This window comes from Nonomuraea sp. MTCD27 (assembly GCF_041950495.1).
Classification (GTDB): Bacteria; Actinomycetota; Actinomycetes; order Streptosporangiales; family Streptosporangiaceae; genus Nonomuraea.
This window is the reverse complement of the sequence record NZ_JBGNUW010000016.1, coordinates 56,264-169,766: the sequence shown is the minus strand read 5'-3', so window position 1 is coordinate 169,766 and position 113,503 is coordinate 56,264. Positions and strand designations below refer to the sequence as shown.

The following is a 113,503-nucleotide window of genomic DNA, read 5'->3' as shown; positions in this document are numbered from 1 at the left end:
ACCGCGCTCGAAGCTGGACTCCGCCAGCACCGTTCCGCAGTACGGCGGCGCCGGCCTCCGCGAACCCGGAGCTCCTGAGTGCCGGGCCGCGTGTCGAATGCTCATCCCTGCGGCATCGCACGGCTACTCTGCTCTCAACTTCAGGTCATGCGATCTTGTCATTGTCGAGTCGTTTGTCTCTCCCCAGCAGAGGAGACCCATGTTCAGACGACTCGTCGTCATCATCGCGACCTCCCTCACCCTCCTCGCCGAACCCGCTCTCCTCGCCTCCCCCGCCCACGCCGCGACCGTCATCAACGTCGCCCACAGAGGCGCCTCCGCCTACGCCCCCGAGAACACGATCGCCGCCTTCGAGCTGGCCGGCGCGCAGGGCGCCGACATGTTCGAGCTCGACGTCCAGGAGACCAAGGACCACGAGCTGGTCCTGATGCACGACACGACGCTGGCCCGCACCACCGACGTCGAGCGGGTCTTCCCCGGCCTGTCCCCCTGGAACGTCGGCGACCTCACGCTCGCCCAGATCCGCGAGCTGGACGCCGGCTCGTGGCTGTCCGGCGAGTACGACGACGAGCCCGTGCCCACCCTCGGCGAGGCGCTGAGCGCGATGAGCGGCTCCGGCATGGGCCTGCTCATGGAGGTCAAGGCCCCGAACCTCTACCCGGGGATCGAGGCCCGCATCGCCGCCGAGCTGCGCCGCCATTCCTCCTGGCTCGCGCCGGGGCGGCTCGTGGTGCAGTCGTTCGACTGGGGGTCGATGCGGGAGTTCGACGAGTTGCTGCCGAACGTGCCGATCGGGTTGCTCGGCACGCCCTCGACCGGGGAGTTGCCGGGGCTGGCGGCCTTCGCCGACCAGATCAACCCGCCGTACACCACGCTCACCGCCGCGTACGTGCGGCGGGTGCACTCCCTCGGCATGGACGTCCTGGCCTGGACCGTCGACAACCCGGACACCATGCGCCGCATGATCACCTACCGGGTGGACGGCATCATCACCAACAAGCCCGACGTCCTACGCGACGTGATCGACGCCTGAGCTCGGTGCCGCCGGCACGGCCAGCCGGATCCGGTTGGTCGTGCGGTCTTGCGCATCAGGCTCGCCACGTACGTCTTCACCGTCGAAACCCCCAGGTAGAGGCGCTCGGCGATCTCCCGGTTCGACGTGTCCGCGCGGCGCCGGGGCTCCTCGGCGTCGGCGCGGTCGCGGGCCTGGCGGGCGTTCTCGCGGGTCAGCCGCACGTACGCGCCGGACAGCAGCGGGACTCCCAGCAGGATGGACAGCCGGTAGAGCGTCGGCGCCACCTCGGCGGCCGGTGCCGACATGGCGTGCAGGGTCAGGAAAAAGGCCGACACCCCCGCCCCGTACGCGATGCGCCGCCCCCGCCCCCGCAGCGCCAGCTCGAACAGCGCCACGGCCACCATCGCCTTGATCGGCACCCCCACGCCGCGGGCGTACCGTGGCCATGCGCTGCGGCGTCCGCCACAGAAGCCGCCCGTCCGCCAGGTCGAATGCCGCCAAGGGCGTATAACCGCGCCAACCGCCGACGACGACCGTGCTTCCGCTGGCCACGACATGCCCGGTGAATTCCCGCAATTCGGCGCTCCATCGCACCACCCCCGTCGCGAGATCGAGGCAGGACAGCTGAGCTTTGTCCTGAGGGAGAACCAGGCAACAGTCGCCGGCCACCACGACGGCCCGCGGCCAGGCCCCCACCGGACGGTCCCAGCGGACCGAGCCGTCGTGACGGTTCAGGCAGACCAGCCGCGTGTGGCGCTCATGCACCACGACCCGGCCAACCGTCGCTGCCGCCCTCGACGCCATACCCGGCTGATGAAGCCGCCGCTCCCACAATGTCTGCCCGATCATCAGGGCATTTCACCAGGGAAGCAGTGATATCGCCAGCGGTTGACGGGCCGGGCGGGGAATCAGGGCCATCCCCGGTTCCCCGCCCGGCCACATCGAACTGTCGGCTACTGGTTGATCAGCTGCAACCGCTGGTCGAGCCGCAGCCCTCGCAGACGTAGCAGCTACCGGCCGGACGCATCTTCGTGCCGCACGTCATGCAGAGCGGCGCGTCGGCGGTGAAGCGCTGGTGGCTCTCCAGCGTCAGCTCCTGGGGCGCCTGCTCGGCCTTCGGCTGGGCGGCGGCGGACTCGATGGGGGCCGACTGCGCCAGCGCCTCACGGTCGACCGTCTCCTGCAGGGCCGCCGGGTCCTCGCCGCGCTGCTGCGCCGCCCGCTCGGCCGCCGAGAAGATGCCCAGCGCCGCCCGCTCGTCGTAAGGCAGGTGGTCCAGGGCCAGGCGGCGGAAGATGTAGTCCATCACCGACGTGGCCATCCGGATGTCCGGGTCGTCCGTCATCCCGGCCGGCTCGAACCGCATGTTGACGAACTTGCTCATGTACGTCTCCAGCGGCACTCCGTACTGGAGCCCGATGGAGATCGCCACCGAGAAGGCGTCCATGACGCCCGCCAGCGTCGAGCCCTGCTTGGACATCTTGAGGAAGACCTCGCCGAGCCCGTCGTCAGGGTAGGACGAGGCGGTCATGTAGCCCTTGGCACCGCCCACCGTGAAGCGGGTGGTCATGCTCGGCCGCTGGTTGGGCATGCGCCGCCGGGTCGGCCGGTTGACCTCGATGACCTTGACCTCGGGCTCCTTGACCTCCTTGGCCTCCTGCTTCTTGGAGCCGTCGCCGGCCGACAGCGGCTGGCCGACCTTGCAGTTGTCGCGGTAGACGGCCAGGGCCTTGAGGCCGAGCTTCCAGCCCTCCAGGTAGACCTGCTCGATGTCGTCGATCGTGGCCGACTCTGGCAGGTTGACCGTCTTGGAGATGGCGCCGGACAGGAACGGCTGGGTGGCGGCCATCATGCGCACGTGGCCCATCGGCGCGATCGCCCGCTCGCCCATGGCGCAGTCGAACACCTCGTAGTGCTCCTGGCGCAGGCCGGGGGCGTCGACGACGTGGCTGTGCTCGGCGATGTACTCGACGATGGCCTCGATCTGCTCCTGCTGGTAGCCGAGCTGCCTGAGCGCCCGCGGGATCGTCTGGTTGACGATCTGCATGGACCCGCCGCCGACGAGCTTCTTGAACTTGACCAGCGCCAGGTCCGGCTCGATGCCGGTCGTGTCGCAGTCCATCATGAGGCCGATCGTCCCGGTGGGGGCGAGGAGGCTGGCCTGGGCGTTGCGGTAGCCGTTCTTCTCGCCCAGCTTCAGGCACTCCGACCACTGACGCGACGCCTCGGCGTGGATCTTCGCGTCCATGGAGCCGACCGTGCGCAGGTCGTCGTTGGCCGCGGCGTGCTTGCGCATGACCCGCTTGTGCGGCTCGGCGTTGCGGGCATACCCGTCGTACGCCCCCACGACCCCGGCGAGCTCGGCACTGCGCCGGTAGGACACACCGGTCATCAGCGACGTGATCGCTCCCGCCACCGCCCGGCCGCCGTCGGAGTCGTAGGCGTGACCCGTCGCCATGAGCAGCGCGCCCAGGTTGGCGTAGCCGATGCCGAGCTGCCGGTATGCCCGCGTCGTCTCACCGATCTTCTCCGTCGGGAAGTCGGCGAACGTGATCGAGATGTCCATCGCGGTGATGATCAACTCGGTCAGCTTGACGAAGTCGGCGACGTTGAAGGTGTTGTCGTCCTTCAGGAACTTCAGCAGGTTGATGCTGGCCAGGTTGCAGGAGGAGTTGTCCAGATGGACGTATTCGCTGCACGGGTTGCTGGCGGTGATCCGGCCCGTCTCCGGGGTGGTGTGCCAGTCGTTGATCGTGTCGTCGTACTGGACGCCGGGGTCGGCGCACTCCCAGGCGGCCTTGGCCATCTTGCGGAACAGGTCCTTGGCGTCGACCTTCTCGATGACCTCGCCGGTCAGGCGGGCCCGCAGGCCGAAGTCGCCGCCCTTCTCCACCGCGCGCATGAACTCGTCGGAGACGCGTACGGAGTTGTTGGCGTTCTGGTACTGGACGGAGACGATGTCCTTGCCGCCCAGGTCCATGTCGAACCCGGCGTCCCGCAGCGCGCGGATCTTGTCCTCCTCGCGCGCCTTGGTCTCGATGAACTCCTCGATGTCGGGGTGATCGACGTCGAGCACGACCATCTTGGCCGCCCGGCGCGTCGCGCCACCCGACTTGATCGTCCCCGCGGACGCGTCGGCGCCGCGCATGAACGACACCGGCCCGCTGGCCGTGCCACCGCTGCTGAGCAGTTCCTTGGACGAGCGGATCCGGGACAGGTTCACCCCCGAACCCGAGCCACCCTTGAAGATCACACCCTCTTCCTTGTACCACTCCAGGATCGACTCCATCTGGTCGTCCACGGAGAGGATGAAGCAAGCGCTCACCTGCTGCGGCGACTGGGTGCCCACGTTGAACCAGACCGGCGAGTTGAACGCGAACACCTGGTGCGCCAGCGCGTGCTTCAGCTCGTGGTCGAAGATCTCGGCGTCCTCGTCACTGGCGAAGTAGCCGTGCTCGAGCCCCGTCCTGGTGTAGACGCCGACGACTCTGTCGATCAGCTGCTTCAGGCTCCACTCGCGCTGCGGGGTGCCCACGGCCCCGCGGAAGTATTTGGTCGTCACGATGTTGGCCGCGTTGACCGACCAGAACTCGGGGAACTCGACACCCCGCTGCTCAAAGTTGATCGACCCGTCGCGCCAGTTCGTCATGACGACGTCGCGGCGCTCCCACTGGATCTCGTCATACGGGTGCACACCGGGCTTAGTGAAGATCCGCTTCATCTTCAGTCCCTTACGCGGACGCTTGCCCCCACGCGCGACTGAACCGCTGGCCGTCTCCGTCATGACTCCCCCTTCTCCGCCTTCAACTGTTTGATCTCGGCCTCGAAGTCCGCCAGGCTCTCGAAACCGCGATATACCGATGCGAACCGCAGGTAGGCCACCTCGTCGAGCTCCCGCAGCGGGCCGAGGATGGCCAGACCCACCTCGTTGGAGGGAAGCTCGGCCGCGCCCTTCGCCCTGATGGCCTCCTCCACCCGCTGCCCGAGCTGCGCCAGCGAATCCTCGCTGACGGGCCTGCCCTGGCACGCCCGCCGCACGCCCGCGACGACCTTGTCCCGCGAGAACGGCTCCGTCACTCCGCTGCGCTTGCTCACCATGAGCAGTACGGTCTCCTGCGTGGTGAACCTGCGCCCGCACTCGGGACAGGTGCGCCGACGCCTGATGGCCGCGCCGTCGTCCGTGGAGCGGCTGTCGATGACCCTGGTGTCAGGGTGGCGACAGAACGGACAGTGCACGCTTTCGCCTCCAAGACCTGCGGCCACCACACGCGCCAGAACCGTCCGCACGGGACGCTCGCGCACACTCCACGGCTATCCATGGAGCGGTCACGGAAACACAAGGTGTGGTGAACTACATCGGTGTAACTACTAGATGTTGTGGTCCAACCGTAGAAGCGCGCGACCATGAACGCAAGTTGAGCGACCCCATCCTGCTGAAGTCGCTGATCAGCCCCGCCCTCCCCACCGGACCCGGGCGTGTCGCCGGTCAGCAGTGATCTTCCCGCAGGTGAGGGCGTCACATGGGTTGCGCTGGGCCTCGCCCGTGAACAAACCTCACAACGGTACCCGAGGACTCATCCACCGCCTGCCATCCCTCCCGGCGCCGGCTTCGCGAGCCTGCCCGAGAGCACCGTACGCACCCCTCAGATCTGGCCGACTCCGCCCCAAACTCGCCCAAATACGGTCTGCGGGAGCCCCCCATCTCACGCGGCCCCAGTCCGAGGAGTCCGCAGTCCTGCCACGGGACACCCAGGAACCCCCTCGCCCGGAGGAACGAACCGGCGATCGTGGACAGGCAGACGTCAGGAACCCCAGGAGCGCGGACACCCCTGGTGCCCTTGACGCCTTGCCACGCTTTCCTGCCGGCCGACCGGCCATGGGCCAGCGAGACAGCGGGCCGCCGGTTCGACGATCAACGTAAGGCGGCCGTGTCCCCCGGCACGTAGAGACGGGTGCCCGGCCGGATGAGAGAGTCGGACAGGCCGTTCAGCCGCTTGATCTCCGCCACCAGGGCGCCCGGGTCATTCCCCTCGGAGAGCGCATCGGCGATCTTCCACAGCGTGTCGCCCTTGTGGACCTCGACCCACGGCAGCCCGGCCTGGCCCGCCACCACGACCCGCACCTCCGCATGCCCGGCCGCCCGCGTGCCGAGCCAGAACCCGCCGAGGGCCAGCAACGCCATGGCGATCACCAGCACGACGCGCCCGCGCCGGGTGAGCCGCACGGGCCTACGATCCCGCCGCGCAGGCGCAGAACCTCGCCGTGCAGGCGCATGACTCGGCTGGGCCGGAGCATCACCTCGCCAGGCAAGCGCACGTCCCTGCCGCCCGGGAGCAAGACCCCGCCGAGCAGAAGCGGAACCCCGCTGCACAGAAGCGGAACCCCGCCGCGAGGAAGCGAGACCTCGCCACACAGAAGCAGCACCTCGCTGCGCGGACGCGGGACCTCGCTGCCCGGAAGCAGCCCCTTGCAGCACAGACGCGGGACCTCGCTGCACGGATGACGCGGAAGCAGCGGCAGCGCCCCGCCACCCGGGGATGACCCGCCGCAGCCGGGCCGGCGACCGCCTCGCAGCAACACCCGACAAGCGCCTCACGGCACCCGCCAGTCGCCCCGGCACACCGGGTCGGCGCCGCCCCTTCCCGCGCCCACGCGCAAGGCCCGCCTTCGCAAGACGCCCCTTCCTTGTGCGGAAAGCCCCTACGCGCAGGCCGCCCCCGCCTTCGCGCTCCCCGCGCTCTCGGTAAGCCTCGCGACCCTCGTAAGCCTCGCGACCCTCGTAAGCCTCGCGACCCTCGTAAGCCTCGCGACCCTCGTAAGCCGCGCGCCCCCTTCCCCCTCGTCCCCCACCCGCCGAACCGCCATCCCCCTGCACCTGTGCCCTACCGCCCGGCGCCCTGTCCCCCGCATCGGGCCTGCGGCTCGCCACGGTGTCATCGCCTCCACCCGGCGCTCCGGATCCGCGACCACCCCGTGAGCCGGCCCTTGCCGGGGGGACGGTGTCGTCCGTGTCGCCGCCCTCGCGGGGCGGGGGGACGAGGCGCAAATGGGATCTTCCCCCACTACTCGAACGGGGCCCCAACCTCTTGCCGGAATTCCCCCGGACACCGGTCGCCGCACGCGTATTGTCTCCCCGTCGATCCCCACTCCGCGTGGCATCGGCGATCAGTGTGAGCTGGTTGACGTCTTCGCTGGTCGTGTCCGTATTTGTGGGCGTTCGCATGGTTGACCTCCTGCCGTGTGGCCTGAGGAAAGGCCAAATAAAGATCAGCAAATCGAACACGGTGTCGATCGAACTCCCGTACGATGTTGTACACCACACTGGCGACAATTTCGAGGAAGACTCGAACAATTGTTTGAAGATGATCTTCAACAGCGATAGCGTCGCTGTGTGCGACATCAAGACCACGGACCGGGAGGTTCGCCGGTGAGGCGGGCCGCCAGGCGAGGAGGAAGAGCATGACCGAGCGGGATGACGCAAACGGGGTCAGCGACCTCGCGGTGCGCCGGCGAGACTCCCTGGGCCTGACGCCCAGGCAGCGCAAGATCCTCGAAGTGATCCGCGACTCGGTACAACAGCGCGGATATCCGCCCTCCATGCGCGAGATCGGTGAGGCGGTGCAGCTGACCAGCACGTCCAGCGTGTCGCACCAGCTCACGGCCCTGCAGCGCAAGGGCTACCTGCGGCGCGACCCGCACCGGCCGCGTGCGCTCGAGGTTCGCCTTCCGGGCGAGCCCGTGCTGTGGGTCGATCCCGACGCCACCGACGACGAGCCGACGATCAACCGGCCCACGGCCGCCTACGTCCCGCTCGTGGGCCGTATCGCAGCCGGTGGCCCGATCCTGGCCGAGGAGAGCGTCGAGGACGTCTTCGCCCTGCCGAAGCAGCTCGTCGGCGAGGGCACGCTGTTCCTCCTCCAGGTCGCCGGTGACTCCATGATCGAGGCCGCCATCGCCGACGGCGACTGGGTGGTCGTGCGCCAGCAGCCCGTGGCCGAGAGCGGCGACATCGTGGCCGCCATGATCGAGGGCGAGGCGACGGTCAAGACGTTCAAGCGCAAGGACGGCCATGTCTGGCTCGTCCCCCACAACCCCAACTACGAGCCCATCCCGGGCGACGAGGCCAGCGTCCTGGGCAAGGTCGTAGCGGTCCTGCGCCGGTTGTAGGCAGCCAGCCGACCGGGCAGCCAGCCGACCGACCAGCCAGGTGGCTGACTAGGTAGTGGCCGACCGGTTGCAGGAAGCCGGAGGTAGTAGGGGCTCGGGGTCGGGCGCGCGTCCAACCGCCGTACCGCGTACTGGCGCGCGCCGGAGCATGCACCCACGGGGTACGTACGACCCCGGGGGTGCTGACTGCTGTCCCTAGGAGCATTCCCCGAGGGTTCCGGCGCCCGAAGGCCCCAGGCCGTAGCAGGTCACTCCAGTACGAAGCTCGCGCTCCCCCGGAACCCGCTGGACCCGTCGTCCCGCTCCACCCACACCTGCCCCGCCCGATGCCGCACGAAATACCCGGGGAAGTTCGCCGACTCCAGCGACACCGTCCCCGCCCCCGCCAGCCCGCTCCTCCGTACGAAGCTCGCGTCCGCGTCGAACAGCCCCGACCCGTCGCGCTGCTGCACCCAAGCCTCGAAGTTCCGATGCCGCAGGAAATACCCCGGGAAGTTCGTCGACTCCAGGGACACCGTCCCCGCCCCGGACAACCCGGCCACGAGCCGGAACTGCGAGTCCGCCAGCGGCGTAACGTTGGCCTCCAGCCGGGCCCGGTAGTCCCAGTGCCGCACGGCCACCCCCGGCGTGTCGTACGACATCAGCCGCACCGGCGTGACCCCGTCAGGCACCGGGATGCCGAAGTCGGGAGTGCCGTCGGCCCGCCAGTACACCTTCTGCACGCGTGTCCGCCGGTTCGGGTCGTTCAGGGGGTCGCCGGAGATGTCCCGGTAGTTACGGTCGTGGTAGACCAGGATGTCGCTCTGCCCGTCCTCCGAGGTGGTGAAGGAGTTGTGCCCGGGGCCGTACTGGCTGGTGGCGGCGTTGCTGGCGAAGACCGGGTTCGGGCTCTTGGTCCACGATGACGCCTGGAGCGGGTCGGCCGAGGCGGACGCGGTCAGCAGGCCGAGGCAGTAGTTCGCGTCGGTGGCGCTGGCCGAGTACGTCAGGAAGAGCCGCCCGTTGCGCTGCAGCACCGAGGGCCCTTCGGCGACCTTGTACCCGCGTGTCTCCCAGGCCAGCGTCGGCACCGTCAGCCGGGTCGTCGCGCCGGTGATCGTCCACGGGCTGGCGCCCATCCGGGCGACGTACAGGTTGGAGTTGGTCGAGATGCCCGGCTCCTGCTGCGCCCAGAGCAGGTAGCGCACGCCGTTCGCGACGAACGTGGTGGCGTCCAGGGAGAAGGTGTCCCAGGGGGTGGTGATCCGGCCGCGCTCGGTCCAGGTGCCGGTGAGCGGGTTGGCGGCGGTGCTCTCCAGCACGTACATGCGGATGCGCCACACGTCGTCGGCCCGTCCCGCCGCGAAGTAGACGTACCACTTGCCGTTGATGAAGTGGATCTCCGGCGCCCAGATGTGCGCGCCCATCTCGCCGGTCGAGTGCTTGCGCCAGATGACGCTCTCGGGCGCGGTGGCCAGGCCCTGGATGGTGGTGGCGCGGCGCAGCACGATGCGGTCGTACTCGGGGGCGGTCGCGGTGAAGTAGTAGTAGCCGTCGGTGTGGCGGAAGATGTGCGGGTCGGCGCGCTGCGCGGCCAGCGGGTTGGTGTACTGCACCGCCGGCGAGGCGTGCGCCGCGCCCGGCGACAGGAGGTTGGCGGTCACGGCGAGCAGCGTAGCCAGGACGGTGAGGACCGCCGTCCGGCGGAGGGGGCGTGCGAGCATGAGCGTCCTTCCAGTACGCGGGCAAGACCTTCCGGCCGGTACGCGGGCATGACCTTCCGGCACGCGGCCCGGCGCTCAGACCGGCGGCGCGACGACCGGGTACGAGGCGGCGGAGGCGAACACCGGCCCCGGCTCCCGCAGGTCCGCCGCCGCCCCCCGAACGTGCATCACCCAGGGCGGCGCCACAGGACCTCAGAGAGCAAGAACGAGCACGCAACCAGCGGCCCTCCGCAGTGTTAGCGCTAACATCTCACCGCCCAGAGGTGGGCCGGTGAGAGCGTTCGCGCGCATTCGTATCCCGGCCCGGGACGGCCCGTCAATCCCCGCCCGGCGGAGTTGCAGCCGATGTGCAGTGGCGGGCCGGCAAGCCCGGTACAGGCCGAGGCAGGGTCAGCGGGCCTCGTACAACTCGTGCGCCGCCGTGATCGCCTGGCCGGCGAAGTCCAGCACGTCACGCCTGCGCTCGAACGGCGAGCCGTAGAGCGAGCGACGCGGCGTGCCGAAGTGGTCGCCCAGCCCCGAGACCGCGCTCGCCAGCGTCGGCAGGGCGGCGTCCTCCTCGCGCAGCCGCAGTGCCTCGTTCACCACCCGGTGCCAGCGATCGGGGAACACCTCCAGCGCGTACCGCCCCGCCCCCGTCTTGGAGGTGATGTCGCCGGTCGCCAGCGTGTAGTGCAGCCGGGCGACCCCGGTGACCACCCACACGACGCCGTAGCCGCCCAGGCAGGTCAGCCACCACAGGGAGGACGGGTGCGAGGCGCGGGTGACCAGGCGGCGCCAGTAGCCGTCGAGGTTGCCGTCCGTCCAGGTGGCCAGGGCGCCGGGATCGTTCCAGATCTTCAGCTCTTCCGGCTTGGGCCCCCGGCAGGTCAGCCCGTGGCAGGCCAGCGTGTGCCAGGTGACCGGGTTGACCTGGCCCCGCCGGTTGAGCCGGCCCGCGTGCGCCTGGGGGCGTTCGCCCAGCTCGGCGGGGTCGTGGCCGAGATCGTCCCAGGTGAGATAGACGCCGTCGAACGGGTGGACCCCGAGTCGGGTGTGGATCCGCTCCAGCACCCCGGCCGGTGGCGGCTCGGCCGTCACGGCCACGAAGTCGACGTCGCTCGTGCCGGGCCGGTAGTCGCCCAGAGCCGCGGAGCCTTCCAGGTAGAGCCCCTCCACCAGGCCGGGAGCCTCCGCGTCGGCCAGAGTCAGGTACGTGTCGACGATCGCATCGATCTTCGGGTGGGGCGTCATGGCCGCCCAGCCTGCCACAATCCGCACTGCCGCCTCATCACATTCAAGAATCCTAGAATGGCGGAGTGAATGACGCATATCCCCCTTTAGACCTTAAGTCCACACATGATGGTCTGAAATGGGCGATGGTCGAGCCGGGAGTGATCCCCGCCTGGGTGGCCGACATGGACCTGCCCACGGCGCCCGAGGTGACCGACGCCCTGCGACGACGGGCCGGCGGTGACCTCGGCTACCCGGCCTGGCTGCTGGACCCGAACAGCGGCCCGCTGGCCGAGGCGTTCGCCGAACGCATGTCCGGCAAGTACGGCTGGCAGCCCGACCCCGGGCTGGTGCGCTCGTTCAACGACCTCAACCAGGCCCTTCAGGTGCTCCTCCAGGTCTGGACCAGGCCGGGTGACGGGGTCGCCGTACACGTACCGGCCTATCACCCGTTCCTGACCACGCTGAGCACCATGGACCGTCCCCTCCACCCCATCCAGCTGGAGCCGGACGGCGACACCTGGCGCTTCGAGGTGCCCGACCTGTCGGCCTGCCGCGCACTCCTCCTGGTGAACCCGCACAACCCGACCGGCCGCGTGTTCACCCGCGCGGAGCTGACCGAGCTGGCCGAGCACGCCGAACGCCACGACCTGCTGGTCATCGCCGACGAGATCCACTCCGACCTGGTCTACGAGCCGCACCGGCACATCCCGTTCGCCACGATCCTGCCGGAGCGCACGGTCACGCTCACGTCCGCGACGAAGGCGTTCAACCTGGGCGGCATCCGCTGCTCGGTCGCCCACCTCGGCCACCCGGGCGTCCGCAAGGCCCTCGAAGATCAACCCCCGTTCGTGTACGGCTCCGCGAACGTGTTCGGCGTCGAGGCCACGGTGGCGGCGTGGCGGCACGGCGACGCCTGGCTCGCCGAGACCCTGACGCTGCTCGACCGCCACCGGCGCACGATCGCCGCCCGCCTGCCCGGCGCGTTCCGGTACCGGGTCCCGGAGGCCACCTACCTGGCCTGGCTGGGGGTGGGCCGGGCGGGGATGGCGGAGGTGCTCGAACGCGAGGCCCGGGTCCGGCTGAGCGACGGTGCGGCCTTCGGGCCCGGCGGTGAGCACTACGTCCGGCTCAACTTCGCCACCACGGAGGCCATCCTCACCGAGATCCTCGACCGCCTCATCGGCGCCTCCGGCTGAGGGAGCGCGTCGGGTTCTCCCCCACCCACCGCACCTCGGCAGAGGTCCTTGAAGGGGGGAGAAGAGTGAAAGGACCGACGGAAAGCCCGCAGCGGCCGCTGGGATGGGCGCGCCCTCGGCAACAGGCACACAGCGACCGTCGGCGGCGGGCGTGGCGGGGAGGAGCAGCGGGGAGCCCGCAGCAGCCGGCCGGAGACCCACTGCGGCCGACTGGAGGCCGCAGGCGGGCGGCCGGTGCCCGAGGCTCGCGCGGGTCGCCGTCGGCGTGCGAGCGGCGACCGCGCGAGCCCCGGGACGGCCCAGGGTCAGGGCAGTGGGGGCAGGGCCGGTGGGGTGGCTGCCGGGTTCTGCTCGATGGCGGCGAGGGCGAGCTCGATCGCCTTGTCGAGCTGCGGATCCCGCCCCGCCACCCGGTCCTGCGGCGTGATCACCACCTCGATGTCCGGATCGACCCCGTAGTTCTCCACCCCCCACCCCGGCCCGTCGAGCCAGAACGAGTAGCGCGGCTGCGTGACCCGGGTGCCGTCCACGAGCGAGTAGCGCGAGTCGATCCCGATCACCCCGCCCCACGTCCGCGTCCCCACCAGCGGCCCGATCCCGCGGTTCTTGATGCCCGCGCTCACGATGTCGCCGTCGGAGCCCGCGAACTCGTCCGTGACCGTCACCACCGGCCCCCGGGGCGAGTCGTCGGGGTAGCGTCTCGGCTGGTACCAGCGGGCGTGCGCCCAGCCGGTGACCTTGCGGGACAGCTTCTCCAGCACCAGCTCCGACAGGTGCCCGCCGCTGTTCTCGCGCACGTCCACGACCAGCCCCTCGAAGGCCATCTCGGTGCGCAGGTCGCGGTGGAACTGCGCCCACCCGGAGGCCACCATGTCGGGCACGTGCAGGTAGCCGAGCCGCCCGCCGGACGCCTGCCGGACGTGGGCCCGCCGGCTCTCCACCCACTCGTGGTAGCGGAGCTGGCCCTCGTCGGCGATCGGGCTGACCACGACCCGGCGCACGTCGCCGCCGGAGGCGTGCCGCACGGTGAGCTCGACGGGCTGGTTGGCGGTGCCGGCCAGCAGGGGCAGCGGGCCGCGTACCGGATCGACCGGGCGCCCGCCCACCGCGAGGATCGCGTCGCCGGCACGGATGGCGACGCCGGGCGCGAGCAGCGGCGAGCGGGCGGCGTGGTCGGAGGACTCGCCGGGCAGGATGCGCACGACCCGCCACACCCCGTCGCCGTCCCTGGCCAGGTCGGCGCCGAGCAGGCCCTGGCGGCGCCGGGGGTCGGCGCCGGAGCCGTTGGCCACGGCGTAGGCGTGGGAGGTGCCCAGCTCGCCCTGCGTCTCCCAGAGCAGGTCGATCAACTCGGAGTGGGAGCCGATGCGGTCGACCAGCGGCTCGTAGCGGTCGAGGACGCCCTGCCAGTCGACGCCGTTCATGTCCTCGCGCCAGAAGTGGTCGCGCATGAGCCGCCCGGCCTCGCGGAAGCCCTGCCGCCACTCGGCGATCGGGTCGATCTGGACGTTGATCCGGTCGAGGTCGATGGTGACGACCTCGTCGCCCTCGCTCGCGGCGCGGGTCTGCAGGCCGTTCTTGCCGTTGGTGACGAGCCTGGAGCCGTCGCCGCTGACCTCGAACGCGCGCACCTCCCTGCCCAGCTCGGCCTTGGCGCGCTTCTTGAGGTCATAGCGTTCGAGCACGGTCTCCGCGCTCTGCTCGGTGCCGTCGCCGAGCTGCCCGGTGAGCGGGTAGCGCAGCCAGAGCAGCGCGTCCTTGGCGGTGCGCAGGTTGCCGTAGCCGGCCGCGGGCACGGGCACGGGCACGACGCGGGAGGCCAGCCCGTCAGGATCGACCTCGGTGCGCGGCGGCGTGTCGTCCTTCTTGTCGTCCTTCGAAAGTTTGTCGTCCTCGCCGTTGAACCCGCGCCCCTGCAGCGAGGGGTCGAACGGCGAGGGCGTGGTGGCCTGCAGGGGCACGATGTACGGCTTGCAGCCCTGGGGGAAGGACAGGTCGAAGACGTGCGCGTCGTAGACCGGGTCGAACGTCCGGACCGACAGGAACGCCAGGTGCTTGCCGTCCTTGGTGAACACGGGGTCGTAGTCGGCGAACCGGGCGGGGGTGACCTCGATCACCGAGGTCCCGTCCACCCGCCCCATCCTGATCTGGGTCAGCCGCCGGTGGTGCGGGTGCTCCCAGGCCAGCCACCCGGAGTCGGGCGAGAACGCCAGCCCGCTCACGTCGCCCTCGTCGGTCCGGTCGAGCTCCCTGACGTTCTCGGTGGCGAGGTCGACGACCAGCAGCCGCCCGTCGTGCGTGGCCACGGCCACGTGCTTGCCGTCGGGCGCAGCGACCAGCTCCAGCACCCGCCCGAGCTGTCCGGCGGCCATGGTCCTGACCTCGCCGCCCGGGGTGCCGATCTCCAGCCCGTCCTCCCCGCTCGCGTCGGACACCCACACGGCCTTGCCGTCGGCGTCGAGCACCCGAGGCAGGCGGACGCGCACGCCCGGCTGCGCCCGCAGCGCGCCCGCGGGCCCGTCGCGGTGGGTGACCCAGTGCGCCGTCCCGCGGATCTCCACCGCGCTGGCCCGCCCGGTGGTGTCCGGCGAGAACGAGCCGACCCGCGTGGGCACCAGCCGCCTGGCCCGCCCCGGTCGCGGCCCGCCCAGCCGGATCTCCAGCGGGTGGGGCTCATCGTCCAGGCTCTCCAGCAGCCACAGGTCCCCGGCGTGGCCGTAGATCACCCGCTCGCCGTCGCTGACGGCGTGCCGGGCGTAGAACTCCTCGTGGGAGCTGTGCTTGCGCAGGTCGGACCCGTCGGGCAGGGCGGAGTAGAGGTTGCCGACGCCGTCGGCGTCGGACAGGAACACGATCCGGTCCCCGACCCAGCTCACCGACCAGTATTGCGCCGTGCTGTCGGCGAACAGCCTGGTGAACTCCCCGTCGCCCTCGGCGTCCACCCAGAGCTTGCCCGCCGTGCCGCCCCGGTATCGCTTCCACTGCGAGGGCTCGCGCCAGATCGACGAGACGGTGGCCACCTTCCCGCCGCTGACGGCCGCCTCGCTCACCCACCCGTACGGCAGCCGCGTGGCCGGACCTCCGTCGAGCGGCACCGCGTACGCCCAGCGTCTGCTGCGGGAGCCCTCTCCCGTCGCGCTGACCGCGAGCACGTCGCCGTCCGCGGTCCACCCGCGGACCGAGGTCGTGGCGTCGCCCCAGTGGGTCAGCCGCTCGCCCTCGGCTCCGTCGACCTCAGCCGCGAACACCTCGGGAGCACCCTCTTTGGTGCTGGTCCAGGCGATGCGTGCGCCGTCGGGCGAGAACCTCGGATATGCCACCGGTACGCGGTCGGCGGTGAATCGCCACGCGCGTCCCCCAGCCCGCGGAGCGAGCCAGACATCGTCGTCGGCGACGAAGGTGACCAGGTCATCGTGCAGGTGCGGGTATCTCAGATATGCGCCAGTTGCCACAGCTGCACACTAGTGCGAGATGTCAAGAGGAGCCCATGGATTCCTCCCCGGGCGGACGTACGACGGCCCGGGAATGACCAAGTCCGGGATGCGGATGTACGTGCAGGGAAGGGGGGATATGCCCGATTTCCCACCCTGTGAGGAATCATGAAGATCTTCGCCCGTACGCATCAGCTCCCGCCCCGCCTGGCCGCCGGGGCCTTCATCCTGAGCTCCGGGCTGGACCTGGCGCACGCCGACGAGGAGACCGCCGCCTCCCTGCACGGCATGGCCGCGGGCCCCTACCCGTTCCTGCGCCGCATGGACCCGGCCGTCTTCGTCCGGCTGCTGTCGAAGAGCCAGATCGCCGTCGGCACGGCAATGCTGGTGCCGTTCGTGCCGTCGTTGCTGGCGGGGGCGGCGCTGACCGGGTTCGCGGCGGGGCTGCTCGGCATGTATCTCGGCACGCCCGCGATGCGCCAGGAGGGCAGCCTGCGGCCGAGCCCCGGGGGCACCGCCGTCGCCAAGGACGTCTGGCTGCTGGGCATCGGCCTGGGCCTGATGGTCGAGGAGCTGCGCGCCCGCGGCCGCCATTGATCTCCGTTCTTTGACCGCTAACGTTGACAAAGTCGGGTAGCCCGGACGCATGGTACAAATCGGCTACACCTTGATGTCCGAACAGACCCCGGCCCGCGAGCTGGTCGACTACGCCGCCGCGGCCGAGCGGATCGGCTTCGACTACGCCGTCATCTCCGATCACTATTTCCCGTGGCTCGAGGAGATGGGGCACTCGCCCTACTGCTGGTCGGTGCTCGGCGCGGCCGCCCAGGTCACCGAGCAGTTGCCACTCATGACGTACGTGACCTGTCCGATCATGCGCTACCACCCGGCCGTGGTGGCGCAGAAGGCGGCCACGGTGGGCGTGCTGAGCCAGGGCAGGTTCACGCTGGGCCTCGGCGCCGGTGAGAACCTCAACGAGCACGTCATCGGCGAGGGCTGGCCGCCCGTGGACACCCGGCACCAGATGTTCGCCGAGGCCGTGCAGATCATCAGGGAGCTCTTCAGCGGGGAGTACATCACCTACCAGGGCGAGTTCTACGACGTGGACTCGGCCAAGTTGTACGACCTGCCGGACACCCCCGTCCCCATCGGCATCGCCGCCTCGGGCGGTCAGTCGGCCGAGATCGCCGCGGAGCTCGGCGACGTTCTGGTGGTCAACGAGCCGATGCCCGAGGTGGTCCAGCAGTTCAACGCCGCCGGCGGGCAGGGCAAGCCGGTCTACGGGCAGCTCGCCATCGCGTACGACACCGACGCCGAGGCCGCCAAGCAGCGCGCGCACGAGCTGTGGCGCTGGGCGAGCGTCGGCGGCTGGAAGGTCATGGCCGAGCTGCCGGGACCGGTGAACTTCACCGCGGCCGCCGGCACGGTGCGCCCGGACGACGTCGCCCAGAACGTGCCCTGCGGCAACGACGTGGACGCCGTCGTGCAGAGCGTCCGGAAGTTCACCGAGGCCGGATACACGCACGTGGCCCTCGTCCAGATCGGGCACGACCAGCAGCAGCCCTTCTTCGAGTGGGCGGAGAAGGAGCTGCTGCCGGCGTTGCGCGAACTGTGACTACGGGACGATGTTGACCAGCTTGGGCGCCCGCACGATCACCTTGCGCGGCATGCCCTGCAGGTAGGGGGCGACCTTGTCCGAGGACAGCGCCAGCTCCCGCAGCTCGTCCTCGGCGATGCCCGGCGGCACCTCCAGCCGGTCGCGCACCTTGCCCGCCACCTGCACCACGCAGGTGACCGACTCCTGCACCAGCAGCGCGGGGTCGGCCACCGGCCACCCGCCGAACGCGACGGACCCGGTGCGGCCCAGCCGCTCCCAGCCCTCCTCGGCGGTGTAGGGGGCCACCAGCGACAGCATGACCGCCAGCGACTCGGCGGCCTCGCGCACCGCCGGGTCGGCGGGCCCGCAGCCGGAGTCGATGGCCTTGCGCGCGGCCGAGGTCAGCTCCATCATGCGCGCCACCGCCACGTTGAAGCGGTAGGACTCGACCAGCTTGGTGACCTCGTCGATCGTGTGGTGGGTCACCTTGCGCAGCTCGACGTCACCGTCCGCGAACGGGACGCCCGGCTCGCTGGCGACCTCCGACATCACGCGCAGCGCGCGGGCCAGGAACTTCTGCGACGCGGCCGGCGACAGGTCGGCCCAGTCGATGTCGTCCTCGGGCGGCCCGGCAAACACCATGGTCAGGCGTACGGCGTCCACGCCGAAGTCGTCGATCTGCTGGCCCAGGTCCACGCCGTTGCCCAGGGACTTCGACATGGCCTTGCCGCCGTTGATCACCTGGCCCTGGTTCAGCATGCGGACGAACGGCTCGGTGAAGTCCACCATGCCCATGTCGTGCAGGACCTTGGTGAAGAAGCGCGAATACAGCAGGTGCAGCACCGCGTGCTCGATGCCGCCGACGTACTGGTCGATCGGGCCCCACTTACGCACCTGCTCGGGGTCGAACGGGCCGTCGGTGTAGCCCGGCGAGCAGTAACGCAGGAAATACCACGACGAGTCGACGAACGTGTCCATCGTGTCGGTGTCGCGCTTGGCCGGCCCGGAGCACTTGGGGCACTCGACGTTGACCCACTCCGTGGCGCTGGCCAGCGGGGAGACGCCCTTGGGCGCCAGCGCCTCGCCGCGCAGGTCGGGCAGCGTGACGGGCAGCTGCTCGTCGGGGACGGGCACCTCGCCGCAGTCGGGGCAGTGGATGATCGGGATCGGCGTGCCCCAGTAGCGCTGCCGGGACAGCAGCCAGTCGCGCAGCCGGAAGTTGACCGCGCCGGCGCCCTTGCCCTCGACCTCCAGCATCTCGATGATCTTGGTGATCGCCTCGGTCTTGGCCAGGCCGTCCAGCGGGCCGGAGTTGACCAGCGTGCCCTCGCCGGGCGTGGCCTCGCCGGTCTCGCCCGGGTCGGCCAGGCCGGTGTGCACGACGACCTTCACCGGCAGGTCGAACTTGCGGGCGAAGTCCAGGTCGCGCTGGTCGTGGGCGGGCACGGCCATGATGGCGCCGTGACCGTAGTCGGACAGCACGTAGTCGGCCGCCCAGACCGGGATGCGCTCGCCGTTGACCGGGTTGATCGCGTGGCGGCCCAGGAAGACGCCGGTCTTCTCCTTGTCGGTGGACAGCCGCTCGATGTCGCTCAGCTTGGCGACCTCGGCGCGGTAGGCCTCGAACGCCGGGCGCTGATCGTCGGTGACGATCTCGTCGGCCAGCGCGGCGTCGGCGGCGACCACGAAGAACGTGGCGCCGTACAGCGTGTCGGGGCGCGTGGTGTAGACGTGGACCGGCGCGTCGCGGCCCTCGATCTCGAACAGCACGTCGGCGCCCTCGGAGCGGCCGATCCAGTTGCGCTGCATGGTCAGCAGCCGCTCGGGCCAGCCCTCCAGCTGCTCCATGTCGTCCAGCAGGCGGTTCGCGTAGTCAGTGATCTTGAAGTACCACTGCGTCAGCTCGCGGCGGATGACGTCGGCGCCGCAGCGCTCGCACTTCCCGGCCACGACCTGCTCGTTGGCCAGCACCGTCTGGTCGTTGGGGCACCAGTTGACCAGGCCGCCCTTGCGGTAGGCCAGGCCGCGCTCGAAGAAGCGGTTGAACAGCCACTGGTTCCAGCGGTAGTAGTCGGGGTCGCTGGTGTGCAGGCGGCGCGACCAGTCGAAGGCGATGCCGTAGCGCCGGAACGAGGTGGCCTGCGTCTCGATGTTGGCGTAGGTCCACTCGGCGGGGTGGGCGTTGCGCTTGATCGCCGCGTTCTCCGCGGGCAGGCCGAAGGAGTCCCAGCCGATCGGGTGCAGGACGTTGTAGCCCTTCTGCATCCAGAAGCGCGCGACGACGTCGCCGATGGCGAACACCTCGCCGTGGCCCATGTGCAGGTCGCCGGACGGGTAGGGGAACATGTCGAGCATGTAGCGCCGCTCGCGGGTGTCCGCGGCGTCCTCGCTCGCCCGGTAGGTGTCCTGCTCCTCCCATCGCTGCTGCCACTTGGCCTGCAGCGCCTGCGGGTCGTACTCACTCACGGCTACTGTCCTTCTGGCTTGATTCGGACCCATAAGAAAACCCCTCGCGCACACAACGAGGGGTGAAGCCGCGACGGCGAGTGCTCAGGGCCGTCGCGGCCCGCTAAGAAGCAGGGTCGCGGAACGCACGTGTCAAGCCTAGCGCACGTCTTCGGCTGAATGCAGAAACTCGATCGAGGTCCGCGGGCACAATGGTCTCTTCAGGTCCGGTGAGACCTGATGGTGATGTATCCGTTGTGACCTCATTCGTCCCACAAGAATAGCCTTGTCGCCGTGGTATACCCAGCTGAGCCTGATCGACCGGAGGGCGGCCTGCCGTTGCAGGACCCGCCCACCGATCCACATGGCTTCGCTCGTTTCGCTGCGGAACCACCTGGGTCTCCTGGAAAATCCCATGAGATCATGCGTGACACGTCAAATCCGGATATAACGGGACATCCGGACACAACCTCGGGAGGGCCGGCAGCAATGGCAACGGAGAATTCCGGACCTCACCTGCCATCGTCCTGGCCGGAGGCACCACGACGCGACGCGGCGCCCTCCTGGCCGGACTCCCCCCCGGCCGAGGTCCCCACGTCCTGGCCGGAGTCCCCCAGGCCGGCCCAGCCGGAGCCGTCCTGGCCGGAGCCGCCGCGCAAGGACACCTCCTGGCCGGAGCCCCCGGGCGCCTCCCGCACCGGCCCGGCCGGCCCTCCGTCGTGGCCCGACGCGCCCGCGCAGGGACCGTCCTGGCCCGACGCGCCCCGCCAGAACGGGGGCCGGCCCGAGGGCTCGCCGCACGACGTGCCCATCGCGTGGCCGGACGCGCCGCCGCAGAGCACCGGGCCCGCCCCCTGGCAGGACGCTTCCGCGCACAGCACCGGGCCCGCCCCCTGGCAGGACGCTTCCGCGCCGGGCGGGGCGGGGCCGGCGCCCTGGCAGGACGCGTCCTCGCCGGGCCTCCCCGCGCCCCCGCCCGGCCAGCCGGTCGTCCCGGACCCGGTGCCCGCGTGGGCGCAGCCGCCCACCCCCTCCCCCGGCGCGTGGTCCAACCTCTCCAGCCCCGCCCCCTGGCCCCAGGCCGAGCGCGCGGCGGCGGCCGACTCGTCGGCCGAGCACACGATGATGTACGACAGCCTGAACGCCCCGGCCGGCAACCTGAGCCCCCCGCAGGCCGGCCCGCACACCGGCCCGCACACCGCGCCGCCGGCCGCCCCGCCGCACGACGGGCCGTCCGGTCCCCAGCCGCCGCCCCAGGGCCACCCGGCCGAGGAGCGCACGGTCACCTACGCCCAGCACTCCGAGAACCTGCTGAACGACCGCGCCGTCCCCTCCACCCCCATGGACTCCGCGCACGTCGGCGCGCCTCCCGGCGAGGACCAGTCCGGCCGCCCCGGCTCGAACCTGAGCCGCGACCCCTCCGACCCGGAGCACCGGTTCGTCACGGCCGGCCAGATCAGCGGCTCCCGCACCCCGCCACCCGAGCGCCAGCAGGAGCTCTGGAACACCGTCTTCGGCGACAACTACCAGTCCATGGGCGAGCAGGACTCCTTGGACGACGACGAGCCGGGCAAGCCCATCTGGATCTACGCCCTCGGCGGCTCCGTGGCGATCGCGCTGGTCGCCGCGCTGCTGTGGGCGTTCCTGTGGGGGCCGCTGGCCGGCGAGGAGCCGTCGAGCGCGAACGTGGCGGGCGGCAAGGCCACGGCGTCGCAGGAGCCGAAGACCACCAAGACGTCGACCTCGATCGGCCCGCTGCCGAAATACTCCGGCCGGGCCGCCCCCGTGATCGGCCGCGTTCCCGTCGCCGCCGCCGGGGTCTCGATCCCGCGCCTGGGCGGCACGTGGCAGCTCGACCAGCGCGCCACGGTCAAGGGCACGTACGGCTTCGACAGCCGCCAGTACGTCCAGGTGGCGCCGGAGAAGTACGCCGAGCTGCTGGTCGGCCCGCTGTCGCCGAGGCTGGCCTCGTACTACGAGCAGGACAACCTGGAGCCGGTGATCAAGCAGGTCGTGCTGAGCGCCCGCAAGCGCTTCTTCCCGCCGGACAACAAGGTCCGCAAGATCGCCCAGCAGCCGATCAAGGTGAACGGCCAGACGGGGCGGCTGATCGCGTACTCGCTGACCTCGGAGACCGAGAAGGCCACGATCGTGACGATGGCCGTCAACACCGGCGCGAACGTGCCGGCCATCGTCTACATGTCGATCCCGTCGGACAGCAAGCAGCTCCTGCCCGACATCCGCACGGTGATGAACCAGATGAGGCTGGCCGGCCAGTCCTGACGGCCGCCGCTAGAAGCTGCACTCCATGTGCTTGATCCCGTTGATGAAGCTGGAGTGCAGCCGGTCCGGCCGGCCGCCCTCGATGGCCGGCACGCGGCGCAGCAGCTCGCGGAACATCACCGTGATCTCGCGCCTGGCCAGGTGGGCGCCGAGGCAGAAGTGGGGGCCGGGGCCGCCGTAGCCGACGTGCGGGTTGGGGTGGCGGGTGATGTCGAAGCGCAGCGGGTCGGCGAACACGGCCTCGTCCCTGTTCGCCGCCCAGTAGAACAGCACCGCCTTCTGGCCCTTGCGGTAGAGGTGCCCGTTCATCTCGAAGTCCCTGGTGACCTTGCGGCGCATGAAGTTCACCGGGGAGGCCAGCCGGACGATCTCCTCCACGGCCCCGGGCGCGCGGCCGTCGATGTCCTCCAGCCAGAGCGCGCGCTGGTCGGGGTTCTTGGTGAGCAGGCGCAGGCCGTACGAGATGGCGTTGCGCGTGGTCTCGTTGCCGGCCACGACCAGCAGGATGAAGAACGAGCCCAGCTCCTGCATCGTCAGCCGCTCGCCGTCGATGTTGGCGTTGACCAGGGACGAGGTCAGATCGCCGGTGGGGTTGTCGGCGCGGTGGGCGGCCAGGTCCTGCACGAGCTGCTGCAGCTCCATGCCGGCGTTGAGCAGCCGCTCGGCGAGCTGTTCGAGGTCGCCGCCGGTGTATTCGGGGTCGAAGCCACCGAGGATGATGTTGGAGCGGTCGAAGACGAACTGGTAGTCGCGCTCGGGGATGCCCATCATGTCGCAGATGATCTTCAGCGGCAGCCGGGCGGCGACCTCGGTCACGAAGTCGCAGCCGGGGCCCTTGGCCACCAGGTCGTCGACGATGCCGACGGCCGCCGACTCCACGTCGGTCTCGAACTGCTTGATCATCTTGGGCGTGAAGGCGCGGGAGACGATCCGGCGCAGCCGGGCGTGCCGCGGGTCGTCCATGTTGATCATGGAGCCGAAGTACTCGGCGAACTCCGCCGGCATGTCGGGGATGTTGGTCGCGCCGCCGTCGCCCGAGCAGAAGATCTCCGGGTTGCGGCTGGCCTCGAGGATGTCGGCGTGCTTGACGAGCGCGTAGTAGCCCGGGCCCTGCGGCGCGTACGACATCTCCATCTCCTCGAAGAAGGCCGGGGTGTCACGCGCGCGCAACCGCTCGAACGCCTCCTCGCGCTCGCTCATGGGCTTGGCCCAGAAGTCGCGGTCCGACAGGTCGAAGTCCAGGACGCTCATGACCCAATCATTGGAAAAGCAGCCACTTACGTCAATGGGTGCGACGTACACCGTACGTACGAAGGCGGAAAAAACCTGTGGCTCCCGGTGCCCCGCGTCCCTAAGGTGTCCTCCATGACCTTCTTCTACCTCCGCTAGCGATCCGCCGGCGGGTCGCGGACGACCCACCGCCGGCGATGCGGGACGGCCGAGCGACCGCCGTCCCGGGTCGCGACGTGGGAGAAGGACAGTTGGCTACCTTTGCCGTGGCCAGGGCCGTGCGTGGCATCGAGCCCCTGGTGGCCATGGAGATCAGACGTTCCCGCATCGGCGTGGTGCGCGGTGTGCGCCATCGCGAGGTGTGGTTCGAGGCCCCGCCGGGGGCCGACCTGCTGAGCCTGCGCACGGCGGACGACGTGTTGCTGGCCGCCGCCGTGGTCGACGGGATCGGCCACGACCGCTCGGCGCTGGGCCGGCTGGCCAGGGCGGCGCGCGAGCTGGACACCGGACCGCTGGCGCGGGCGGGCAACGGGCTGGAGGTGTCGGCGTCGTTCGTGGGACGGCGCAACTACACCAGGTTCGAGATCGAGGACGCGGTGGGGACGGAGCTGGCGCGGCCGCTGCGGCTGCCGTACCACTCACGGCGGGACGGCGGGCGGCCGCCGCTGGACGCGATGTCGTGGCGGGTCACGATCGAGGGCGACCAGGCGGTCATCGCGGTCCGGCCGGGACGGCGTCCGCTGCACCGCAGGACGTACAAGACGGCCTCGGTACGGGGCACGCTGCACCCGCCGGTGGCCGCCGCCATGGCGCAGCTCGCCCGGCCGGCCGGGGCCGGGACGGTGCTCGACCCGTGCTGCGGGGCGGGCACCACGCTCATCGAGGCCCGCGCGGTGGCCGGGCCCGGCGTGCGGATGCTGGGCTTCGACCACGACCCGGCCGCCGTCGCCGCCGCCACGGCCAACTCGGGGGAGCACCGGGCGTCGTTCGCCTGGGCGGTGGCCGACGGGGGGCGGATCCCGGTGGCCTCCGGGGGCGCGGACCGCGTGCTGGTGAACCCGCCCTGGGGCCGCCAGGTGCCGCCGGCCGGGCGGCTCGCGGGCGGCCTCGCCCCGCTGTGGCGGGAGGTTCGGCGGGTGCTGGCCCCCGGCGGGCTGGCCGTGGCGCTGGTCCACGACGAGATCCCGCGCGGGTTCGCGGTGGAGGAGACGATCCGGGTGAGCCTGTCGGGGCAGCACCCGGTGATCGCGGTCCTCAGCGTCTCATGAGGCCGGGCCGAGCCAGTCCAGGATGAGCCGGTTGACCTCGGCGGGCCGTTCCAGGTGGAGGAAGTGCCCGGCGCCCGCCACCTGCTCGGCCCGCGAGCCCTCCGGCAGGTGGTCGAGCGCGTTCTTCACCAGCTCGGCGCCCAGGCACCCGTCCTGGGCGCCGTGCAGGTACAGGACGGGACCCGCGACCCCCTGCTCGACCGCCGGGTAGCGGCCCGAGGGCGGCGTGGTGCCGAGCATGGCCCGGTAGTAGCCGATGGCCGCGCTCAGGTTCGCCGGGTCGCCGAGGCTGCGCCGGACGAACTCCAGGTCCTCACTGGCGTCGTAGCCGGGCGACCAGTCGCGCCAGAGGTTGTCGATGAAGCCGGGGGTGGCGGCGGCCGCCTCCGCCAGGCCGGTCTGGAAGAGGAAGATGTAGAACGAGCGCTTGAGCTGCTCGTAGTCGAAGAACACGCCCGCCAGCGAGCCCGGCGGCGGCACCGCGAGCGTGACGGCGCGCCGGAAGCGACCGGCCGTGGCGTAGACCGGGAAGCTGCCCCAGTCGTGGCCGATGACGACGGCGTCGTCACCGCCGTCGAGCTCCTCGTGCAGGGCGCGCAGGTCGGCGACCAGCGCCGCGTCCTCGTAGGCGCCGTCGGCCGGGACCTCCGTGGGCGCGTAGCCGCGCAGGAACGGCGCGACCGCGCGGTAGCCGCGCTCGGCCAGCGCGGGCATCAGGTGCCGCCAGGTGTGCGCGGTGTCAGGGAAGCCGTGCAGGCACAGCGCCAGCGGCCCCTCACCCAAGGACAGATACGCGAACTCCACCCCATTGGCGTGGATAGTCCTGATCTCCATGACTGCGAAACCTAGCATTCGACTCGCTCGGAGGGTGGCACAACACGTGGCACCCGCTGGTCAGAACGTGTAGCGGAGGTGCTTGACGCCGTTGATGAAGTTGGACAGCAGGAAGTCGGGCTCCCCCACGGCCCTGATGTCCGGCAGGCGGGTGAACAGCTCGCGGAACATCACGGTCATCTCCCTGCGCGCGAGATGGGCGCCCAGGCAGTAGTGCGGGCCGGGGCCGCCGAACCCGACGTGCGGATTGGGGTCGCGGGTGATGTCGAACGTGTCCGGGTCCGCGAACACCGACTCGTCGCGGTTGGCCGAGTTGTAGAAGAGCAGCACCTTGTCACCCTTCTTGTACGCGGTGCCGTTCATCTCGTGGTCGCGGGTCAGCGTGCGGCGGAACTGGATGACCGGCGTGGCGTAGCGGACGATCTCGTCGCAGGCGCCGACGATGCGGCCGTCGAAGTCCGCCAGCAACAGCTCGCGCTGGCCGGGGTGGTCGGTGAAGAGCTTGAGCCCGTACGCGATCGCGTTGCGGGTGGTCTCGCTGCCCGCCACCACCAGCAGGATGAAGAACGAGCCCAGCTCCTGCGAGCTGAGCCGCTCCTCGCCGTTGACCAGGAGGCTGACCAGGTCGCCCGTGGGCCGCCGGCGCCGCTCGTCGCCCAGGCGGGCGGCCAGGCGGTTGAGCGAGAAGCCGGCGTGCAGCAGCCTGACCAGGCCGCGGGCGACGTTGACGCGGCCGAACTCGGGGGCGATGCCGGTGTATTCGGAGTCGGCGTTGCCGAGGATGACGTTGGTCCGCCGCAACACCAGGTCATGAAATTTCGCGGGGATGCCCATCATGTCGCAGATGACTCGTACGGGGAGCCTGGCCGCCACCTGCGTGACGAAGTCGCCCGGACCCTCCTCGATCGCCCGGTCCACGATCTCCCTGGCCGCCCGCGCCAGGTCCTCCTCCATCTTCGACAGGATGCGCGGCGTGAACGCCCGCGAGACGATCCGCCTCAGCCTCGCGTGCCTCGGGTCGTCCATGTTGATCATCGAGCCGAAGTAGACGCTCAGCCAGCGTGGCATGTCGGGGATGCTGTTGGAGCACGGCTCGCTGCTGAACACGGCCGCGTTCCTGCTGGCCTCGGTCACGTCGGCGTGGCGGACCAGGGCGTGGTAGCCCGGCCCGCCTCCGATGAACGGCACCGTCTGCTCCGGCACGAAGACCGGGCGGTCGAGCTCGCGCAGCCTGCGGAAGGCCTCCATGCGCTCGGCCTGCGGCAGCCCCCAGAACGGGATCTGCGACAGGTCGAGGTCCGCGGGCATCGTCATACCGACGAGATTACGCAAGTGACCACTTACGTCAAGGCTTGCTCCCCCTGATGAGGTCGGCCCCCTTCTCGCCGATCATGATGGCGGGCGCGTGGGTGTGGCCGCGGTTCAGGGTCGGCATGATGGACGCGTCCACGACCCTGAGCCCCTGGACGCCGCGCACGCGCAGGGCCGGGTCCACGACGGAGTCCTCGTCGGCGCCCATGCGGCAGGTCCCGACAGGGTGATACAGGGTCTCGCCGCGCTCGCGTACCCACTGGGCGAGCTCCTCGTCGGTCTCCGGCGCCCAGTAGGGCGCCATCGGCCCGCCCGCGTACGGCCTCATCGCGGCGGTGGCGAACACCTGCTTGGCCATCCGCAGCCCCGCGACCAGGCGCCTGACGTCGGCCTCGGCGGTGAGGTAGCCGGGGTCGATCACCACGTCCCTGCCGCTCAGCCCGACCCGGCCGCGGCTCTCCGGCTGCAGCAGCACGACCCCGACGGTGAGCCCGTGGCCGGTCGGCGGGGTGAGGCCGTGGTCGATGAACGGCCCCGGCGCGAAGATCAGCTCGATGTCCGGCGCCGGTTCCCCGTCCGAGGTCTTGATGAACGCGACCGCCTCCCCCACGTTCGTGGTGAGCATGCCGGAGCGCAGGACGATGTAGCGCAGCAGGTTGCTCATCGACTCGGCCTTGGTGAGCGTCACCGGCTGCTTGCACTCGATGAACACGCCGCTGGACAGGTGGTCCTGCAGGTTCCTGCCGACCTCGGGCAGCTCGTGCACGATCGGGACCCCGGCGTCGCGCAGCTCGTCGGGCGCGCCCACGCCGGAGCGCAGGAGCAGGTAGGGGGAGCCGATCGCGCCCGCGGCCAGGATCACCTCCAGCCGGGCCTTGATCTGGGCGCCGCCGCTGTGCTCGATGCCCGTCGCCCGCTTGCCGTCGAACGTCACCCGGTCCACCGTGGCGCCCGTGATCACGTGGAGGTTGGGCCGCGAGGTCGCGGGGCGCAGGTAGGCGTCGGCGGAGCTCCAGCGCCTGCCCCGGTTCTGGGTGACGGGGGTGGGGCAGTAGCCCTCGTTGGAGCGGCCGTTCAGCTCGCCGAGGCGGCTGAGGCCGAGCTCCTCGCACGCCCGCAGGAACGCGGCGGTGGTCACGTTGGGGCTGCGCAGCTCCGAGATGTACAGGGGGCCGGTGGTGCCGTAGACGCCGCCCTGGTTCGTGCCGACGCGGCGCTCGGCCCTGGTGAAGTACGGCAGGACGTCGTCGTAGGCCCAGCCCTGGACGCCCCACTGGTCGTAGTCCTGCTGGCAGCCGCGCACCCACATCTGGGCGTTGAGCGAGGAGGAGCCGCCGAGCACGCGACCCCGCGGCCAGTAGAGCTCGCGGCCGGACATCTCGCCCTGTTTGGCCGTGGTGTAGTTCCAGTCGTAGTCGGTCTTGAACAGTTTGGCGAAGCCCGCGGGCATGCGGATCTCCAGCTTGTCGTCCGTCCCGCCGGCCTCGACCAGCGCCACCGACACACCCGGGTCCGTGGATAGTCGGTTGGCCAGCACGCATCCTGCGGAGCCCGCCCCGACGATCACGTAGTCGTACTCCATGACCCCCTCCAAGGGGTAAGTAACTTCCTACTTGCTTACTCGACGTAGGCGGGCGCGTCCATATCCAGTTGTGGCACGCGTTGCCTCCGGTGGTCCGTGTTCGGCGGACCGCTGCAGGTGGCGATGAAATTGCCCCTACCAACCGGTATGCACGGCCTGCGAGGATGGCGCCGAAGCCGTTCAGAGGGAGGAAGGCGTCATGCTCAACTTGTCGGTCGTCTTGGAAGACAGCGCCAGGAACACCCCCGACCGCACCGCGATCGTCTTCGGCGACATGCGGCTGCCGTACTCCATGATCGACACGGTCGCCAACCAGGTGGCGAACCTGCTGGTGACGCGCGGCATCGGCAAGGGTGACAAGGTCGCGCTGGCCTGCCCCAACCTGCCGTATTTCCCGTTCGTCTACTACGGCATCCTCAAGGCCGGCGCGACGGTGGTGCCGCTCAACGTGCTGCTGCAGTCGCGCGAGATCGCCTACCACCTCGACGACAGCGACGCCAAGGCGCTGTTCTGCTTCGAGGGCACGCCCGAGCTGCCGCTGGGTGAGCGTGGCAAGGCCGGTTTCGAGGCGGCGCAGGGCTGCGAGCACTTCTTCGTGCTGCCCGCGACCCCGTTGGCGACCGAGTCGGAGTACGGCGAGTCGATCTGGGCCGCGCTCGGCGGGATGGCGGCGGAGTTCGAGACCGTGCAGACGGCGCCCGACGACACCGCGGTGATCCTCTACACCTCGGGCACCACGGGCCAGCCCAAGGGAGCCGAGCTCAGCCACCAGAACATGCTGATGAACTCCATGGTCAGCGACAAGATGTTCCCGCGGGAGGAGGGCGCGGCCGACACCTACCTGGCGGTGCTGCCGCTGTTCCACTCCTTCGGCCAGACCGTCGTCATGAACACGGGCTTCCTGCGCGGCGCCACCGTGGTGCTGATGCCGCGCTTCGAGCCCGGCGAGGCGCTGTCGATCATGGTCAAGGAGAACGTGACGTTCTTCGCCGGGGTGCCCACGATGTACTGGGGCATGCTCACGAAGATCCACGCCGAGGGTGCGGAGGTGCCGCGCTCGGTGCGGGTGGCCGTGGCGGGCGGCGCGTCGTCGCCGGTCGAGGTGCTCAAGGACTTCGAGCAGACGTTCGGCATCGGCATCCTGGAGGGCTACGGCCTGTCGGAGACGTCGCCGGTGGCCAGCTTCAACCAGCTCGGCCGGCCCACCAAGCCCGGCACGATCGGCACCCCCATCTGGGGCGTGGAGATGAAGCTGATCGACGGCGACTGGAAGACCGTCGAGGGCGAGGGCCCCGGCGAGATCGCCATCCGCGGCCACAACATCATGAAGGGCTACTACGGCCGCGCGGAGGCCACGGCCGAGGTCATGAAGGACGGCTGGTTCCGTACGGGCGACATCGCCACGCGCGACGCCGACGGCTACTACTCCATCATCGACCGGGCCAAGGACATGATCATCCGAGGCGGGTTCAACGTCTACCCGCGCGAGCTCGAAGAGGTCCTCATGACGCACGAGGCCGTGTCGCTGGCCGCCGTGGTCGGGGTCGAGCACGAGTCGCACGGCGAGGAGATCAAGGCGTACGTCATCCGCACCCCCGGGACCACGACCACCGAGGACGAGCTGATCGCCTGGGCCAAGGAGAACATGGCGGCCTACAAGTACCCCCGGATCATCGAGTTCCGCGACTCCCTGCCGATGACGGCCACGGGCAAGATCCTCAAGCGCGAGCTCCGGTAGCCGGCCGGTCTCCGATCCTCGAAGGCGCGGGCCCGGCCCGCGCCTTCTTCCTCGCCGGCCCATGGGATGCTCGCGCGACTCTGGTGGCGGGCCGGCCACGCGGGTGGCGGACGACCCGGAGATGGGACATCGCGGGCGGGCGCGGCGCGGGCCTGCTTATCCAGGTGAAGTGACCCCGGACGGGCCGATAGCTTGCTCGGTATGCGCGATCGGCCGGACGACTTCGACGAGGGGCTGCTGCGGCCCGCACTGGGCGAGTGGGAGATCGAGGCCGCCACGCTGGACTACGCGCCGGTCGGGTTCGGCGACTTCCACTGGGTGGCGGCCGACAGGGGCGGGCGGCGCTGGTTCGTCACGGTCGCGGACGTGCGGCGGCGCACGTTCGACGGCCTCCGGCTGGCCATGGAGACGGCGGCGGCGCTGCGCGAGGAGGCGGGCCTGGACTTCGTCGTCGCGCCGCTGCGCGCGGCCGACGGCACGACGCTGCGCCGCCTCGACCGCCACCGGTACGCCATGAGCGTGTTCCCGTACGAGGACGGCACCCCCGGCCACTTCGGCGACGAGCTGCCCGCCGGCGAGCGTGCCCTCGTCATCGACCTGCTGGCCGAGCTGCACGCGACCCCGCCCCCGCTGCCCACCCCCGGCCGCCCGGTGGAGCTGACCGGCCGGGCCGGGCTGGAGCAGGCGCTGCGCGACACGTCCCTGTCCTGGCTCGGCGGCCCGTACGCCGGGCCCGCGCAGGAGCTGATCGCGGACCACGCCGGGGTGCTGCGGCGCGGGCTGGAGGAGTTCGACCGGCTGGCGGGCAGGCCCGGGGAGCCGGTGGTCACGCACGGCGAGCCGCACCCCGGCAACCTGCTGCGCGCCCCCGGCGGGCGGCGGCTGCTGCTGGACTGGGACACGGTCGGGATGGCCGTGCCGGAGCGGGACCTGTGGCTGGTGGCCGGAACCGACGACGACCTCGCCCGGTACGCGGAGGCGACCGGCCGCAAGCCCGACCCCGGCGCCCTGGCGCTCTACCGGCTGCGGTGGGCCCTCGACGACGTGGCGGAGTTCGTGGCGTGGTTCCGGGGGCCGCACGGTGCCACTCCGGACGCCGAGCAGGCGTGGCAGGGCCTCACCGGCACGCTGCGCGAGCTGGCGAAACTTTCATCGTCCTGACCGCCTGAGCCGCGCCTCTTGGCAGCTCATCGCCTTCCGTCTCGGCCGGTCGCCCCTGGCTGTTGCGATGCCGAAATTTTCTGTGGACACTCGCAATGTTTCGGCGGACGAGCGAGAGGAACTCGATGAAGCTGAGAGCTCGAATAGCAAGCGCCGTGATCGCCGCCGCGGCACTGGTGGCCGCCGGGCTGACGGCCGCGCCGCCGGCCTCGTCCGCCCAGCTCACGGAAGTGACCGGCTTCGGTACGAACCCCACCAACTTACGCATGCACCTGTACGTCCCCGACGGTGTCCCCGCCCGGCCCGCGCTGCTGGTGGCCGTACATTACTGCACGGGATCCGGCCCGGCGTTCCACTCCGGCACGGAGTTCGCCTCGCTCGCCGACCGGTACAAGTTCGTGGTCATCTACCCGTCGGCGACCAGGAGCGGCTCCTGCTTCGACGTCTCCTCGCCGCAGGCGCTGCGCCATGACGGCGGCAGCGACCCCGTCGGGATCGTCTCCATGGTCAGGTACGTCCAGCAGCGCCACAACGCCGACCCCGCCCGTACGTTCGTGACGGGCGCCTCCTCCGGCGGCATGATGACCAACGTCCTGCTGGGCGCCTACCCCGACGTGTTCAGGGCGGGGGCGGCGTTCATGGGCGTGCCGTTCGGCTGCTTCGCCACCACCGACGGCTCCAGCTGGAACAGCGCCTGCGCCAACGGCCAGGTCACCAAGACGCCGCAACAGTGGGGCGACCTCGTACGCGCGGCCTACCCCGGGTACACCGGCGCGCGGCCGCGCATGCAGACGTGGCACGGCACCGAGGACACCACGCTGCGCTACCCGAACTTCCAGGAGCAGATCAAGCAGTGGACCGACGTCCACGGCCTGAGCCAGACCCCCAGCCTCACCGACCAGCCCCGATCCGGCTGGGCCCGGACCCGGTACGGCGGCACGGGCACCATGGCCCCGGTCGAGGCGATCAGCCTCCAGGGCGTGGGCCACAGCCTGCCGCAGAGCGGGATGGCGGCCGCGGTGATCGACTTCTTCGGCCTCTCGGAGGGCGGCGACCCCACCACCACGCCGACCACCTCACCCACCCCGCCGACCGGGGCGTGCCGCGTCACGTACACGACGAACGCCTGGAACACCGGCTTCACCGCCGCCGTCACCATCGCCAACACGAGCACGACCCAGGTCTCCGCCTGGAACCTGGCCTTCACCCTGCCGGCCGGCCAGACGATCACCTCGACCTGGAACGCCTCGATCTCGCCGACCAGCGGCCAGGTGACGGCCAGGAACGCCTCCTACAACGCGGCCATCGCCCCGGGGGCGTCCGCGTCGTTCGGCTTCCAGGCCACGCACGGCGGCAACACCGCCCAGCCATCCTCCTTCACCCTGAACGGCACCACCTGCACCTGATGCGCCCCCTCTTGCCTGGCCCGGCGATCTGGTCAGGGGTCGCCGGGCCGGCTCCCTCCCTGAAAACTGCTTCACCTTTACCGGGTTCCCGCTTGCCCCGATGCCGACTGTAGCCATACGGTCACTTTAAGCAGTTGGGAGAGTCTAAGGAGATCACGTGGGCAGGCACGCGAAGCCCCACAATCCCAAGGAGCAGCCGCTGGAGTCACCAGAGGACTCCAGCACGGACGAGCACCATCCCAGCAGGGGGCGGCACGCCAAGGACAGGCACCATCGCATGGCGGCCGGACACGGCGAACAGGCCGATTCCTTGTCCACGTCCGCGGGATAGCGACGGAGCTTGCGTCAACCGCAAGCTCCGTTTCGCTTCAGGCACCGACCCGAGGTGCGGATCGGCGCCGCCTCAGGGCCAGTCGACGGCGGGCCGGAGCGGGACGCCGGAGCGGCCCTGCTGGTCGAGCTTGACGCCCAGCACCTGGTGGAGCTGGACCTTGTTGCGCTCGAAGCCCACGATGCACCCCGCCATGTACAGGGCCCACACCCGGGCCGTGCCCATGCCGACCTCCTGGACCGCGTCGTCCCAGTTGGCGTCCAGGTTGTCGCACCAGTGGCGCAGGGTCTTGGCGTAGTGCTCCCGCAGGTTCTCCTCGTGGCGGATCTCGAAGCCGGTGTCCTCCATCTGCCGGATCAGCCAGCCCACCGACTCCAGCTCACCGTCGGGGAAGACGTAGCGGTTGATGAAGCCGCCCTTGTTGAACGTCTTCTCCTTGCCGGTCGGCCGGGTGATGCAGTGGTTCAGGATGCGGCCGCCGGGCCTGAGCTTGCCGTACAGGAACTGGAAGTACGACGGCACGTTCGCCTTGCCGATGTGCTCCGTCAGGCCGATGGAGCTGACCGCGTCGAAGCCCGACTCCTTGACGTCGCGGTAGTCCATGAAGCGGACCTCCGCCAGGTCCTGCAGGCCCGCGTCGGCGATGGCCTTCTGCGCCCACTCCGCCTGCTGGCGGCTCAGCGTGACGCCGAGCGCCTTGACGCCGTAGTGCTTGGCCGCGTGCATGACCATGCCGCCCCAGCCGCAGCCGACGTCCAGCAGGCGCATCCCCGGCTCCAGGCCGAGCTTGCGGGCCACCAGGTCGAACTTGGCGTACTGGGCCTCCTCCAGCGTCGAGTCCTCCGTCGGGAAGCACGCGCACGTGTAGGCCATGGACGGGCCCAGGACCCACTCGTAGAAGCGGTTGGAGACGTCGTAGTGGTGGTGGATGGCCTCGGCGTCGCGCTGCTTGGCGTGCCGGGAGCCCAGCCGCGCCAGGGTGCTCTGGCGGATCTCCTGCGGTGGCGGCGGCACCCGCATGAGGAGCGGCTTGACGCCCAGCGACCGGACGGCGGCGACCTTCTCGGAGGTCGTCAGGTCGTTGGTGGTGATGTTCCACATCCGGTCCAGCAGCGCGTACAGGTCGCCGTGAACGTCAATGTGACCGGAGATGTACGCCCTGGCCAGGCCCAGTTCCCCCGGTGCCTGGGCCAGGTAGGCCACCGCGATCGGTGATTTGACCTCGAGGGCCAGGTCGGCGCCGTCCGGCCCGGCCTTGCTGCCGTCGTAGGCCATGAACGCGAGGTTCGCTTCCGTGCCGACGATTTTCTCAAAGATGGTTGCGAGAGCCATCAACTCACCTTCCCCGTACACACTTTTCGTACAGGTCCAGCAGGCGACCGTTCGGGTCGTATTCCCGCTTGACCGGCCAATAGGCGTCGCCGTTGTACAGCTGCCAGAACTGCTCACGGGCATAGAACGAGGTCGAGTAGAGCGACTTGTGGCCATCGAGGTCGTGTACAGAAGACTCGATGAGCCGGTTGTAGTAACCGTCGAACCGCCCCCGTGGCAGCGGCACCATTCCCCAGAAACCGAAATTGACGTAGAGCTTGCCCGGCTCGAGCGGGTAGAGCGGCCAGCGGGTCGAGGCCCGCAGCGGGCACATCCACACCGGGGTCATGCCCACCTTGTCGTGGAAGAACTCCAGGAACTCGGCCCCGCGCTCGACCGGGGTCTCGACGTCCTGGATGACCGACTCCTGCACCGGCTGGTCGCGCCACCTGTCGACGCGGGCGGTCAGGCCGTATTTCCGGTCGAGCGCCACCAGGCGCCGGTAGACGTCGGAGCGCATCCAGCGGCGCGGCATGAGCGAGCGGACCACCGGCTGCTGCACGCCGAAGGCGCGCGAGCACCAGAACCAGTCGGTGTCCCAGCGCCACAGGTAGTCGCGGATCGTCAGCCAGTCGCGGCTGCGCTGCCTGATGGACTGGTAGTAGATCCGCATTCCGGTGTAGTCGGAGATGTAGGGAGCGCGCTCGGCGAAGCGGCCGAGCGTGAGGTACATCTCACCGGGGGCGAAGAAGACGCCGTCCACGAAGTCGACGCTCTCGCCGTCGTACACCATGCTGTCGCAGATCTCCTGCATGGCCAGCATGCACTTGCCCGCGTCGGTGAACTTGACGTGGGTGAGATGCACGTACGGCTGGACCTTGCGGAGCTTGATCCGGATGCGCAGGGCGTAGCCGAGCGTCCCGTAGGAGTTGGGGAACGCGCGGAACAGATCGCGGTGCTCGTTGTCGTCGCGGGCCACGACGACGCGCCCGTCCCCGGTGAGGATCTCGAGCTCCTCGACCGACTCGTGCGGCAGCCCGTCCCTGAAGCTGGTGGACTCGATCCCGAGCCCGGTGACGGCGCCCCCCAGCGTGATCGTCTTGAGCTGCGGCACCACATAAGGCATGAGCCCGTGCGGCAGCGTGGCGTCCACCAGGTGCTCGTACGTGGTCATGCCCTGGACCTCGGCCGTCATCGTCTCGGGATCGACGCTGATGACCTCGTCGAGATCCCGGGCCGAGAGCTTGGCCGTCCGCCCGCCGTCGCGGAACCTGAAGAGGTTGGACGTGGACTTGGCCAGCCGGGGCGCGGCGTCGCCGGGGATCGCGGCGTACGACTGCCGGATCTGCTCTACTGCCCGTTGGTGTGTCGACATCGTCGTCGTCACGAAAGCACCCCCTTGAGCTGGTAGAGATCGTCCGTAAGACGGTATCTCCCATGAGCGATCCGGAACAGACCGGGGTCGTTAAAGACACGAAAACTGTTCATCGTGCCAGGTGGATCCCCTACGTGGTAGGCGATTCCGTAAACTTTCGGTTGATCACCGGCGATATTCCGTTAAGCACGCCGTCGACCTCCCGTCCCTCGACGGCGGCGGTCAGATTGTCCAGGGTGGCGGTGAGCAGGCGGCCGGTGGCCTCGGGGGTGACGCCGGCGACGTGCGGTGACAGCAGGACGTTCGGCAGCTCGCGCAGCGGGTCGCCGGCGGGCAGCGGCTCCACGTCGAAGACGTCCAGCGCGGCCCCGCCCAGCCGGCCCTCGCGCAGGGCGGCCACGAGCGCCGGCTGGTCTACCACGCCGCCCCTGGCCGCGTTGACCAGCAGGGCGCCCTGCTTCATGCGGCCGGGGTCGACCAGGCCACGGGTCTCATCCGACAGCGCGATCACGACGACCACGACGTCGCACGCGGACACGAGCGTCTCCAGGTCCTCGAATCCGGGGTCCGGGCGCGGGGTGCGCGTCCAGTAGGACACCTGGCAGCCGAGCGCGCGGAACATCTCCGCGCAGGTGGCGCCGATCGGGCCGTAGCCGACGATGCCCACGCGCCGGCCGCGCAGCTCGTGGGGCTGCAGCCCCTGCTGCGGCCACTCCCCCGCGCGTACGGCGGCGTCGGCGGCGGCCAGCTTGCGCGACAGCGACATCGTGGCGGCCAGGCACCACTCGGAGACCGCCACCGCGCTGACCCCGGGCGTGTTGGCCAGCGGCACCCCGGCCGCGGCCAGGGCGTCCAGGTCGTGGCCGTCCACGCCCACCGACGGCTGCTGCACGAACGCCAGCCGGGGCGCCGCCCGGACCGCCCCGGCGTCCATGACCAGCGTGCCCGTCCAGTCGCCGAGCACGATCTCGGCCTCCGGCAGCGCCGCGAGGAGCGCGTCGCGGTCACGGGAGGCGGGCACGCGCACCGCCACCCGATCGCCGAGCGGCGCCAGCAGGCGGCGCATGACCTCTTCGGGCAGCGGTGGCAGTGCGAGCAGGTTCCAGGGGCTCATGCCCCAACAGTAAAGCTGTTGATCACCTGTCGCATAAGGGCCCGGTTGCGCCGCCACTGGTTCTCGGTGACGGTCCAGGACAGCAGGTAGGCGGTGTCGCCGATGGCGACGGCCCGGCGTACCTCGTGGTAGCGGGTGCCCGGCCGCTGCCACGGCGCGTCGCCGGCCGCGCCCGCCGTCCAGGAGAACTCCCACTCCACCGCCGGCACGCCCTGGTGCGTCACCGTCCGCCGGGCGCGGTTGACGACGTTCTGGGCGGTCTCCGCGAGGGTCTCCTGGGAGTTGCGGATGAGCTGGCTCGGGTCGAGGTTGGAGTAGACGGCCTCGACCCCGAGGTGGGCGTTGCCGTCCCTGCGGGTCCACTCCGTGTACGCCTCGGCGCGCGCTCCCCGCCAGCCGGTCGGCCGCATGATCGACCAGCCGTCCCGCGACCTCCACGCCCGCACGGCGGGCACGACCCTGCTCACGCTGGGCGTCGGTGTCGCGGAGGGCGTCGCGCCCTGCGTGGTCGGCGCGGCGGTCGGGGTGAGCGGGGCGGTCGCCGCGGCCGGCTGAGCGGTCGCGCGCGGCGTGCCCTCGGCCGGGGAGGCGATCCTGAAGTACGCGACCGCGCCGCCCGTCAGCACCAGCACCACCGCCGCGGCCGCCGCGAGCAGCGCCCGGCCGGGACCCTCGCCCTTCTTCCGCTCCGGCGGGTCGAGGTCGGCGGAGGCGGGCCTGGCCGCGGCGATGGCCGCCAGCAGCCGGTCGGCCTCCTCGGCGGTCACCCGGTCCTGGGGCTCCTTCCGGAGCAGCCCCTTCAGGATCGGGTGCATGGCCGGCGGGATCCGGCGGTAGTCGGGCTCCTCGGTGAGCAGCGCGTTGAGCGTGGCCATGGGGTCGCCGCGCTCGAACGGCGAGCGGCCGACCATGCACGCGTACAGCGTGGCGCCCAGCGACCACAGGTCGGAGGCCGGTCCCGCGTTCTCGGCGCGGACCCGTTCCGGGGCCAGGAAGCTCGGCGAGCCCGTGACCATGCCGGTCCTGGTCAGCGACGCGTCACCCTCGACCGTGGCGATGCCGAAGTCCATGAGGACGGCGCGGCCGTCGTCCGCCAGCAGGATGTTGCTCGGCTTGACGTCGCGGTGCAGGATGCCCGCCTCGTGGGCGGTCCGCAGCGCGGACAGCACCTGCCGGCCCAGGTCCGCGGCCTCTCGCACCGGGAGTGCGCCCGTGGTGAGCACGACCTGCTCGACCGACGGATGGCTGACCAGCTCCATCACGATCCACGGCCGGCCGCCCTCCTCGACCACGTCGTAGACGGCGACGACGGAGGGGTGGTTCAGCTTGGCCGCGGTGCGAGCCTCGCGGGCGGTCCTTAACAGCTGACGCTCCTGGTCGCCCGGCGACAGGCCGTCCGGCAGCAGCACTTCCTTGATGGCCACCTGCCGGTTCAGCAGTGTGTCGCGGCCTTCCCAGACCACGCCCATCCCCCCGCGGCCCAGTTCGCGCACTAACTGGTAGCGCCCTGCGATGAGCCGGTTGCTATCCGAAACCATGTCCTACCCCTGTATCGGCGCAAGCGCCTGATGCGGCATCGAACGCCTGCTGCAGACGGTCGCTGAACGCACCCGTCTTCAGACCACCCGAACAGTGGGCAAGTTTCCCATACCTCCCACCACTTCGCCGGGAGGTCGCCAAGGCCGCTTGCACCAGATCACCGAATGTTGTTCTACTGAGGCAGGGTCCAGAGCAAGGAGAAGTCGATGCCAGAGGTTCGCCGGGGTCCGCTGTCCGGGGTGCGCGTGCTGGAGCTCGCGGGGCTCGCACCGGGGCCGTTCGCGGGGATGATGCTAGCCGATCATGGGGCGGATGTCCTGCGGGTGGACCGGGTGAAGGCGGTTTCCGACCGTCCGCGGACGGATGTCATGGACCGCGGCAAGCACACGATCGGCCTGGACCTGAAGGCGCCCGAGGGCGTGGCGGCGTTCAAGGAGCTGGTACGCCACGCCGACGTCGTGATCGAGGTGTTCCGCCCGGGCGTGGCGGAGCGGCTCGGCATCGGGCCCGACGACCTGCACGCGGTGAACGAGCGGCTGATCTACGGCCGGATGACCGGGTGGGGGCAGGACGGGCCGCTCGCCCCGACGGCCGGGCACGACATCGACTACATCGCCGTCTCCGGCGTGCTGTCGATGCTCGGGCGCGAGGGGGACAAGCCGACGCCGCCGATCAACATCCTGGGCGACTTCGCCGGGGGCGGGCTCATGCTGGCGTACGGCGTGCTGCTGGCCCTGTTCGAGCGCGAGCGCACCGGCAGGGGCCGGGTGATCGACGCGGCCATGGTGGACGGGGCGGCGATCCTGTTCTCGATGTTCTACCAGGGGGTCCAGAGCGGACACTGGGGCCCGCGGGGCACGAACCTGCTGGACACCGGCGCCCCCCAGTACGACACGTACGAGACCGCCGACGGGCAGTACGTGGCCGTCGGCTCGCTGGAGCCGCAGTTCTGGGAGGCGATGGTGTCCCTCATGGGCCTGACCGACCTGCCCGACAGGAACGACCGGGCGCAGTGGCCCGCGCTGAAGGCCCGCCTGGCGGAGGAGTTCGGGAAGCGGACCCGGGCCGAGTGGGAGGCGGTCTTCGAGGGCTCCGACGCCTGCGTCTCGCCCGTGCTGTCCATGTCCGAGGCCGCCGGCCACCCGCACAACACCGCCCGCGGCTCCTTCGTCGAGATCGGCGGCGTCACCCATCCGACGCCCGCGCCCCGCCTGCTCGGCGTGCCCACCCAGGACCTCTCTCCCGCCACCCGCCTGGCCGATTTGTCCGGCTGGGGCCTGTCGCAGGAGGAGGCGGACAAGCTACGCGGCCAAGGAGTGCTGGCATGATCGACTTACTCGACGGCGACCTGTACGCCGGTGACCCCACCCCCGTGTACGCCTGGCTGCGCGAGCACGCCCCCGCCTACTACGACGCGGCCAACGGCCTGTGGGGCATCTCCCGCCACGCCGACATCTCGGCCGTCGAACGCGACCCGCAGCTGTGGACCAGCACCGTCGGCTACCGCCCCCAGTTGCCCTCAGAGCCGTCCATGATCGGGCTGGACGATCCCGAGCACGCCGAGCGCCGCCGGCTCGTCTACCGCCGTTTCACGCCCCGCCACGTACACGAGCGCTACGCCGCCCGCGTCCGCGAGGTCGTCGTCGAGCTGCTCACCCGCGCCCTGGAGAAGGGCGCCGTGGACGTGGTGCCCGAGCTGGCGGCGCCGCTGCCGGCCCGGATGATCGGCTGGCTGCTCGGGTTCCCCGACGAGGACTGGCCCAGGCTGAAGCACTGGTCGGAGACCACCATCGTCGCGGGGGGCGGCCTGCGCTACGTGACGCACGAGGCCGCCGTGGCCGCCGGCGAGTACGGGCAGGCGGTGCTGGAGCTGGCCGCCGAGCGCCGTGCCCACCCGCGCGACGACCTGCTGTCCGTGTGGTGCGCCAGCCCCGGCTACGACGACGAGAGCCTGGCCAACGACGCGCTGCTGCTGCTCGACGGCGGCGCCGAGACCACCCGGACGGTCATCGCCACCGCGATCGACGCGCTGATCCGCCATCCGGACCAGTGGCGGCTGCTGCGCGAGGACCGGGGGCTCGTCGAGGGGGCGGTGGAGGAGTTCATCAGGTGGACCACGCCGATACTCAACATGTGCCGCGCGGCCACCCGGGACACCACCCTGCACGGGCAGGAGATCCGCGAGGGGCAGCAGGTGCTGCTCATGTACGGGTCGGCGAACCGGGACCCCGAGGTGTTCACCGACCCGGACGTCTTCGACGTGACCAGGAAACCGGGCGGGCACATCGCGTTCGGCCTGGGCACGCACTTCTGCCTGGGCGCCGCGCTGGCCAGGCTGGAGCTGCGGATCTTCTTCGAGGAGTGGCTCGACCGGGTGGGGACGGCCTCCTACGCGGACGCGGAGGGTCCGCGGATCCTGCCCAACGCCTTCGTCAGGGGCGTGACGTCGTTCCCTGTCGTGCTGCGTAGTCCTTGAGCATGATCGAGTCGTGCAGCCGCACGCCCTTGCTGCCGGCCTTGACCGCGGCCCTGGTCAGCGCGACGGGCAGGCGGTTCACCAGGCGCGCCCCCCGGGTCAGCGCCCACAGGTCGAACCTGCTGCCTGGCACGATGCCGCGGGCCGCGCGGACGGCGAAGGCGCGGCTGCGGCGCACGTACTCGCCCAGTTCGGCCTCGTACGCCGGGAAGGCCCGCGTGTGGTCGCCGCCGTGCGCGGCCAGCTCGCCCGCCAGCACGTACGCCCCCACGACCGCCAGGCTCGTGCTCCCCCCGACCGCCGGCCCCGGGCAGTAGCCGGCGTCGCCCACCAGCGTCACCCGGCCGCGCGACCAGGTGTCCAGGCGGAGCTGGGTGATCGAGTCCATGTAGAACGCCGGCGCGCGGTCGATCTCCTCCAGGATCCTCGGCACCTGCCAGCCCAGGCCCCCGAAGCGCTCGCGCAGCAGCTCCTTCTGCCGGGCGACGTCCCGGTGGTGGTAGTCGAGCGGCTCCGGGGTCCTGAACAGGAACCCCGCCCGCGCGTCGTCCATGTGCACCGCGCTGTACAGAGCCGCCATCCAGCCCACCCCGGCCATGCCCTCCATCCGATCGTCGAGCCCGAGGAAGTCCGGCACCGTGGCGACGGCCAGGTAGGCGCCGATCCACGTGGTGAAGCGCGACTCGGGGCCGAAGACCAGGCGGCGGACGTTGGAGTGCAGGCCGTCGGCACCCACCACGAGGTCGTAGGCGCTCGTCCGGCCGCTGTCGAACGCCACCTCCCCGTCGTCGGAGACGGACGCGATGGAGTCGCCGAAGACGTAGTCCACGTCGTGCCGGGTCGCCTCGTAGAGAATCTCGCTCAGATCGTCGCGCATGATCTCGACGTGCCGGTCGGAGACGGCGGCCATCACGCGCCGCAGCTCCAGCTCCACCGGCCGGCCGCCGCCCTCCGTGTGGAGGGTGAGCCACTGCGTGCCGGTCTTGGCCGCCAGCACCGGCTCCAGGACGCCCATCCGCTCGACGATGTCCATCGCCGGCCTGAACAGATCGACCGCGTGGCCGCCCGCCTTCCTGAGCGCCGGGGCCCGTTCGACGACGGTGACCTCGAAGCCGTACCTGCGCAGCCAGTACGCCAGCACCGGCCCCGCCACGCTCGCACCCGAGACGAGAACCTTCATCGCTCTCTCCTTACCTATCGTTAAGTAAGCACGCTAGCACGATGGCTTACTTAACGGTAGGTAAGGGATAGTCTTTGCCCATGCCCAGTGACACCAAGGCACGCATCCAGGCGGTGGCGCGCGAGCTGTTCGTGCGGCAGGGCGTGCAGAACACCAGCCTCCGCCAGATCTCCGAACGGCTGGGCATCACCAAGCCCGCGCTCTACTACCACTTCTCCTCACGCGACGACCTGGTGCGCAGCATCGTGCAGCCGATGGTGGAGGACATCGAGCGCTTCGTCCGCGACCGCCGCTCCGGCGACCCGCGACAGCTGCTGGACGACTACTTCGAGCTGATCTGGCGGCACCGGGACGTGCTCGTGATGATGATCCGCGAGCTGTCCACGCTGAGCTATCTGGACCTGGGCACGCGCATGTTCGAATGGCGGCGCGAGCTGATCGCCATGCTGCTGGGGCCCGAGCTGACGCAGGCGCAGCACATCCGGGCGACGGTGGCGCTGGGCGGCATGTCGGACTGCGCGGTGGAATATGCGCACCTGCCGCTGGAGGAGGTCAAGCCGACGGCCGTCGAGGCGGCGGCCGTCGTGCTCGGCATCTGACTCAGACCGCGATGTAGAGATCCACCCCGTCGGGGTGGTGCACCTCCAGATCCGTCGTGAACGCCCGCGACGGCGTGCCGCCCGACTCGGTGTGCTTCCACAGCTGCTGCCACGCCTCCACCAGCGCCTGCGGCATCTGACCGCGGACCTCCAGCTTCAGCGCCTGCCCGGCCGGCACGCGCACCGCGACCATGCCCTCCGGCAGCCGGGGCACGGTGCGCACCCCGGTGCCGACGATCTGCGTGTAGGCGCCGTGGTGATCGCTCTCGTAATCGGTCAGCACGGCATAAAGATTCTCGTCCACGCGACCGGGAACATGCGCGAAAGCCCCCGGCGCGCCCGCCCGCTGCCAGAGCGCCGGAAGCCTGGCCCGGCCCGGATCCATTTCGTCGGCGTTGGTGGTGCGTACGGCGAAGCCGACCACTACCAGCTCGGCCCGTTCGATGACGTTCACAGGCCCTCCCCTCCCCCAAAAGTGTCCCGGCCGATCATAAGCCCCCGAGAAAGGGGGAAACCCCTTGTTGAACCTGTCACCACATAAGATGGATGAACGTGAAATTTCTCAACGACCTCGAGCCCCATTACGACCTGACCTATAGCGACGTTTTCATGGTCCCGTCGCGTTCTGCGGTCGGTTCCCGGCTCGCAGTCGATCTCTCGACGAACGACGGCACGGGCACCACCATCCCGATCGTCGTGGCGAACATGACCGCGGTCGCCGGCCGGCGCATGGCCGAGACCGTGGCCCGGCGGGGCGGCATCACCGTCATCCCGCAGGACATCCCCCTGGACGTCGTGGCGAACGTCGTCGACTGGGTCAAGAAGCGCGATCTCGTCCACGACACGCCGCTCACGCTCACCCAGCACGACACCGTCGGCGAGGCCCTGCAGCTGCTGCCTAAGCGGTCGCACAACGCGGTCGTCGTGGTCGACTGGGAGAACCGGCCCGTCGGCGTGGTGACCGAGGCCGACTGCCAGGGCGTGGACATGTTCACCCAGCTCTCGCACGTCATGTCGAGCGAGCTGCTCACGCTGCCCGCCGGGCTCGACCCGCGCGGGGCCTTCGAGCGGCTGCACGAGGGCCGGCACCGGCTGGCCCCCATCGTGGACGAGGACGGGCGGCTGGTCGGCATCCTCACCCGTACGGGCGCGCTGCGCGCCACGCTCTACGAGCCGGCCGTGGACGCCCAGGGGCGGCTGCGCATCGCGGCCGCCGTGGGCGTGAACGGCGATGTGGCCGCCAAGGCCAAGGAGCTGCTCGAGGCCGGCGTCGACTGCCTGGTCGTGGACACCGCGCACGGCCACCAGGACAAGATGATCTCGGCCCTGCGCGCCGTCGCCGCCCTCGATCCCGGCGTGCCGGTCGCGGCGGGCAACGTGGTTACCGCCGCCGGCGTGCGCGACCTGGTGGCCGCCGGGGCGGACATCCTCAAGGTCGGGGTGGGGCCGGGCGCCATGTGCACCACCCGGATGATGACCGGGGTGGGGCGGCCGCAGTTCTCGGCCGTGCTGGAGTGCTCCGCCGAGGCGCGCCGCCTGGGGCGGCACGTGTGGGCCGACGGGGGCGTACGGCATCCGCGCGACGTGGCGCTGGCGCTGGCGGCCGGGGCGTCGAACGTGATGATCGGGTCCTGGTTCGCGGGCACGTACGAGTCGCCGGGCGACACGCACACCGACGCCAACGGGCGCAAGTACAAGGAGAACTTCGGCATGGCCTCCGCGCGGGCCGTCCGGCTGCGGACCGCCGAGGACTCGGCGTTCGACCGGGCCAGGAAGTCGCTGTTCGAGGAGGGCATCTCGACGTCCAGGATGTACCTGGACCCGAAGCGGCCGAGCGTGGAGGACCAGATCGACGCGATCGTGGCCGGGTTGCGGTCGTCGTGCACGTACGCGGGGGCGTCGAACCTGGAGGAGTTCCACGCGCAGGCGGTCGTCGGGATCCAGAGCTCGTCCGGGTACGCGGAGGGCATGCCGCTGCACCAGAGCTGGTAACCGGCTCGTACCGGCTCAGGTCCGGCGCCACCCGCCCGCGGCGTTGATCCCGCCGTCCACGTGCACCGTCGTCCCCGTCACGAACCTCGCCAGGTCGCCGGCCAGGAACACGGCCGCCCCCGCCGCGTCGCAGGGCTCGCCGAGGTGGCCGAGCGGCGGGATGCGTACGGGGTCGTACGGCAGCGGGCGGGCCAGCATCCGCTCGCGCACGCCCGACTCGCCCTCGGTCCGGAGGGCGTCGGGCGCGATCGCGTTCACCCTGATGCCCTTCGGGGCCAGCTCCAGCGCCAGCGACTTCGTCAGGCTCTCGATGGCCGCCTTCATCGCCGCGTACACCGCGAACCCCGGCGCCGCCTGGTGCGCCTCGCTCGAGGTCACGTTGATGATCGACGCGCCCGGGCGCATCATCGGCAGCAGCCGCCGGATCATGCCGGTGACCTGCGTGAAATTCTCCTCGATGAGGACCTGCTCGCCGCGCGGCGAGGTGTCGGCGAACCCCGCGTGGAAGGTGCCGCCCGCGTTGTTGACCAGCACGTCGACCCGGCCCCAGCGCTCGCGTACGGCCTGGGCGAACACCTCCACCGCCACCGGGTCGCGCACGTCGAGCGTCATCGCCAGCTCGGCGTCCGGCTTGTCGCGGTCGCAGACGGCGACGTGCGCGCCGAACGCGGCGAACGCCTCGGCGATCGCCAGGCCGATCCCCCTGGCGGCTCCGGTGACGACGGCCACGCGGCCGGTGAGCAGGAACGCGTCGGGAGAAAGGGCGGCCATGAACGATGACGATATCCCGACCGCATAGAGTCGTCGGGTCCATTCTCATCGTCAACAATGCCAACAGGAGCACTTCGTGGCACTCGAAAAGCCCGAGATCGACTTCCCGGGTGGCAACCCGCCCGCGGACCTCGAGATCGAGGATCTGACCGTGGGCGACGGCCCGGAGGCCAAGCCCGGCCAGAACGTCAAGGTCCACTACGTGGGCGTCTCGTTCTCGACCGGGGAGGAGTTCGACGCGTCGTGGAACCGCGGCCAGCCGTTCGACTTCCCCCTGGGCGCCGGGCGCGTCATCGGGGGCTGGGACCAGGGCGTCGCGGGCATGAAGGTCGGCGGCCGGCGCAAGCTGGTCATCCCGCCGCACCTCGGCTACGGCCAGCGTGGCGCCCCGCCGCGCATCAAGCCGAACGAGACGCTCATCTTCGTCGTCGACCTGCTCGGCGTCAGCTGACGTCCGCGGACGTCAGCTGAGGTCCGCACGGCGTCGCCTGACGGCCGCACGGCGTCGGCCCATGCGGGGCCGGCGCCGCCCCCCACCGACACTCAGCGGATACGCCGAGATCGGGTGGGGAAAATGTCGCCGCCGTGAGGCACCATAGGCGTGTGCTTCTGATCGACGTGGTCCGGGTTTCCGAGGCGGTGACGCGCACGTCCGCCAGGCTCGGCAAGATCGGCCACCTGGCGGAGCTGCTGGGCCGGGTGGGCCCGGACGAGGCGGAGATCGCCATCTCCTACCTCTCGGGCGAGCTGCCCCAGCGGCAGGTGGGCGTGGGCTGGCGCACGCTGGAGGACGTCCCCGAGCCCAAGCTGGCCGCCACCGCCACGCTGACCGCGGTCGACGAGCTGCTGAGCCGGATCAAGGCCGTCTCCGGGCAGGGCTCGCAGGCGGCGCGCAAGGCTCTGGTCGCCGAGCTGTTCGCGGGCCTGACGAGCCAGGAGCAGCAGTTCATGCGGCGGTTGCTGCACGGGGAGCTTCGGCAGGGCGCGCTCGACGGCGTGATGATCGAGGCCGTGGCCAAGGCGTCCGGCGCGCCGTCGGCCGACGTGCGGCGGGCGCTCACGCTGCGCGGCTGGCTCCCCGCTGTCGGGGCGGCCGCGCTGACCGGCGGGGTGCCGGCGCTGCACGCGTTCCGGCTGGAGGTGGGGCGGGCGGTCTCGCCCATGCTGGCGGGCAGCGCGCCCAACGTGGCCGCCGCGCTGGAGAAGGCGGGCACCCCCGCCGCGCTGGAGTGGAAGCTCGACGGCGTGCGCGTGCAGGCCCATCGCTCCGGCCCCGAGGTGCGGGTCTTCACCCGCACCCTCGACGACATCACGCCGCAGGTGCCCGAGGTGGTCGAGGCCGTCCTGGAGATGCCGTCCGACGACCTGGTCCTCGACGGCGAGGTGCTGGCCCTGCGACCGGACGGCCGGCCGCACCCGTTCCAGGTGACGGCGAGCCGCGTCTCCAGCAAGACCGACGTGGCGCGGTTGCGCGAGCGGACGCCGCTGAGCGTGTTCTTCTTCGACGCCCTGCGGGTCGACGGCGCCGACCTGCTCGACCTGCCCTACTCCCGGCGCCAGGAGGCCCTCGCCCATGCGGCCCCGCAGGGCCTGCTGACGCCGCGGCTGGTGACGGGCGACGTGGCTGAGGCGGAGAAGTTCTTCACCGACGTGGTGAAGGCCGGGCACGAGGGCCTGGTCGTCAAGTCCCTCGCCTCTCCCTACGCGGCCGGGCGGCGGGGGGCGGGCTGGATCAAGGTCAAGCCGCGCCACACGCTCGACCTGGTGGTCCTGGCGGCCGAGTGGGGTCACGGCCGCCGCGAGGGCAAGCTGTCCAACCTCCACCTGGGCGCCCGCGACCCCGAGGGCGGGTTCGTGATGCTCGGCAAGACCTTCAAGGGGCTCACGGACGAGCTGCTGGCCTGGCAGACCGAGCGCTTCCTCGAGCTGGCCGAGGGCCCCACCGACGAGTGGACGGTCACGCTGCGGCCGGAGCTGGTCGTGGAGATCGCCTTCGACGGGGTGCAACGCTCGCCCCGCTACCCCGGGGGCATGGCCCTGCGCTTCGCCCGGGTGCTGCGCTACCGGCCGGACAAGCGGGTCGAGGACGCCGACACGGTCGAGACGGTGCGCTCGCTCATGCTGTAGGCAAGGTGTGTCAGCGGTGCCGCCCTGACGTGCGGGCTGTGGCGGGAGACGAGGGCCGCGGCAGAGGATCACACCGCACCGAGACAGCGGGCGAGGCGACGCCGTGTGTCGCCACCTGCGCAGGAGGCCTGCCCTGCCAGGAGAGATCTCACCCTGGGACGACACCCAAGAACGTGGCAGGCGGCACCCGGACGCCCATCCAGCCCTGCCATGCCTCCCCATCAACCCGATGCAGCGGTCGAACGGGTCTCCACACACCTCACCGATCGCCCTCTTCCCATGTTCTCCGGAAACCGGAAGATCCACGGCGTACGCTCGGCGGTCTGGGCAAACCTGCGGCATAAGTGAGATATATCACTTGATGTCCCATTAAGTTACCTTTACCGGCTCTTTGTCCCTTATGTTCGTCCTCACTGCGCGGGACCCCCCGTCCCGCCCGCGGATCGGCCGCCGAGCGCCCCCACCCCCTCCCGGCCCGGCCTTTCCCTGCCCTATCCCCTAGCTAGGACCGTGGTTTACCTTGGGCCAGCACTCCCGCACGCCGTCCCCCCAGGACCGCAAAGCCCCAGCGAGCAAGCGCCGCTGGACCACCGTCGCAGCCGGCGCGGCCGTCCTTGCCGCCGCCTCGACCACCGCCTGGGCCGCCATCGGCAACGACGACTCCCCCAAGCGCACGGCGGTCGTCAACCCGCCTCCCTTCGCCCCCGGCACCGCCAGGACGACCCCGAACCCGGCCGCGGCCTCGAACGAGGCCGCCCGCCACCACACCCCGAAGCCGTCATCCCCGGCCCCCAAGCCCCCGGCAGCCGCCCAGCCGAACGCGACGGCCTCCCCGGCCACCACCAGGTCCCCACAGCCCGCCAAGACCACGGCCCCGGCCAAGACCTCGGCGACCCCGGAGAGCTCGGAAACCGCCGAGACCTCCGTGAGGTCCCGGACCACGAAGCCCAAGTTCCGCGTGCTCTCGTCCGGCGCCTGCGGCGCCTCCTACTACGGCGAACCCCAGATGACGGCCAGCGGCGAACGCTTCAACCCCGCCGCCATGACGGCCGCCCACAAGACCCTGCCGCTGGGCAGCAAGGTACGCGTCACCAACCCGAACAGCGGCGATTCCGTCACGGTCCGCATCAACGACCGAGGCCCGTACATCGGCGGCCGCTGCCTCGACCTGTCCAGGGCCGCCTTCGCCGCCATCGGCAACATCAGCGCAGGGGTGATGCGCGTCAAGTACGAGGTGCTCGGCCGCTGACCACCGCCCGCCTCGCATGGCCACCGCCCGCCTCGCATGGCCACCGCCCGCCTCGCATGGCCACCGCCCGCCTCGCATGGCCACCGCCCGCCTCGCATGGCCACCGCCCGCCTCGCATGGCCACCGCCCGCCTCGCATGGCCACCGCCCGCCCGCGTGGCCTCGCGGCTCCGTGTCGCGGCTTCGCTTGGCCATTGCGCGTCTTCGTGCGTTCAGTTCCACACACCAACCCCTTCGCCCCACCTTGCGGAAACGATCTCCACGCAGCACGCAGAGCCCATCTCCGGCTACGTGAGACGACAGGAGCAACCGCAAAGGGGCGATCACGCGAGATGCGTGACGGCCGGCACACAGCGATCACGCGCTACCGGAATAGGCACACCGGTTGAACGGCGAGCGGCGGATCAACCCTTAGTCGTTACATTTGCGCAGGTCAAAAGGCGAAAGTCGCAATCCGGTGGTCGTGGAAAAGCCGTCCGCCCCGCCGAGGCCAGGGGCCTTCGCGGGGCGGAAATTCAGGCTGTGGTGGCGGAAAGGTCATCTCCGGTCGGTGGCGGCGGTCACTTCACCATGCGAATCGTCAGCGGGTAACGGAAATTGCCCTCGGTCAGCGCCGCGACGCCACCGACGATGGAGAGGATCACGGCCGCGACCCAGATGAACGGCACGAGCACGATGCCGATGAAGGTCAGCGGGAGAAGTACCGAAGCCCCCACCACGGTGATCTGGAAGTTGAGCGCCTCCAGGGCGTGCTTGCGGATGTAGGGCGAGGTCTTGCCGCCGGTGAGCAGCAGGAGCAACGGCCCGACGATCGGGAAGCCGACGACGGAGAGCAGATGGGCGAGGGCGCCGCCGAGGCGCTCGTTGCTCTCCGTCGGACCGTGGGTTCGGACCGGTGGCGGCAGCGGGGCGGGCCGGACAACGGCCTCCGAGCCGTACAGCTCGCTCATGATGGGCATCAGATCACCGTGCGTGCGCGCCGTCATGGCGCGCTCCAGCCGGTCGTCGAACTCGAGCTTGTCGAAGCGGCCCTCCGCGTACGCGGCCTTGACATGCTCGACCACGTTCTCTCGGTCCTGGTTGGTGACGCGCAGTTGAGCTGGCGGCACCTGTCCCGGCCCGGGGGTTTTCGGTACCCCAGCCATAATCGCCATGCCTCTCCTTAGAGAATCGGACTGTCACCACTCATACTGCGTCCCGCGAACGTCAGGTGCCATCGGGAGAATCCCGGATTTGTCCCCTAGATCATCCCCGACGCAGGGGCTCCAGACGGTATAAAAAGGATTCATGAGATGGCGAGACCGCTACGGCATTCGTCGACTGCGCGGCCGAAAGATCGCGAAGTTCGACCGCGAGGCGACAGACGCCGACATCGAGGCGCTCATCGCCTTTGCTCGTTCACGGCGTGGTGTCGAGTTTTACGTCGAGCCAGAGACTTTTGCCACTGACACGACCGCCGTCGCGGTGGCCGACGACGGCGAGTGGACCAGGCGCAGGGTCGGCTCCCCCGCGGTGATCCACAAGGTCGCCCGCGATCTTGCGTTGCCCGTGTACGACGTTCAGCTCACTGGATATCCGCAGCGTATGCGTGCCTACAACGAGCGGCGCAGGAAGGAAGAAGGCGGAGGCGGCCTCTAGGCTTCCCCTTCGGTAGCTGGGCCGACCGGCCTGCTTGTCAAGACACACCACGGCTCTCGATCCCCTCGGCATGGCGCGCATGCATGCCGTCGGGCCCCTCCCCCACCGCACGGATGCACGCCACCGGGTCCCTCTGTACGGAACTCGTCCAGGACGTCGGCCCCATGCCCCCGGGTTCCCGTCCCAACAGCGTGCGGGGTGCGCGAAATGTTGGCCCGATGGCGTGCAGCTTCGTGGCTCGGGGTTGGGTTCCGACGGCGTGCGCCAGTGCGCGCCTCAGGGTCCCAACGGGGTTCGTATAGCTGTGCGGCGTGGGGAGAGCCCGCCGCCGTGCGTCATCGCGGCACGAGGGCAGTCGTGCGAGCTTGATCCAACCCTGGGCTCGGACATTCGGCCGAGAGGCGATGCGTGCGGGTTGGTGGCTATTCGAGGGTGGGAGGTAGGTCTTCCTCGTCGAGGAGGTTGACCAAGGGGAGCAGCCAGGCGGCGTTGGCGGGGCCCATGGTGGCGTCCAGCTCGGCGGGGGTCGGGAGGCGGTCGCGGAGGATGGCTGGGGAGAGGAGGTTCTGGAGGGCGTGCATGAGGAGGTTGGCCATCGAGTAGCCGGGATCGGTGGTGAGGGCGCGTTCGAGGGCGATGGTGGCCTGGACGCTGTTGCCCGCACGCCAGGCGGCCATGGCCAGCAGGGACGCCGCCGGGGGCATGAAACGGGGCTCCAGCCGGCGGGTCAGGTCTTTCCAGAGCAGGGAGTGGGATTCGTGCATGAGGGTCCACGCCTCGTCGCGGACCCTCATGATCGCTAGGTCCAGGCCCAGCCTCGCCACCGCCGCGTCGTCCAGGCGGCCGCCCTCGGCATGGGCCGCCAGCGCGGATCGCACCCTGGCCAGGCCGTCGGACACGAACCGGGTGGCGAAGGTGTCCAGGTCTGTGGCGGCCATGAGCTGGGCCCGGAACTCCGCGATCGCCTCGGCCGTGGCCCGGCGCATCGCCATCCGGACGGGGCCGGTGACGGGGGCGAGCGTGCGCTCCAGGGCCTCGCGATCCGGGAGGGCCACCAGGCCGCACACCGTCGCCTCGGCCGATATCTGGCTGGTGGACAGGTCGTACGGGGTGCCTTCCGCTGGACAGCATGTCGCCAGCCGGCAGACGTATGACCAGTAGCGGCCCTCATGCGCTCGCAGGGCCTCACCCACGTGAACCCCCGCCTTGGTCGCGAGCAGCCTGGCCTCGTCGGCCGCCGGGGTGACCAGCTCTCCGGGGCCGTAGCCGACGATGACGATCTCCGTGATGCCCTCGCGATCGAAGAGGGGGTCATGGGGTCGAGAGTGCCCGGCGGGAAGGGCAGGCTCCACCTGGCCACCATCTTCGCCTGACCGCGAGCCAGGCCGATGACGATGAGGCTGGCGGTGGGATGGAACCCGACGAGGTAGGGGACGGCGGCCAGGATGTCGGTCGGGCTGGTCAGGGTGAGGCAGGGCTGCGAGTCGAAGGCGGGGGAGGTGGATGGGGAGGGGGGGGGGGGGGGGGGGGGGGGGGGGGGGGGGGGGGCGGGTGGATACGGGAGAGGCGGGGGCGCCGGATCTGGGGCTGGGGATGGAGACGGAGCCGGCGTTCTGGACGGAGGCATAACCGGGGTTGGGGGTTGAGTGGTTGGTTGTCATGGGCCCATAGGGTGCCGGGCCTGGAGAGGGCCGTGCAGGGCCGAACCGGGTTCTGTGGAGGACGAGGTGTTGTCCACAGTCTTGCGCACGGGTAACAGGGCTGTGCGCTGCCTTGGGAGAGCGCGGGGGCAGGCTCGTCCGGACGATCCCCACGAATCCTCTGCCGCCAGGCGCTAGGAAACCGGGGCCAGACGAGTGCGTACGAGCAGTGCGGCGCCCGCCACCGCGGCCGGCATGGCGATGACGGCCACGAACGGCACCAGGAACAGGACGAACACCGCCACCCCGAACCCCAGCGCGCCCGCCTTGTTGGACCTCAGGAGGGCGAAGCGCTGCTTGCGGGCCATCCCGCGGCGCTCCAGGGCCAGCGTCGTGAGCTCCACCGTCAGGAAGAATCCGGACACGGCGGCGCCCAGGACCGGCACCACCGTCTGCCCCACCACCGGCACGAAACCCAGGATGAACAGCGGGATCGTGAACAGCAGCACGTAGAAGAGCGTCACCAGGCTGTCGCGGATCGAGCGCGGCAGCGTACGCCACCACGGCTGCTCCTCCGCGCCCTCCAGCGGGTCCACCGTGGCCGACAGCCTCTCGTAGAACGGCTCCCCGATCGCCAGCGTGAGCGCCGCGAACGTCAGCACCGCCAGCGCCAGCCCCCCGAGGAACAGCGCGATCCCCACCAGCGTGCGGAACGACTCCCGCCAGCTCCACGAATCCGCGAACGGCGTCAGGAACTCGGCCACGGACGACGCGTTCGTGCCGAGGAAGACCAGCGCCACCACGTAGACGGCGAACGCGATCAACGCCGGGATCAGACCGAACAACCACCACCGGGTGTTCTTGGCGACCCAGCTGAACCCCTGGAAGAAAAAGCCGACACCGGCCATGAAGTCGCGCACTGATCGCATGCCCGGCAGGCTAGCGCCAGAACGACGTGACCGCGTAGCCCAGTTCGGCGAACAGCTCGCGCAGCAGCGGGAGGGAGATGCCGAGCACGTTGCCGTGGTCGCCCTCGATGCCCTCCACGAACCAGCCGCCGCGCCCGTCGATGCTGAACGCCCCGGCCAGGCCGAGCGGCTCGCCGGTGGCGACGTAGGTGGCGATCTCCTCCTCCGACGGCTGGCCGAAGTGCACGACGGTGGTGGCCACCTCCGCCACCTGCCGGCCGGCGGTCACGTCGATCACGCAGTGGCCGGTGACGAGGCGGCCGGTGCGGCCGCGCATCAGCCGCCACCGCTCCAGGGCCTCCTCGGCCGTGCCGGGCTTGCCGTAGGGACGTCCGTCGAGCTCCAGGATCGAGTCGCAGCCGATGACCAGCCCCTCTTCGAGCCCCTCCGCGACCGCCTCGGCCTTGGCCCTGGCCAGCACCAGGCTGAGCGCGGCGGGCGAGTGGGCGGAGAAGGCGTCCTCGTCGACGCCGCTGACGATCACCTTCGGGTCGAGCCCGGCGCTGCGCAGGAGGGCCAGGCGGGCGGAGGAGGCAGAGGCCAGAACGATCACCGGCCTAGCCTACCGGTCACCAGTCGGGGTTCGACGTCCCCGGAGCGACCTCCCGCTCCGTCCGGTACGGCTCGTACGGGCTGCTCTGCCGCGGCACGGCCCCGCCGAAGATGTTGCCCAGCATCCCCCCGAGCAGCTCGCCCAGCCCGCCGGGGATCGACGACTGCTCGCGGTTGAGGTCGTCGGCCACGGCCCCGGCGTCCATGTCCCGGCTGGCGGCCCGGTTGGCCAGCAGCGACATGATCATCGGGGCGATCAGGGGCAGCAGCTTCATGATGGTCCCGGAGTTGACCCCGGCCAGCTGCGAGAGCTCTGCCGCGGCCTGCTCGGTCCCCTGGCCGCCCAGTACGTGACCGAGGATGCTGTGCCCGTCACGGGTCAGCGAGGCCACGTCGCCGTTGAACGGGTCGGCGTCCATGTGGTCGTCCAGCGCCCCGCGCAGGGCGTCGGCGCCGTCCGGGTGTTCGGCGTTGCGGGCCATGCCGCCGACGATGGTGCCCGCCACGGCCTCGACGACCTTGCGGGCCGTGAGGGTGTCCGTGCCGAGCATCCCGGCGATCTGTTCCAGTCCTGAGTCTCCGAGCCCGGCGAGAAGCTCGTCATTCAGTGTCACGACGGTCCCCCGATCAGTGTGTCTCGGGTGACCTGCCCTCGCCGGGCCAGGGCGAACGTCCGGATTGTCCTAATTATCGGAAAAGGTCACCGCAGGGCCGCCCCCAGGAGCGGAGGCCGCCACGCCGTTCTCGGAGGCCCCGGCGACGGCCGGGCGGACCTCCGCGGCTGCCGTCCGGGACAGGCCCGCGGCCGCGTACGCGCCGGCCTCGTCGAGCGTCTCGTGCTCCAGCAGGGCCCCGACGATCCCGTCCAGCTTGTCGCGGTTGTCGGTGAGGATCTGGATCGCGCGCTCGTAGCACTCGTCCACGATCCGCCGCGCCTCCTCGTCCACCATCGCGAGCGTGACAGGCGAGGCCTGCGGCGACTGGCCGTCGTTGGGCAGGATGGTCAGCGGGCCGACCTTCTCCGACATGCCCCACCGGCCGACCATGCCACGGGCGATCATGGTGACCTGTTCGAGGTCGTTCTCGGCGCCGGTGGTGATGACGCCGTACACGACCTGCTCGGCCGCCATGCCGCCGAGCGCGCCGGTGATGCGTCCGCGGAGATACTGCTCGTCGTAGGCGTAGCGGTCGGTGTCGGGGGTGGAGAGCGTGACGCCGAGCGCCCGGCCGCGCGGGATGATCGAGATCTTCCTGACCGGGTCGGCGCCCGGCTGGAGCATGCCGAGCAGCGCGTGACCGGCCTCGTGGAAGGCGGTCCTGGTGCGCTCCTCCTCCGGCATGACGATGCTGCGGGCCGCGCCGAGCTGCAGCTTCTCCAGCGCATCGGCGAAGTCGGCCATCGTGACCTTGTCCTTGCCGCGCTTGGCGGCCAGCAGGGCGGCCTCGTTGACCAGGTTGGCCAGGTCGGCGCCGGTCATGCCGGGCGTGGTCTTGGCGAGCTGGTCGAGCACGACCGCGCCGTCGAGCGGCACGCTGCGCGTGTGCACGCCCAGGATGGCCGTGCGGCCGGCCGCGTCGGGCAGGCCCACCTGCACCGTACGGTCGAAGCGCCCGGGACGCAGCAGCGCCGGGTCGAGGATCTCGGGACGGTTCGTGGCCCCGATGACGATCACGCCCTCGGCGCCGGAGAAGCCGTCCATCTCGGTGAGGATCTGGTTGAGCGTCTGCTCGCGCTCGTCGTGGCCGCCGATGCCGCCGGCCCCGCCGCGGGCCCGGCCGATGGCGTCGATCTCGTCGATGAAGACGATCGACGGCGCCACCTTCCGCGCCTCCTCGAACAGGTCCCGCACGCGCGAGGCGCCCACGCCGACGATCATCTCGATGAACTCGGAGGCGCTGGCCGAGAAGTACGGCACCTTGGCCTCGCCCGCGACCGCCCTGGCCAGCAGCGTCTTACCGGTGCCGGGAGGGCCGGCCAGCAGCACGCCCTTGGGCAGCTTGGCGCCCAGCCTGCGGTATTTGTCGGGGTCCTTGAGGTAGTCGACGATCTCGACGAGCTCGTTCTCGACCTCGTCGATGCCCGCGACGTCCTCGAACGTGACGCGCACCTGCCCGGCCTCGACCGGCTTGGCCGCCTTGGACTTGCCCAGCCCGCCCAGGCCGCCGCCCATCATGCTGGCGCCGCGCCGCATGATCCAGATCCACAGACCGGCTAGCAGCAGCACGGGCAGCAGCGACAGCATCAGGTTGGAGAAGAAGCCGCGCGTGATGGGCTTGGAGGTGATCTCGACCTGCCCGGTGGAGAGCTGCTGGTCGAGCTGGTCGGTGTTGGCGAAGGCCGGGATCTCGGTGGCGAACCTCGTGTAGGAGGCGCCGCCCTCGGGGTTCTTCGCCGCCGACCGCAGGTCGCCCTCGACCGACAGGCCCTCGGCGTAGATGTCCTTGACGTTCTTGGAGTTCACCTGGTTGGTGAACTCGGTGTACGAGATCGTCTCGACGGATCCGCTGTCGACGAACGACGAGACCACGAAGAAGCCCGCGTACACCACGAGCAGGGTGACGACGAAGCGCCACCAATTGATCTTGGGCCGGCCTCCGGGTGTGCCTGGCAGGCCCTCCGAGCGCCAGGGCGGCTTGCCCTTGCCCTTGTCCTGAGCCTGCGGCGGTCCAGAGCGTTCCACGGCGTCAACTCCCCCACATCGCCGCATTCATGATCTTTCTAGCCTAGAACACGCACCCCTGAGGCCACGCGGCCGATGTCACGCCACTGCTTGCGCTGCGAGTCTGGCACTGTGACGAACGCAAGTCCGGGCTTGCTCATTCCCCCGTCCATGACCACGACGGCCGCCCGCGAGGCGTGCTCGCCGTACGTGACGCGGTAGGCGAGCATCCAGCCGCCCTTGACCGGCTGCGAGGCCAGCCAGGTGATCCGGGAGCCCTTGGGGTGGTGGTTGAGCGTCCAGCGGGCGGCCAGCAGCGCCGTGTCGCGCGGGGATTTCTGCTCCATGATCGGCAGCGGGCAGGTGACGAACATGCCGCGCAGGCTCGTGCCGCGCTGCTTGGGCAGCACCTGCTTGGTGGTGAACGGCGCCGCCCCGTACGACTTCCACGGCCCCGGCAGCCGCGGCACGGCCAGGCCGCTGCGCGTGTCCTTGACGAACCGCCGGCCGGGCGAGGCCAGGGGCATGCGCTTGACCCCGCCGGTGAGCTTGGGGACGCGCGGGTCGGCGTACAGGGCCTCCATGGCCGTGTAGCCGGGCGCGAGCGACGAGCCGGGGCTCGGCGTCACGCGCTGCCCCGGGGCGGCGCTGGAGGCGGGGCCAGAAGACGGCCCGGAAGACGGCCCGGAAGATGGCAGGGGAGAGGACTGCGCCGGACTGGGCGACGGTGCTGGGCCGGACGAGGGCGGTGCGGCCGGCGGCGCGGTTACCGGCCCCGCCATCACCTCGTCCGGCTCCGACGGGAGCACCAGGACCACGGCCACGGCGACGGCCGCGACGGCGGCCACCACGGCCAGCCCCCGATACACCACCCGCATGCGCAGATCGCCTATGCGGGAGCGCCTGGGCGGAGAAGCGGGGACCCCGGGCTTCGCAGCGGTTCTCACTCGGGAACCCTTGATCTCATCTTCCCCATCGAGCACGACGGGAGCGTACGACAAATCACGCCATTGCGCTTATGAAGCAACCGAAGTGCAATCATGACGATGTGGAACAGGTTGAGCTGCGATTCGACCACGCCTCGCAAGCGTCACAAACGCACACAAACCTCTCAGCGATCCGGCAGAGCTCAACGGGCCTGTGGATCGCCGGCGACGAGACCGCGACCTTCGAACACCTCACATGGACGGGCGACCACTACGGCGCCCAGCGCACGTTCCGGCTCGACGACTACGTCACCCTCCCGGCCGGCCCCGAGGACGAGGCCGACATCGAGGGCATGGCCCGGGCGAACGGCTACCTCTGGCTGGTCGGCTCGCACGGCCTCAAGCGCAAGAAGGTCAAGTCCAAGGACCCGGAGAAGGCCGCCGAGCGGCTGGCCACGGTCATCAGGGAGGAGAACCGCTTCATCCTCGCGCGCCTCCCCCTGAGCCACGACACCGAGGTGCCGGGGCCTGGCTCGATCCTGGCGGGGTCGAACAACCTGACCGCCCACCTCAAGGACGACCCGCACCTGGGGCCGTTCCTGGCGCTGCCGGGCAAGGACAACGGCTTCGACGTCGAGGGCATCGCGGTCACGCCGGACCGCGTCTACCTGGGGTTGCGCGGTCCCGTGCTGCGGGGCTGGGCGGTGGTGCTGGAGCTGCGGATCGAGGACGCGGGCAAGGGGCGGCTGCGGCTGCGGGAGCCGTACCGCAAGCACTTCCTGGACCTGGGCGGGCTCGGCGTGCGGGACATGTGCCCGGACGGCGACTCGCTGATGCTGCTCGCCGGGCCGACCATGGACCTCGACGGGCCGGTACGCGTGCTGCGCTGGCGGGTCGGCCGGAAACGGCCGGGCATCGTCCCGGCGGACGAGCTGGAGGCCGTGGTGGAGCTGCCGTACGGCGTGGGCTGCGACCACCCGGAGGGGCTGGCGCGGCTGGCGGACGGCCGGCTCATGATCGTCTACGACAGCCCGTCGCCGGCCCGGATCACCCCGGCCGGCGGCGTGCTGGCGGACGTGTTCACGATCTAGCGACGCGCCCGCGGAGCCAGGGGGCGTCGGCGACGAACGTGCACGAGCCCGGCTCGATCTCGGTGAACCCCGCGTCGCGGACCACGGGCAGCCCGGAGGCGGCCATGGCGTCGAAGTCACCCCGCGCGATGGCCGTGCGGACGGACACCGCCAGGCCCCGCTCGCGCCAGGCCGCCCGCTCCTCCGCGTCGCTGGCCCACCAGGCGAGCTGGGCGGCGTGCCCGGCCTGGGCCATGGCCTTGCCGGCGGACATCTCCAGCGCCGGGTTCGCCCACAGCACCGGCGGCTCGGCCGGCCCGGGACCGGCGGTGTCGGTCAGCTCGGTGCCCGACACCTGCAGCCGGGCCAGGTCGCGCGGCCAGTCGTCGAGCGGCACGGGCGGGTGCACGCGCACCTCGGCCGTACGGTGCTCGACCGTGCGGCCCGGCAGCGCGAGCGCCCTGCTCCACTCGGCGCCCCTGGCCCGGCGCACGACCTTGCGGATCTTCCCGGTGGACTGCCAGGCGTGCAGCTCGGCGGCCCACTCCCCCGGGTCGTCCAGCAGGCTCAGCACGGCCATGGCGGCCGCCTCCAGGGCGTCGGTGCGCTCAGGAGGAGTGGCCCGCTCGATCCTGACGACCAGCGGCAGGACGTACAGCTCTGTGTTCGGTTCCGGGTTCATCGCCCTCTAGCATGCCCGATGGCCAGGGACATGCCGGCGGCGAGGAGGCAGAGGGCGCCGGCGCCGTACCAGGCCAGGTCGTAGGCGCCCAGGTGGTCGCGGGTGAGGCCGGCGCCGACGGCGGCGATCGCCGCGCCGACCTGGTGGGAGCCGAACACCCAGCCGAACACCACGGCTCCGTCGGCGCCGTAGATCCGGCGGCACAGCGCCACCGTGGGCGGCACGGTCGCCACCCAGTCCAGGCCGTAGAACACGATGAAGATCAGCATGCTGGGCTCGGTCGTGGCCGCGAACAGGCTGGGCAGCACCATCAGCGACAGCCCGCGCAGCCCGTAGTAGACGCCGAGCAGCACCTTCGGGTCGATCTTGTCGCTGAGCCAGCCGGAGGCGATCGTGCCCGCGATGTCGAAGATGCCGATGACCGCCAGCAGGCCTGCCGCGACGGGCTCGGCCATGCCGTGGTCGTGGGCGGCGGGGATGAAGTGGGTGCCCACCAGGCCGTTCGTGCTCGCGCCGCAGATCGCGAACCCGCCCGCGAGGAGCCAGAACGGCCGCGTCCTGGCCGCCGCGGCGAGCACGGAGACGGCTCTGACGGCCGCGTTGACCTTGCCCTGCGGCGCGGGGCGCGGCGCCTCCGGGTCGGCGCCGAGCGCCGTCGTGCCCACGTCCTCGGGCCGGTCGCGCAGCAGCCACCACACGAACGGCACCACGGCCAGCGCCGCCGCGGCCACGGTCAGCGACGCGAAGCGCCACCCCGGCCCCACGGCGAGCTGGGCGAGCACGGGCAGGAAGACGAGCTGCCCGGTGGCGCCGGCCGCCGTGAGCACGCCGGTGACCAGGCCGCGGTGGCGGACGAACCAGCGGTCCACCACGGTCGCGGCGAACACCAGCGCCATCGACCCGGTGCCGAGCCCCACCAGCACGCCCCAGAACAGCAGCAGCTGCCAGCTCGCCGTCATCAGCACGGTGAGCCCGCTGCCCGCGGCGATCAGCAGGAGCGCGATGGCGACCACGCGGCGCATGCCGAAGCGGTCCATCAGGGCGGCGGCGAAGGGGGCCGTCAGTCCGTAGAGCACCAGGTTGATCGACACGGCCAGCGAGATCGTGCCGGCCGACCAGCCGAACTCCTCCCGCAACGGGGTGATGAGCACGCCGGGGGTGGCGCGGAAGCCGGCGGCGCCGAGGATCGCCACGAAGGCGACGGCCGCGACGAACCAGGCCCGGTGCAGTCGGCGGCGGGCAGGGGCGGTGGTGCTCGCTGTCATGCGCCAATACTGATTTATCCCCTTACATGGTTCGAGTGGCCGGATAGCCAATATGTGAAAGAATCTGGCCATGACCCATCGGATCGCGGTCGTCGTGCTCGACCACTTCGCCCCGCTCGACCTCGGGGTGCCCGGGCAGGTGTTCTGGGCGGCGGAGACACCGGCGGGCGAGAAGCTGTACGAGGTGGTGACCTGTTCGGAGGGGCGGGCGCCGGTGCGGTGCAGCGCGGGCTACAGCGTGCTGCCCGACCACGACCTCGACGTGCTCGACACGGCCGACACCGTCCTGGTGCCCGGCATCCACGCGGGCCGCGCGCTGAAGGACGGCACGATCTCGGACACGCTGTCCGCGGCCCTGCAGGGGCGGCCCAGGACGATGTCGATCTGCACGGGCTCGTTCGTGCTGGCGGCGGCGGGCCTGCTCGACGACCGCCCGGCCACCACGCACTGGCGCGAGGCGGCCCGCTTCTCCCGCCTGTTCCCGCAGGTCAAGCTGGATCCCGACGTGCTGTTCCTGGACGACGGAGACGTGCTGACCTCGGCGGGCGTGGCGGCGGGTCTGGACCTGTGCCTGCACGTGGTCAGGCGCGACCACGGCAGCGAGGTGGCCAACCGCACGGCCAGGCGCTGCGTCATGCCGCCGTGGCGGGAGGGCGGCCAGGCCCAGTACATCGACCGGCCCCTCCCGTACGGCACCGGCGGCGGCACGGCGGCCACCCGCGACTGGATGCTCGCCCACCTCGACGCCCCGCTCGACCTGAACGCGCTGGCCGAGCACGCCAGGATGAGCGTGCGCACGTTCACCAGGCGCTTCCGCGAGGAGACCGGCGTGAGCCCGGCCAGGTGGCTCACCGGGCAGCGGGTGCAGCACGCCAGGCACCTGCTGGAGACGACGGACCTGGGCGTGGAGGAGGTGGCCAGGCGCTCGGGCTTCGGCACGGCGGTCTCGCTGCGCCAGCACCTGCACGCGGCCGTCGGCGTGCCGCCGCTGGCCTACCGGCACACCTTCCGGCGCGCCTGATCGGCCGCTCGTCGCAGGGTTTGCGGCAATTGCTCCCTTTCCGCCTAGAATCCGGAGAAGAGGATCAAGGAAAGGGTCGTCACATGGCCGAGGCGGACCACTTACCCGCCGGGATCAACCCGCACGTGCCCAGCGTCGCCCGCATGTACGACTACTACCTCGGCGGCCGGGACAACTTCGCCGCGGACCGCGAGGCGGCCGAGAAGATGATCGAGCTCGGCCGGCGGATGGGCAACGACGCCCGGCAGATCGCCCTGGCCAACCGCGGCTTCCTCGGCCGCGCCGTACGCATGCTGGCCGAGGCGGGCGTGCGCCAGTTCGTCGACATCGGCGCCGGGCTGCCCACCCAGGACAACGTGCACCAGGTCGCCCGGCGGCACGTCGCCGGCTCCCGCGTCGTCTACGTGGACAACGACCCCATGGCGCTCGCCCACGCCCGCGCGCTGCTGGCCAGGGAGCCGGACGTGATCGCGCTGGAGGGCGACCTGAGGGACCCGGACGCGATCCTGGACGACCCGCTCGTCACGGGACACCTCGACCTCCACGAGCCGTACGCGGTGCTCATGGTCGCCGTCCTGCACTTCGTCCCCGACGACGCCGAGGCCGCCCGCATCGCCGCCCGCGTCCGGGAGCGCCTGCGCCCGGGCTGCCACCTGGTGCTCTCCCACCTGTACGCGGGCAACGCCACCGACGACGAGACCCGCGCGGGCCAGCAGGTCTATTCGGGCACCACCTCGGGCGGCCTGGCCCGCCGGGACCGCGCCGGCATCACCGCCTACTTCGACGGCCTGGAACTGCTCGGCCCCGGCGTCGTGCCGGTCGCCGACTGGACCCCGGATGCCTCCCCCGACGGGGCGTACGACTTCGTCAAGTCGGGCATCCTCGCGGGGGTCGGCCGCGTCTGACCTCCGTGCCTGACCTCCGTGCCTGACCTCCGTGCCTACGCGGCCTCCAGGGTCTCGCCGAACCAGGTCTCCAGGGCCTCGTCCAGGGTCTCGTCCGGGGTGCCCGCCCAGGCCACGTAGCCGTCGGGCCGCACCAGCACGGCGTCCGGCCCGCCGGATGGCACGACGTCGACGCGCCCGTGGCGTACGCGCAGGCCGCCCGTCGCGTCGAGTAGCACCGGACGGGCCCGGGCCGCCGCACCGGCGGGCAGCTCGGGCAGGAACCGGCCGACCAGCGGGTGCGGCGGCGCGGGCATCGGGTAGGCCACGTCCGACCCGGCCAGCAGGGAGGCGATGCGGCGCCGCGCGCCCGGGTCGCCCAGCAGCTCGCCGAACACCTCGCGCAGCGCCGTGACCGCGGAGCCGGGCGCGGCCAGCGCCAGCTGGGCCTGGGTGTGCATGGCGACCCGCCCGGCGGCCGGGCGGCGCTCGGCGTCGTAGGTGTCCAGTAGCCCTGGCGGCGCCCAGCCGTGCACCTCGGCGGCCAGCTTCCAGGCCAGGTTGGCGGCGTCTTGCAGGCCCAGGTTGAGGCCGGGCGCGCCCATGGCCGAGTGGACGTGCGCGGCGTCGCCGGCCACGAACACGCGGCCCTCGCGGTAGCGGTCGGCCACCCGGGTGTTGCGGCCGTTCAGCCGCCTGAGCAGGTGCGGGCCGGGGCCGGTGGGCTCGGCCAGCGGCACGTCCGCGCCGAGCACGCGGGCCAGGCTCCCCCGCAGCTCCGCGACGGTCATCGGCACGTCCTCGCCGGGCGCTTCGGCGTCCCACTCCATCGCCGCCACCATGAGCAGGCCCGGCCCGGCCGGCAGCATCGCGTACGCGCCGCGCTCGGTCCTGTGCCACGTCCACAGCCCGAACGTGCCCGCCCCCGGCACCTCCAGCTCGGCCCGCTCGGGCCGGATCACCGCGCCCGGCACGGTGACGTGGGCGGTGCGGCTGACGACGTCGGCGGCGCTGACGCCGGGAAAGCCGATGCCGGCCAGCTTCCTGACCGCGCTGTGCGCGCCGTCGCAGCCGACCAGGTAGCGGGTGCGCAGCTCGTAGGGCCCGTCCGGCCCCGCCAGTCGCAGCGTCACGCCCGCGTCGTCCTGGGCGAGACCGGCCAGCTCGTGCCCGCGCCTGATCCGCACGCCGAGCTCGGTCGCGCGCGTCTCCAGCAGCTCCTCCAGGGCGGGCTGGCTGATCCCCATCCCGTGGAGCGGGTTGTCGTCGAGCCCGGCCAGGTCCAGCGGCATCGCGCCGAACACGAACCCGGGCATCGGCGCCTCCTGGTCGGTGAGGCCGCGCAGGCGCAGCAGCCTGACGACCTGGCCGATGATCCCGTTGGCCTTGGGTTGGTCGCTGCGCCGCGGCAGGCGCTCGACGACGGTGGGGCGGACCCCGGCCAGGCTCAGCTCGCAGGCCAGCATCAGCCCGTTGGGGCCACCGCCGGCGATCACGACGTCCATGAGGTCTCTCCTTGTTGCGAAGGGGGTCCGGAAGGGGCGGGCAGGCCCGCGGCCAGCGCGCGCAGCGAGTCGCGCAGCAGCGGCACGAGCGGGACCGGAGGGTCGGCCCGCAGCCAGTGGCCGACCGCCGCCTGCACGGTGGCGGTCACCGCGGCGGCGACCAGGTGGGGGTAGAGGTCGCGGGCGGGGTCGGTGCCGGTGCGCTCGGCCACGGCCGCGGCCAGCTCGCCGTCGGCCGCGAACGCCACCCGCAGCGACTCCGCCCGCAGCGCGGGCTCGTCGCTCAGCATCCGGATGCTCGCCAGCAGCTCGGCGGACGGGGCGGTGTCGGCGGTGCCCGCGTGCTGCTCCCACGGGAGCACCATGGCCTCGGTCAGGGCCTCCCAGAAGGGCTCGCCGGGCGGCCGGGCGCGCAGCGCGGTCACGGCTCCCAGCACGCGGTCGGTGTGGCGGGCGGTGATCGCCTCGTACTTGCTGGCGAAGTAGTTGTTGTACGTCCTCGCCGAGACCCCGGCCGCGGCCGCGATGTCCTCGACGCGCACGTTCTCCAGCCCTCGTTCCAGAGCCAGCCGGAGGGCGGCCGTCATCAGCGCCTCGCGCGTGGCCTGCTTCTTCCGCTCTCTCAGTCCGCTCATGCCGCGAGCCTATCGCAAATATTTGCGTGATGCGAAAATTTTCTGGTCACGCACAATCTGGGTCGTGGGCGGCGTACAGGCGGGCGACCATGTTGTTCAGCAGCGAGCGCTCGATGGGCGTCAGCGGGCCGAGGAAGGCGGCCTCGGCCTCCGCCATGTGGGCCAGCGCGGCCGCCACGACGCGGGCGCCCTCGTCGGTCACCGTGATCAGGTATTTGCGCCGGTCGGCGGTGTTGCGGACGCGGCGTACGTACTGGAGCTCCTCCAGTTTGTTGATCACGACGGTCATCGTGGTGCGGTCCATGCGCGAGACGGCGGTGAGGTCGCGCTGGGACCTGGCGGCGTCGTGCGCGTAGGTCAGCACGCGCAGCTCCTTGCCGGTGATGGACCAGCGGGCGAGCTCCTCCTCGATGCGCTGCCGCGCGAAGTCGCCGATGCGCACCAGCATGTAGCCGGTGGCCGTGGAAATCCGCTCAGCCGCGCCGCGCTCGCTCATGCCGTCCAATGTAGAACCCTTGAGCTTCCGGAAAGTCGTCAGCTATGCTGACGGTTATCGTCACTCGCCAGGAGGCTCTCCCATGTCGCTGCCCGTCCGTGCCGAACCCGCCCTGCGCGTGTTACTCGCGCTGATCGGCGCCATCACCACGCTCCCCGTCCTCGCCCTGGTGAACGTGGGCATCCTCGACTGGAACTACGGGGTGGCCGACCCGGCCCCGATGACGCAGGCACTGCTGCAGCACCGCGGCATGCTGCAACTGCTGCTCGGGGCCGCCATCATGTGGGCCGCCTTCCACCCGCCCGTGCGCCTGCCGGCGGCGCTGGCCGCCGTGGCGGGCAAGACCACGTTCCTGGCGCTGATCCTGCCCAACGCGGCCATTCGGGGCGACCTGTCGCCGCTCAGCGTCTGGTTCGACCTGTTCTGCATCGTGGTGCTGGGACTGCTGGCCGCCCGCCTCCTCACCCGGCCGAGAGAGGCGTGATCCGGCGTCTCACGGGTGCAGGTGCTGTTCGGCGTTAGATTGAGGAGATGTCCTACCTGATCCTGGAATTCGTCAGCACGATCAGGGCCGACCGGTCCGGCCCGGTCGACCACCTGTCGGGCGTGGACGGCATGACGGCCTGGGTCCGCGAGCACGCGGCCGGCCTGGGCCTGGACCCGGGCTTCACGGCCACGGAGGAGTTGTGGCAGGAGACCGTACGCCTGCGCCAGGCCGTACGCGCCCTGTTCGCCAGGGCCGTGAGCCCCGACCCGCCGAGCCGGGCGGACGCGCCGGACCTGCCCCCGTTCGAGAAGGCGCTGGCCCTGGTCAACGCCACCGCCCTGGCCGCGCCCACGGCCCCGCAACTGTCCTGGAACGGCGCGCCGGCCCTCACCACGACCCCCGCCGCCGGGGCGGACGAGTCCGCACTCCTGCGCGGCCGGCTCGCCACGGCGGCGGTGGAGTTCCTGGCGAGCCCGGACCGGAGCCTGCTGCGCACGTGCCAGGCCCCGCGCTGCGTGCTCTATTTCGTCAAGGAACACCCACGTCAGGAGTGGTGCTCGACGGCCTGCGGCAACCGCGCCCGGGCGGCCAGGCACTACCGGGAACACAAAAAATGACCTCTTCTAACGCCAAAAGCCGAGATTTGCCGTTATAGTTCTTCTAATGGCAAGCCAGTCAGGCAAGCGTTAGAGGAGTGTGGGATGTCCTTCCAGACCGGGCACATCGGGCTCAACGTCACCGATCTCGACAAGTCCAAGGAGTTCTACGGGCGCGTCTTCGGGTTCACGGTGGCGGGCGAGTCCCAGGAGGACGGGCGGCGCTACGCGTTCCTGGCGCAGGACGGCACGCTCGTGCTGACGCTGTGGCAGCAGAGCGAGGGCCGCTTCGCCACCGCCCGGCCGGGGCTGCACCACCTGTCGTTCCAGGTGGCGGACCTCGACGCGGTGCGGCGCGCGGAGACGGTGATCAAGGAGCTGGGCGCGACCCTCCACCACGGCGGCATCGTGCCGCATCGCGAGGGGGCTTCCTCGGGCGGCGTGTTCTTCGAGGACCCCGACGGCATCCGGCTGGAGATCTTCGCTCCCGACGGCGGCGGAGACCGGCCCGCGCCCACCTCTGACGCGCCGACCTGCGGGTTCTTCTAATGGGAAGGCATCCGGGAGAGGTCGCCGTGCAGCGGCGGGCGGGGGTGCGGCTGGAGGACCACGGCAGCGCCCGTGCCCGGGCGGAGATCCCCGAGGTGGCGGCCGGGTTCCTGCGGAACCAGCGGATGATCGTGGCCGGCGCCGCCGACGACCTCGGGCGGCTCTGGGCGGGCTTGCTCACCGGGCCCGCCGGGTTCGCCGCTCCGGAGGACGACCGCACGCTCGTGCTGCACGCCCTGCCCGCGGCCGGCGACCCGCTGCACGGGCTGTTCGCGGCGGAGCGGGACGTGGGCCTGCTGGCCATCGAGCCGCACACGCGGCGCAGGATGCGCGTGAACGGCACCGCCGTACGCGCGGGGGACTCCCTCGTGGTCTGGACCGAGCAGGTCTACGCCAACTGCCCGAAATACATCCAGACCCGCGAGCCCATCGCCGAGCCCGGCACGCCCGCCGTTCTCGGCCGGGGCGACTCCCCCGGGCGGCGGCACCTGGACTGGATCGCGGCGGCGGACACGTTCTTCATCGCCACCCGCGCCCAGGGCTTCGGCGCGGACGTGTCGCACCGGGGCGGCAACCCCGGCTTCGTCCGCGTCACCGGCCCGCGCTCGCTGGAGTTCGCCGACTACCCGGGCAACGGCATGTACATGACCCTGGGCAACCTGGAGCTCGACCCGGCGGCCGGGCTGCTGTTCCCCGACTGGGAGCGTGGCGAGACGCTGCAGCTCACCGGCCGGGCCCGGGTGGAGTGGGGGGAGGACCGGCCGGTGGTGCGGTTCGACGTCGACGAGTACGTCCACCTCGCCGGCACCCTGCCCGCCGGATGGACCGCCCCCGGATACCACCGCTTCAATCCACCCGTGTGAGGAGGCGGCTCGGACGTCCACCGTGGGGTCACAGCCGCTTCTCGAACCAGTGGTGGGCGTAGGGCTCGTCGTTGAACGCCGCGACCTCCGCGTAGCCGGAGGCCCGGTAGAGGGCGATCGCCTCGGTGAGCGCGCGGTTCGTCTCCAGCCGCAGCGTGCGGGCGCCGTGCCCGGCCGCGCGCGCCTCGGCCTCGGCGAGCAGCCGGCGACCCAGCCCCAGCCCGCGGGTCGCCGGGTCGACCCACATCCGCTTGATCTCGGCCGTGGCGTCGCCGGGGTGCAGCTTCAGCGCCACGCAGCCCACCGGCTCGGCGTGCAGCGTGGCGACCAGCAGCATCCCGGCGGGCGGCCGCAACTCCTCGTCGCCCGCCGGGATGCTGCGCTCCGGGTCGAAGCCGCCGTCGAAGCGGCGGGCCAGCTCGGCGACGTACGCGCGGATGCAGTGCCGGGCGGCGGGACGGCTCGGGTCGAGCGCGTCGATCGCGACCATGGAGGCCGCCAGCAGGCGCTCGACCTCGCCCATCGCGGCCACCAGGCGCTCGCGGCAGTCGGCGGGGAGCGGCTGGAGGATCGCGGCGGCCGCCTCGTCGGAGCGCCGGTCGAGCTCCTCCCGCTCGGCCAGCCCGGCCGGGGTGAGCCGGGCCGTGCGCACCCTGCCGTCGGGGCCGCTCCCCTCGACCACGACGAGCCCGTCGGCCTCCAGGGAGCGCAGCAGCCTGCTCATGTAGCCGGAGTCGAGGTCGAGCCGGGCCCGCAGGGCGCGGATCTCGCTGCCCTCCGGCCCGATCTCCCAGAGCACCCGGGACTGGCCGAGAGGCCGGTCCCGGGCCAGGAACCTGTCGTTGAGCGCGCCGATCCGCTGCGTCACGGTCCGCTGGAAGCGGCGCACCTGCCTTATCGCCGTGCCGTCCATTCTCTGACTTTAGTCAGAGAATGCCGCCCACGTGAAGGGGTCGGCGATCGGGACCGCGCTGTAGTCCTCGCCCGCGACCGGATGAATTTCCTCCCAGCGCACCCAGCGCGCTTCCAGCGTCGTCGGCGGCCACAGCAGGTATCCCCACCGCGCCCCCTGGGCGTCGTCGCCCCAGGCGAGCAGGTAGCGGGCCGCGCCGTCGCGGATCGCGTGCTCCACGATGGGCGGCCTCCAGATCTCGGGCAGTTCCACAGGAGTCATGATCCCAGTGTACGAACTCCAGTTCGAGATTACCATCAGGCGGGCGCCGGCGGCAGGCCCTGAGGGGCCGGGGGCTCATTTCAGGCCGGTGACGAACGTCCTGGCCAGCTTGGTCAGGGCCCGTTCCGCGGCGGCGGGGTCGAGGACCGGCTCCTGGTAGCCGTCGGCGCCGACGACGCCACCCCCGGCCGTCGTGCCCCTGAAGGTGAAATCGACCGTCCGGTCGCCGATCAGCACCTTGACCAGGATCTCCCGCATGGGCTTGTCGTCCGGCTTGTCCGGCCTGGTGGCCGAGGAGAGCACGACGAACGCCTGCTCGCCGAGTCCGGAGAGCTGCCGGCGGGGCTCGTAGTCCGTGTGGGTGGTGGTGTCGCCGATGCCGCCCTTGGCGCGGTAGCGGTCGAATTTCGCGGCCTCCCGGTCGAACTGGAACTTCGCCCCGGACTCGCCGCCGCCCCAGTCGACCAGGTGGACGCGCAGCTCGCCACCCCTGGCGGTGAACTCCTGGCCGGGCTCGTGCGCGACCTCCTCGCTGATCCGCCAGGTGCAGGTGGTGTGCTTGATGCGGCCGTCGCTCCCGCCGACCGACGGGCCCTCGGCGGTGCGGAAGAGCGCCGACTCGACGTTCGCGGCCGTGAGGATCGCGCACGGCCCGTCGAGCCTGACCTTGCCGGCGGCCTTGGCCATCTCCGCGGTGACCCGCTCGGCGACCTTCCCGGCCGCGGCCCGGACCTCGTCGCCGGAGGGGTACTTGGCGCCGGTGCGGTTGCTGCCGCCGTACTCGACCTGGATCAGCCAGGGCCCCTGGCGGACGAACACGGCGGCCTTGAGCCCGCTGTGCCCGATCGAGCTCTGGCTGTAGGACGCGTCGCCGTGGTCGAGCTCCTTGAGCTCGCCGAAGGCCGAGCCGGAGGTCCTGCCGTCGGTCCGCTTGCCGTCGCGGACGTTGACCCGCCGCTCGTGGCCCTTCCTGTCCGCCTCGAACCGGTCCTTGGCGTGGTCGAGCGCGCTGCCGCCATCCGGGCTCCGGGCCGCGACCGCGATGGTCAGGCTGCGATGGCCCAGGACGCCGCCGCCGACGTCCATCTTGCTGTTGTGCCACGCGCAGGCGGCCCGCTTCTCGGTCTCGGTGGCGGCCGGCGTGGACGCCTGCCTCCCGCCGTACCGGCCGTCGGTGACCAGGCTCTTGCGGAGGGCGTCCGGAACGGCTGAGCAGAGCTGGTCGCCGGTGACCGGCCGCAGTTTCACGGGCTTGGCCGACGGCGACGGCGACGTGACCGTTCTGCGCCGCTCCCCCGTCGAGCTCGCCGGGGGTTCGGGCTGCCTGCTCTGGAGGAAGAACCAGATCCCCGCCGCACCGGCGGCGAGCAGCACGACGGCGGCCACGGCCACCACGGCGATCAGCGGCCCCTTCGAGCCCCCGCCACCACGCCGGGGCGGCGGCCGGTGCCCGCCCGCGTGCCTGCCCTGCCCTCCGGGCGGCGGAAAGCCACCTCCATGCGGCCCCGGCGCCCCGGGCGGCGGGAAGCCGCCCGGGTGCGCGCCCGCTGCCCCGGCCATGCCGAACCCCTGCGGCGGCCAGGCTGGCGCGGGCCCCGATGAGGGCGGGTACGGGGTGGACATCGGCAACCTTTCGGAGAAGCGGTTGCGAGCCTACGGACGACCGGTGCGCGAGCGTGTCAGGCGAACACCCGACAATGCGGCGTCACGGCGCCCCGCACATGCGAAAAGGGCCGCCCCCGGATGACGGGAACGGCCCTCTTTCACACCTGTGGAGCTATGGGGATTCGAACCCCAGACCTCCTCCATGCCATGGAGGCGCGCTACCAACTGCGCCATAGCCCCTTGTTTCGTGTACGAGTGTAGCCGACTTCGCGACCCCCGATGCACACTCGCGAATCGCCCGAAGCCCCACAGGGCGGCTCGACCGGCCAGGCCCGGCCGAGCCGCCCCGCGGGTCACCCGACCGACTTGGCCCGTTCGATGAGCGTGGCCAGCTCCGACACCATCGGGTCCTCGGCGGCGGAGGCCAGCCGGGAGGCGTGCTCGCCCAGCGTGGGCAGGTCCAGCCCGAACGCCTCGCGGTCGCGCATGTACACCGCGAACGCCGCCACCACGACGTCCACCTGCAGCCGGATCGGTGCCTTGTCCCAGACGGAGGCGGCCAGGTCGCCGGACTGCAGCGAGCCGCTGACCTCCGACGCGCCCCTGGTGTCGGGGTCCTGCCAGCGCACGGTGGCCTGGGCGAGCTGGCCGTTGGCGCCGGGCTTCAGCTTGATCGAGTACAGGGCGGTGACGGAGTGGCCGGGGCCGATCTCGCCGCCGTCGCGGCTGTCGTCCCGGAACTCCTCCGTGGTCAGGGCGCGGTTCTCGTACCCGATGAGCCGGTAGCTCTCCACCACCGCCGGGTTGAAGACGACCTGTGCCTTGGCGTCGCGTGCCCGCAGCTCGATGTTGGCGGGCAGCTGCGTGGCGAAGACCTTGGCGGCCTCCTCCTCGCTGCTGATGTACACGGCCATGCCGTCGCCGTTGTCGGCGAGCTGCTCCATCAGCTCGTCGCCGTACTCGCGGCCGACGCCCACCGTGAGCAGCGTGACCTGCTTGCCCGCGTACTCCTTGACCCGGTCCAGGAGGGCCTGCCACTGCGTGCTGCCCTGGTTGGCCAGGCCGTCGGAGAGCACGATGACCCGGTTCGTGGCGGCGGGGCGGAACGACTGGGAAGCCTGCTGGTAGCCGGTGACCAGCCCGGCCTCCAGGTTCGTGCCACCGGCGATGGTGAGCTGGTCGATCGCGTGGCTCAGCTCGTTCCGGGCGGTCAGCGGGGTCATCGAGGCCAGCACCGTGGCCTGGTCGGAGAAGGACACGATCGAGACCTGGTCGCCGGGTGCGAGCTGGGTGAGCAGTTTCTGCAGCGCCGCCTTGACCAGGTCGAGCCGGCCGGCCTCGGCCATCGAGCCGGACACGTCCACCACGAACGTGAGGTTGGCGGGCCGCCGCTCGGCCGCGTCGGACGCGCGGGTCTGCAGGCCCACGCGCATGACGGCCTCGTCGCCCGACGGCAGCTTCGCGCCGTCGACGTGCACGGCGAAGCCGTCGTCCGGGGGCTGCGGGTAGTCCTGCCGGAAGGCGTTGACCCACTCCTCCGGGCGGATCTCGCCGGGCTCGGGCCAGCGGCCCTCCTGAAGGGTACGGCGGGCGTAGCCGTACGAGGCGGTGTCCACGTCGAGGGCGAACGTGGAGATCTGCGCCGTCGTCGTATCCCGCTCGCTCTCGTCCTGGTCCTTGCCCTCGGCGTCGGCCTGGGCCGGCTTGGATGATTTCCGGGGAACGGCGGGTTGCTCGTTCTGACTTGACAGGGGTGCTTTCTGACCGCTCGTGGCGCTTTCGCCGCCGCTGCTGCCGCCGCCGCAGGCCGCCAATCCGAGAAGGGCTATAAGCCCGACACCGACCGCCAAGAGACGAAATTTCATCTCAACCACCTCCGAGTCGTACGACGGAAGCCGGTTCGCGATGGCCTGGCCGGTGACTCAAGCGAGCGCAAACCGCGATCTACGCGTGATCGGTTGTGACAAATGAGGTAGTTGAGGTAGGCATGTCGGGGTGCGCGTCTATTTGGGCATAGCCGCAAAGCGGCAGGACATTTCCGCCCATGTCCTAAACAGAGTTCGATCCGTTATCGAACTGGCCTTTCCCGTGCCGCCCGACGTCATTCGCGGCCGCGAATGGCACGGCCGGGGCGTCTCGCTGTTCGCGTGGACCAACGAGCCCGACGACTCGCGGCAGCCGCCACTGATCTCCGAGCACGACGGCCGGATCCTCGGGCTGAACGGCCACCTGGCCGACCCGTCCGACGTGACCAGGCTCCCCGACGACTCCGTGGGCGGCTGCTTCTCGGCCTGGATCGCCCGCGACGGCGAGCTGACCGCGAGCACCGCGATCAACCGGGTCTGCCCCGTCTTCTACGCCGAGACGCCCGAGCTGCACGTGGTCGGCAGCCGCGCCCTGCTGGTGCACCTGGCGGCCCGGCCGGACGACCGGGTGGAGCACGACGTGCTCGCCCTCCAGACGATGGTCAGGCAGGGGTTCTTCCTGTCGGACGAGACGCCGTACAAGGGGGTCTCGGCGCTGCGGCCCAGCTCGCGGCTCGTCGTGCGGGACGGCGTGCGCGCCATCACCGAGACCCCGCTGCCGGAGGCGGCGCCCGCCCCCACGTCGGCGCGGCGCAAGCGGGCGGCGATCGGCGAGCTGGCCGACGCGCTGCTGGCCACCGTGGCCCCGCTGCGCGAGCTGGACGAGCCGGTGAACCTGGCGCTGACCGGCGGGCGGGACACCCGCATCCTGGCGGCGCTGCTGCACGCGGCGCGGGTGCCGTTCCGGGTGACGACGAACGGCCTGGACACGCATCCCGACGTGATCATCGCGCGGCGCATCGCGGCCCGGCTGGGGGTGGAGCACACGGTCATCGCCCCGCCGCAGACCGCCGCGAAGGACGCGGTGCTGGTGGAGCACCCGCTCAGCCGGGCCTGGGAGACGCTGCGCACGTGCGAGGGGATGACCTCGGCGTACGAGTCGATCGTGAGTTACCTCCCCTACTCCGGCAAGCCCACCATGTCGGGGCAGAGTGGCGAGACGCTGCGCGCGGGCAGCCTGAACCTGCTCCAGACCGACCTGAGCGACAAGGCGCTGCTGCGGCGCATCGACAACACCTTCCGCAAGGACGAGAAGCTGTTCACCACCGAGGCGAACGAGCACGCGCGCGAGCTCGCCCGGCCGTGGCGGGCCCGGCCGAACCGGCTGGAGGCGCTGGACCACATCTACATCTGGTACAAGGTCGGCCGCTGGCAGGCCAGCGCGCGGGCGGGCGCGCTGCGGCGCGGCGACCCCGTACGGCCGTTCCTGGACAACCGCGTGGTACGGGCGGCGCTGAGCCTGGACCAGGGCTGGCGCCTCTCCGAAGAGGTGATTTATGCCCTTATTTTGCGATTCGCCCCGAAGCTGCGGGACGTCCCGATCGAGGGGAAACCGTGGCGGTTCGCCGAGGGCATGACCCGGCCCTTCTGGCGCCGGCGCCTGCCCGAGCACATGCCTACCGCGAAGACCGGAGGCGGGTGGAGCTGGCGCACCAGCCCCGGCCCCGCGCTCACGGACGTGCTGCGCGAGCAGGTGCTCGGCAGCCTCGACGCCCTCGCCCCCATCGTGCACCCGGACCAGGTACGCGCCCTCTTCGCCGACCCCGTGGTCCAGAAGCCCGCCCTGGCCTGGCACCTCTACACGGTCAGCACGCTGCTGACCGGCCTCCACCCGGGAAAGCCGCCGGAGGGCCTGACGGAGATCACGGTCTCCCGGCCGGATCCGGCCCGATGAGCGCCAGGGCCCGATCCTCCACGCGGATCCGCACGGCGAGTAGCACCGCGTTCGCCACGGTGAAGACCAGCGCGGTCAGCCAGGCCGTGTGGACGAGCGGCAGCGCGATCCCCTCGGCCACCACGGCCACGTAGTTGGGGTGCCGCAACCACCGGTACGGCCCCCGCCGCACCAGCGGCATCCCCGGCACCACCACGACGCGCGTGTTCCACTGCCGGCCCAGCGTCGCCACGCACCACCAGCGCAGCCCCTGGGCCAGCGCGACGACGGCGAGCATGGGCCAGCCGAGCGCGGGCACGAAGGGGCGGCCGAGCAGCCAGACCTCGGCCGGCGCGGCGACCAGGAGCGCCACGTGGGCCAGGACGATCCAGGGATAGTGCCGCCTGCCGTACTCGACGCCGCCCCGGGACCTGGCCCAGGCCAGGTTGCGCCGGGCCACGACGAGTTCGGCCAGCCGTTCGAGGACGACCAGCCCGATCAGCAGCGCGTACGCCGTCACCAGTGCAGCAGCAGCAACTCGGCGGAGAACCCCGGCCCCAGCGCCATCATCACGGCCGGAGTGCCGGGCCGGCCGCGGGTCTCCTGGAGCACGTGGAGCACCGAGACCGACGACAGGTTGCCGTACTCGCGCAGCGAGCGCCAGGTCACGTCCAGGGCCTTGGGCGCCAGGCCGAGCGTCTCCACGATCTTGGCGATGACCTTGGGCCCGCCGGGATGGCACACCCAGGTGGCCACCTGATCGGGCGTCAGGCCGTAGTCCGCCAGGAACGCCTTGATGTCGGCCGCCAGTACCTCCTCCACGAAATGGGTCAGGTCCGCGTCCAGCACGATGCGGAACCCGTGGTCGCCCACGTCCCAGCCCATGAGGTGCTCGGTGCCGGGGTAGAGCCTGCTGCGGGTCGCGACGACCTCGGGGCCGTGCCCGCGTCCGGTCGCCACGACGGCCGCCGCGCCGTCGCCGAACAGCCCGCTGGCCACCAGGTTCGCGATCGAGGTGTCGTCGCGCTGGATCGTCAGCGAGCACAGCTCCACGCAGACCAGCACGGCGACGTGGTCGGGCCAGCCGCGCAGGTAGTCGTGCAGGCGAGAGAGCCCGGCCGCGCCCGCCGCGCAACCCAGGCCGAACACCGGCACCCGTTTCACGTCGGGCCGCAGCCCCATCCGCTGGGCCAGCTTGGCGTCCAGCGAGGGCGTGGCCAGGCCGGTGGTCGAGCAGAACAGCAGGTGGTCGACCTTCTCCGGGGGCACGTCCGCCTTGCGCAGCGCGCCCCGCAAGGCCTGCTCGCCGAGCTCGAGCGCCTGCTCGACGTAGGCGTCGTTGGCTCTGGCGAAGGAGTCGAGCTTGGCGTAGTCGGCCAGTGGCAGCGCCAGGTTACGGCCCTCCACCCCGGTGGCCGCGTGGAATCGTCTGAGCAGTTCCTCGTCGCACTCGGTCAGCCGGGAGAACGCCTCGGTGATCTCCGCCTGCTCGTAGCGGTGATCGGGCAAAACGGTCTGTACTCCCGAAATGTGCATATATCTCCTCTGCCGCTGAAAAGCTGCGGCTAACATGCGGGCATGCTGTTGCCATCGCCGACCAGGCCACACCGGATGGCCGTGCTCGCGTTCGACGGCATGGCGCCGTTCGAGCTCGGCTGCGTGGTGGAGATCTTCGGGCTGCCCCGCCCCGAGCTGGAGCCGCCCTGGTACGACCTCAAGGTGTGCGCGGAGACGCCGGAGCCGCTCCGGGTCGTGGGCGGGTTCACCATGCGGGCGGACCACGGGCTCGACGTGCTGGCCGGGGCGGACACGGTGATCGTGCCCGGCGTGGCGGACGTGCGGGGACCCGTCTCCGGCCCGCTCGTGTCCGCGCTGCGGGAGGCGCACGGGCGCGGCGCGCGCATGGTCTCGATCTGCTCGGGCGCGTTCGCGCTGGCGGCCGCCGGGCTGCTGGACGGCCGCGCGGCGACCACCCACTGGAAGTACGCCGAGCTGCTCCAGGAGCGCCACCCCGAGATCCGGGTCAACCCCTCGGTCCTGTACGTGGACGACGGCGACGTGCTGACCAGCGCGGGCAGCGCGGCGGGGCTCGACCTGCTGATCCACCTCGTACGCCGCGACCACGGCCCCGGCGTGGCCAACACCGTGGCCCGCCGCCTGGTCGTCCCGCCGCACCGGGAGGGCGGCCAGGCGCAGTTCATCGAGGCCGCGGTCACGCCGGTGGAGGACGACGACGCGGTGGCCAGGGCCATGGCGTGGGCCCTCGACCACCTGACGGACCCGATCACCGTCGCCGGCCTGGCCGGGGTCGCGCACATGTCGGAGCGCACGTTCATCAGGCACTTCAAGCGGCAGACCGGGACGAGCCCGCTGCGGTGGGTGATCTCGCAGCGGGTGGCCGCCAGCCTGCCGATGCTGGAGTCGACGGCGGCGCCGGTGGAGGAGATCGGGGCGGCGGTCGGGTTCGAGAGCCCGGTGACGTTCCGGCACCACTTCACCCGCGCCATGCGTACGTCACCGTCGGCCTACCGCAAGGCGTTCAGCGCCTGAGCCGCCACAGCGAGGTCACCTCGGCGGCGCGGGCCGCGTGCAGCGGGTCGTCCGCGTCGCGCGGCCGGCGGTGGCGGGGCGCGACGTCCATCCGGGCGGCCACCCGCAGCCCGGCCCGCTCGAACGCCTCCAGCAGCTCGGCCCTGGTGCGCAGCCCGAGATGCTCGGCCAGGTCGGACAGGATCAGCCAGCCCTCGCCCGCCGGCTCCAGGTGCTCGGCCAGCCCGCCCAGGAAACCGCCCAGCATCCGCCCGCCCGGATCGTAGACGGCGTGGTCGAGCGGCGAGGACGGCTTGGCGGGCAGCCACGGCGGGTTGCAGACGACCAGGGGCGCCCGCCCCGGCGGGAACAGGTCGGTCCGCACGACCTCCACCTGGTCGTCCAGGCCGAGGCGGGCGACGTTGTCACCGGCGCACTCGACGGCCCGGCGGTCGAGGTCGGTGGCCACGACGTGCCGGACACCGCGTCTGGCCAGCACGGCGGCCAGCACACCGGTGCCGGTGCCGACGTCGAAGGCCAGCCGGTCGTCCGGCAGCGGCGCCTCGGCGACCAGATCGACGTATTCGCCGCGAATCGGGGAGAACACGCCGTGGTGCGGGTGGATGCGGGCGCCGAGCGCCGGGACGTGCACGCCCTTCTCGCGCCACTCGTGCGCGCCGATCAGGCCGAGCAGCTCGCGGAGCTGGCCGACCGCGGGCGGGGCGTCGGGCCCGTAGACCTCCGCGCAGGCCGGCCGCACGTCCGGCGCCCGGCGCAGCGGCACCACGTGGCCCTCGGCGTAGGGGATGAGCAGCATGCCGAGCGTGCGGGCGCGCTGGGAGCGGGCCTGGCGGTAGCGGTAGAAGTCGCTGTCCGGGGCGGCCGGCTTGCAGCGCCGGGCCATGGCGTCGAGGAGCTGGCGGGCGTTGTGGAAGTCGCCGCGCCACAGCAGCGCGGTGCCCTCGCAGGCCAGGCGGTAGGCGGTGGCGGCGCTCATCCGGTCGTCGGCGACGATGACGCGCCCTGGCGGCGGCACGTCCAGCGCCGAACGCCAGATCGCCGATCGTTCCTGCCCTGCCTCGGTCCACCGGATCATCAGAACCCGACCGTTTCACAGGCCACACCCTCGCGGCCACCACTTTTACGCTACAGCGCCGACCGTTCCCGGGGCATACGGTGTGAACCATGACGTTCGCCGGGACCCCTCGCCCGCGCCCGCGCTGGTACCACGCTCGGACGGACCTGGACGACTTCGCCATCGTCAGCTACCGGGTGGACGCCGACGCCCTGGCCAGGCACCTGCCCCGGGGGTTCGCCCCGATGAAGGCGGACTTCGGGGACGGTCCCGGCGCCCTGGTCTCCGCCGTCGCCTTCACCGACCGGGACTTCCACTTCCGCTTCCTGCCGCAGGTGGGCATCGACTGCGGGCAGATCAACTACCGGGCGTACGTCACCGCGTACGGCCGGCCGGGCGTCTGGTTCTTCGGCACCGCGCTCGACCACCCGGTGGTCGCGATCCCGCGCCACCTGTGGGGCATGCCGTGGCACCGCGACCGCATCAGGATCGAGGCGGACTGGGCCGCCACGCCGGCCGGCTGGCGGCTGCGCGCCGGGCACGCCAGCTGCGAGGCGACCGAACTGCCCGAGCCGCGCGGCCGCCTCGACGGCTTCGCGGGCGAGCCCGACTGGCTGGAGCGGCTCACCCATCCCACCCTGGGCTGGTACCGGCGCAGGGGAGGGCGGGTGGGCACGTACAGCATCTGGCACCCGGTGATGCGCCCGCGCCACCTCGCCGCCACGTCCGCGCGGTTCCCCGTCTTCGAGCGTCTCGGGCTGATCACCCCGGACACGGTGCCGCACTCGGTGCTGGCCCAGCCGCGCCTGAGCTTCGACATCCACACCCCGCCCCGCCGCTTCCGCCCGGGCGCCTGAGGCCCGCCGATCAGAGGCGGGCGGTGGGGTTCGGGCGCCCGGGAGTCGAGGTCCATGGTCAGGGAGGTCAGGGGCGGGCTGCGGGGTTCGGGCCGGGGTCCAGGACCGCGTAGGCGTCGTGGACCCACTCCGTCAGGGCGGGGCGGGTGTGCGCCGGGTCGATGATGTCCTCCACCAGGAACGCCTCCGCCGTCCTGAACGGCGACCTGACCGCCTCCAGCCGCCCGGCGATCTCGGCCTTCAGCGCGGCCGCCTCCGGGCCCGCCTCGGCCAGCATCCGCTTGAAGGCCACCTCCAGCCCGCCCTCGATCGGCAGCGACCCCCAGTCGCCGGAGGGCCAGGCCACGCGCAGGCTGTAGCGGTCGTGGGGCCGGTGGGCGGCGCCCGCCACGCCGAAGACCCGCCGGACCAGGACCGAGGCCCACGGGACCGTCGACTGGTAGACGGCCGCCAGGGCGCGGGCGCCCCGCCGGATCGTGCCCGCCCGCTCCGCCGCCGTGCCGATCACGAAGCCGGGCTGGTCGACCAGGTGGACGACCGGCAGGTGGAAGGTCTCCGCCAGGTCGACGAAGCGGGCCATCTTGTCGGAGCCCTGGGCCGTGAGGCCGCCGCCGTACACGTTCGGGTCCGAGGCCAGGACCGCCACCGGGTGCCCGTCCAGGCGGGCCAGGGCGGTGATCACGGAGGGGGCGAAGCGCCGGCCCAGCTCCATGACGGTGCCCGTGTCGAAGACCAGGCCCAGGATCGCGCGCATGTCGTAGGGGCGGCGGCGGTCCCGGGGCACGATGTCGCGCAGCTCGGGCGAGACCCGGTCCGGGGCGTCGTCGGGCGTGCCGACCGGAGGTGGCTGCCAGGCGCTCTGGGGCAGGTACGACAGCACCCGCGCGGTCAGCTCGAACGCCTCCGGCTCCGAATCCGCCACCAGGTCGACCGTGCCGGCCGCCGACACCGTACGCCAGCCGCCGAGCTCCTCCTTGCCCACGCTCTCCCCCATCCCCGCCTCCACCACGGCCGGGCCCGCGATGAACACCTGCGAGAGCTCCTTGACCATGATCGAGACGTGGGACGTGACCAGCCGGGCCGCGCCCAGCCCGGCGACGGGGCCCAGGGCGAGCGCGACCACCGGGACCCGGCCCAGGTTGGCCACCACCTGGTCCCAGCCGGGGTTCGCCGGCACGTACGTGCGCCCGTACTCCTCCATCTGCTTGACGCTGCCCCCGCCGCCCGTGCCGTCGATCAGCCGGACGAGCGGCACCCGCATCTCGCCCGCCATGCGCTCGGCCAGGACCTGCTTCTCGTGGATGGCGGCGTCGGCGGCCCCGCCGCGTACGGTGAAGTCGTCCCCCGCCACGACGACGCGGCGCCCGGCCAGCCGGGCCCGCCCGATGATGACGTTGGACGGCGTGAACCCGTCGGCGTTCGCGTGACCGGTGAGCGCCCCGACCTCCTGCCAGCTGTCGGTGAGGGCCGCCAGCCGCTCCCGGACGGTCAGGCGGCCCGTCGCGTGCTGGCGGGCGACCCGTTCCTCGCCTCCCATGCGCTCGGCCTGCTCCCTGCGGCGCCGCAGTTCGGCGAGTTCGGGGTCCCACACGACGCGCTCCTCCCGTTACATACCGGCTGGTCGGCACATTACTGGAAAGAACGGATCAGATCAGCACCCCCGGATTGAGGATCCCCCGGGGATCCAGGGCGGCCTTGGCGGCCTTGAGCGCGAGGGCGAACGGGTCGGGCCGCTGCCGGTCGTAGAAGGGGCGGTGGTCGCGGCCCACGGCGTGGTGATGGGTGATCGTCCCGCCCATGCGCAGGACGGTCTCGGAGACGCGGCGCTTGAGGTCGTCCCACTGCTCCAGCTCGGCGCCCTTCTCGGCGGGCACGACGATCGTGTAGTACGGCGCGGGCCCGTCCGGGTAGGCGAAGGCCAGGCGGCACGTCGTGGTCCCGGCCTCCCCTTCCGCCATGACGGCCTCGTGCAGGGCCGGGAAGCGGTCCCAGGTGACGGCCGTCTCGACGGTCTCGGCGATCACGCCCAGGCCCGGGTAGGCGTTGCGCAGGTAGGGCATGCGGGTGAACGCGCCCTTCCACGCGACGTCCTGGCGGGCCTCGCCGGCGGCTCCTCCGTGCCAGGAGACGATCTCCAGGGCCCGCGACACCCACGCGTCCACGGGATGGTCGGCCGACTCGAAGCCGAGGATGAGCACGGCCTGCCGCCCGTCGCCGCCGGAGGTCAGCGCGGCCTCCCGGGCGTCCAGCAGGCGGCAGTTGGCGGGGTGCAGGCCCGACTGCGCCAGGTCGTGCACGGCCATCACCCCGGCCTCCCACTCCGCGAACCGCACCGGCAGCGAGACCTTGTGCTGCGGGCGCCGGTGGACGCGCACCCAGGCGCGGGTGATCACGCCCAGGGCGCCCTCCGAGCCGAGCAGCCAGCGGTCCGGCGACGGCCCCGCGCCGGAGCCCGGCACCCGGCGCGACTCCCACACGCCGGCGGGGGTGCTGGCCCGGATCGACTCGACGAGGTCGTCGATGTGGGTGTGCAGGGTGGCGAAGTGCCCGCCGGCCCGGGTCGCGATCCAGCCGCCGAGCGTGGAGAACTCGTACGACTGCGGGAAGAAGCGCAGTTGCAGCCCGTCGGGCAGCCCGGCGTTGATCCCGGGCCCCGTCGCGCCGGCCTCCACGAGGGCCGCCTGCGAGGTCTCGTCCACCTCCAGGACGCGGTTCATGCGGCCGAGGTCCAGGCACAGGGACGGGCCGTCGAAGCGGGCCTCGACGCCGCCCACGACGCTCGTGCCGCCGCCCCTGGGCACCACCGGCACGCCCCGGTCGGAGGCCCACTCCAGGACCTGCGCGACCTCGTCCTCGTTCCGGGGCAGCGCCACCAGGTCGGGGGCGTTGGCGAAGTCGCCCCGGTAGGCGCGGATCAGGTCGCGGTAGGCCTGCCCGTAGGTGCGCACGGCCCGCTCGTACGGGTCGTCCGTGCAGAACGGCAGCGGCGGCACGGGGAGCCCGGACCTGGGCACCAGCGCCGGGGAGAACGGCACGGGCGGCTCCCACGAGGCCGGTTCGCCCAGCCCCGTGTGCTCGCTGAACAAGCGGGCGATCTCCCGCAGTTCGGGCTCGCCAGGTTCGGGCCCCCACGCCCAGTGACTTGTCGGCATGGCACGATTGTCGCGCCGAACTTCAGAATGTGTAGTCGAAGGTGTACGAGTGGGTGCCGTCGGCGGCGACGGCGATGCCGATCTCGCCCCGGAGGCCGCGCAACTCCCCCGTCGCCGAGTCCGGGACGACTCTGACCCGCAGCGACTGCTCGCCCTTGTCGCTCACCGCGTCATGCTGCACGACGAAGCTGCCCGCCCGCCCGTCGAGGGTCGCCTCGACGCGCTCCAGGGCCACGTAGGACCGCGAGGTCTCCACCGGGGTGGTGGCCACCGTCATGGTGACGACGCTGGTGCCGGTCAGGTCGCCGTACCAGGTCTTGTCCAGGGTCACGAGCCCGAGGGTGACGCCGTCGCGGTCGTCGAAGGGCGGTTGGGGAGTCCAGTTGGCGGTGTCGAAGGTTCCCTTGGCGGTCATGGGGACGATCGTGGCAGCCGTACCTGTCAGGTTGCGTCAGGTACCGGCGAGCCTTTCCACGACCGGCGCGAAGGCGTCCATGAACTGGGCGTTCACCGACACGTAGGAGACCCCGAGGCGGTCCCTGCGCCGCAGCAGCGTGTCGGCCATCTCCTGGGGCGTGCCCGTGAGGATGCCGGTGCCGGTGCGGCCGAAGCGCTCCAGGGCCCACGGCGGGGGCTCCGCCCCGGCGCACGCCAGGTTCATGCCCAGCTCCAGGGCGTGGAAGCGGTCGCCGGCCAGCTCGTACAGTTCGTCCAGCTTGGCCGCCACCTGCTCCTCGGTGTAGTGCGGGGGCACGCCGAGCGCGACCGTGTCGGCCTTCATGGCGGCCAGGCGCAGCAGCTTCGTGCCGGCCGCGGCCACCAGGACCCGCACGTCCTCGACGGCGTCGATGGTCTGCGCGAGCCGCTCGATGCGCTGCCCCGGCGTGCCGAACCTGACCCCGAGCGTGGCCGCGTCGCGCTCGGCGTCCGGCCGCCCGGCCCCCAGGCCCAGCTCGAACCGGCCGCCGGTGAGCTTGTGCAGCGTGGCCGTCTCCCACGCCACGGCCTGCGGCGTCCGGTTGGGGGCGCTCAGGACGTACGTGCCGACGCGCAGGGTCGTCGTGGCCGTGGCGGCGACGGCGGCGGCCGTGAACGGCGACAGCGTGCCCAGCGTGTCGGGCACCAGCAGGGTCGAGTAGCCGAGGCTCTCCGCCCGGCGGGCCAGGCCGGCCCACGCGCCGGCGTCGGGGGCTTGTCCGGCGACCGTGCCGAACCTGAACGGGTGATCGGTCATGCCCCCAACGATGTCCGACGCGCGGGCCCGGCACATCGTCCCCCGGACCGGTGGACCACTACGTCCGGGGGCGCAAGCCCTCAGGGGCGCGCTACTCCCCCAGCAGTATCCGCGTGAAGTCGCTGGAGAACTTGCCCTCGGGGTCGAGCCGCCCCACCAGCGAGCGGAACCGCTCGGGGCACCGGGGCCACCGGGTGAACAGCTTGCCCCAGTGCGGCCGCGGGTCGAACGGCGCCAGCGTCTCCTCCACCAGCTCCAGCACCGGCGTCACCGCGGCGACGTCCTTCACCCAGGTGAAGTGGATGCCCACGCTGTCGCGGCCATGGAAGGGGCTGAGCCACAGGTCGTCGGCGGCCACCGAGCGGACCTCGGAGATCTGCAGGACCGGCCGGATGCGGTCGCCGATCGCGAACAGCTCGCGCAGCGCCTTGACCGCGTGCTCCCTGGGCAGCAGCAGCTCCGACTGCAGCTCGTCGCCGGCGCCGCTGGGCGGGAAGTCGGGGCGGAAGTGCGGGAGCCGCTCGTGCCAGGGGCCGGGGACGCCCATCTGCACCGTGCAGCTGTCGGCGGGCATGGTGGGCAGGGGGTGGCGGGGGGCGTCGGCGGGGGTGGTGCCGTACCAGTCGGGGCCGGTCAGCTCCTCCGCGCGCTTGAGCCAGACGCGGGTGTCGCGGTAGTCGGTGAAGAGGCTGACGCTGTAGCCGCTCGACATGATCGCGTCGAAGTCGCCGAGCGCGTCCGCCGGCAGGCCCTCGCGGACGTACTGGCGCAGCTCGAACGCGGGCACGAGGTCGAGCGTCAGCGAGGCGACGACGCCGAGGGCGCCGATCGAGACCACCGCGCCGGGGAAGTCGGCGTCCCCGCGCGAGAGCGACAGCAGCGAGCCGTCGGCGGTGACGAGGTCGATCCCGGACACGGCGGCGGCCAGGCTCGCCACGCCGTCGCCGGAGCCGTGCGTGCCCGTGGCGACCGAGCCGGCCACGGAGATGTGCGGCAGCGAGGCCATGTTCGCCAGCGCGAACCCGGCCTCGTGCAGCAGCGGCGCGAGCCGCGCGTACGTCATGCGCGCGCCCACCCGCACCTTGGCCGCCGCGCTGTCGATCTCCACCAGGTCCGGCATCCGGTCCAGCACCACGAGATCGCCGGTGGTGTCGGCGACGTGGTTGAAGGAGTGTCCGCTGCCCAGTGCCCGCACCCGGGCACTGGCCGCGACGAGCCGCTGGAGCTCGTCGAGCGAGGTCGGATGATGGACATTGCTTGCCTGGAATGTGGTGTTTCCAGCCCAATTGGTCAGCGTCACGGCCTTACCTTCCCACAGCGACGCCTTGTCAGCCCGCGCGGGTACCGCTAGTTTCAGGTGCCGCTGACCGGAGGTGTGCCGTGCTCTACTTGTCCCAGGTTCTCGGCCTGGTCACGCTCGCTCTCTGGCTCTACTGCGTCTTCGATGTGATCACCACGCCCGACCCGCTCTGCCGGAACCTGCCGAAGATCGGCTGGGTGCTGATCGTGCTGCTGTTCCCGCTGATCGGGTCGATCGCCTGGCTGGTGGCGGGCCGGCCCGAGCGCACCCAGGCCGTCACGCGGCCCAGCGCCTTCCCCGAATACGACCGTCCCGGCCGCTTCGCCGCCACCAGTCCCGACGACGACGAGGAGTTCCTGCGCCGCTGCCGCGAGCGCGCCGAGGAGCAGCGCAGGAACGCCCCCGAGAAACCTCGGGACGAGAGTTAGAAGCCCTGGGCCAGGCGGTAGTACGCCTGGTTCCAGCGCAGCTCCTTGGTGAACCGCTCGGTCGTGGTGTCGGCGTCGATGACCACCAGCTCCACGCCCAGCACGTCGGCCAGGTCGGTCAGCTCCTCGCGGCCGACGGCCGTGGACAGCACCGTGTGGTGCGGCGCGCCGGCGGTGAGCCACGACTCGGTGGAGGTGCGCAGGTTCGGCCGCGGGCTCCAGACCGCGCGGGCCACCGGCAGCTTGGGCAGCGGCTCGGGCGGCGACACGATGTCGATCTCGTTGGCGACGAGGCGGAACCGGTCGCCCATGTCGGCCAGGCCGACCACGATGCCGGGGCCGGGCTCGGCGTCGAACACGAGCCTGACCGGGTCCTCGCGGCCGCCGATGCTCAGCGGGTGGATCTCGCACGACGGCGTGCCGGCCGCGATGGACGGGCAGACCTCCAGCATGTGCGCGCCCAGGATGAGCTCCTGGCCGGGCGTCAGGTGGTAGGTGTAGTCCTCCATGAAGGAGGTGCCGCCGGGCGTCCCCTTGTCAGCCATGGCCTTCAGGGTGCGCAGGAGGACCGAGGTCTTCCAGTCGCCCTCGCCGCCGAAGCCGTACCCGTCGGCCATGAGCCGCTGCACGGCCAGGCCGGGGAGCTGGCGCAGGCCGCCGAGGTCCTCGAAGTTCGTGGTGAACGCCTTGAAGCCGCCCGCCTCCAGGAAGCTCCGCAGGCCCAGCTCGATCCGGGCCGCGTAGCGCAGCGAGTCGTGGCGCTCGCCGAGCAGCTCGGGGGCCACGGTGTACTGCTCGGCGTACTCCTTGACCAGCGCCGTCACGTCGGCGTCGGGGACGGCGTCCACGACCTCGACCAGGTCGTTGACGCCGTAGGTGTTCACCGAGACGCCGAAGCGGAGCTGCGCCTCGACCTTGTCGCCCTCGGTGACCGCCACGTCGCGCATGTTGTCGCCGAAGCGGGCCAGCTTGAGCGTGCGCACCTCGGCCAGACCCTTGGCGGCCCGCACCCAGGTCAGGATGCGCTCGCCCACGGACGGGTCGGAGACGTGCCCGGCCACGGTCTTGCGCGGCACGCCGAGCCGGGTCTGGATGTGCCCGAACTCGCGGTCGCCGTGCGCGGCCTGGTTGAGGTTCATGAAGTCCATGTCGATGGAGCTCCACGGCAGCTCCACATTGGCCTGCGTGTGCAGGTGGAGCAGCGGCTTGCGCAGCGCGTCGAGCCCGGCGATCCACATCTTGGCCGGGGAGAACGTGTGCATCCACGCGATCACGCCGGCGCACTCGTCGTCGGCGTTGGCCTCGAGCATCACCCGCCGGATGGCCGCGGCGTCGGTCAGGACGGGCTTCCACTCCACCGGCATGGGGAGCTGCTCGGCGATCCGCTGGGACTGCTCCGCCACCTGGCGCAGCGTGTCCTCGCCGTACAGTCCCTGGCTGCCGGTCAGAAACCAGATGTTCAACGCGGGCTCCTCTGTCCGTAGACGTTCTGATAGCGGTCGTACAGGCGGTCGATGTCGTCCTGCGCGATGGGCAGCGGGTCGCCGAGCTGGCGGGCCACGTGCACCGTACGCGCGACGTCCTCGCACATCACGGCGGCCTTCACCGCGGCCTTGGCGTCCTTGCCGATGCTGAACACGCCGTGGTTCCGCATCAGGACCGCCTTGGAGCGGTGACCCTTGAGCGTCTCGACGATGCCCTGGCCGATCGAGTCGTCGCCGATGAGGGCGAACGGCCCGATCGGGATCTCGCCGCCGAACTCGTCGGCCATCGCGGTCAGCACGCACGGGATGGCCTCGCCGCGGGCGGCCCAGGCGGAGGCGTAGGTGGAGTGGGTGTGCACGACGCCGCCGACCTCGGGCATGTTGCGGTAGACGTACGCGTGCGCGGCCGTGTCGCTGGACGGCGAGTGCTCGCCCTCCACCAGGTTGCCGTCGAGGTCGCACACGACCATGTTCTCCGGCGTCAGCTCGTCGTAGGAGACCCCGGAGGGCTTGATGACGAACAGGTCCTCGCCCGGGATCCGGCCGGAGACGTTACCGGCCGTCCAGACCACCAGGTTGTAGCGGACCAGCTCGGCGTGCAGGTCAGCGACGATCTTCCTCGTGTCCATCAAGCCTGTGCCTCGTTCCTGATCGCGCGCAGCGTGTGCAACATCCGTCCGTCCCCGAAGAAGTCGTGGAGCCTGCGGTACTCGGCGTAGAGCCGGTCGTAGGCGTCGGCGCGGGCCGCGTCGGGCACGTACGCGTTCTCGGCGCGCTTGCCCATGGCCGCGGCCGCCTCCTCGATCGAGGGGTAGGACCCGGCGGCGACGGCCGCGTGGATGGCCGAGCCGAGCGCGGGCCCCTGGTCGGAGCCGATGACCGAGAGCGGGCGGCGCAGCACGTCGGCGTAGACCTGCATGAGGAAGGGGTTCTTCAGCAGGCCGCCGGCGACCACGAACTCCTCGACCGGCACGCCCGACTTCTCGAACGTCTCCACGATCATGCGGGCGCCGTACGCGGTGGACTCGATGAGGGCCCGGTAGACGTCCTCGGGCCTGGTGGCCAGGGTCTGGCCGACGATCACCCCGGAGAGGTTGTGGTCGACCAGCACCGAGCGGTTGCCGCCGAACCAGTCGAGCGCGACCAGTCCGTGCTGGCCCACGGCCTGCTTCTCGGCCAGCGCCGTGAGCTGCTCGTGCCCGTCGGTGCCGAAGTTGTCCACGTACCAGGCGAAGATGTCGCCGACGGCCGACTGGCCGGCCTCGTAGCCCCACAGGCCGGGCACGATGCCGTCCTGGACCACGCCGCACATCCCCGGCACCTCGGCGAGCTGGTCGCTGGGCATGATGTGGCAGGTGGAGGTGCCCATGATGGCCACCATCTGGCCGGGCCGGACGGCGTCCGCGGCGGCGGCCGTGACGTGCGCGTCCACGTTGCCGACGGCCACGGCGACGCCCTCGGGGATGCCGGTCCACTCGGCGGCCCGGGCCGTCACCCGCCCGGCGAGGCCGCCCAGCGGGGCCAGCTTGACGCCGTTGACGTCGTCGCCGACCGCACCGGTGGCGAGCTTGCCGACGAATCCGGCGAAGCCCGGGTTGAGCTCGGCGAGGTATTCCGCCGACGGGTAGCTCCCGTCCTGGAAGACGCCCTTGTACCCGACCGTGCAGATGTTGCGGCTCTCGACGCCGGTGAGCTGCCAGATGATCCAGTCGGCGGCCTCGATCCAGCGCTCGGCCCTGGCGTAGACCTCGGGGGCCTCCTCCAGGACCTGCAACCCCTTGGCGAACTCCCACTCGGAGGAGATCTTGCCGCCGTAGCGCGGCAGCCAGCTCTCGCCCCGGCGCGCGGCCGTCTCGTTGATCCGGTCGGCGTGCGGCTGGGCGGCGTGGTGCTTCCACAGCTTGGGCCAGGCGTGCGGCTCGGCGGGCGTCTCGAAGCAGAGCGGGGTGCCGTCGGCCGTGGTGGGCAGGACGGTGCAGGCGGTGAAGTCGGTGCCGATGCCGACGATCTCCTCGGGGCGCACGCCCGCGGCGGCGATCGCCTGGGGCACGGCGACCTTCAGCACGTCGATCCAGTCCTGCGGCGACTGCAGGGCCCAGTCGGGGCCGAGCCGCACGTCCGTGCCGGGAAGAGTGTGCTCGATGACGCGGTTGGCGTACTCGTGGACGGCGCTGCCCAGCTCGGCGCCGTCGCTCACACGTACGACGACGGCACGCCCTGAGAGCGTGCCGAAGTCCACTCCGACCACGTATTTGTTAGCGTTCACATTGAACTCCAGGGAGTTTCCGGGGGCATGCCAATCATCTACCTGACAGCATCTACCTAACTGGGGCCGTGCTGGCCCTGACGACGAAGCTGGGCCGGACGACCAGGCGCTCGTACGCGGTGGGTCCCACGTCGATCTGCCGCAGCAGCACCTCGATGCAGTGCCGGCCCACCACGTCGAAATCCTGCCTGACCGTCGTGAGCGGCGGCGAGAAGAACTCCGACTCGGGGATGTCGTCGAAGCCGACCACGCTGATCTGGCCGGGAACCCGCACCCCCATCTCCGACAGGGCGCGCAGCACGCCGAGCGCCATCTGGTCGTTGGCCGCGAAGACGGCCGTGACGCCGTCCATCGCGGCCAGGCTCTTGCCCGCTTCGTAACCGGCGCGCGGGCTCCAGTCGCCGGCCAGCGGCTCGGGCACCGGCCGGCCGGCCTCCTCCAGCGCGGCCCGCCAGCCGTCGACCCGGCCCTGGGTCTCCAGCCAGTCGGCCGGGCCGCTGACGTGCCAGACCGTCTCGTGGCCCTGGTCGAGCAGGTGCCGGGTGGCGAGCTTGGCGCCCTCCACCTGGTCGATGCACACCACCGAGACGTCGGCGCTGTGCGTGCCCTCGACCGCCACCGCCGGCAGGCCGGTCGGCAGGTTCTCCAGGGCCCGCGCGGCCGAGCGCTGCGGCGCCACCACGACCACCCCGTCAACGCCCTGCTCGGCGAGGTAGTCGATGGCGTCGCCCACGCTGGCCGCGTCGATCGACTTGAGGCTGACGATGCTGACGAAGTAGCCGGCGGTCCTGGCCGCCTGCTCGATGCCGTAGATGGTGCTGGCCGGACCGTACAGCGTGGTGTCGAAGCTGACCACGCCGAGGGTCCTCGAGCGCTTGGTGACCAGGGCGCGGGCGACCAGGTTGCGGCGGTAGCCCAGCCGGGTGATCGCCTCCTCCACCCGGGCGCGGGTGTCGGCCCGGACGTTCGGGTGGTCGTTGAGCACCCGGGAGACCGTCTGATGCGACACGCCCGCCTCCTTGGCCACGTCGGCCATGACCGGCATGCGGCGTCTGGGCGTCGTCACGGTCTCTCCTTTCGCTGGGCTCCGGGGATCTTACTAGCGCGAAGCTCCCGCCCTGCGCTTCGTCCACACGTCGAACGCCACGGCGGCGAGCAGGACGGCGCCCTTGACGAGCATGACCCGCTCACTGGGCGAGCCGATCAGGGACATGCCGTTGTTGATGACCGCCATGATCAGACCGCCGGTGATGGCGCCGACGACCTTGCCGACGCCGCCCTGCACCGCCGCGCCACCGATGAAGGCCGCGGCGATGGCGTCCAGCTCGAAGCTGTTGCCCGCCGTCGGACCCGCCTGGTTGAGCCGGCCGGCGAAGATGATGCCGGCGATGGCCGACAGCACGCCCATGTTCACGAAGATCCAGAAGACCACCGACTTGACCTTCACGCCGGACATGACGGCCGCCTGGAGGTTGCCGCCGATGGCGTAGATCTGCCGGCCGAAGACCGTGCGGTTGGCCATCATCGAGTACGCCAGCACGAGGATCGCCAGCAGCACCAGCACCCACGGCAGGTTCTTGAACCGGGCGAGCTGGATGACCAGGAAGAGGATCAGCGCGGCACCGGCCAGCATCTTCAGCACGAACAGCGCCATGGGCTCGACCGACTGGCCGTAACCCTGGCGGGCGTTCCTGGTGCGCCACTGGGAGGTGAACATGCCGACGATCGCGACGACGCCGATCAGCAGGCTGAACAGGTCGGCGCCGCCGAGCGGGCCGAGGCCGATGTTGCCGAGATAGCCGTCGGTGAAGCCGTTGGCCAGCGTACGGACCTGGTCCGGGAACGGGCCGATGCCCTGGTTGCCGAGCACGGTCAGCGTCAGCGCCCGGAACAGCAGCATGCCGGCCAGCGTCACGATGAAGGCCGGGATCCCGAAGTACGCGATCCAGTACCCCTGCCAGGCCCCGATGAGGGCGCCCGCCACCAGCGTGGCCAGCAGGGCCAGCGGCCATGGCCAGCCCATGTTGACCATGAGCACCGCCGCCAGCGCTCCCGTGACCGCCACCACCGAGCCGACCGACAGGTCGATGTGCCCGGCGATGATGATCAGGATCATCCCGATCGCGAGGATCAGGACGTAGGAGTTCTGGACGATGATGTTCGAGATGTTCTGCGGCTGCAGCATGGCGCCGTCGGTCAGCACCGTGAACAACACGACGATCGCCGCGAACGCGATGTAGATACCGCTCGATCGCAGGTTGAGCGAAATTCCGCCGAGCGACACCCGGCCCGGCTGCCGTGGCGCTCCCCCGTCGCCCTTGGCGCCGACCTCCACGTCGGCAGGCGTGACGCTGCTCATGCGCCCGCCTTCGTCAGGCGCATGAGCAGCGTCTGGCTGTGTTTGATAGTTCGCTCGCTTCGCTCGCTCATCAGAGCTACTCCTGTCCCTTGGTCATGAGGTGCATGAGGCTTTCCTGGGTGGCCTCCTGGCGGGGAACCTCGCCGGTGATGCGACCTTCGGAGAGTGTGTAGATGCGGTCGCACAGGCCAAGCAGCTCAGGCAACTCACTTGAGATCACCAGCACGGCCTTGCCCTGGTCAGCGAGGTGGTTGATGATCGTGTAGATCTCGTACTTGGCACCGACGTCGATGCCGCGGGTCGGCTCGTCGAGGATGAGCACGTCCGGCTCGGTCATGATCCACTTGGACAGCACGACCTTCTGCTGGTTGCCGCCGCTCAGCTTGCCCACGACGCTGTTGACGCTGGGCGCCTTGATGTTCATGCTCTTGTGGAACTCTTCGGCGACCCGGTATTCCTCGTTCTCGTTGACCCAGCCGCGCTTGGCCAGGCCCTTGAGCCCGGCCGCGCTGATGTTGCGCTTGATGTCCTCGATGAGGTTGAGCCCGTAGCGCTTGCGGTCCTCGGAGGCGTAGGCGATGCCGTGCCTGATCGCGTCCTGCACGTGGCGGATCTCGATCGGCTTGCCGTCCTTGAAGATCTTGCCGGAGATGTGCACGCCGTACGCCCGCCCGAACACGCTCATCGCCAGTTCGGTGCGCCCGGCGCCCATCAGGCCCGCGAGCCCGACGATCTCCCCCCGGCGCAGCGTCAGCGATGCCCCGTCGACGACCTTGCGGTCCGGCTGGCTGGGACTGTAGACCGTCCAGTCCTCGATCCGCAGCGCCTCCTCGCCGACCGTCGGCTCGTGCGGCGGGAAGCGGTTGTCGAGGGCGCGGCCGACCATGCCGGAGATGATGCGGTCCTCCGTCACGTGGTCGCTGGCCATGTCGAGCGTCTCGATCGTCCGGCCGTCACGGATGATCGTGACGGAGTCGGCGATCGCGATCACCTCGTTCAGCTTGTGGGAGATGATCACGCACGTGATGCCCGCGTCCCGCAGCCCGCGCAGCAGGTCCAGCAGGTGAGCGGAGTCGTCGTCGTTGAGCGCCGCGGTGGGCTCGTCGAGGATGAGGAGCTTCACCTCTTTCGACAGCGCCTTGGCGATCTCCACGAGCTGCTGCTTGCCGACGCCGATGTCGGAGATCGGCGTGGTCGGGTTCTCGCGCAGGCCGACCCGCTTCATCAGCTCGGCGGCCTCGTAGTTGGTGCGGTTCCAGTCGATGATCCCGCGTTTGGCGCGCTCGTTGCCGAGGAAGATGTTCTCCGCGATCGACAGCTGAGGGCTCAGCGCCAGCTCCTGGTGGATGATGACGATGCCGGCGTGCTCGCTGTCGCGGATGCTGCCGAACTCGCATCTCTGACCCTCGAAGAAGATCTCGCCCTCGTAGTCGCCGTGCGGGTAGACCCCGGACAGCACCTTCATCAGCGTCGACTTGCCGGCGCCGTTCTCGCCGCAGATGGCGTGGATCTCGCCCTGCCGGACCGACAGGTTGACGTCCTGCAGCGCCTTGACACCGGGGAACGTCTTGGTGATCCCGCTCATCCGCAAGATGTGCTCGGTCATATGCCCCTCGCTCAGGGAGAGCCCCGGGGACGCGGTGGCATCCCCGGGGGCAGGCCCTTACTTGAGCTGGTCCTCGGTGTAGTAGTTGCCGCCGATGATGACTTCCTTGTAGTTGGACTTGTCGACGATCACCGGGTCGAGCAGGTACGAAGGAACGACCTTGTTGCCGTTGTCGTAGTCCTTGGTGTTGTTCACCTCGGGCTGGGCGCCCTTGAGCACGGAGTCGGCCATCTTCACCGTCTGCTCGGCGAGCTTGCGGGTGTCCTTGAAGATGGTCGAGTACTGCTCGTCAGCGATGATCGACTTGACCGAGGCGAGCTCGGCGTCCTGGCCGGTCACGATCGGGTAGGGCTGGCCGCTGGTGCCGTAGCCGGAGCTCTTCAGCGCCGACAGGATGCCGATGGACAGGCCGTCGTACGGCGACAGCACGCCGTCGACCTTGGTGCCACCGGTGTAGGACTTGGTGAGGAGGTCCTCCATGCGCTTCTGCGCGGTGGCGGGGTCCCAGCGGAGGATGGCGGCGGTCTTGAAGTCGGTCTGGCCGCTCACGACCTTCAGGGTGCCGTCGTCGAGCTTCGGCTTCAGCACCGACATCGCGCCCTCCCAGAAGAAGGTGGCGTTGTTGTCGTCGGGCGAGCCGCCGAACAGCTCGACGTTGAACGGGCCCTTCTTGCCGTCCTCGACGCCGAGGCCCTTCAGCAGCGAGGTCGCCTGCTGCACGCCGACCTTGAAGTTGTCGAAGGTGGCGTAGTAGTCGACGTTCGGGCTGTTGCGGATCAGCCGGTCGTAGGCGATGACCGGGATCTTCGCGTCAGCGGCCTGCTGGAGCTGGGAGGTGATCGCGGTGCCGTCGATCGAGGCCACGATCAGGAGCTTGGCGCCCTTGGTGATCTGGTTCTCGATCTGGTTGGCCTGCGTGGGGATGTCGTTCTCGGCGTACTGCAGGTCGACCTTGTAGCCGAGCTTCTCGAGCTGCTGCTTGACGTTGTCACCGTCGTGGATCCAGCGCTCGGAGGACTTGGTGGGCATGGTGACGCCGATCATGGCGCCCGCGTTGCCGGCAGCCGCGGAGGTGGAGGCCTCCTGGTCGACTGTCTTCGTGCTCGACCCACAAGCCGTCATGGTCGCGGCGAGAGCGATGGCGGACACCACGCCCCCGATTCGTCCCAACCTCATGTGCATCCCTTTCCATGGGGGTCGCGGCAGCGCTGGACGCGGCGACTGCCGGTTAAGCGAGGGATTCAGTCACAGAACGTGACGAATCAGAACAAAGTTCGCATTCGTTTCCGCCGATTGTTATCGCTAACAAAGCTTATGTCAACGGTAGGACATAACCTGACGGAAACTTTCAGGTAACTTCTATGCAGGTCAGCGGCGTGACCGAGCCGAGAATAGCCGCTGCAGCAGGATGAAGACGAAGAGCAACATTCCGATGAAGATCTTGGTCCACCACGAGGAGAGCGTCCCTTCGAAACTGATGATCGTCTGGATCAGTCCGAGCACGAGCACGCCGAGCACGGTCCCCAGCAGGAAACCGCTACCGCCGGTCAACAGCGTGCCGCCGATGACGACCGCCGCGATCGCGTCCAGCTCCATGCTCAGCGCGTGCAGGCCGTAGCCCGAGAGCATGTAGAACGACAGGAGCACCCCGCCCAGCGCCGAGCAGAACCCGCTGACGGTGTAGACGGTGATCTTCGTCCGGCCCACGGGCAACCCCATCAGCAGCGCCGACTGCTCGCTGCCGCCCGTCGCGTAGACCGAGCGGCCGAAGCGGGTGTAGTGCAGCACGTACGCCGCCACCCCCACGACCAGCACCGCGATGATCACGCTCGGCGAGATCCACAGGTCGGCGAACAGGTCGATCCGGGTCTGCGCGAACGCCGTGAACGTCGGGTCGTCGATCGGGATCGAGTCCGTGCCGATCGTGTAGCACAGCCCCCGCGCCAGGAACATCCCCGCCAGCGTCACGATGAACGGCTGGATGTCGAAGGCGTGCACGATGTACCCCATCACCAGCCCCAGCCCGGACCCGATGGCCAGCACCAGCGGCACCACCAGGTACGGCGGCCACCCCGGCCCCTCCATGAGGCTCGCCGAGATCATCGTGGACAGCGCCACCACCGACCCCACCGACAGGTCGATGCCCCCGGTGAGGATCACGAACGTCATCCCCACCGCCACCACCAGCAGGAAGGCGTTGTCGATGAAGACGTTCAGGATCACCTGCCCGCTGGCGAACCCCTCATAGCGGATCCCGCCCACCAGGAACATGGCCAGGAACAGGCACCCGGTCACCAGAACCGGCAGGTACTTGGCAGGGACGGTGGTCCTGCCGATCGTCATGGTGGTCATGCGGTCACCCGCACCTTCTCCTCGGGGGCGGGACTGGGCGGGGCCGTGCGCCCTTTCCGGCGGAACACCTTCGCGCGGAAGGACGGGGACTGGATGAGGCAGACGACCGTCACGACCAGCGCCTTGAACAGCAGCGTGGTCTCCGGCGGCACCCCGATCGAGTAGATCGTCGTGGTCAGGGTCTGGATGATGAGCGCGCCCAGCACGGTCCCGCCGAGCGAGAACCGGCCGCCGGCCAGCGACGTGCCGCCGATCACCACGGCCAGGATCGCGTCCAGCTCGATCCACAGGCCGGCGTTGTTGCCGTCGGCGCTGGAGACGTTCGAGCTGATCATCAGTCCGGCCACACCCGCGCACAGGCCGGCGAACGCGTACACCATGATGATGATCCCGCGCGCCCTGATGCCCGCCAGCCTGCTGGCCTCCGCGTTGCCGCCGACCGACTCGATCAGCATGCCCAGCGCCAGCCGCCTGGTCAGGAACACGGTGATCGCCAGCACGGCGATGACGATGAGGATGCCGAACGGCACGGTCAGCCAGTAACCGCCGCCGATCACCTTGTACGCCGGGCTGTTGACGGTGATGATCTGGCCGTCGGTGATGAGCTGGGCCAGGCCGCGCCCGGCCACCATCAGGATGAGGGTGGCGATGATCGGCTGGATCCCGATGCCCGCGACCAGGAACCCGTTCCAGGCCCCCAGCGCCAGGCACAGCCCGAGCGCCAGCGCCACGGCGGTGAACACGCTCGCGTCCTGGCTGATCTGCAGGCAGGCCAGCGCGCCCGAGATCGCCACCACCGAGCCCACCGACAGGTCGATGCCGCCGGTGGCGATGACCAGCGTCATGCCCAGCGAGACCAGGATCAGCGGCGCGCCGAAGCGCAGGATGTCGATCAGGCTGCCGTACAGGTGGCCGTCCCTGACCTGGATCGAGAAGAAGCTGGGGGTGAAGAACACGTTCAGCGCCAGCAGCAGGGCCAGCACCACCAGCGGCCACAACAGCCGTCTCATGAGGCTCGCCCTCCGCTCGCGATCGTCTCCAGCAGCACGTCTGTCGTGAGCGCCTCGTCGTTGGGCAGCTCGGCCACCAGCCGCCGGTCGCGCAGCACCTCGACCTTGTGGCTGAGCCGCAGCACCTCCTCCAGCTCGGCGGAGATGAACAGCACCGCCATCCCGCCGTCCGACAGCTCCGCGACCAGGCGCTGGATCTCGGTCTTCGCGCCCACGTCGATGCCCCGGGTGGGCTCGTCCAGGATGAGCAGCCGGGGCTCCAGGATCAGCCACCTGGCCAGCACGACCTTCTGCTGGTTGCCGCCGCTGAGGTTGCGGACGAGGTGCTCGGGGTTGGGCGGGCTGATCTTCAGGGCCTTGACGTACCTGTCGACCAGCTCGTCCTGCTGCTCGCGCGGCACCGGCCTGGTCCAGCCCCTGGTGGCCTGGAGGGCGAGGATGATGTTCTCGCGCACGGTGAGGTCCGGGATGAGGCCGTCGGCCTTGCGGTTCTCCGAGCAGAACGCGATCTTGTGGTTCATCGCCGCGCGGGGCGTGCGTAACGACGACGGCGACCCGCCGATCGCGAGCTCGCCCGTGCTCGCGTGGTCGGCGCCGAACAACAACCGGGCGATCTCCGTACGGCCGGAGCCGAGCAGCCCCGCCAGGCCCACGACCTCGCCCTCGTGGATGGTGACGCTGAACGGCTCGATCGCCCCGGTGCGGCCCAGCTCGCGCGCCTCCACCAGCGGGCGGTCGAAGACCTTGGCCTCACCGTGCAGGCGCTCCAGCGCGGCCAGCTCCTGCCCGATCATCTTCGCGACCAGCTCGACCTGCGGGAGCTCCCTCGTCAGGTAGTCACCGACGAGCCGCCCGTTCCGCAGAATCGTCATACGATCCGAAATTTCGTAGATCTGGTCGAGAAAGTGTGAGACGAAGAGGATGGCGATGCCCTCCTCCTTCAGCCGCCGCATCACCCTGAAGAGCTGCGCGACCTCGTCCGCGTCCAGGCTGGAGGTGGGCTCGTCGAGGATCAGCACCCTGGCGTCCACGTCGATCGCCCGCGCGATCGCCACCATCTGCTGGATCGCCAGCGAGTACGACGACAGCGGCGCCGACACGTCCAGGCTCAGCTCCAGCCGCGCCAGCAGCTCACCGGCCCTGGCCCGCATGCGCTTCCAGTCGATGCGCCCCCGGCGGCGCGGCTCGCGGCCGAGCAGGATGTTCTCGGCCACCGAGAGGTTCGTGCAGAGGTTGACCTCCTGGTAGACCGTGCTGATCCCGGCCTGCTGGGCCTCCAGGGGGCTGCCGAACGCGACCGGCGCGCCGCCCAGCTCGATGGTGCCCGCGTCGGCGGGGTGGACGCCGGTGAGCACCTTGATCAGGGTGGACTTGCCCGCGCCGTTCTCTCCCATGAGCGCGTGCACCTCACCGGGGAGCAGCCGCAGGTCCACGCCGTCCAGGGCCTTCACCCCCGGAAACTGTTTGCCGATCCCGCTCATCGTCAGGACCGGCGCGGGTACGGCCATCAGCCATTCCCCTTTCGCATCGCGATGGCGGCCCGGGCTGTTCCCCGGACCGCCTCCCTCGTCCATACGCCCCTGCCACCCCTCCGTCCACCCGCCCGAGGGACCCCGGTCCCGCACGGCCGGGGTCCCTTCCGGAATGACGGATCGGAGGACGGCCCGGGCTCAGTACTGGCGGGTGGACAGGGCCTGCTTGGCCTGCTCCTGGGTGAACGTGGTCTCCTCGGTCACCACGCGCGCCGGCACCTGCTCACCCTTGACGACCTTCTTGGCCAGGTCCATCAGCTGCGGGCCGAGCAGCGGCGAGCACTCGACGATGAAGTTGATCTTCCCGTCGGCCAGCGCCTGCATGCCGTCCTTGACCGCGTCGACAGTGATGATCTTGATGTCCTTGCCGGGCACCTTGCCCGCGCCCTCGATCGCCTCGATCGCGCCCAGGCCCATGTCGTCGTTGTGCGCGTACAGCACGTCGATGTCCGGGGTGGACTTCAGGAAGGCCTCCATGACCTCCTTGCCCTTGGCCCTGGTGAAGTCACCCGTTTGCGAGGCGACGACCTTGAACTTCGCGTCCGTCCCGATGACCTCGGCGAAGCCCGCCTTGCGGTCGTTGGCCGGCGCCGAGCCCGTCGTGCCCTGCAGCTCGACGATGTTCACCGTGTCCTTGGTGTCCTTGTACTCCTCCACCAGCCACTGCCCGGCCTTCTTGCCCTCCTCGATGAAGTCGGAGCCCAGGAAGGTCTTGTAGAGGGTCGTGTCCTTGGAGTCCACGGCGCGGTCGGTCAGGATGACCGGGATCTTCGCGTTCTGGGCCTCCTTGAGCACCGTGTCCCAGCCCGACTCCACCACCGGCGAGAAGGCGATGATGTCCACCTTCTGCTGGATGTAGGAGCGGATGGCCTTGATCTGGTTCTCCTGCTTCTGCTGGGCGTCGGAGAACTTGAGCGTGATGCCCGCGTTCTTCGCCGAGTCCTGCACGGACTTGGTGTTGGCCGTCCGCCAGCCGCTCTCCGCGCCCACCTGGGAGAAGCCCATGGTGATCGCATCGCTGCCACTGCCGCTGGCCGTACCGCTACCACCGCTGGCACCACTGCCACCGCTGCCGCAGGACGCCACCGACATCGCGGTGAGCCCGGCGAGCACCAACGCCGAGATCCTCTTTAACACGTGGGGGGTTCCCTTCTGATGTGAACGCTAACAACCCTGGTCGGGTGCCAGCGCGCCCTGCCTTCCGGTACGGCTAGGCCCGGGCCGTACTGACCCTGGCGACGAACGTCGGCGGCACCACGAGCCGCTCACGCTCCTGGAGTCCGCCTTCGAGCTGCCGTACGAGCACCTCGATGCTGTGTCTGCCCACCGCGTCGAAGTCCTGCCTGATGGTCGTGAGCGGCGGCGAGAAGAACTCCGACTCGGGGATGTCGTCGAAACCGACGACGCTCACCTGCTCGGGCACTCTCACCCCCTGCTCGGTGAACGCCCGCAGCACGCCGAGCGCCATCTGGTCGTTGGCGACGAAGACCGCGGTGACGTTCCTCATGCTCGCCAGGCTGCGGCCCGCCTCGTACCCCGAGCGCGGGCTCCAGTCCCCGGCGAGCGGTCGCGGGGCCTCGCGGCCCGCCTGCTCCAGCGCGGCCCGCCACCCGGCCACGCGCCCTTCGGCCTCCAGCCAGTCGGAGGGGCCGCTGACGTGCCACACCGTCTCGTGGCCCAGCGACAGCAGGTGCTCGGTGGCGAGCCTGCCTCCCGCGACCTGGTCGACGCACACCACGGACACGTCGCCCGCCTCGCCGCCCTCGACGGCGACGGTGGGGACGCCGAGCGGCAGGTCGGCCAGGGCCCGGGCGGCCGAGCGCTGCGGCGCGACCACGACGATGCCGTCCACGCCCTGGTCGGCCAGATAGTCCAGGGCATCGCGCACGCCGGCCTTGTCGATCGACTTGAGGCTGACGATGCTGACGAAGTAGCCGGCCGCCCTGGCCGCCTGCTCGATGCCGTAGACGGTGCTGGCCGGACCGTACAGCGTGGTGTCGAAGCTGACCACTCCGAGCGTTCTGGAGTGCTTGGTGACGAGTGCGCGGGCGACGAGGTTGCGGCGGTAGCCGAGCTTGTCGATCGCTTCGAGCACCCGTGTCCGGGTCTCGCTGCGCACGTTCGGATGATCGTTGAGCACGCGGGAGACAGTCTGATGCGACACGCCGGCCTCCTTGGCCACATCGGCCATGACCGGCAGGCGACGCCCCAGGGTGGATCCCACAGCCGTGCTCCTTTCCTGGCTTGGCCCCGACTGTGAACGTTAACAACCCGTTCCGTCAAGGGCTCCCCGCATTACGTTCGGGTTACGCAAGCTCACCTTGCCGGGCTCCGCCCGGCGGGCTGGGACGGCCACCCTCGCCTCGCCGCGAGTCCATCCCGGTGCCCCTTGACGCCGCTCCCGAGCAGTCCTTAACTTGTCGCGAATCGCCGTTGTTAACGCTCACTTCTGTGTTAACGCTAACAACCAGTGAGGAGCCCCCACTCATGTTGCGAATCGCCTTATCCGCCCTGCTCTTAGCGGGTCTGGTGGTGGCTCCTCCGGTCGCGGCGGCAGCGGACCCCATCCCTGAAGGCGCCGTCGTGGACCAGTTCGACGGCACCACGCTCGGCGAGGACTGGACGGTGTTGTCCCCTGACAGCTCCCGCTGGAGCCTGTCAGGCGGCGCGCTACACCTGGACACCCTGACCGGCGACACCCACCAGGGCACGAACAACGCCCGGAACCTCTTCCTCGTGGACGTCCCCGACGGCGACTTCGAGGTCGTCACCAAGCTCAGCGCGCCGGTCACGCTGGACTACCAGAGCGCGGGCCTGCTGGCCTGGCAGGACTGGGACAACTACGTACGGGCCGGGCTGGCCCACGTCGGGTTCGCGGGCGGGCCGGTGATCGAGACGGCCACCGAGGTCGGCGCGGCCTTCACCTCGGCCTTCGCGGCCAGGCCCGGCTCCACCGCCGAGATCGTCAAGCTGGCCAGGACCGGCGACGAGTTCGTCTCCTCCTACTGGGACGGCACGGCCTGGGTGCAGGCGTCGAGGATGACCGCCGCGCTGAAGGTCGGGCAGGTCGGGCTCTTCGGGCTCTCGGCGCAGAACGGCACCTCCGTCCGGGCCGACTTCGACTACATCGCGATCAAGGCGGCCGAGGGGCAGGCGGTGGTGCCGGAGGGGGCGTTCACGCTGCGGGCGGCGGCGCTGCCGTACCTGTCGGCCGACCGCTCGGGGACGGTGCGCGCCTCGGCGAAGGCGCCCATGACCGCCCTGGCCGTCACGGCGGAGTCCAGCGGCGACGGCGTCAGAATCAAGGACGTGGCGACCGGCAGATACCTGGAGGCGGGGCCGCAGGTGCGGCTGAGCGGCTCGGCCTCGGTCTGGCGGCTGACGGATGCCGGTGGGGGCAAGGTCACGGTGTCGTCCGGCGGCCGGAGCGTCTCGATCAGCGACGGGAAGCTGGTCATGGGCACGGACGCGACGAAGTTCCGGATCGAGGGCTACACCTCGGGCAAGCTGACCGTGGACCCGAAGGCCAAGGGCACGAAGGTCAGCCCCGACCTGTACGGCGTCTTCTACGAGGACATCAACCACGCCGCCGACGGCGGCCTCTACGCCGAGCTGGTGCAGAACCGCTCGTTCGAGTTCAACTCGACCGACGAGAGCTCCTACACCGGCCTGACCGCGTGGTCCAAGGCCGAGCGCGGCGCCACCGCCGCCCTGACCGTCACCGGCGATGATCCGCTGAACGCCAGCAACCGCAACTACCTGCGGCTCGACGTGACCGGCGACGGCACGGCGGGCGCGGTCAACGCCGGGTTCAACCGCGGCCTGCCGCTCAAGGCCGGCAAGCGCTACGACCTGTCGCTGTGGGCCAGGCGCCAGCAGGCCGGTCCCCTGACGGTCACCGTGGAGGACGGCACGACCGTGCTGGGCCGGGCCACGCTGCAGGTCAAGGCCGGGGGCTGGGCCACGTACAAGGCGTCGTTCACCGCCTCGGGCACCACCGACGCGGGCCGGCTCGTGGTGCAGGCGCCCGCCGGGCGGACCGATCTGGACATGGTCTCGCTGTTCCCCCGCGACACCTTCAAGGGCCACGGCATGCGGGCGGACCTGGCCAAGATGATCGCCGACCTGGAGCCGCGGTTCCTGCGCTTCCCCGGCGGCTGCGTCACCAACGTGGGCACCTACGACCCGTACTCGGAGAACCAGGACCGGCGCCGCATCTACCAGTGGAAGGAGACGATCGGCCCGGTCGAGGAGCGGCCGACGAACTTCAACTTCTGGGGCTACAACCAGACCTACGGCATCGGCTACTACGAGTACTTCCAGTTCGCCGAGGACATCGGGGCCGAGGCGCTGCCGGTGCTGTCGGTGGGCGTGAACGGCTGCGGCGAGAACCGGCCGCTGACCGACGAGGCCAGGCTGGCCCGGTGGGTGCAGGACACGCTGGACCTGATCGAGTTCGCCAACGGGCCGGTCACCTCGACCTGGGGCAGGAAGCGGGCCGAGCTGGGGCATCCCAAGCCGTTCGGGCTGGAGTACATCGGGCTCGGGAACGAGGAGATCTACGAGGAGTTCTTCACGAACTACCCGAAGTTCGCGAACGCGGTGCGGGCCGAATATCCCGACATCAAGATCATCAGTAACTCGGGTCAGACGTCGCAGGGCGCCTGGTTCGACCGGATGTGGCAGTTCGCCCGCGACCAGAAGGCCGACCTGGTCGACGAGCACTACTACAACAACCCGGACTGGTTCCTGGCCAACAACCACCGCTACGACACCTACGACCGCACCGGGCCGAAGGTGTTCGTGGGCGAGTACGCCTCCCGGGGCAACACCTTCTACAACGCGCTGACCGAGGCGTCGTACATGACGGGCATCGAGCGCAACTCCGACGTCGTGCAGCTGGCCTCGTACGCGCCGCTGCTGGCCAACGTCGACTACGTGGACTGGACGCCGGACCTGATCTGGTTCGACAACGACCAGGCGTACGGCTCGCCGAGCTACCACGTCCAGCGCCTGTTCTCCACGAACGTCGGCGAGCGGGTGGTGCCGAGCACGTTCGAGGGCGAGGCCAGGCCGGTCGAGGACATCAGGGGCGCGGTCGGGCTGGGCGCGTGGAACACCGCGGTCCGGTACGACGACGTACGGGTCACCGCGGCGGACGGCACCGTGCTGCTGTCGGACGACTTCTCGGCCGGGGCCGGCGGGTGGACGCCGGGCCTGGGCACCTGGGCCGTGCAGGACGGGGCCTACGTCCAGACGGCGCAGGTCGAGGACGCCAGGTCCACGGCGGGCTCGGCCGGCTGGTCGAACTACACGGTGGATGTGACGGCCCGCAAGACCGCGGGCGCGGAGGGGTTCCTGGTGATGTTCGGAGTCGCGGACACCGGCAACTTCTACTGGTGGAACGTCGGCGGCTGGGGCAACACCCAGTCCGCCGTCGAGAAGGCCGTGAACGGCGGCAAGTCCTCGATCGCCACCTCGGCCACCACCGTCGAGACCGGCCGCGACCACCGGCTCAAGGTCCAGGTCAGCGGGCGCCGGATCACGACCTGGCTGGACGGGCAGCGGATCAACGACTTCGTGGACAGCGCCCGGGTGGAGCCGCTGTACCAGGTGGTCTCCAGGGACGGGAAGTCGGTGACGCTCAAGGTCGTCAACGCGCAGGACACGGCCGTGCGCGGCAGCGTGGACCTCGGCTCGGCCCGGTTCCGGCCGACGGCCACGGTCACCTCGCTGACCGGCGCGCCGTCGGACGTGAACTCGATCGCCGAACCGGACCGGATCGCGCCGGTGCGGCGGCAGGTGAACGGCTTCTCCTCCGCCTTCGCCTACGACTTCCCCGCGTACTCGGTGACGTTCATCGAGCTCACCGAGCGGTGAGGACGCCGTAGGGGGCGGAGCCCCCCGCCCCCTACGGGACGACGCGGTAGTGGGTGGTCATCCGCCCCGCGTCGTCCAGCACGTGGAAGGCGATCACCGGCGGGAGCTCGTAGTCGACCGAGTCGGCGAAGCTCTCGCCGCCCTCCCACGGCAGCTTCAGCGTGGACACGACGCCCCCACCCACCAGCAGCGGCCGGCCGGCGAACGTGGTGGCCGCGGCCATGTGGGCGTGCCCGACCAGGATCGCGGGCACGCCGGTGCGGCCGGCGAGCAGCGCCTCCAGCCGCTCGGCCCGCCGCAGCCGCATCGCGTCCAGCGGCGCGCTGTGCAGCGGCACCGGCGGATGGTGGAAGGCCACGAAGACCGGCAGGTCGGTGCCGTCCAGCACGCCTTCGAGCCAGGTGAGCGTCTCGTCGTCGAGGTCACCGGGGTCCTGGCCCGGGATGGAGGAGTCGCACATGGCGAAGACGGCGCCGGGGGTGCGCAGCACCTGGTTGACGGGCCCGTCCGCGGCCTCCTCGCCGAGCAGGACGCGGCGGAACTCCGCCCGCACGTCGTGGTTGCCGGGGCCGACCAGGACGGGGTGGCGGGAGGTGAGCAGCTTGGCGGCCGTCTCGTACTCCTCGGCGAGCCCGTGGTCGGCGATGTCGCCGGTGACCAGCACCGCGTCGACGTCGCCGGGCATCGCGTCCAGGTAACGCATGACGGCGTCGGCCCGGCCGGCGCTCTGCGGTGTGGCGCCGATGTGGATGTCGCTCAGGTGAGCGATCACGATCATGACGGTGGTCCCCTTCCGGTTGTGCCAGCTCACCTACGGTAGGCCCGGGCACCGGACCACACGTAAGATCCGGTTCCGTGCGAAAAGACTGGGCCGGTTCCGGGGTGGACCTGCATCTGGAGCTCTCCGCCGGAGGCGGGCGGCGCGGCGCGCTGGAGGACGCGCTGCGGGCGGCGGTCAGGGACGGGCGGCTGGCGCGCGGCACCCGGCTGCCCTCGTCCCGCTCGCTGGCCGCGCAGCTGCGGCTGTCCCGGGGCACGGTGAGCGCGGCGTACGACCAGCTCGTCGCGGAGGGTTACCTGACCACCCGCCCGGGCTCGGGGACGGAGGTCGCCGCCGTGTCGATCCCCGAACCCGCCCCGGCCGCCCCGGAACCCGCCGCCCCGCCCGAGCCCGTGCACGATCTGCGCCCGGGGCAGCCCGACGTGTCCGCCTTCCCCGCCCGCGCCTGGCTGCGCGCCACCCGGCACGTGCTCGCGACCGCACCCGCCGCCGTACTCGGCCTCTGCGACCCGCGCGGCCGGATCGAGCTCCGGCGGGCGCTGGCCGGCTACCTGGCCAGGACCCGGGGAGTGGTGACCACGCCCGGGCACATCGTCGTCACGACCGGCTTCGTCCAGTCGCTCAACCTGCTCGCCGCCGTCATCGGCGACGGCCCGATCGCCATGGAGGACCCGGGGCACGACTTCTACCGGGAGGTGGTCCGCCGCGCCGGGCGCGAGGTCGTACCGCTGCCGGTGGACGGGCTCGGCGCGCGGGTCGGGACGCTCACCCCCGCCGTCGCCGCCGCGGTCGTCACCCCCGCGCACCAGTACCCCATGGGCGTCCCCCTGCACCCGAGCCGGCGCCGCGCGCTGCGCGAGTGGGGCGGCCTGGTCGTCGAGGACGACTACGACGGGGAGTTCCGCTACGACCGGCAGCCGGTCGGCGCGTTCCAGGGCACGGCACCGGAGCAGGCCGTGTACTTCGGCACCACCTCGGAGTCCCTCGCCCCCGCCCTGCGCCTGGCCTGGATGGCGGTGCCGCCCGCGCTGATCGGCCCCGTCACCGAGGCCAAGCTGCACGCCGACATCCATACGGAGGTGCTCGGCCAGCTCGTGCTGGCCCGGCTGATCGAGACCCACGACTACGACCGGCACATCCGCGCCGCCCGCCTGCGCTACCGCCGGCGCCGCGAGCTGCTGCGCGCCCGCCTGGCCGCCGCGCTGCCCGGCGCGGACCTGCCCGGCGTGGCGGCGGGCCTGCGCGCCCTCCTGCTGCTGCCCGGCGGCGGCCCCTCGGAGGCGGAGCTGCTCGACGCGTGCGCGCGCCGGGGCATCGCGTTGCGCCCCGCCTCCCCGCTCTGGCACGGCGCCGGGCGGGAGGGCCTGCTCATCGGGTACGCCGGCCCCTCGGAACGCGCCTACCCCCACGCGCTCGAAGCCCTGACGGAAACGCTCACGCGCGCGGCCGGCCGGGAACCAGCGGCCGATTCCGGTCGTTCTACCCCATGAGCGCACGATGCGGAGGAGGGACATGGGCTGGCACTACCGCAAGTCAATCAAAGTGGGGCCGTTCCGGATCAACCTGTCGCGGCACGGCGTCAGCCACAGCTTCGGCAACCGGCGCTTCCACGTCTCGACCACCCCCGACGGACGCAAGCACGTGTCGGTCCGCCTGCCCGGTGGCTTCCACGTCGGCAAGTCGTTCGGGAGCAGGCGCTACCCCAGACATTACTGACGCTCGGCGGTCTCCCGACCGCTTGAGATAGAACGGGCCGGAGGCGAAAGCCTCCGGCCCGTCCCCTTTCCCCGGGACCGCAAATGCCTACAGAGTGGGCGGATGAGCCCTCACATGACCCCTGAGGAGTTCCGCCGCCACGGCAAGCAGGTCATCGACTGGATCGCGGACTACCTCGCCGGCATCGAGTCCCATCCCGTGGTGTCACAGGTCAAGCCGGGTGAGATCCGGCGGGCCCTGCCGTCACGGCCGCCGGAGCACGGGGAGCCGTTCGAGGCCGTGCTGTCCGATCTGGGGCGGATCCTGCTGCCCGGCATCACGCACTGGCAGCATCCCGGCTTCTTCGCCTACTTCCCCTCCAACGCCAGCGGCCCGGCCATCCTGGGCGACCTGCTGTCCAGCGGGCTGGGGGTGCAGGGCATGCTCTGGGTCACCAGCCCGGCCTGCACGGAGCTGGAGACGGTGGTGGTCGACTGGCTGGCGGGCCTGCTCGGCCTGCCGGACCACTTCCGCACCGACGGGGCGGGCGGCGGCGTCATCCAGGACTCGGCGTCGAGCGCGTGCCTGGTCGCGCTGCTGGCCGCGCTGCACCGGGCCGGCGACGGCCAGGTCACCTCGGACGGGATCACCCGCCGGTACACGATGTACGTGTCGTCCCAGACGCACTCGTCCCTGGAGCGGGCGGCACGCATCGCGGGCCTGGGCGCGCAGGGCGTACGCGTCGTGGACGTCGATCCCCGTACGCTCGCCATGGACCCGAGCCACCTGCGCACCCTCCTGGACCGGGACCGGGCGGCCGGCGCCGTCCCCGCCATGGTGTGCGCCACCGTCGGCACCACCTCCACCACCGCCATCGACCCGGTCCCCGCGATCGGCGAGGTGTGCGCGGAGCGCGGCGTCTGGCTGCACGTGGACGCCGCCTACGCCGGGGTCGCGGCGATCTGCCCGGAGTTCCGGCGGCTCAACGACGGCGTCGGCGAGTACGCCGACTCCTACGTCACCAACCCGCACAAGTGGCTCCTGACGAACTTCGACTGCACCGTCCTGTGGACCGCCGACCGCGCCCCGCTGCTCGCCGCCCTGTCGACCCTGCCCGAATACCTGCGCAACACCGCCACCACGACCGGCTCCGTCATCGACTACCGGGACTGGCAGGTGCCGCTGGGCCGCCGGTTCAGGGCGCTGAAGCTGTGGTCGGTGATCCGCTGGTACGGGGCCGAGGGGCTGCGCGCGCACATCCGCAAGGGCGTCGCGCTGGCGCAGGACCTGGCCTCGTGGATCTCCGCGGACCCCGGCTTCGAGCTGCACGAGCCGCATCCGCTCGGGCTCGTGTGCTTCCGCCCGCGGTGGCCGGGCCTGGCGGCGGCCGAGGCGGACCGGGCCACGCTGCGGCTGATGGAGCTGCTCAACGCGAGCGGGTCGATGTACGTGACGCACACCAGGATCGGCGACCGGGTGGTGCTGCGGATGGCCGTCGGGGCCGCGACGACGGAGCGGCGGCACGTGGAGCAGGCGTGGGAGCACATCCGCTGGGAGCACGCCGCCCTGTCCGGCACCCTCCCCGCCGAGGACTGACGGCTGTCAGGGCCGGTATCGCTCGACCAGCTCGGCGCCGATCCTGGCCAGCTCGGCCCTGACCTGCTCCGGCTCCACCACCTCCACCCGCGCGCCCCACCCGGCGAGCTGCTCGGCGATGGTCAACGCCATCGGGGCCGCCACCCGCACCCGGACCCGCCCGTCCGCCTCGGTTCCCAGGGTCCGGCAGTGGCGCCCGAAGTGGTCGCGCAGGATGGGCAGGAGCCGGTCGGCGATGAGCACGGTCGCGGAGACCGTCGAGCGCCGCCGCTCCATCTCCGCCACGACCCCCTCCCAGGCCCGGGCCAGCTCGAAGTCGCCGGGCCGCTCGAACCCCTCCTCCGTCACCACGGCCTCGGCGATCCGGTCCACCCGGAACGTCCGCTGGCCGCGCTCGGTCCCCGCCAGCAGGTACCAGACGTCGTCCTTGTCCACCAGCCCCCACGGATCGACGACCCGTTCGGTGCGTTCCCGGTCGCGGCGGCCCTCGTACACGAGCCGGACCCGGCGCCGCCGTACGGTGGCGCCCTGCAGGACCCGCACCAGCTCGGGCCGCTCCTTCCCCGGCTCGCCCCAGCGGGCGGGGTCGACCACCACCGCACCGGCCGCGGCCTCCGCCTCCTCCCTGAACGTCTGGGGCAGCGCCCGCATCAGCTTGCGCAGCGCGGACCTGACCTCGGGAGCGGCCGGCGCGGCCGGGCCGGCCAGCAGGAACAGCGCCTGGGCCTCGTGCGCGGTGAGCCCGGTCAGATCGGTGCGCGCGCCGCCCAGCAGCGACCACCCGCCGCCCCGGCCCGCCTGCGGGTACACGGGGATGCCCGCGGCGGACAGCGCTTCGAGGTCGCGGCGCGCGGTGGCCACCGACACCTCCAGCTCCTCGGCCAGTTCCGCCGCGGTCACCCGGCCGCGCGCCTGCATCAGCAGCAGCGCGGCCACCAGTCGATCGGCTCTCATGTTTCCGATTCTCCCGGAAAAAGTGCTCATTTGATGAGCACTTTCATCCCGCAAACTGTCCATGTAGCTCAACGGGAACGAGACGAGAGGTCACCGACATGCTGCGAGGATTCGCCACACTGACGTTCTGGGCCGCCGACCTGGAGGCCGCCAAGGCCTGGTACGCCGAGTTCCTCGGCATCGAGCCGTACTACCAGAAGCCCGGCTACATCGAGTTCCGCCTCGGCGACTACCAGCACGAGTTCGGCCTGATCGACGCCCGCTACGCCCCGCCCGGCGCGACCGACCGGCCCGCGGGCGCGGTCATGCACTGGCACGTGGACGACCTGGAGGCCACCCTGGAGCGGCTGCTCTCCATGGGCGCCAAGGAATACCAGCCGATCACCCACCAGGGCGACGGGGAGGGATTCGTCACCGCGTCGGTGGTGGATCCGTTCGGCAACATCCTGGGAATCATGCGCAACCCGCACTACCTGACCGTTCTCGGGGAGTGACGGGTCTGCCATCCTGGAGCCGTGTCCAGGCCGCGCATCCTGCTCACCGCCCCGCCCCGCACGGGCAAGACCACCGTCGTCCGCCGCCTCGCCGACCTCCTGCGGGCGGCGGGGGTGCCCGTCTGCGGCTTCCTCAGTGACGAGGTGCTCGAGCACGGGCGGCGGGCGGGGTTCACGGTGGAGGAGTTCGGGGGCCGCAAGGCCGTGATGGCCCACCTCTCGTGGGTGTCAGGGCCGCGGGTCGGCAAATACGGCGTCAACGTGCCCGCGTTCGAGCGCGTCGCGCTGCCGGCCATGCAGCGGGCGCTGACCACGAAGGGCGCGGTGACACTCATCGACGAGATCGGCCCGATGGAGCTGCTGTCGCCGGCCTTCCTGCCGCGCTGCGTGGCGCTCTTCGAGGCCGGCCTCCCGATCGTGGCCACCGTCCACCAGCGCACCCACCCGACGCTGAAGGCGCAGATCGAGGCCGAGCTGATCACCGTGACGCCGCAGAACCGCGACGACCTCCCGCGGGCCCTGGCCCGCCTGCTCGCCCCCTGACCCTCTGGGATGATCGGCTCCATGACACGGGGACGCCTCATCCTGCTCTGCGGCCTGCCGGGCTCCGGGAAGACGACGCTGGCCCGCCGCCTGGCCGCCGAGCTGCCCGCGGTCCGGCTGTGCCCGGACGAGTGGCTGGCGCACCTCGGCCTCGACCCGTACGACGACCCGGCGCGCGACCGGCTGGAGAGGCAGCTCTGGCGGCACGCCCAGGATCTGCTGCGGCTCGGCCAGACCGTCGTCCTGGAGTACGGCTTCTGGGCCCGGGTGGAGCGCGACGAGCTGCGGCTGGCCGCCCGCGCCCTCGGCGCCGCCGTGGAGCTGCGCTATCTCGCGACCCCGATGGCCGAGCTCCACCGCCGCCTGGCCACGCGTAACGAGGCCGGCTCCTGGGGCACCGTCCCGATCACCCCGGACCTGCTCGACGAGTGGGCGAAGCTGTTCGAGCCGCCGACGGAGGCGGAGCTGGCCCTGTTCGACCCGGTCACGAGCGGGCCGCGGAACGCGAACGGCGGCGCCCGGGAGGACACCGCCGCTGAGTGAAGGGGTGGAGCTATGGGGATTCGAACCCCAGACCTCCTCCATGCCATGGAGGCGCGCTACCAACTGCGCCATAGCCCCTTGCGATCAACAAGTGTAACGGAGTCCCGGAGCCCTTGTGTCACGCCGAGGCTCCCGTGATACGTCTATGGTTCATGTCGACCTTTGACGAGCACCGAAGCCTGCTGACGGGAGTGGCCTACCGGATCCTCGGCAGCGTCGCCGACGCCGAAGACGTCGTCCAGGAGGCGTGGCTGCGCTGGTCGGGGGTGGACGAGTCGACCGTCGACGAGCCCAAGGCGTACCTGATCAGGGTGACCTCGCGGCTGGCCATCGACCGGCTGCGGTGGGCGAAGTCGCGGCGGGAGTCGTACATCGGGCCGTGGCTGCCCGAGCCGGTGAGCACCGCGCCCGACGTCGCCGAGCGCGCCGAGCTGGCCGACTCCGTGGAGATGGCGTTACTCGTCGTGCTGGAGACGCTGTCGCCGCTCGAACGGGCCGTGTTCGTGTTACGGGAGGCGTTCGACCTGCCGTTCTCGGAGATCGCGGAGATCATCGGGCGGGCCGAGCCGGCCACCAGGCAGCTCGCCCGGCGGGCGCGCGACCACGTGCACGAGCGGCGGCCGCGCTTCGACGTGGACCGGGACGAGCGCCGGCGGATCACCGAGCGGTTCATCAGCGCCTCCGCCGAAGGCGACCTCGACGGGCTGATCGAGCTGTTCGCCGACCAGGTGACGATGGTCAGCGACGGCGGCGGCAAGGCCAGGGCGGCGCTGCGGGTCATCACCGGCTCCGAGAACGTGAGCCGCTACCTCCTGTCGATCAACACCCCGGCGAACATCGCCAAGTTCATGGCCTCGATCGGCATGGCGGAGGTCTCCGGGATGTCGTTCGCGGTGGCGATGCTGAACAACGCTCCCGCCGTGGTCATCTCGGCCGACGGGCGGGTGATCAGCGTCCTGACGTTCCTCGTCGCGGACGGCAGGATCGAGACCATCTACCTGGTCGCCAACCCCGAGAAGATCGCCCACCTGAAACCCGCCTGACCCGCGGGCACGGCCGGACGCAGCGTGCGCGGCACCGGGGTCAGGCGGCCCGGCGGGTCGGGATGCCGGCCTCGCGGACCAGGTCCGGCAGGTTCACCCCGGCGTCGCCGAGGATCCGGCCGACGCCGTTGGCGTAGTCGGCGAGCAGGCCCCACAGCAGCCGCTCCCCGGTGATCGGGCCCGGCCGCCACTGGGCCACCTCGATCACCTTCCTGGCGTGCATGGCCAGCGGGATCTGCCCCAGCGGCCCGTACAGGGTCACCCTCAGCGGGCGCACGCGGGAGCGGCGCAGCGTCCACCGCTCCGGCTCTTCCGTGCCCGCCCGGGTGCGGCGGTGCACCTCGGCCAGGTCGATGCCGAGCGTGGCCAGGAGCGACCCCGGGTCCGGCACGTCCACGCGCTCGCGCACGTCGGCCGCCGAGGCGGTGAAGGACGGCAGCGAGAACGGGCGCACCTCCGCCACCCCCAGCAGGATCAGATCGGCGTCGAGGGCGGGCCGCCCGGCGTCGAGCGCCAGGATCCCCGCCCTGACCACCGCCCGGCGGGCGCCTTCCGTGTACCTGTCGAACATCACCTTCTCCTACCTCCCCGTCCTGCGAGCGTGCTTGCGGTGCGCCGACTGCCGGCGGACCCCCAGCGCGTCGGCGATCTGCTCCCACGACCACCCCTGGGCGCGGGCGTTCGACACGTGGACCGCCTCCAGCTCCTCCAGCAGGGCCCTGAGCGCGGCCACCGCCGCCAGCCCCACTCCCGGGTCGCGGTCGGTGGCCGCCTCGGCCAGCTCGGTGACTTCCATGGTGTCAGCATGTGCTGACAAGCACCCGCTTGTCAACAGATGCTGACAGATGGATCCCTCAGGCGCGGCCCGTCCGCATGGTCAGGGTCGCGTCCTCCGGCGACAGCCGCAGCTCGACCGCGACCCCGGCCAGCTCAGCCGTATGCCCCACGTGGGTGCCGCCGCACGGGATCGACGCCTCGCCTTCGGGCAGCGAGCAGTGCCACGTACGGCGGGCCGTCAGCCCCGGCCCCGGCACGTCCAGCCGGACCGGCGCGTCGGCGGCCACCCATGCCGCCAGCCGGTCGTTCACCCGCCGGGCGACCTCGGCCGGGTCCAGGTCCTCGCCGGAGAAGCCCTTCTTGCGCAGCGACTTGCCCAGGCGGTAGACGTCCACGCTGCCGTGCGGCACGATCCGCGAGGAGGTGATCGCCGCCTGGTCGAAGTCGGGGCTCCCGAGCGCGTCGGGCCGCGCCTCCTTGCGCCAGCGATCGGCCAGCGCCGCGTTGAGCGCGAGCGCGGCCAGGTGGCAGGCGGTGTGGCCGTAGGAGAGCGCCGCCCGGAAGGCCGGGTCGACTTCGAGGTCCACCTCGGCCCCCACCGGCAGCGGCGCCTCCGTCACGTGGACGACCAGCCACTCCCAGCCCTCGGTCCCGCGCCGCACGGGGATGGACTCGCCGAGGAAGATCTCGCCGGTGGTCGGGCCGGTCGTCGACTGGGCCCCTGTAACGCAGTCGACGACCGGCAGACCCCCGATCGTGCCGCGGTCCGCGGGCTGGTCGGGCCAGGTGTGGTCGAGAGGGTGGAAGGGTGTCTCGGCGGCGACGAGGCCGTGCCGATCCCTCACCGGAACGACCCCGACGATCTGGGAGCGGCCGCTGGTCAGGCCGCTCGGGAAGGTGACGACAGTGGATCTCACCGGGCCATTCTGGCAGCGGCCCGCTCGTCCTCCAGGTAGCGGTTGCGGCCGGCGTACAGGCCGGTGACGAGCTGCGCCACCAGCACGGCGAAGATCAGCACGTACGGCACCGCCCACCCGCCGGTCGCCTCCCGCAGCACCCCCACGAGCAGCGGGCCGATGCTGGAGATGAGGTAGCCGGCGCTCTGCCCGAACGCCGACAGCGCGGCCGTGGCCTCCGGCGTACGGGTGCGCAGCGCCAGCATCATCAGCGCCAGCGGGAACGACCCCATCCCCACGGCCACGAACACCACCCACACCATCGCCGTGGAGGGCGGCGCGAACCAGAGCCCGAGGAAGCCGACCGCGTAGAAGGCGACGAGCCCGGCCACGGCGGGCCGCTGGTCGCGGTAGCGGGAGGCGATCACGGGCACGAGGATCGAGACGGGGATGCTCAGCGCCGTGAACACGCCGAGCACCAGCCCGGCCTCCGAGGTGGTGTAACCGCCGTCGGTGAGGATCGTGGCGAGCCAGCCGAACATGATGTAGGCGATCATCGACTGGGTGCCGAAGTAGATCGCGATCATCCACGCCAGCTTGCTCCTGACCAGGCCGCGCAGGCTTGCGTCCCGGCCGCCCGTGTCCCGCTCCGGCTCACTGCGCAGCAGCGCAAGCCACGGAATGGCGGCCACGGCGGCCAGGGCCGCCCACACGCCGAGCGCGACGTGCCAGTCCCCCGACGCGCGCTCGATGGGCACGGTCGCGGCGGCGGCCAGCATGGTGCCCGCCGCCAGGGCCGTGGTGTAGACGGTGGTCATGATCCCGGTGTTCGCCGGGAAGTGACGCTTGATCAGCGTCGGGATGAGCACGTTGCCGACGGCGCCGCCGGACAGCGCCACCGCGCTGCTCAGCAGGAACACCGGGGCCGAGCCGACCATCGACCTGGCGAGCAGCCCCACGCCCAGCGTGACGAGGGCGAGCAGCAGCAGCCGGTGCTCGCCGACCCGCCGGGCCAGCGCCGGGGTGATGGCGCCTACACTGGCGAAGGCCAGCACGGGCAGCGTGGTGAGCAGCCCGGTGCCGGCGCTCGACATGCCGAGGCCGGCGGCGAGGTGGTCGAGCAGCGGGCCCACGCTGGTGACGGCGGTGCGCAGGTTGAGCGCGGCGAGGACGATTCCCAGCACGAGGAGCCAAGCCAGCGGGGTGGTTCTGCCTCGGGACTCTTGGGCGAGCACGCTCATGTCGGGGGTGGTCCTCCACTCATCAAATCATGGGACGAATCACCACCTTAACAGGACCGAAATATCCATTTATTCCTGGTCATGGCAAAACCCCCGGCGATGGGATTCCGGGGGTCTTGCGCCCGCCCTGAACAGATCCGCCCTGATCAGAGGGCAGGCGCTCAGGGGCTGCGCTCAGTGGACAGGGATCAGAGGCCAGGGATCAGAGGACGGGCCGCGGGCCCTCGGGAGGCTCGCCGCCCGGAGGCACCGGGCCGGGAGGCGGGAGCGTGCCGCC

Annotated in this window: 99 protein-coding genes, 2 tRNA genes and 2 pseudogenes (1 of these 103 only partly in view); 38 read left to right on the top strand and 65 right to left on the bottom strand. The window is 71.1% G+C overall.

What is annotated here, in order from left to right; genetic code table 11:
* Positions 1-199 precede the first annotated feature (199 nt).
* Positions 200-1,033 (top strand): glycerophosphodiester phosphodiesterase, encoded by an 834-nt coding sequence (locus ACBJ59_RS39575; RefSeq protein ID WP_375115262.1) that lies wholly within the window; start codon positions 200-202, stop codon positions 1,031-1,033.
* Here ACBJ59_RS39575 and ACBJ59_RS39570 read toward each other — a convergent pair.
* The 5 genes and pseudogenes from ACBJ59_RS39570 to ACBJ59_RS39550 form a co-directional block, all read right to left on the bottom strand.
* Positions 970-1,440, bottom strand: coding sequence for a hypothetical protein (locus tag ACBJ59_RS39570; protein ID WP_375115389.1), 471 nt, complete (start codon positions 1,438-1,440; stop codon positions 970-972). The genes ACBJ59_RS39575 and ACBJ59_RS39570 overlap by 64 nt on opposite strands.
* 34 nt (positions 1,441-1,474) lie before the next feature.
* Positions 1,475-1,864: pseudogene (locus ACBJ59_RS39565) on the bottom strand (PQQ-binding-like beta-propeller repeat protein); the annotation flags it as partial.
* A 115-nt stretch (positions 1,865-1,979) separates the two neighbouring features.
* The gene (locus ACBJ59_RS39560; protein WP_375115261.1) at positions 1,980-4,799 is read right to left on the bottom strand and encodes a vitamin B12-dependent ribonucleotide reductase; all 2,820 of its coding nucleotides are present in this window, start codon (positions 4,797-4,799) and stop codon (positions 1,980-1,982) included.
* Positions 4,796-5,251 (bottom strand): transcriptional regulator NrdR, encoded by a 456-nt coding sequence (gene nrdR, locus ACBJ59_RS39555; RefSeq protein WP_364113115.1) that lies wholly within the window; start codon positions 5,249-5,251, stop codon positions 4,796-4,798. Before nrdR ends, ACBJ59_RS39560 begins: the two co-directional genes overlap by 4 nt.
* Before the next feature lie 676 nt (positions 5,252-5,927).
* Positions 5,928-6,239, bottom strand: a complete 312-nt coding sequence (locus tag ACBJ59_RS39550; RefSeq protein ID WP_375115260.1) for a LysM peptidoglycan-binding domain-containing protein — start codon at positions 6,237-6,239, stop codon at positions 5,928-5,930.
* 1,235 nt (positions 6,240-7,474) lie between these two features.
* On the opposite strand from ACBJ59_RS39550, the gene lexA reads away from it, so the two are divergent.
* Positions 7,475-8,182 carry a transcriptional repressor LexA gene (lexA, locus tag ACBJ59_RS39545; RefSeq protein WP_364113121.1) on the top strand — a complete coding sequence of 236 codons (708 nt, stop codon included), beginning with the start codon at positions 7,475-7,477 and terminating at the stop codon, positions 8,180-8,182.
* Positions 8,183-8,430: 248 nt separating this feature from the next.
* On the opposite strand, the gene ACBJ59_RS39540 is transcribed toward lexA, so the two are convergent.
* Positions 8,431-9,885 (bottom strand): family 43 glycosylhydrolase, encoded by a 1,455-nt coding sequence (locus tag ACBJ59_RS39540; RefSeq protein WP_375115259.1) that lies wholly within the window; start codon positions 9,883-9,885, stop codon positions 8,431-8,433.
* A gap of 390 nt (positions 9,886-10,275) precedes the next feature.
* Positions 10,276-11,145 carry an aminoglycoside adenylyltransferase domain-containing protein gene (locus ACBJ59_RS39535; RefSeq protein ID WP_375115258.1) on the bottom strand — a complete coding sequence of 290 codons (870 nt, stop codon included), beginning with the start codon at positions 11,143-11,145 and terminating at the stop codon, positions 10,276-10,278.
* 98 nt (positions 11,146-11,243) lie between these two features.
* Between ACBJ59_RS39535 and ACBJ59_RS39530 the strand changes: the two genes are divergently transcribed.
* Positions 11,244-12,296, top strand: coding sequence for a MalY/PatB family protein (locus tag ACBJ59_RS39530; protein ID WP_375115257.1), 1,053 nt, complete (start codon positions 11,244-11,246; stop codon positions 12,294-12,296).
* 305 nt (positions 12,297-12,601) lie between these two features.
* On the opposite strand, the gene ACBJ59_RS39525 is transcribed toward ACBJ59_RS39530, so the two are convergent.
* Complete coding sequence (locus tag ACBJ59_RS39525) at positions 12,602-15,748, bottom strand: PDZ domain-containing protein (RefSeq protein WP_375115256.1); 3,147 nt, start codon at positions 15,746-15,748, stop codon at positions 12,602-12,604.
* Positions 15,749-15,895: 147 nt separating this feature from the next.
* On the opposite strand from ACBJ59_RS39525, the gene ACBJ59_RS39520 reads away from it, so the two are divergent.
* A complete protein-coding gene (locus ACBJ59_RS39520; RefSeq protein WP_375115255.1) occupies positions 15,896-16,324 on the top strand; it encodes a hypothetical protein in 429 nt (142 codons plus the stop codon).
* A 49-nt stretch (positions 16,325-16,373) separates the two neighbouring features.
* Positions 16,374-17,342, top strand: coding sequence for a TIGR03557 family F420-dependent LLM class oxidoreductase (locus ACBJ59_RS39515; RefSeq protein WP_375115254.1), 969 nt, complete (start codon positions 16,374-16,376; stop codon positions 17,340-17,342).
* On the opposite strand, the gene leuS is transcribed toward ACBJ59_RS39515, so the two are convergent.
* Complete coding sequence (gene leuS / locus ACBJ59_RS39510) at positions 17,343-19,823, bottom strand: leucine--tRNA ligase (RefSeq protein WP_375115253.1); 2,481 nt, start codon at positions 19,821-19,823, stop codon at positions 17,343-17,345.
* Positions 19,824-20,258: 435 nt separating this feature from the next.
* On the opposite strand from leuS, the gene ACBJ59_RS39505 reads away from it, so the two are divergent.
* The gene (locus tag ACBJ59_RS39505) at positions 20,259-22,052 is read left to right on the top strand and encodes a hypothetical protein (protein ID WP_375115252.1); all 1,794 of its coding nucleotides are present in this window, start codon (positions 20,259-20,261) and stop codon (positions 22,050-22,052) included.
* A gap of 9 nt (positions 22,053-22,061) precedes the next feature.
* Here ACBJ59_RS39505 and ACBJ59_RS39500 read toward each other — a convergent pair whose 3' ends face one another.
* On the bottom strand, positions 22,062-23,303 hold the full coding sequence (locus ACBJ59_RS39500) for a cytochrome P450 (RefSeq protein WP_375115251.1): 1,242 nt from the start codon (positions 23,301-23,303) through the stop codon (positions 22,062-22,064).
* 230 nt (positions 23,304-23,533) lie between these two features.
* On the opposite strand from ACBJ59_RS39500, the gene ACBJ59_RS39495 reads away from it, so the two are divergent.
* Entirely contained in the window at positions 23,534-24,550 is a 1,017-nt protein-coding gene (locus tag ACBJ59_RS39495; RefSeq protein WP_375115250.1) for a methyltransferase domain-containing protein, read from the top strand.
* On the opposite strand, the gene ACBJ59_RS39490 is transcribed toward ACBJ59_RS39495, so the two are convergent.
* The 3 genes from ACBJ59_RS39490 to ACBJ59_RS39480 are packed head-to-tail and all read right to left on the bottom strand — an operon-like array spanning position 24,545 to position 28,277.
* A complete protein-coding gene (locus ACBJ59_RS39490; RefSeq protein WP_375115249.1) occupies positions 24,545-25,384 on the bottom strand; it encodes an alpha/beta fold hydrolase in 840 nt (279 codons plus the stop codon). The two genes, ACBJ59_RS39495 and ACBJ59_RS39490, sit on opposite strands and share 6 nt — an antisense overlap.
* Positions 25,385-25,444: 60 nt before the next feature.
* Complete coding sequence (locus ACBJ59_RS39485) at positions 25,445-26,698, bottom strand: cytochrome P450 (protein ID WP_375115248.1); 1,254 nt, start codon at positions 26,696-26,698, stop codon at positions 25,445-25,447.
* A 31-nt stretch (positions 26,699-26,729) separates the two neighbouring features.
* Positions 26,730-28,277, bottom strand: coding sequence for a GMC family oxidoreductase (locus ACBJ59_RS39480; protein ID WP_375115247.1), 1,548 nt, complete (start codon positions 28,275-28,277; stop codon positions 26,730-26,732).
* A gap of 199 nt (positions 28,278-28,476) precedes the next feature.
* Between ACBJ59_RS39480 and ACBJ59_RS39475 the strand changes: the two genes are divergently transcribed.
* From ACBJ59_RS39475 to ACBJ59_RS39460, 4 genes are all read left to right on the top strand, one after another.
* Positions 28,477-30,015 (top strand): long-chain fatty acid--CoA ligase, encoded by a 1,539-nt coding sequence (locus ACBJ59_RS39475; protein WP_375115246.1) that lies wholly within the window; start codon positions 28,477-28,479, stop codon positions 30,013-30,015.
* Between the two features lie 201 nt (positions 30,016-30,216).
* Positions 30,217-31,176: a phosphotransferase family protein gene (locus ACBJ59_RS39470; protein ID WP_375115245.1), complete on the top strand. Its 960-nt coding sequence runs from the start codon at positions 30,217-30,219 to the stop codon at positions 31,174-31,176.
* Between the two features lie 125 nt (positions 31,177-31,301).
* Positions 31,302-32,582 carry a PHB depolymerase family esterase gene (locus ACBJ59_RS39465; RefSeq protein ID WP_375115244.1) on the top strand — a complete coding sequence of 427 codons (1,281 nt, stop codon included), beginning with the start codon at positions 31,302-31,304 and terminating at the stop codon, positions 32,580-32,582.
* A gap of 157 nt (positions 32,583-32,739) precedes the next feature.
* Positions 32,740-32,913, top strand: a complete 174-nt coding sequence (locus ACBJ59_RS39460; RefSeq protein ID WP_364113159.1) for a hypothetical protein — start codon at positions 32,740-32,742, stop codon at positions 32,911-32,913.
* 72 nt (positions 32,914-32,985) lie between these two features.
* On the opposite strand, the gene ACBJ59_RS39455 is transcribed toward ACBJ59_RS39460, so the two are convergent.
* The 4 genes from ACBJ59_RS39455 to ACBJ59_RS39440 all read right to left on the bottom strand — a co-directional run bounded on the left by ACBJ59_RS39455 (position 32,986) and on the right by ACBJ59_RS39440 (position 38,251).
* On the bottom strand, positions 32,986-34,245 hold the full coding sequence (locus ACBJ59_RS39455) for a class I SAM-dependent methyltransferase (RefSeq protein WP_375115243.1): 1,260 nt from the start codon (positions 34,243-34,245) through the stop codon (positions 32,986-32,988).
* 4 nt (positions 34,246-34,249) lie between these two features.
* The gene (locus ACBJ59_RS39450; protein WP_364113409.1) at positions 34,250-35,599 is read right to left on the bottom strand and encodes an FAD-binding oxidoreductase; all 1,350 of its coding nucleotides are present in this window, start codon (positions 35,597-35,599) and stop codon (positions 34,250-34,252) included.
* Positions 35,600-35,729: 130 nt separating this feature from the next.
* Entirely contained in the window at positions 35,730-36,713 is a 984-nt protein-coding gene (locus ACBJ59_RS39445; protein ID WP_375115242.1) for an NAD(P)-dependent oxidoreductase, read from the bottom strand.
* A complete protein-coding gene (locus tag ACBJ59_RS39440; protein ID WP_375115241.1) occupies positions 36,710-38,251 on the bottom strand; it encodes a serine/threonine-protein kinase in 1,542 nt (513 codons plus the stop codon). Before ACBJ59_RS39440 ends, ACBJ59_RS39445 begins: the two co-directional genes overlap by 4 nt.
* Before the next feature lie 207 nt (positions 38,252-38,458).
* On the opposite strand from ACBJ59_RS39440, the gene ACBJ59_RS39435 reads away from it, so the two are divergent.
* A complete protein-coding gene (locus ACBJ59_RS39435) occupies positions 38,459-39,580 on the top strand; it encodes a CaiB/BaiF CoA transferase family protein (protein ID WP_375115240.1) in 1,122 nt (373 codons plus the stop codon).
* On the top strand, positions 39,577-40,728 hold the full coding sequence (locus ACBJ59_RS39430; protein WP_375115239.1) for a cytochrome P450: 1,152 nt from the start codon (positions 39,577-39,579) through the stop codon (positions 40,726-40,728). The genes ACBJ59_RS39435 and ACBJ59_RS39430 overlap by 4 nt, the downstream gene beginning before the upstream one ends.
* Here the strand turns inward: ACBJ59_RS39430 and ACBJ59_RS39425 are convergent.
* Entirely contained in the window at positions 40,685-41,908 is a 1,224-nt protein-coding gene (locus ACBJ59_RS39425) for an FAD-dependent monooxygenase (protein WP_375115238.1), read from the bottom strand. The genes ACBJ59_RS39430 and ACBJ59_RS39425 overlap by 44 nt on opposite strands.
* An 80-nt stretch (positions 41,909-41,988) precedes the next feature.
* On the opposite strand from ACBJ59_RS39425, the gene ACBJ59_RS39420 reads away from it, so the two are divergent.
* Positions 41,989-42,507: a TetR/AcrR family transcriptional regulator gene (locus ACBJ59_RS39420; RefSeq protein ID WP_375115237.1), complete on the top strand. Its 519-nt coding sequence runs from the start codon at positions 41,989-41,991 to the stop codon at positions 42,505-42,507.
* A gap of 1 nt (position 42,508) precedes the next feature.
* On the opposite strand, the gene ACBJ59_RS39415 is transcribed toward ACBJ59_RS39420, so the two are convergent.
* A complete protein-coding gene (locus ACBJ59_RS39415) occupies positions 42,509-42,961 on the bottom strand; it encodes a GyrI-like domain-containing protein (protein ID WP_364113175.1) in 453 nt (150 codons plus the stop codon).
* Positions 42,962-43,059: 98 nt separating this feature from the next.
* Here ACBJ59_RS39415 and ACBJ59_RS39410 point away from each other — a divergent pair, with 98 nt between their 5' ends.
* Positions 43,060-44,499, top strand: coding sequence for a GuaB1 family IMP dehydrogenase-related protein (locus ACBJ59_RS39410; protein WP_375115236.1), 1,440 nt, complete (start codon positions 43,060-43,062; stop codon positions 44,497-44,499).
* Positions 44,500-44,514: 15 nt separating this feature from the next.
* On the opposite strand, the gene ACBJ59_RS39405 is transcribed toward ACBJ59_RS39410, so the two are convergent.
* A complete protein-coding gene (locus ACBJ59_RS39405; protein WP_375115235.1) occupies positions 44,515-45,270 on the bottom strand; it encodes an SDR family NAD(P)-dependent oxidoreductase in 756 nt (251 codons plus the stop codon).
* Between the two features lie 76 nt (positions 45,271-45,346).
* Between ACBJ59_RS39405 and ACBJ59_RS39400 the strand changes: the two genes are divergently transcribed.
* From ACBJ59_RS39400 to ACBJ59_RS39390, 3 genes are all read left to right on the top strand, one after another.
* The gene (locus tag ACBJ59_RS39400) at positions 45,347-45,721 is read left to right on the top strand and encodes an FKBP-type peptidyl-prolyl cis-trans isomerase (RefSeq protein WP_375115234.1); all 375 of its coding nucleotides are present in this window, start codon (positions 45,347-45,349) and stop codon (positions 45,719-45,721) included.
* A 152-nt stretch (positions 45,722-45,873) separates the two neighbouring features.
* On the top strand, positions 45,874-47,397 hold the full coding sequence (locus tag ACBJ59_RS39395; RefSeq protein WP_375115233.1) for an ATP-dependent DNA ligase: 1,524 nt from the start codon (positions 45,874-45,876) through the stop codon (positions 47,395-47,397).
* 520 nt (positions 47,398-47,917) lie between these two features.
* Positions 47,918-48,646, top strand: a complete 729-nt coding sequence (locus tag ACBJ59_RS39390; protein ID WP_375115232.1) for a septal ring lytic transglycosylase RlpA family protein — start codon at positions 47,918-47,920, stop codon at positions 48,644-48,646.
* Positions 48,647-49,205: 559 nt separating this feature from the next.
* Here ACBJ59_RS39390 and ACBJ59_RS39385 read toward each other — a convergent pair.
* The gene (locus ACBJ59_RS39385) at positions 49,206-49,799 is read right to left on the bottom strand and encodes a DUF1707 and DUF4870 domain-containing protein (RefSeq protein WP_375115231.1); all 594 of its coding nucleotides are present in this window, start codon (positions 49,797-49,799) and stop codon (positions 49,206-49,208) included.
* Positions 49,800-49,932: 133 nt separating this feature from the next.
* Here ACBJ59_RS39385 and ACBJ59_RS39380 point away from each other — a divergent pair, with 133 nt between their 5' ends.
* Positions 49,933-50,283, top strand: coding sequence for a hypothetical protein (locus ACBJ59_RS39380; RefSeq protein ID WP_375115230.1), 351 nt, complete (start codon positions 49,933-49,935; stop codon positions 50,281-50,283).
* 422 nt (positions 50,284-50,705) lie between these two features.
* On the opposite strand, the pseudogene ACBJ59_RS39375 reads toward ACBJ59_RS39380, so the two are convergent.
* The 6 genes and pseudogenes from ACBJ59_RS39375 to ACBJ59_RS39350 form a co-directional block, all read right to left on the bottom strand.
* Positions 50,706-51,910: pseudogene (locus ACBJ59_RS39375) on the bottom strand (DUF4192 domain-containing protein).
* Positions 51,911-52,117: 207 nt separating this feature from the next.
* Entirely contained in the window at positions 52,118-52,852 is a 735-nt protein-coding gene (locus ACBJ59_RS39370; protein WP_375115229.1) for an EI24 domain-containing protein, read from the bottom strand.
* A 10-nt stretch (positions 52,853-52,862) separates the two neighbouring features.
* Positions 52,863-53,444 (bottom strand): Maf family protein, encoded by a 582-nt coding sequence (locus ACBJ59_RS39365; RefSeq protein ID WP_375115228.1) that lies wholly within the window; start codon positions 53,442-53,444, stop codon positions 52,863-52,865.
* Between the two features lie 16 nt (positions 53,445-53,460).
* On the bottom strand, positions 53,461-54,057 hold the full coding sequence (locus ACBJ59_RS39360) for a DUF937 domain-containing protein (RefSeq protein ID WP_375115227.1): 597 nt from the start codon (positions 54,055-54,057) through the stop codon (positions 53,461-53,463).
* A gap of 69 nt (positions 54,058-54,126) precedes the next feature.
* Positions 54,127-56,124: an ATP-dependent zinc metalloprotease FtsH gene (gene ftsH / locus ACBJ59_RS39355; protein ID WP_375115226.1), complete on the bottom strand. Its 1,998-nt coding sequence runs from the start codon at positions 56,122-56,124 to the stop codon at positions 54,127-54,129.
* A 38-nt stretch (positions 56,125-56,162) separates the two neighbouring features.
* Positions 56,163-56,981 carry a hypothetical protein gene (locus ACBJ59_RS39350; RefSeq protein ID WP_375115225.1) on the bottom strand — a complete coding sequence of 273 codons (819 nt, stop codon included), beginning with the start codon at positions 56,979-56,981 and terminating at the stop codon, positions 56,163-56,165.
* Between the two features lie 170 nt (positions 56,982-57,151).
* Here ACBJ59_RS39350 and ACBJ59_RS39345 point away from each other — a divergent pair, with 170 nt between their 5' ends.
* The gene (locus ACBJ59_RS39345; RefSeq protein WP_375115224.1) at positions 57,152-58,120 is read left to right on the top strand and encodes a DUF3616 domain-containing protein; all 969 of its coding nucleotides are present in this window, start codon (positions 57,152-57,154) and stop codon (positions 58,118-58,120) included.
* Here ACBJ59_RS39345 and ACBJ59_RS39340 read toward each other — a convergent pair.
* Together ACBJ59_RS39340 and ACBJ59_RS39335 are read right to left on the bottom strand one after the other, a co-directional pair.
* On the bottom strand, positions 58,110-58,781 hold the full coding sequence (locus ACBJ59_RS39340; RefSeq protein ID WP_375115223.1) for a peptidyl-tRNA hydrolase: 672 nt from the start codon (positions 58,779-58,781) through the stop codon (positions 58,110-58,112). The two genes, ACBJ59_RS39345 and ACBJ59_RS39340, sit on opposite strands and share 11 nt — an antisense overlap.
* Positions 58,778-60,046, bottom strand: coding sequence for an MFS transporter (locus ACBJ59_RS39335; RefSeq protein WP_375115222.1), 1,269 nt, complete (start codon positions 60,044-60,046; stop codon positions 58,778-58,780). Before ACBJ59_RS39335 ends, ACBJ59_RS39340 begins: the two co-directional genes overlap by 4 nt.
* Positions 60,047-60,116: 70 nt before the next feature.
* Between ACBJ59_RS39335 and ACBJ59_RS39330 the strand changes: the two genes are divergently transcribed.
* Positions 60,117-61,067: a GlxA family transcriptional regulator gene (locus ACBJ59_RS39330; protein ID WP_375115221.1), complete on the top strand. Its 951-nt coding sequence runs from the start codon at positions 60,117-60,119 to the stop codon at positions 61,065-61,067.
* Positions 61,068-61,150: 83 nt separating this feature from the next.
* On the top strand, positions 61,151-61,972 hold the full coding sequence (locus ACBJ59_RS39325) for an SAM-dependent methyltransferase (RefSeq protein ID WP_375115220.1): 822 nt from the start codon (positions 61,151-61,153) through the stop codon (positions 61,970-61,972).
* A gap of 35 nt (positions 61,973-62,007) precedes the next feature.
* Here the strand turns inward: ACBJ59_RS39325 and ACBJ59_RS39320 are convergent, their stop codons facing one another.
* From ACBJ59_RS39320 to ACBJ59_RS39310, 3 genes are read right to left on the bottom strand one after another with little or no spacing between them, the layout of a single operon-like run.
* The gene (locus ACBJ59_RS39320; RefSeq protein WP_375115219.1) at positions 62,008-63,456 is read right to left on the bottom strand and encodes an FAD-dependent monooxygenase; all 1,449 of its coding nucleotides are present in this window, start codon (positions 63,454-63,456) and stop codon (positions 62,008-62,010) included.
* Entirely contained in the window at positions 63,444-64,091 is a 648-nt protein-coding gene (locus tag ACBJ59_RS39315; RefSeq protein WP_375115218.1) for a TetR/AcrR family transcriptional regulator, read from the bottom strand. The genes ACBJ59_RS39320 and ACBJ59_RS39315 overlap by 13 nt, the downstream gene beginning before the upstream one ends.
* 46 nt (positions 64,092-64,137) lie before the next feature.
* Complete coding sequence (locus ACBJ59_RS39310) at positions 64,138-64,587, bottom strand: MarR family winged helix-turn-helix transcriptional regulator (RefSeq protein WP_375115217.1); 450 nt, start codon at positions 64,585-64,587, stop codon at positions 64,138-64,140.
* Between the two features lie 82 nt (positions 64,588-64,669).
* On the opposite strand from ACBJ59_RS39310, the gene ACBJ59_RS39305 reads away from it, so the two are divergent.
* The 4 genes from ACBJ59_RS39305 (at position 64,670) to ACBJ59_RS39290 (ending at position 67,082) form a co-directional block, all read left to right on the top strand.
* Entirely contained in the window at positions 64,670-65,071 is a 402-nt protein-coding gene (locus ACBJ59_RS39305; RefSeq protein ID WP_375115216.1) for a hypothetical protein, read from the top strand.
* 47 nt (positions 65,072-65,118) lie between these two features.
* The gene (locus tag ACBJ59_RS39300) at positions 65,119-65,691 is read left to right on the top strand and encodes a CGNR zinc finger domain-containing protein (RefSeq protein WP_375115215.1); all 573 of its coding nucleotides are present in this window, start codon (positions 65,119-65,121) and stop codon (positions 65,689-65,691) included.
* A gap of 84 nt (positions 65,692-65,775) precedes the next feature.
* Positions 65,776-66,219 carry a VOC family protein gene (locus ACBJ59_RS39295; RefSeq protein ID WP_375115214.1) on the top strand — a complete coding sequence of 148 codons (444 nt, stop codon included), beginning with the start codon at positions 65,776-65,778 and terminating at the stop codon, positions 66,217-66,219.
* Positions 66,219-67,082, top strand: a complete 864-nt coding sequence (locus ACBJ59_RS39290; RefSeq protein ID WP_375115213.1) for a pyridoxamine 5'-phosphate oxidase family protein — start codon at positions 66,219-66,221, stop codon at positions 67,080-67,082. Before ACBJ59_RS39295 ends, ACBJ59_RS39290 begins: the two co-directional genes overlap by 1 nt.
* A gap of 28 nt (positions 67,083-67,110) precedes the next feature.
* Here the strand turns inward: ACBJ59_RS39290 and ACBJ59_RS39285 are convergent, their stop codons facing one another.
* The 5 genes from ACBJ59_RS39285 to ACBJ59_RS39265 form a co-directional block, all read right to left on the bottom strand.
* Entirely contained in the window at positions 67,111-67,995 is an 885-nt protein-coding gene (locus tag ACBJ59_RS39285; protein ID WP_375115212.1) for a GNAT family N-acetyltransferase, read from the bottom strand.
* A gap of 9 nt (positions 67,996-68,004) precedes the next feature.
* Complete coding sequence (locus ACBJ59_RS39280) at positions 68,005-68,256, bottom strand: hypothetical protein (RefSeq protein ID WP_375115211.1); 252 nt, start codon at positions 68,254-68,256, stop codon at positions 68,005-68,007.
* 75 nt (positions 68,257-68,331) lie between these two features.
* A complete protein-coding gene (locus tag ACBJ59_RS39275; protein WP_375115210.1) occupies positions 68,332-69,816 on the bottom strand; it encodes a hypothetical protein in 1,485 nt (494 codons plus the stop codon).
* Positions 69,817-70,028: 212 nt separating this feature from the next.
* Positions 70,029-70,101 (bottom strand) — tRNA-Ala (locus ACBJ59_RS39270).
* 113 nt (positions 70,102-70,214) lie between these two features.
* On the bottom strand, positions 70,215-71,675 hold the full coding sequence (locus ACBJ59_RS39265; protein ID WP_375115209.1) for a von Willebrand factor type A domain-containing protein: 1,461 nt from the start codon (positions 71,673-71,675) through the stop codon (positions 70,215-70,217).
* Positions 71,676-71,949: 274 nt separating this feature from the next.
* Here ACBJ59_RS39265 and ACBJ59_RS39260 point away from each other — a divergent pair, with 274 nt between their 5' ends.
* Positions 71,950-73,620, top strand: a complete 1,671-nt coding sequence (locus ACBJ59_RS39260; RefSeq protein ID WP_375115208.1) for an asparagine synthase-related protein — start codon at positions 71,950-71,952, stop codon at positions 73,618-73,620.
* Here ACBJ59_RS39260 and ACBJ59_RS39255 read toward each other — a convergent pair.
* Both ACBJ59_RS39255 and ACBJ59_RS39250 read right to left on the bottom strand, forming a co-directional pair.
* Complete coding sequence (locus ACBJ59_RS39255) at positions 73,589-74,119, bottom strand: isoprenylcysteine carboxyl methyltransferase family protein (RefSeq protein ID WP_375115207.1); 531 nt, start codon at positions 74,117-74,119, stop codon at positions 73,589-73,591. The two genes, ACBJ59_RS39260 and ACBJ59_RS39255, sit on opposite strands and share 32 nt — an antisense overlap.
* Complete coding sequence (locus tag ACBJ59_RS39250) at positions 74,116-75,135, bottom strand: type III polyketide synthase (RefSeq protein WP_375115206.1); 1,020 nt, start codon at positions 75,133-75,135, stop codon at positions 74,116-74,118. The genes ACBJ59_RS39255 and ACBJ59_RS39250 overlap by 4 nt, the downstream gene beginning before the upstream one ends.
* Positions 75,136-75,177: 42 nt before the next feature.
* Between ACBJ59_RS39250 and ACBJ59_RS39245 the strand changes: the two genes are divergently transcribed.
* Positions 75,178-76,149 (top strand): helix-turn-helix domain-containing protein, encoded by a 972-nt coding sequence (locus ACBJ59_RS39245; protein WP_375115205.1) that lies wholly within the window; start codon positions 75,178-75,180, stop codon positions 76,147-76,149.
* On the opposite strand, the gene ACBJ59_RS39240 is transcribed toward ACBJ59_RS39245, so the two are convergent.
* Positions 76,139-77,224 (bottom strand): methyltransferase, encoded by a 1,086-nt coding sequence (locus ACBJ59_RS39240; protein ID WP_375115204.1) that lies wholly within the window; start codon positions 77,222-77,224, stop codon positions 76,139-76,141. The two genes, ACBJ59_RS39245 and ACBJ59_RS39240, sit on opposite strands and share 11 nt — an antisense overlap.
* 89 nt (positions 77,225-77,313) lie before the next feature.
* Between ACBJ59_RS39240 and ACBJ59_RS39235 the strand changes: the two genes are divergently transcribed.
* Positions 77,314-78,060, top strand: a complete 747-nt coding sequence (locus ACBJ59_RS39235) for a DUF2071 domain-containing protein (RefSeq protein ID WP_375115203.1) — start codon at positions 77,314-77,316, stop codon at positions 78,058-78,060.
* 67 nt (positions 78,061-78,127) lie between these two features.
* On the opposite strand, the gene ACBJ59_RS39230 is transcribed toward ACBJ59_RS39235, so the two are convergent.
* From ACBJ59_RS39230 to ACBJ59_RS39210, 5 genes are all read right to left on the bottom strand, one after another.
* On the bottom strand, positions 78,128-79,651 hold the full coding sequence (locus ACBJ59_RS39230; protein WP_375115202.1) for an acyl-CoA carboxylase subunit beta: 1,524 nt from the start codon (positions 79,649-79,651) through the stop codon (positions 78,128-78,130).
* A gap of 55 nt (positions 79,652-79,706) precedes the next feature.
* The gene (locus ACBJ59_RS39225; RefSeq protein WP_375115201.1) at positions 79,707-81,212 is read right to left on the bottom strand and encodes an FAD-binding oxidoreductase; all 1,506 of its coding nucleotides are present in this window, start codon (positions 81,210-81,212) and stop codon (positions 79,707-79,709) included.
* 22 nt (positions 81,213-81,234) lie between these two features.
* Positions 81,235-81,627: a DUF3224 domain-containing protein gene (locus ACBJ59_RS39220; RefSeq protein WP_375115200.1), complete on the bottom strand. Its 393-nt coding sequence runs from the start codon at positions 81,625-81,627 to the stop codon at positions 81,235-81,237.
* A gap of 36 nt (positions 81,628-81,663) precedes the next feature.
* Complete coding sequence (locus ACBJ59_RS39215) at positions 81,664-82,446, bottom strand: LLM class flavin-dependent oxidoreductase (RefSeq protein WP_375115199.1); 783 nt, start codon at positions 82,444-82,446, stop codon at positions 81,664-81,666.
* Between the two features lie 91 nt (positions 82,447-82,537).
* On the bottom strand, positions 82,538-83,746 hold the full coding sequence (locus ACBJ59_RS39210; RefSeq protein ID WP_375115198.1) for an FAD-binding protein: 1,209 nt from the start codon (positions 83,744-83,746) through the stop codon (positions 82,538-82,540).
* An 80-nt stretch (positions 83,747-83,826) separates the two neighbouring features.
* Between ACBJ59_RS39210 and ACBJ59_RS39205 the strand changes: the two genes are divergently transcribed.
* Complete coding sequence (locus ACBJ59_RS39205; RefSeq protein ID WP_375115197.1) at positions 83,827-84,174, top strand: PLD nuclease N-terminal domain-containing protein; 348 nt, start codon at positions 83,827-83,829, stop codon at positions 84,172-84,174.
* Here the strand turns inward: ACBJ59_RS39205 and araA are convergent.
* From araA to ACBJ59_RS39145, 12 genes are all read right to left on the bottom strand, one after another.
* Entirely contained in the window at positions 84,171-85,637 is a 1,467-nt protein-coding gene (gene araA / locus ACBJ59_RS39200) for an L-arabinose isomerase (RefSeq protein ID WP_375115196.1), read from the bottom strand. The genes ACBJ59_RS39205 and araA overlap by 4 nt on opposite strands.
* Positions 85,634-86,287, bottom strand: a complete 654-nt coding sequence (locus tag ACBJ59_RS39195; RefSeq protein ID WP_375115195.1) for an L-ribulose-5-phosphate 4-epimerase — start codon at positions 86,285-86,287, stop codon at positions 85,634-85,636. The genes araA and ACBJ59_RS39195 overlap by 4 nt, the downstream gene beginning before the upstream one ends.
* A complete protein-coding gene (gene araB / locus ACBJ59_RS39190; RefSeq protein WP_375115386.1) occupies positions 86,287-87,906 on the bottom strand; it encodes a ribulokinase in 1,620 nt (539 codons plus the stop codon). The genes ACBJ59_RS39195 and araB overlap by 1 nt, the downstream gene beginning before the upstream one ends.
* Before the next feature lie 70 nt (positions 87,907-87,976).
* On the bottom strand, positions 87,977-88,990 hold the full coding sequence (locus ACBJ59_RS39185) for a LacI family DNA-binding transcriptional regulator (RefSeq protein ID WP_375115194.1): 1,014 nt from the start codon (positions 88,988-88,990) through the stop codon (positions 87,977-87,979).
* A gap of 33 nt (positions 88,991-89,023) precedes the next feature.
* Positions 89,024-90,283 carry a multiple monosaccharide ABC transporter permease gene (gene mmsB, locus ACBJ59_RS39180; RefSeq protein WP_375115193.1) on the bottom strand — a complete coding sequence of 420 codons (1,260 nt, stop codon included), beginning with the start codon at positions 90,281-90,283 and terminating at the stop codon, positions 89,024-89,026.
* 76 nt (positions 90,284-90,359) lie between these two features.
* Positions 90,360-91,889: a multiple monosaccharide ABC transporter ATP-binding protein gene (gene mmsA, locus ACBJ59_RS39175; protein ID WP_375115192.1), complete on the bottom strand. Its 1,530-nt coding sequence runs from the start codon at positions 91,887-91,889 to the stop codon at positions 90,360-90,362.
* 57 nt (positions 91,890-91,946) lie between these two features.
* Complete coding sequence (chvE, locus tag ACBJ59_RS39170) at positions 91,947-93,065, bottom strand: multiple monosaccharide ABC transporter substrate-binding protein (RefSeq protein ID WP_375115191.1); 1,119 nt, start codon at positions 93,063-93,065, stop codon at positions 91,947-91,949.
* 192 nt (positions 93,066-93,257) lie between these two features.
* Positions 93,258-94,241 carry a galactofuranose ABC transporter, permease protein YjfF gene (gene yjfF, locus ACBJ59_RS39165; protein ID WP_375115190.1) on the bottom strand — a complete coding sequence of 328 codons (984 nt, stop codon included), beginning with the start codon at positions 94,239-94,241 and terminating at the stop codon, positions 93,258-93,260.
* On the bottom strand, positions 94,238-95,251 hold the full coding sequence (locus ACBJ59_RS39160; protein WP_375115189.1) for an ABC transporter permease: 1,014 nt from the start codon (positions 95,249-95,251) through the stop codon (positions 94,238-94,240). Before ACBJ59_RS39160 ends, yjfF begins: the two co-directional genes overlap by 4 nt.
* Entirely contained in the window at positions 95,248-96,759 is a 1,512-nt protein-coding gene (locus ACBJ59_RS39155) for a sugar ABC transporter ATP-binding protein (protein WP_375115188.1), read from the bottom strand. Before ACBJ59_RS39155 ends, ACBJ59_RS39160 begins: the two co-directional genes overlap by 4 nt.
* Before the next feature lie 162 nt (positions 96,760-96,921).
* The gene (locus tag ACBJ59_RS39150) at positions 96,922-97,920 is read right to left on the bottom strand and encodes an ABC transporter substrate-binding protein (RefSeq protein ID WP_375115187.1); all 999 of its coding nucleotides are present in this window, start codon (positions 97,918-97,920) and stop codon (positions 96,922-96,924) included.
* Positions 97,921-97,993: 73 nt separating this feature from the next.
* Positions 97,994-98,974: a LacI family DNA-binding transcriptional regulator gene (locus tag ACBJ59_RS39145; protein ID WP_364113415.1), complete on the bottom strand. Its 981-nt coding sequence runs from the start codon at positions 98,972-98,974 to the stop codon at positions 97,994-97,996.
* Between the two features lie 296 nt (positions 98,975-99,270).
* On the opposite strand from ACBJ59_RS39145, the gene ACBJ59_RS39140 reads away from it, so the two are divergent.
* Complete coding sequence (locus ACBJ59_RS39140) at positions 99,271-102,663, top strand: alpha-L-arabinofuranosidase C-terminal domain-containing protein (protein WP_375115186.1); 3,393 nt, start codon at positions 99,271-99,273, stop codon at positions 102,661-102,663.
* A gap of 31 nt (positions 102,664-102,694) precedes the next feature.
* Here ACBJ59_RS39140 and ACBJ59_RS39135 read toward each other — a convergent pair whose 3' ends face one another.
* On the bottom strand, positions 102,695-103,441 hold the full coding sequence (locus ACBJ59_RS39135) for a metallophosphoesterase (protein ID WP_375115185.1): 747 nt from the start codon (positions 103,439-103,441) through the stop codon (positions 102,695-102,697).
* Positions 103,442-103,518: 77 nt separating this feature from the next.
* On the opposite strand from ACBJ59_RS39135, the gene ACBJ59_RS39130 reads away from it, so the two are divergent.
* The 3 genes from ACBJ59_RS39130 (at position 103,519) to ACBJ59_RS39120 (ending at position 106,735) form a co-directional block, all read left to right on the top strand.
* Positions 103,519-104,934, top strand: coding sequence for a PLP-dependent aminotransferase family protein (locus ACBJ59_RS39130; protein ID WP_375115184.1), 1,416 nt, complete (start codon positions 103,519-103,521; stop codon positions 104,932-104,934).
* 22 nt (positions 104,935-104,956) lie between these two features.
* Positions 104,957-105,160, top strand: a complete 204-nt coding sequence (locus ACBJ59_RS39125; protein WP_364113281.1) for a DUF4236 domain-containing protein — start codon at positions 104,957-104,959, stop codon at positions 105,158-105,160.
* A 102-nt stretch (positions 105,161-105,262) separates the two neighbouring features.
* Complete coding sequence (locus tag ACBJ59_RS39120; protein ID WP_375115183.1) at positions 105,263-106,735, top strand: pyridoxal-dependent decarboxylase; 1,473 nt, start codon at positions 105,263-105,265, stop codon at positions 106,733-106,735.
* A gap of 6 nt (positions 106,736-106,741) precedes the next feature.
* Here the strand turns inward: ACBJ59_RS39120 and ACBJ59_RS39115 are convergent, their stop codons facing one another.
* Positions 106,742-107,689 carry a helix-turn-helix transcriptional regulator gene (locus tag ACBJ59_RS39115; protein ID WP_375115182.1) on the bottom strand — a complete coding sequence of 316 codons (948 nt, stop codon included), beginning with the start codon at positions 107,687-107,689 and terminating at the stop codon, positions 106,742-106,744.
* A 98-nt stretch (positions 107,690-107,787) separates the two neighbouring features.
* On the opposite strand from ACBJ59_RS39115, the gene ACBJ59_RS39110 reads away from it, so the two are divergent.
* From ACBJ59_RS39110 to ACBJ59_RS39100, 3 genes are read left to right on the top strand one after another with little or no spacing between them, the layout of a single operon-like run.
* On the top strand, positions 107,788-108,183 hold the full coding sequence (locus tag ACBJ59_RS39110; protein WP_375115181.1) for a VOC family protein: 396 nt from the start codon (positions 107,788-107,790) through the stop codon (positions 108,181-108,183).
* Positions 108,184-108,204: 21 nt separating this feature from the next.
* Positions 108,205-108,726, top strand: a complete 522-nt coding sequence (locus ACBJ59_RS39105; RefSeq protein ID WP_375115180.1) for a nucleoside-triphosphatase — start codon at positions 108,205-108,207, stop codon at positions 108,724-108,726.
* 21 nt (positions 108,727-108,747) lie between these two features.
* Positions 108,748-109,269: an AAA family ATPase gene (locus ACBJ59_RS39100; RefSeq protein WP_375115179.1), complete on the top strand. Its 522-nt coding sequence runs from the start codon at positions 108,748-108,750 to the stop codon at positions 109,267-109,269.
* 5 nt (positions 109,270-109,274) lie between these two features.
* Here the strand turns inward: ACBJ59_RS39100 and ACBJ59_RS39095 are convergent.
* Positions 109,275-109,347: transfer RNA gene (locus tag ACBJ59_RS39095), tRNA-Ala, on the bottom strand.
* A 74-nt stretch (positions 109,348-109,421) separates the two neighbouring features.
* Between ACBJ59_RS39095 and ACBJ59_RS39090 the strand changes: the two genes are divergently transcribed.
* Positions 109,422-110,312, top strand: a complete 891-nt coding sequence (locus ACBJ59_RS39090; protein ID WP_375115178.1) for an RNA polymerase sigma-70 factor — start codon at positions 109,422-109,424, stop codon at positions 110,310-110,312.
* Between the two features lie 40 nt (positions 110,313-110,352).
* Here the strand turns inward: ACBJ59_RS39090 and ACBJ59_RS39085 are convergent, their stop codons facing one another.
* From ACBJ59_RS39085 to ACBJ59_RS39065, 5 genes are all read right to left on the bottom strand, one after another.
* Entirely contained in the window at positions 110,353-110,883 is a 531-nt protein-coding gene (locus ACBJ59_RS39085; protein WP_375115177.1) for a hypothetical protein, read from the bottom strand.
* A 9-nt stretch (positions 110,884-110,892) separates the two neighbouring features.
* Entirely contained in the window at positions 110,893-111,108 is a 216-nt protein-coding gene (locus ACBJ59_RS39080; protein ID WP_364113297.1) for a helix-turn-helix domain-containing protein, read from the bottom strand.
* Positions 111,109-111,166: 58 nt separating this feature from the next.
* Positions 111,167-112,006: a metal-dependent hydrolase gene (locus ACBJ59_RS39075; protein WP_375115176.1), complete on the bottom strand. Its 840-nt coding sequence runs from the start codon at positions 112,004-112,006 to the stop codon at positions 111,167-111,169.
* Entirely contained in the window at positions 112,003-113,226 is a 1,224-nt protein-coding gene (locus ACBJ59_RS39070) for a CynX/NimT family MFS transporter (protein WP_375115175.1), read from the bottom strand. Before ACBJ59_RS39070 ends, ACBJ59_RS39075 begins: the two co-directional genes overlap by 4 nt.
* Before the next feature lie 202 nt (positions 113,227-113,428).
* On the bottom strand, positions 113,429-113,503 hold the end of the coding sequence (locus ACBJ59_RS39065; protein WP_364113303.1) for an SRPBCC family protein. It continues 531 nt past the right edge of the window; 75 of the gene's 606 nt are visible here — the last part of the coding sequence; its start codon lies off the right edge, out of view; its stop codon occupies positions 113,429-113,431.

Excerpts from the sequence above, each read along its gene's own strand:
- ACBJ59_RS39575 (WP_375115262.1), top strand. The coding sequence starts at position 200 with ATGTTCAGACGACTCGTCGTCATCATCGCGACCTCCCTCACCCTCCTC.
- ACBJ59_RS39560 (WP_375115261.1), bottom strand. The coding sequence starts at position 4,799 with ATGACGGAGACGGCCAGCGGTTCAGTCGCGCGTGGGGGCAAGCGTCCG.
- lexA (WP_364113121.1), top strand. The coding sequence starts at position 7,475 with ATGACCGAGCGGGATGACGCAAACGGGGTCAGCGACCTCGCGGTGCGC.
- ACBJ59_RS39540 (WP_375115259.1), bottom strand. The coding sequence starts at position 9,885 with ATGCTCGCACGCCCCCTCCGCCGGACGGCGGTCCTCACCGTCCTGGCT.
- ACBJ59_RS39530 (WP_375115257.1), top strand. The coding sequence starts at position 11,244 with ATGGTCGAGCCGGGAGTGATCCCCGCCTGGGTGGCCGACATGGACCTG.
- ACBJ59_RS39520 (WP_375115255.1), top strand. The coding sequence starts at position 15,896 with ATGAAGATCTTCGCCCGTACGCATCAGCTCCCGCCCCGCCTGGCCGCC.
- ACBJ59_RS39515 (WP_375115254.1), top strand. The coding sequence starts at position 16,374 with ATGGTACAAATCGGCTACACCTTGATGTCCGAACAGACCCCGGCCCGC.
- leuS (WP_375115253.1), bottom strand. The coding sequence starts at position 19,823 with ATGGGTCCGAATCAAGCCAGAAGGACAGTAGCCGTGAGTGAGTACGAC.
- ACBJ59_RS39505 (WP_375115252.1), top strand. The coding sequence starts at position 20,259 with ATGGCAACGGAGAATTCCGGACCTCACCTGCCATCGTCCTGGCCGGAG.
- ACBJ59_RS39500 (WP_375115251.1), bottom strand. The coding sequence starts at position 23,303 with ATGAGCGTCCTGGACTTCGACCTGTCGGACCGCGACTTCTGGGCCAAG.
- ACBJ59_RS39490 (WP_375115249.1), bottom strand. The coding sequence starts at position 25,384 with ATGGAGATCAGGACTATCCACGCCAATGGGGTGGAGTTCGCGTATCTG.
- ACBJ59_RS39485 (WP_375115248.1), bottom strand. The coding sequence starts at position 26,698 with ATGACGATGCCCGCGGACCTCGACCTGTCGCAGATCCCGTTCTGGGGG.
- ACBJ59_RS39480 (WP_375115247.1), bottom strand. The coding sequence starts at position 28,277 with ATGGAGTACGACTACGTGATCGTCGGGGCGGGCTCCGCAGGATGCGTG.
- ACBJ59_RS39475 (WP_375115246.1), top strand. The coding sequence starts at position 28,477 with ATGCTCAACTTGTCGGTCGTCTTGGAAGACAGCGCCAGGAACACCCCC.
- ACBJ59_RS39470 (WP_375115245.1), top strand. The coding sequence starts at position 30,217 with ATGCGCGATCGGCCGGACGACTTCGACGAGGGGCTGCTGCGGCCCGCA.
- ACBJ59_RS39465 (WP_375115244.1), top strand. The coding sequence starts at position 31,302 with ATGAAGCTGAGAGCTCGAATAGCAAGCGCCGTGATCGCCGCCGCGGCA.
- ACBJ59_RS39455 (WP_375115243.1), bottom strand. The coding sequence starts at position 34,245 with ATGGCTCTCGCAACCATCTTTGAGAAAATCGTCGGCACGGAAGCGAAC.
- ACBJ59_RS39450 (WP_364113409.1), bottom strand. The coding sequence starts at position 35,599 with ATGTCGACACACCAACGGGCAGTAGAGCAGATCCGGCAGTCGTACGCC.
- ACBJ59_RS39445 (WP_375115242.1), bottom strand. The coding sequence starts at position 36,713 with ATGAGCCCCTGGAACCTGCTCGCACTGCCACCGCTGCCCGAAGAGGTC.
- ACBJ59_RS39440 (WP_375115241.1), bottom strand. The coding sequence starts at position 38,251 with ATGGTTTCGGATAGCAACCGGCTCATCGCAGGGCGCTACCAGTTAGTG.
- ACBJ59_RS39435 (WP_375115240.1), top strand. The coding sequence starts at position 38,459 with ATGCCAGAGGTTCGCCGGGGTCCGCTGTCCGGGGTGCGCGTGCTGGAG.
- ACBJ59_RS39430 (WP_375115239.1), top strand. The coding sequence starts at position 39,577 with ATGATCGACTTACTCGACGGCGACCTGTACGCCGGTGACCCCACCCCC.
- ACBJ59_RS39425 (WP_375115238.1), bottom strand. The coding sequence starts at position 41,908 with ATGAAGGTTCTCGTCTCGGGTGCGAGCGTGGCGGGGCCGGTGCTGGCG.
- ACBJ59_RS39420 (WP_375115237.1), top strand. The coding sequence starts at position 41,989 with ATGCCCAGTGACACCAAGGCACGCATCCAGGCGGTGGCGCGCGAGCTG.
- ACBJ59_RS39405 (WP_375115235.1), bottom strand. The coding sequence starts at position 45,270 with ATGGCCGCCCTTTCTCCCGACGCGTTCCTGCTCACCGGCCGCGTGGCC.
- ACBJ59_RS39385 (WP_375115231.1), bottom strand. The coding sequence starts at position 49,799 with ATGGCGATTATGGCTGGGGTACCGAAAACCCCCGGGCCGGGACAGGTG.
- ACBJ59_RS39380 (WP_375115230.1), top strand. The coding sequence starts at position 49,933 with ATGAGATGGCGAGACCGCTACGGCATTCGTCGACTGCGCGGCCGAAAG.
- ACBJ59_RS39370 (WP_375115229.1), bottom strand. The coding sequence starts at position 52,852 with ATGCGATCAGTGCGCGACTTCATGGCCGGTGTCGGCTTTTTCTTCCAG.
- ACBJ59_RS39350 (WP_375115225.1), bottom strand. The coding sequence starts at position 56,981 with ATGCGGGTGGTGTATCGGGGGCTGGCCGTGGTGGCCGCCGTCGCGGCC.
- ACBJ59_RS39340 (WP_375115223.1), bottom strand. The coding sequence starts at position 58,781 with ATGAACCCGGAACCGAACACAGAGCTGTACGTCCTGCCGCTGGTCGTC.
- ACBJ59_RS39335 (WP_375115222.1), bottom strand. The coding sequence starts at position 60,046 with ATGACAGCGAGCACCACCGCCCCTGCCCGCCGCCGACTGCACCGGGCC.
- ACBJ59_RS39330 (WP_375115221.1), top strand. The coding sequence starts at position 60,117 with ATGACCCATCGGATCGCGGTCGTCGTGCTCGACCACTTCGCCCCGCTC.
- ACBJ59_RS39325 (WP_375115220.1), top strand. The coding sequence starts at position 61,151 with ATGGCCGAGGCGGACCACTTACCCGCCGGGATCAACCCGCACGTGCCC.
- ACBJ59_RS39320 (WP_375115219.1), bottom strand. The coding sequence starts at position 63,456 with ATGGACGTCGTGATCGCCGGCGGTGGCCCCAACGGGCTGATGCTGGCC.
- ACBJ59_RS39315 (WP_375115218.1), bottom strand. The coding sequence starts at position 64,091 with ATGAGCGGACTGAGAGAGCGGAAGAAGCAGGCCACGCGCGAGGCGCTG.
- ACBJ59_RS39310 (WP_375115217.1), bottom strand. The coding sequence starts at position 64,587 with ATGAGCGAGCGCGGCGCGGCTGAGCGGATTTCCACGGCCACCGGCTAC.
- ACBJ59_RS39305 (WP_375115216.1), top strand. The coding sequence starts at position 64,670 with ATGTCGCTGCCCGTCCGTGCCGAACCCGCCCTGCGCGTGTTACTCGCG.
- ACBJ59_RS39300 (WP_375115215.1), top strand. The coding sequence starts at position 65,119 with ATGTCCTACCTGATCCTGGAATTCGTCAGCACGATCAGGGCCGACCGG.
- ACBJ59_RS39295 (WP_375115214.1), top strand. The coding sequence starts at position 65,776 with ATGTCCTTCCAGACCGGGCACATCGGGCTCAACGTCACCGATCTCGAC.
- ACBJ59_RS39290 (WP_375115213.1), top strand. The coding sequence starts at position 66,219 with ATGGGAAGGCATCCGGGAGAGGTCGCCGTGCAGCGGCGGGCGGGGGTG.
- ACBJ59_RS39285 (WP_375115212.1), bottom strand. The coding sequence starts at position 67,995 with ATGGACGGCACGGCGATAAGGCAGGTGCGCCGCTTCCAGCGGACCGTG.
- ACBJ59_RS39280 (WP_375115211.1), bottom strand. The coding sequence starts at position 68,256 with ATGACTCCTGTGGAACTGCCCGAGATCTGGAGGCCGCCCATCGTGGAG.
- ACBJ59_RS39275 (WP_375115210.1), bottom strand. The coding sequence starts at position 69,816 with ATGGCCGGGGCAGCGGGCGCGCACCCGGGCGGCTTCCCGCCGCCCGGG.
- ACBJ59_RS39250 (WP_375115206.1), bottom strand. The coding sequence starts at position 75,135 with ATGCACATTTCGGGAGTACAGACCGTTTTGCCCGATCACCGCTACGAG.
- ACBJ59_RS39245 (WP_375115205.1), top strand. The coding sequence starts at position 75,178 with ATGCTGTTGCCATCGCCGACCAGGCCACACCGGATGGCCGTGCTCGCG.
- ACBJ59_RS39240 (WP_375115204.1), bottom strand. The coding sequence starts at position 77,224 with ATGATCCGGTGGACCGAGGCAGGGCAGGAACGATCGGCGATCTGGCGT.
- ACBJ59_RS39235 (WP_375115203.1), top strand. The coding sequence starts at position 77,314 with ATGACGTTCGCCGGGACCCCTCGCCCGCGCCCGCGCTGGTACCACGCT.
- ACBJ59_RS39225 (WP_375115201.1), bottom strand. The coding sequence starts at position 81,212 with ATGCCGACAAGTCACTGGGCGTGGGGGCCCGAACCTGGCGAGCCCGAA.
- ACBJ59_RS39220 (WP_375115200.1), bottom strand. The coding sequence starts at position 81,627 with ATGACCGCCAAGGGAACCTTCGACACCGCCAACTGGACTCCCCAACCG.
- ACBJ59_RS39215 (WP_375115199.1), bottom strand. The coding sequence starts at position 82,446 with ATGACCGATCACCCGTTCAGGTTCGGCACGGTCGCCGGACAAGCCCCC.
- ACBJ59_RS39195 (WP_375115195.1), bottom strand. The coding sequence starts at position 86,287 with ATGGACACGAGGAAGATCGTCGCTGACCTGCACGCCGAGCTGGTCCGC.
- mmsB (WP_375115193.1), bottom strand. The coding sequence starts at position 90,283 with ATGAGCAGCGTCACGCCTGCCGACGTGGAGGTCGGCGCCAAGGGCGAC.
- mmsA (WP_375115192.1), bottom strand. The coding sequence starts at position 91,889 with ATGACCGAGCACATCTTGCGGATGAGCGGGATCACCAAGACGTTCCCC.
- chvE (WP_375115191.1), bottom strand. The coding sequence starts at position 93,065 with ATGAGGTTGGGACGAATCGGGGGCGTGGTGTCCGCCATCGCTCTCGCC.
- yjfF (WP_375115190.1), bottom strand. The coding sequence starts at position 94,241 with ATGACCACCATGACGATCGGCAGGACCACCGTCCCTGCCAAGTACCTG.
- ACBJ59_RS39160 (WP_375115189.1), bottom strand. The coding sequence starts at position 95,251 with ATGAGACGGCTGTTGTGGCCGCTGGTGGTGCTGGCCCTGCTGCTGGCG.
- ACBJ59_RS39155 (WP_375115188.1), bottom strand. The coding sequence starts at position 96,759 with ATGGCCGTACCCGCGCCGGTCCTGACGATGAGCGGGATCGGCAAACAG.
- ACBJ59_RS39145 (WP_364113415.1), bottom strand. The coding sequence starts at position 98,974 with ATGGCCGATGTGGCCAAGGAGGCCGGCGTGTCGCATCAGACTGTCTCC.
- ACBJ59_RS39140 (WP_375115186.1), top strand. The coding sequence starts at position 99,271 with ATGTTGCGAATCGCCTTATCCGCCCTGCTCTTAGCGGGTCTGGTGGTG.
- ACBJ59_RS39135 (WP_375115185.1), bottom strand. The coding sequence starts at position 103,441 with ATGATCGTGATCGCTCACCTGAGCGACATCCACATCGGCGCCACACCG.
- ACBJ59_RS39125 (WP_364113281.1), top strand. The coding sequence starts at position 104,957 with ATGGGCTGGCACTACCGCAAGTCAATCAAAGTGGGGCCGTTCCGGATC.
- ACBJ59_RS39120 (WP_375115183.1), top strand. The coding sequence starts at position 105,263 with ATGAGCCCTCACATGACCCCTGAGGAGTTCCGCCGCCACGGCAAGCAG.
- ACBJ59_RS39115 (WP_375115182.1), bottom strand. The coding sequence starts at position 107,689 with ATGAGAGCCGATCGACTGGTGGCCGCGCTGCTGCTGATGCAGGCGCGC.
- ACBJ59_RS39110 (WP_375115181.1), top strand. The coding sequence starts at position 107,788 with ATGCTGCGAGGATTCGCCACACTGACGTTCTGGGCCGCCGACCTGGAG.
- ACBJ59_RS39100 (WP_375115179.1), top strand. The coding sequence starts at position 108,748 with ATGACACGGGGACGCCTCATCCTGCTCTGCGGCCTGCCGGGCTCCGGG.
- ACBJ59_RS39090 (WP_375115178.1), top strand. The coding sequence starts at position 109,422 with ATGTCGACCTTTGACGAGCACCGAAGCCTGCTGACGGGAGTGGCCTAC.
- ACBJ59_RS39085 (WP_375115177.1), bottom strand. The coding sequence starts at position 110,883 with ATGTTCGACAGGTACACGGAAGGCGCCCGCCGGGCGGTGGTCAGGGCG.
- ACBJ59_RS39080 (WP_364113297.1), bottom strand. The coding sequence starts at position 111,108 with ATGGAAGTCACCGAGCTGGCCGAGGCGGCCACCGACCGCGACCCGGGA.
- ACBJ59_RS39070 (WP_375115175.1), bottom strand. The coding sequence starts at position 113,226 with ATGAGCGTGCTCGCCCAAGAGTCCCGAGGCAGAACCACCCCGCTGGCT.